Raw genomic sequence first — 97,018 nt, 5'->3', positions numbered from 1 at the left:
GCCAACGAAACAATGAAGAGGTTAACAGAGCATGATTCGGGTTAACAGCCCCTTCGACTCATTTTGTTAGGGTTTCTAAGGCCTCACGCTACGTCAGGGTCAAGCGGTGTGTCTAGTGGGCGCGGGGCCGTCGATAGAAAAAGGGGAATGCGCCGCCATGCAATTGCGGCGCGTTGGCATCGTTCGGCGTCGCGCTCAATTGTCCGGATGACTCGCGACGGCGCTCACGAACGCGCTGTACGTCTGATTGACCACCACGCCGTCGATCATTACGCCATACGTGGTGTTGCCGCTATCGAGCTCGTAGTACATCGTCGACTGGATGTTCTTTGTCTTTCTCGCCTGATAGTAGCTCGCGTAGCGTGTGCTGATGTAATCCGCCCGATAGGCCACCGTCTTTTCGGGTCCGGTATTCCACTCGGTCAGCAAAAACGGCTTGCCGTAACGCGCTTTGCAGTAAGTCGGCAGATCGAAGCCGGGCCCCGAACCGTCCGAACCGATGTCGAAGATGTCGCCGTAGATCTCGTAGTTGTGCCACGTCGTCATGTCCCAGCGCACGGTCGGGTAGCCGCTCGTGCCGTCCGGTTGCGTGCCGTCCCACAATGCGTCGGCGGCGCCGACGTCCGCGACGCAGAAGTTGATCCCGCATTTCGCCGCGGGCTGCGCGGACTTCACGCCATCCATCATGCCGCGCATCAGGCCGCGCATGATCGGCCAGTTCGCGTTGCTGAAGTCGACGGCCTTCGTCCCGGCATTGGTCGAGTCGAGAATGATCGCGGGATCGCGAGTCAATTCGTTGCCGCACTCGTACATGACCACGCCGTATGGCGCGAGCGCGCCGGCGACTGTCACGCCGCACGAATGCCCCCGCGCGTAAGCCGCCGATTCGCTCGCGAGCAGCGCGCCGTTGGCGTCGCGCATGCCGATCTGGATCACCACGAACAGCGTGAGCCCCGCCGCCTGGAAAGCCTGCGCGAGTCTGACGACGGCTGTGAGTTCGGTGGGGTCGTCGGTGACGCCGACGCGATATGTCGAGCAGCCCATGTTCTGCATGATCGACACGACCTGCGCGGGCGTGTAGCGATAGTCGTAGTGTCCGTTGATGCCATGGAACATGCCGCTAGCGGCCGCCACCGGAATACGCGGATCGGCGCACGGCAGCCATTGGTCGATGTCGTTGCACACGTAGAACTGCCCGCCCGCTGCGCGGCACCACAGCTTGCCGCCGTACCACAGCAGCAGCGACACATTCGAGCTCACGCCGACCGCGGCGTTGTTGCGCAGAACGACGCCGTTCGCGACGGTCCAGATTGCGCCTACTCTATCGATGATGCGCGACGCGCCAGGAATCGTCGTGCCGTCGAGCGACGTGCCGCCGAGGCGCGGATCGGCGCACGCGTACCACGCCGAGCCGCTCCAGCCGTAGAACTGCCCGCCCGTGCCCTGGTGATAGATCACGCCGCCGGACCACAGCAGCAAGGACACGCTGAACGTGTTGCCGGCCTTCGCGCCGTTGCGGTAGACCGATCCGCCGACGACGGTCCACACCGCCGCCTGATTGTCGATGACCGATGCCGCGGGCGGAATCGCCGTGCCATCCGCCGACGCGAGCGCGGACCCGGATGCGTCGTTATTCGACGTATTTGACGTATTCGACGCTCCGTTGTTGCCCTTCGATCCGCTCGACGTTGCGTTGCTCTGCGTGGCCCCGGTGCTGCCGGTCGCCGAGGTCGTGCCTGTGGTCCCTGTGGTGCCTGTAGTGCTTGTGGTTCCCGACGCCGCGCTCGTTGAACTGGACGTCGCGCTGGTCGTCACGCCCGCGCTCGTCCCCTTGCCGTCGCCGTCGCCGCCGCCACCGCCGCCGCATGCGCTCAGCACATAACTGCCGCTGACAGCCGTCAGCAGGCCGAGAAACTCACGTCGTTTAACCATGGCAAGACAATCCAACGCCGGGGAGGCCCGGACAAAAATCGGTGAAATCAGAGGTGGTTGCGGATGGGGAAAACAGCGCTGCCTTTATTCGTTCGCCATCCTGATCAATCGGCGTTGGGTGCCGGCGAGGCGATCGTCACGAATAATGGGGCGCGGTCAATTTTCCCGCCGGCTGCTCACTGCAACCCATGCCTGGATGTCGGCAGGAAACGGCCGCTTGCGTAGGGCTCACGCGAAAAAAATTTGAATCTCGCGTGAGCGCCCGCTGCGTGGGAACGATCTGCTTGCCGCAGATGTGAGGGGAAGGAGAGACAAGGAGGCGCTCCGGCCGACACGCAGCCGGAGCGCAACGGTTACGCTCGAACGATACCGCTGAACGGCTTCACCGCAGCCGTGTGGCCGAACAGCGCGCGCGCCGTGTGATGCGGATCGATACCGAGTGCTTCGCTCGCGGCACCGGCGATCAGCGCATCGAGCGATGCGGTCGGCTTGAGGTCGCGAGCCTCATAGAGGTCGCGAGGCGCGAGGCCGGGCCAGTCCGCGACGACACGGCCGCCCGCCACCGCGCCGCCCAGCACCATCGCCACCGAGCCCGTGCCGTGGTCGGTGCCTTCGGTGCCGTTCGCAGCCGCGGTCCTGCCGAACTCGGTCGCCACCAGCACGGTGGTTTTGCTCCACGCAGGACCCATGCCGTCGCGCAATGCCGCGAGCATCGTGTCGAGCGCTTTCAACTGATTGGCAAGACGCGCATTCTGCGCGCTATGCGTGTCCCAGCCGCCGGTCTCGATCATCGCGATGCGCGGACCGTCGTCGCGTGCGAGAAATCCGGCCGCCAGTTTGCCGAGGCTCGCGGGGTCCTGGCGCGCGCCGGCGTCGCCAGCGAGACCGCGTGCCGTCATCGCGGATTCCCACAAGGGGCGCAACTGCGCGTCGTCGTCGTAGAGTTGCGAGACGCGCATCAGCAGATCGTCGGGCGCCGGCGGCAACGCGGACGGCGCGTACGATGTGACGGCCGCCGTGCCACGCAGCGCCATTGGCACGGTGGGCGCAAAGGCGATTGCCGTCTCGCGCGCGGCGGGCAGCAGCGCGGCGAGCCGGTTCAGCCAGCCGTCCTTCACCTGATACGGCGACGCGCTGCCGGTTTCGAGCACGTTCTGTCCGTCGAAATGCGAGCGGTCGCGATACGGCGACGCCACCGCGTGCACGAACAGCGCCTGACGGTCCACGTACATCGCGGCCATCTGCGTGAGCGCGGGATGCAGCGCAAAGCTGCCGTCGAGCCGGTGAGCGCTCGACGGATCGATTGCGAGCGCGCCGCGCAACTTCGCATAGGCAGGTTCGGCGTAGGGCACGACGATGTTCAGGCCATCGGCCGCGCCGCGCTGAATCACGAACACGAAACGGCGCTCGCTGACCACATTCGCAAACGCGATGCGCGGCGACACGAGAATCGCGCCCGCGCCCGCAGCGGCGACTCGCAGAAATTGACGGCGTGAGGACATGACGTTCATCTCCGTTGAAAGTCCGGTGAGACCAGCAAAAGCGCAATTGCAGTGGATGCGCTTTCGGCGCGCGCGATCGCCACCGCGCTCGGCGCGCCCAGCGATCCGGCGAGCAGCGCCTGGCCGAGCGAGCGCGCGTCGAGCCGGTCGCCGACGCGCGCCGCGAAGCGCTGTGCGACCTCGACGCGGCGCACGAGCGCATCGGGCGCGGCCCAGCTTGCGGCGACGTCGTCGTAACCGGCGGGCGAACCCGGACGCCATACCGGTTGACCAAGCTGCGTCAACAGAGGCGCGGCCTGCAGATTGCCGAGGTCTTGCCAACCGAGCCCGCGCATCGACGAAATCGCCCATTCCCACGGCGTCTTGAACTTCACCGCGACGGGCGACCAGGCTTCGTGCATGTCGATCAATGTGCGGTACAGCGTCGGCAGATCGCCGCCGCTCGTCATGAACGCGCTCGCCAGCTTGCCGCTCGCCGCCGCGGGCGGAGTATCGGCGATGAAATGACGGGCCAGCTTGGCGCCGATGTGTTGCGCGGTCGCAGGCGCAGTCGCGAGATCATGCAGAATCGCGAGCGCCTGGTCCTCGCCGCGCTGATCGTAGCGACGTCCCATGACGGTTCGCGCGCCGGGCTCGTGCAGCGCTTCGCGAAACACGAAGGTGCCGGGCGCGGCGGCAGTCGGCATGGACTGCGCGGGCGGTTTGCCCTGCATGCCGGCGTTGGCAGGATCGGTCGCCACACTCCAGCCCGTCAACGCGCGAGCAAATTCAGTAACGTCGTCCTGGCTATAGCCGCTGCGCGCGCCGAGCGTATGCAACTCCATGATTTCGCGCGCAAGGTTTTCATTGAGGCCACGCTTGCGCTCGGGATTGCGCGCCGCCGCACGCAGCGCCGCCGTGCTGTCGGGCCCGACCGAACGCGTCTGGTCGAGGAACACCTGCATCGCAGGATGACGCTCGACCGCCACCAGCATGTCCTCGAAACGGCCGAGCACGTGCGGGCGAATCGCCTCCGCTTCGAACGAACCGGCGAGCGCGGCCACAGCGGGTTTTTCCGTCGATACCGCGAAATGGTTCGCCCAGAAATGAACTAGCCGCTCGATGAAAGGCGTCTGCGTGGTCAATGCGCTGAGCACGCGCGCATTCACCGAAGCGCGATACGTGTCCCGTATTTCGACATGCATCGCTTTCCGTTCGGCTTCCTGATCTTTTTTCACCGGGCTTTCCGACGCCGCTTGCTGGCCGCCTTGCGCGTTGCTTTGTTGCGGCGTGTTCCCATCGCCAGGCTTGCGCTGCCGTTGCTGACGCAACTGCATGCGCTGCTGTTCCAGTTCGCTCGACAAGTCGATCGAATCCGGCTGATCGGCCCAGGCAGCAGGCCTCGGCTCATAGTGCTCGAATTGCGCGAGCAGCCACGCCTTCGGGTCGGCGGGCGCTGGGTCGTCGGGGCGCGCGCCGAGGCCGAAACGGTTCAGCGCGATCGCAGCAGTCGTCAGGTTGGATGAGGCAGTCATACCGCCCTCTCAGGCATTGAATAGTGCTTGAACGTTGCGCACGCATGCAATCCGTCGCCGCTCGCAAACATTTTTATTCGCTCGACGCGGCAGCCGACGATGCAGCGCTCGCCGGACCGGCGCCCTTCGCGCTTGTTTGCGGCTCGCGCCACTGTCCGCGCAAGCGCAGGCTGTCGGCGAACTCCACGCGCTCTTGCGGCGACAACGTCGCGGCGAAATCCGCGACACTGCTTTCCACTTTCGCACGCAGGCCGCTGTCGGCCTCGCGCGTGCGAGCCAACGCAGCGTCGAGCGCCGCACGATCCAGTTGCGGCGCGGCGAGCAGACGCAATACCTCGCGACGCGCTTCGCGCGCCTCGCGCGCAAGCTGCCGGCCGTCGCGGCGTCCATTCCTCAGGCTCTCGGCGAACGCCTTCTGCCGCTCCGCCGACAGCGTCTGTGCGGCAAAACGCAACGCCCGCTGCGGCGCGGCGAGCGGCGCCGCAGCATCGCGCGCCGCATACCATCGATAAGCGCCGCCCGCGATCGCGCCGAGCAAAAACACATTGAGGACGAGCGACACTACGAGCACGACTTTCCATGACCGGCTGTTCATTCGCCGCTCCAGTCGGCGGACGATCCACCGAAACTCGACGTGAGATAAGAGGATTCATGCACAGGCGGCACCGCTTCCGTCAACACGAAAAACGACACCGCCAACGCGCCGGCCACGCCACCGAGCAGGCCGACACCGACCGCAGCGCCCGACCACCACCACGCGCGCCGCTGTGGTGTCGCCCGCCGCGCGGGCCGCGCGGGCGCGCTTGCAACGATGCGCTGCTGCAATGAAGTGTCCGGCGGCGCGAGCCGATCCGTCGCGAGCCACGCATCAAGCCCGGCGGCTTCGTCAAGCCATGCTTGCGCCTGCTGACGATGCAAACCCGCCCACGCCTGCGCCGCGGCTCGCTCCTGCGGCGGCCAACGCTGTGGATCGGCGCCATAGGCTTCGACGATCTGATGAAATCTTTCGGGCGTCATGACTTGTCCTTGCTAAGGCCGCTGCCGGCCAGTTGAGCGCGCAGATTGCGGCGTGCGCGAGCGAGCAGGCTTTCCAGCGCATCGACGGTGATGCCCATCAGCGCGGCCGCGTCGATGTTCGACATCTCCTGGTAATAGCAGAGCACCAGCGCCTCGCGTTGCCGCACCGGCAGTGCGGCGAGTGCTTCGCGCACGCGCTCGTCGCGAGCCCGCGCTTCGAGCCGCACGTCGGGCAGCGCGGCGGGATCGATCTCGTCGGGCAGTTCGTCGCGTACTTCTTCACGCCGGCCGCGCAGCCGGTCATAGCAAAGATTCAGCGCCACGCGATGAATCCACGTGTCGAATTTCGCCTCGCCTTCGCGCCAACGCGTCGCGTGTTTCCAGATTCGCACGAACACTTCCTGCGCGACGTCTTCCGCTTCCATGCGGTCGCCCAGCATGCGCATGGCCAACGCGAGCAGACGCGGCAGCTTGCGTGCGACGAGCGTGCGCACGGCGGCCGCATCGTGGCGGCCGACCTGCTCGAGCAACTCCGCGTCGGGGTCGCGTTCACTCAAGACGCGGCGCTCCCGGCATACATGCGATGCAATTCACGTCGGCTTCAACTCTCATGTTCGTTGCGCGTGCAACGGTGGATCGATACGCACGGCAGCCGGGACCGCCACTCTCAATACACGACGACTGCCGGACGATAGTAGACCGGCCGCGCCGGGTACACCACACAGCCGGCCAGCGACGCGGCCAGCAGCATTATCACAAGCGTTTTCATGGCGATTGCCTCACTGGTTACGCGAAGCCGTTCAGGCCCAATGACCTTCGACCCAGCGCCAGTTCGGCCCGCGCTGCACCCAGTGTCCCGGCACCCAGTGATAGCCGACGCGCACCGCCTGCCAGTGACCGGGCACCCACACGTAGCGGCCGTGATGCCAACGCCAGCGGCCCTGATCCCACACGTAGCCCGCGCGAGGCGCCGGCACGACCTCGACGCGCGGCGGCGGCGGCGCGACCGGCGCGATGATCACGGCCTGCGCGAACGCGGGCGCGGAGCCGACGAAGGCGCCACCGGCCAAAGCGGCGGCAAGCATGAAAGTCCCAAGGCTTTTTCTCGATGTCATGCTGGTTTCTCCCGTTCGATATCGAAACATGCCGAAGCATGTCGAAGCACAATGCGGCTTCGTTTCTTCTTGAACGCACCAGCAGCGAAAAATCCGTCGCTGCGCTCGCACAAAAAAACGCGTCAGCGAAATGACAGATGACGTCATGAAAACGTAGGGATTTAGCGCGCGGCAAACGCCTGCGCTTCCTTCCACACATGCCCAATGATCTGCAAAAAGCGACACCATCACGGCACAAAGTGCTGTGATTATTACAGCGTGTCATCAAAGCGCACTGCTAAGCTGATTCAGCAGACTTCATCCGACGACGCGGATCGTGCAACGGCATCCGCGTTCCGCCGCGCGCGTATCGGACTGACACCGAGGAGGCACACATGTCATTTCGGTTAATACCCCGACCGGTTCAAGGCACTCTTCGGACAGGCATCGCCGCGCGGCATCGTTCAATTGCGCTCGCACTGTCGCTCGCCGGATTGATTCCGGCTTCCGTGGCGATAGCGGCGGGCGTGTTGCCGCAAGGCGGTCAGTATGTCGGCGGCCAGGGTTCGATCAACACCAGCGGCAACAACCTGATCGTCACGCAACCGGGCTCCACGCGCGGCGTGATCGACTGGAACAGCTTCTCGATCGGCAAGGGCAATGCCGTGATGTTTCAGAACGGCTCGGGCGCGACGCTCAATCGCGTGACGGGCGGTTCGCTCTCCGCGATCCTCGGCCAGCTGAGTGCAACGGGCGACGTTTATCTGATCAACCCGCAAGGTATCGTCGTCGGGCCGTCGGGTGTGATCAGCACCGGCGGACGTTTCCTGGCCTCCACACTCGACGTCTGCAATTGCGCGTTCATGAACGGCGGCGCGCTGACATTCGCAGGCGATTCGAATGCGAGCGTCGTGAATCTCGGCAAGATCAGCTCGACGGGCGGCGACGTATTTCTGATCGCGCGCAACGCAGTAGTCAACGCGGGCACCGTCGAAGCGCCCAACGGAACCGCCGAACTCGGCGTCGGTGCCAACGTGTTGTTGCAGGATTCGTCGAGTGGCAAGCAGCTTTTCGTGCAAACCGGCAGCAAGGGTACGGTTGCGAACGCCGGGGCCTTGCGCGCCGCGCAGATTAATTTGCAAGCCGCGGACGGCAACATCTATGCGCTCGCGGGCGGCGGCACGCGCGTACGCGCAACGGGCACGGCGACGCGCGACGGCCACGTGTGGCTCGTCGCCGATACGGGCAGCGTCGCGCAGCGCGGGACGATTGCCGCGTCCAACGCAAACGGCAGCGGCGGCACCGTCGACACGCAGGCGCTTAATCTCTCATTCGGCCGCGACGCACGTGTGCTCGCATCGCAATGGAATCTAACGTCCCCCGTATTCACGATCGACACCGCCGCCGCGGGTGCGCTTCGCCGCAGTCTCGACGCGGGCACCTCCGTCAACGTGACCACGACAGGCGCAAACGGCGTATCCGGCGATCTGAGCGTCGCCTCGGGTCTGAACTGGAACGGCGCAGCCGCGCTGTCGCTTGCGGCTTATCACGATGTCTCGATTGCATCGGGCGTCACGCTGAAAAACTCGGGCTCCGGCAATCTCACGTTGCGCGCGGACGCGTCGGGCATCGACAACGGCGGCAGCATCGCGAACCACGGCACGCTCGACTGGTCCGCGAGCACCGGCATCGTCAGCGCGCTTTACGACATGACGGGCACCTACAGCCCCGGCACGGTGCTCACGAACAGCGCGTGGACCGCTGCGCCGTTTAGCGGACTGCTGACGCAGGCGACGGCCTACAAGCTCGTCAATTCGCTGAACGACTTGCAGCAGGTATCGGCGGATCTCGCCGGCAACTATGCGCTAGGCAAGGACATTGACGCGAGCGCCACGTCGGGCTTTCCGCCGGCGTTCGCCTTCACTTCCATCGGCGACGGCGCCACGCCGTTCTCCGGTCAGTTCGACGGCATGGGTCACGCCATCAGCGGCCTGACCTTGTCGCGCACGGTGCTCGTTACGCCGGGTTCGATCACCGGCGGTCCTGACCAGCGCGCAGCAGGACTCTTCGGCCTGATCGGCACGACGGGTGTCGTGCGCAATGTCAATGTGAACGGAAACATTAGCGATCCGAACGATTATGGATCGTACGGAATACTGGCTGGATTCAACTACGGACTCGTCACCTACGTTCGCACGAGCGGATCGGCATCCGACTTTGGAGGCTACAGCTACGCGTCGAGTACGGGTGGCCTCGTCGGCTATAACTACGGCACGATCACGCGCTCAGGCAGCAGCGCCGCTGTACTGGCCGAAGGTACACCGGGCGGTCTCGTGGGCATCAACGCGGGGACGATCAGGCAATCGTATGCGACCGGCGCGGTGACGGCGGAGGCGCATACCGGCGGTGGAGGCGGACTCGCAGGGAGCAACTCGGGCCTCATCTCGCAGTCGTATGCGACGGGTCAGGTATCGTTTCAGCCGAACTATTGCGGCGGCGGCAACGGCACGGCCTGCACAGACGGCAGCGCCGCCCTGGTTCAACGAAACGACGGCACGATCGAGCAGTCGTTCGCGACCGGCCAGGTGATCCAGAGCATTCAGCCCGCGCTGGGTCCGCCCGCGCTCGGCGTCGCGAGCACCAACAACGGCACGATTGCGGGCGACGTCTACTGGGATACGCAGACCACTCACGCGACGCGCGACGTGTATAGCGGCACTGGCACATCGGCGGCGAAGGGATTGACCACTGCGGAAATGAGCGCGCCGTCGAGCTTCGGTCCCACTTACGACTTCAGCTCAACGGGCGTGTGGGCGATGCCGGCAGGCGCCACGCATCCGGTATTGCGCTGGCAGCTTGCGCAGTGAACAGAGCGCGGCCTTGCATCTCACGCTTGCAGGTAAGGCTCGCCAGTTACCGCAGCGTCATGGTCGATAAGGGGAACGCGTCGTTCCTGCAGCGGCCGCGATAGCGCCCCGTCGTGCCCAATCCGGCGCAGATAGCTTCGGTCGAGTTCCGCGATATCGCGGCAACCGAGCAGTCCGAGCGCACGGTCGATCTCCGTTTTGAGAATGTCGATGGCACGTTCGACGCCCGGCTGACCGCCCGCGCTCAAGCCATAAGTCGTCGCGCGTCCGAGCAGCACCGCGTCGGCACCCAACGCGACCGCTTTCAGAATGTCGGTGCCGCGACGGAATCCGCCGTCGAGCATCACGCAGAGCCTGCCGCCTGCCTGCTCGACGACCTCGGGCAATACATCCATCGCCGAGACCGCTCCGTCGAGTTGCCGGCCGCCGTGATTCGACAGCACGATACCGTCGACACCCGCCTTCACCGCTTCGAGTGCATCGGCCGCGCCGAGCACGCCCTTCACGATCAGCCGATGCGGCCACAAATCGCGCAACCATCGAATGTCGTCCCACGACAGCGACGGGTCCAGTTGCTGACCGAGCGTGATCGTCGCGCCCTTCACGCTGTTTTGCCCAGGCGGCAACAAGTCGCCGAGATTCGCGAAGCGCGGCATGCCGCTCGGCCACAACACGTTCGCCATCCAGCGCGGATGCCGCAGCACATCGAACTTGTTGCGCCAGTCGAGCTTGAGCGGCTCGACGTAATTGCGCAGGTCCCATTCGCGTTTGCCGAACACCGCGCTGTCGGTCGTCACGACGAGCGCTTCGATGCCCGCGGCCTCTGAACGCTGCGCGAGCTTCGCAAGCGATTCGCGCGTGCGGTACATGTAGACCTGCATCCATATGCGGCCGCCCGCACGCCGCACGACGTCTTCGAGCGCGACGGTCGACACGTTGCTCAGCACGAACGGAATGCCGGCCGCCGCGGCAGCGCTCGCCATCTTGACGTCGCCTTCGCGGAACATCAGTCCGCTATAGCCGGTCGGGCCGATCATGAACGGCGCGGCGCTGCGCTCGCCGAACAGCGTCACGCTCTGATTGCGCTTTTCGACGTTCACGAGCGTGCGCGGCAGAAAAGCGAGTTCGCGGAACACATCGCGATTGCGGCGCAGTGTCGCCTCGTCTTCGGAACCGCCCTCCACATACTCGAAACAGAAATTCGGCAAGCGCCGGCGCGCCATCGCGCGCAGATCGTCGATGCCATGCGCACGCTTCACGTCGCGGCCTGCATAAAGGCGGCGTTCCAATTCAGTGTCTCCTATCAGCGATTCATGCGGCTATCGCGTTTCAATCGGGTTTCAGTTTGCGTAACGTGCGGGTTCGTGTCACGTCACCACGCCGACTTGCCACGGCACGAATTCACTTTGCCCGTAGCCATGCAATTCGCTTTTCGTGCGCGTGCCGGACGCGCAATCGAGCATCATCTGGAAGATCGCTTCACCCAGTTCGTCGATGCTCGCGCTGCCGTCGATCACGCCGCCGCAGTTGAGGTCGATGTCGTCCGCCTGACGCTCCCACAGCGTGTTGTTCGTCGCGAACTTCAGCGACGGCGACGGCGCGCAGCCATACGCGGAGCCGCGCCCCGTCGTGAAGCAGATCACGTTCGCACCGGACGCGACCTGGCCCGTCGCGGAGACCGGATCGTAGCCCGGCGAATCCATGAACACGAGACCTTTTGCGGAGACCGGCTGCGCGTATTCGTAGACGTCGACGAGATTCGTCGTGCCGCCCTTCGCGACCGCGCCGAGCGATTTTTCGAGGATCGTCGTGAGGCCGCCCGCCTTGTTGCCGGCCGACGGATTGTTGTCGAGCGCGCCGCCGTTACGCGCGCAGTAGTCCTGCCACCATGCGATTCGCGCGAGCAGTTTCTCGCCCACAGCGGGGCTTACCGCGCGGCGCGTGAGCAGATGCTCGGCGCCATAAATCTCCGGCGTCTCGGAGAGAATCGCGGTGCCGCCATGCCGCACGACGCGATCGACCGCGGCGCCAAGCGCGGGATTCGCGGAGATGCCCGAGTAACCGTCCGAGCCGCCGCACTGCAAGCCGATGCTGAGATGCGAAGCCGGCACGGGCACACGCTGGATGCGGTTCGCGTCGGCGAGCATTTCCTGCACCATCGCGATGCCGCGCTCGATCGTCTTGCGCGTGCCGCCGCTGTCCTGGATCGTAAAGCTGCGCAGCTTGAGGTCGCTGCTGCCGAGACCGCCGGCCTCGAGCACGCCGTCGATCTGGTTCGTTTCGCAGCCGAGCCCGACGAACACCACCGACGCGAAGTTCGGATGCACCGCATAGCCCGCGAGCGTGCGGCGCAGAATGCGGATGCCTTCGCCCTGCGTGTCGATGCCGCAGCCGAGGCCGTGCGTCAGCGCGATCACGCCGTCGACGTTCGGATAATCGGCGAGTGCATCGGGATGCACGTCGCGGCGGAAATGATCGGCGATCGCGCGCGCGACCGTCGCCGAGCAATTCACACTCGTCAGGATGCCGATGTAATTCCGCGTCGCAATGCGCCCGTCGCCGCGACGGATGCCCATGAAGTGCGCGGGTTCCTTCACATAAGCGGTCGGTTGTGCATCGACGCCGAACACATGCTCGCGCGCGAACTCGGACATGCCGAGGTTCTGCACATGAACGTGCTGGCCGCGTGCAATGGCTTCGCGCGCGACGCCGATGATCTGGTTATAGCGCTTGACCGGCTCGCCTTTCGCGATGTCGCGCGTCGCGATCTTGTGGCCGGGCGGTATCAAACCGGTGACCACCAGTTGCTCCGCGTCGATGCGCGTGCCCGGCAGTAGCTGGCGGGTCGCGATGATGACGTCGTCGCCCGGATGCAGACGGATGATCGCGGACGCAACGCTGGCTTGAGTCGACATGAGAAGCCTCGAAAGCAGAATGAATCGGATGGGTCAGACAGTGGAGCTCACGCGCTCGCGCTCGTCGTCGCGAGCCGGCTCGATCGACAACGGCTCGATGCGGCCCACGATGACGAGATAGCTGAACGCACCGAGAAAACAGAAACCGCCTGCCACCACGAGCGGAATCGTGAACGAGCCCTTCGTGAGCGCGACCATCGCGCCGGTGAACGTGGTGATGACGATGCCCGCCAGGTTCGACGCGAAGTTCTGAATGCCGCCGATCGACGCGACATGGCCCGGCGTCGGCGCAACGTCGCCTGGCAGCGACCAGATGCTCGCCGCGGCGAACGCGAGGCTGCCGTACGCGATGCCGAAGAACGCGAGCATCAGATACACGTTCTCCGTGAACGCCGACAGCGTGATCACCGACGACAACAGCATGCCGCCGACCATGCACGTCTTGCGCGCCGCGGTCAGGCTCCAGCCGCGCCGGAACAGCGCGTCGGACACATAGCCGCCGAGCCAGCCGCCGGGAATCGCGATCAACGCCGGAATCATGCCGAGCGTGCCGAGCGATTTCAGCGAAAAGCCGCGCGTCTGCACGAGATAGCTCGGAAACCACGTGATGAAGAAATAGATCACGAAGTTCAGGCAGAAGAAGCCGAGCATCATGCCCCACAGCGTGCGGTGGCGAAACAGCGACGCCCACGTAACCTTTTGCTGGCCGCTCGTTTGCGCCGCGCGCGTCGCGTCGTGCGCGCCGTCCAGATCGTCTTGCGACGGGTTGCGATAAATCACGAACCAGCCGGCGATCCACACCGCGCCGAGCAGGCCGGTTAGCACGAAGGCCGCTTTCCAGCCGAGCGCGCTGATGATGAGCGCGACGACAGGAATCGACAGCGCGGAGCCGACGCGCGAACCGCTGTCGAAGATGCTCGTCGCGATGGCGCGCTCACGCGGATGAAACCATTGGCTGACGAGCTTCGCGCACGACGGATACGCACCCGCCTCGCCCACGCCGAGCAGCAGCCGGCAGCCGAACATGCCCGCGACGCTGGTGGTCACCGCGGTCGCGGCGGTAAACAACGACCACCAGCCGACTGCGAGCGGCAACGCAATGCGCGCGCCGACGCGATCGACGAACCAGCCGAACGGCATCTGCATCAACGCATAGGTCCAGAAAAAGCCGCTCAGAATGAAGCCCATTTCGGCGGGGCCGATGCCCAGCGCCTTTTCGATTTGCGGCGCGGCGACCGCGAGATTCGCACGGTCGATGTAGTTAACGGCGATCGCGAGAAAGCATAGAAAGATCACAACCCAACGCATTTTTTTCATGAAACTGTCTCCTCCTGGGCTGATAGTCAGGTGTTCAGATGATCGGGCGACGTTGCGAGCGCCGCGCGCAGACGCGGCTGCTTCAACTGCAAACGCAGTTCATGCGCCAGATCGATCACCGGTTGAAAGCGGCGTTGCTTCTTCTGCTCGTGATTGCGGGCGATGTCCGCGAGACGATGATCGAGGAACGGATTTTCGAAGCGCTCGCGCACGTCGTCGAGATACGCGCGTGCGTCGTCGCCCTGGCCGAGCGCGTCGAAAACGGGCAGCACCTCGTCACGCCATAGCGATTCGAGGTCCGCACGCAGCGCCGGATCGCGCATCGCATGCAACGTGTTTTCCTGCGGATCGCGCGCGTCGACTTTCCAGCGTTCCGCGAGCCATGTGTGGCCGAGATTGAGCAGCAACAGCTTCAGACGCTCGTAGTGCGGCAGATCGTCGGTGACGATCATCGCTTCGTGCTCGCACGGCAGCACCATGCCGTCCTGGCGCTCGATCGCCCACAGCGCGTACGGCTCGGCATAGGCGCCGACCGGCCGGATCGGCTCCGACACGATGCGGTCCACCAGCGAGTTCACCCACACGCAAGTCTCTTCGATATAGCGGATGAATTCGGGCTCGGCATTCCAGCTACGCGCGATGTCGGCGACGAGCGCACGCAGCGTTTCGCCGTTGCGCGATACGAGTTCGCAAGGCAGCAGCGTGAGCGGCGCGGCGCCTGCGTTGAAGCGCGCGTGCAGCAGCACCACGAGCTTCGCCGCGAAGCCGCGCGGCACGCTGGCGTCGCCGCGCAGCAGCTCGGCGGTATCGTCGGCGAAACACTCGTAGCCGCGGTCGCCGGTGTTCGAGATCACGACGCGCGCATCGCGCGCGAAGCGCTCCACCACCGTCGGCCAATCCGTGTTGGCGTTCAAGGCTTCGCTGATCGCACGGCAACGCGTCGTCGTATCGATCACTGCTTCGCGGCGCACGCCGCGGATACGCACGTCGTACTCGCCCTGCGCGCGCAATGCGTCGATACGCGCGAGGCTTTCCGGATTCGCCGTGGTCTGCACGACGGTCACATGGCCGAGCGCGCGCCCTGCGTCGAGCGCTTCGGACACGAACAGATCCGCATGCGCCTGCAAAAATCGGCTTGTGCCGAATTGAAGAATCGGGTTGGCCATTGTTGGTTACTCCAGGCTCGGCACGCGAGCAGCACGTTGATGCTGCGCACGTCCGGTTTGATTTTTTAGTGAGTGTGGAAATTCTTCGGCAAAGAGCGCGGCGCACCGACGCCCGCTGGTTGCATCGCTTCCGGCCTTACCACTTTGCGAAAAATAACGGTAAACTGGCTCACTGGTCAAGCCAATTTGCCGGCTCCCTGGGAAAACCCCGAGCTTCGTCCCGAGCCGCGATTTGCGCCGCTGGCGCTTCGCTCTACAATCGGCGTTCGCCTTACCGGGCTTGATGAAGCTCCACCGCCAGGAAACGTTTTGTGACCACCAGAGCTGCCGACACTCGCCGTCTCTATCTCCAGATCGCGGAAAAGCTGCGCGACCTGATCGCCCAGCCGGACTTCGCGCCGAATGGCCGCTTGCCGCCCGAACGCGCGCTCGCCGAGACGCTCGGCGTGTCGCGGCCGTCGGTGCGCGAAGCGCTCGTTGCGCTGGAGCTCGAAGGGCTCGTCGAAATCCGCATGGGCTCCGGCGTCTACCTGTGCGCGGCGCCGCCCGCGAAAAAGGGCGCGGCGCTTTCGCAGGCCGAACTCGGCGACAGCCTGCTCGACATCATGGGGGCGCGCTGCGTGATCGAAGGCGCGATCGTCGCGAGCGTCGCGCCGCTGTGCAAGCCGAAGGACCTCAAAGCGCTGCGGGCGATCTACAAGGAGATGGAACACGAAGTGGAGGCCGGCAGAATCCCCGTGACGGCCGACCGCGCCTTCCATCTCGCCATCGCGCAGATGTCCGGCAACGAAGTGCTCGTGCGCACCGTCAGTTCGCTATTCGACGCGCGGCATAGTCCGCTGTCGGAAAAGCTGCGCGGCCACTTCGAAAACGAAACGACGTGGCGCGCGGTGCCCGACGAGCATCGCGCGATTCTCGAAGCGCTTGAAGCGCGCGATGCGATCCAGGCGCAAGCGGCGATGTTGCGGCATTTGAAGCTGTCGTTGGAGCGGGTGATTGCGGGGGGACAGCGCAATAGTTAGCGTGGGAAACGGGGGCGCTGGGTTGAGCGTATCGGTAGTGCTGGCGCATGGCTTGCTCGCGATGAACGCACTAGTGCAACCCATAGGAGCACACGATGACGAACACACCATCGAACGACGACGATGATCGGGGCAACCCTTCGAAATCTACCGGGGCTTCAGGCGGCGGCTCATTCGGCAATCAGCGCGGCGCGCCGGTGACCGGCGGCTCGCCCGACAATGGCGAGCGAGGCGATGGCGATGTTCATCCGTCGCGCAATGATGAGGCGCCGGCCGGGCGCGAAAGCGAGATCCCGACGCAACGCGATACCGGGGACGATACTGAACGCAGGTAATGCGAGCCCTCGGTGAACGAAAGCGCCCTCGGCCTGAATGCAACCATTCGGGCCCACCATGACTGAGCCTCGTCTGACATGCCTTGACCAGAATGAATGGGAAAACTGGTTGACGCAAAACGGCGACACGTCGACCGGAATATGGCTGCGCCTTGCCAAAAAGGGAGCCGGGCAGCCAACCTTGACTTACGAAGAGGCGCTGGAGAGCGCTCTTTGTCATGGCTGGATCGACGGCCAAAAACAGGCTGAAAGTGAAGAATACTGGTTGCAACGCTTCACGCGACGATCGGCAAAAAGTATCTGGTCGAAGCTCAACAAAGAGCGGGCCGAAGCGCTGATCGCCGCAGGCAGAATGCTTCCTTCGGGCATGCGGGAAGTCGAGAAAGCCAAAGAGGATGGCCGCTGGGAAGCTGCGTATACGTCGGCCAGCAACTCAGTCGTACCGGACGACCTGCAGGCCGCACTCGCTGCGAATCCCAAGGCTAGCGCCTTCTTTGCGACGCAGAATGGACGAAACCGCTACGCCATCCTGTTTCGGATACAGAACGCCAAAAAGCCTGCAACACGGGTGCGCAAGATCGAGGAGTTCATCGGCATGCTGAATCGCGGCGAAACCATTCATCCGTAGTCGCGAAGATCGGGACGCGGCGGACACCTGCCAATCGACGATCAACGCAGTTAAACGTTGCTGCGTTCGTCGTCGCCATACCCTTCGAGCATTTGCTGGAACACGTCTGCGTCGCCCATCTGGCCACCCTTGAGCATCAGCTCGACGCCGTCCAGTTCGGCACTGTCGGCATGCACGCGGCACACGGTCACGCCGGCCGGCAGCGGAGCAAGATACGACAGGCCCCATGCGCCTAAGGTCCGCACAGCGATGCTCGAGGTGTCTCCGCCAGCAATGCCGACACGCTGCAATTTCACTGCGCCTAGCACCTGGTGCAGCAATGACGCACACGCGTGCGCAAGTTGTGGCAGCGCGCCGGGCGTTTCGTACGCGTTCGACCGGCGCCGCGCCGTGAAGGCCAACACATTACTTCCATCGCGCAACGCATCGGCGATTGCCGCCACTTGCGCCATTAGATAGCCGTGTGCCGATTCGCCCGTCATGTGCAGCGGGTCCAGTTCAATGTGGCGATAGGAATGCGCGGCGCGGATCTGCACCTCGGTCAACGGCGACAGACTGCCGGCCAGCACGAATACCGGACCGCGTGCACGAGCCAACCGCTCGCGCTGTGGCACTGCTTCACTGGCGGCCGATTGGCCGAGCGCCGACGCATACGCCTGCGCCACGCTGCTCGCGCCTACCGCAAGCAGCGGCGCGGCACTTCTCGCCTGATGCATCAGCAAGCGCCCAATCGCGTGAAGATGCGAATCGTCGAGCACGTCGAACAGCACTGCATCGGGCCGCAAAGCGAGCCGGCGTTGCAGTTCGCTCCGAAGCGCGGTGTCGCCTGCCGCGTAGCAGCGCCAGTCGACGGACTGCACGCTATCCACGCCCTGCCGCCGCAGATGCACGCGCAAATCCGCCTCGGTCATCGGCGTAACGGGATGCCGGCTCATGGTCGGGTGACGATCGATCCGATAGATGGACGACTTGTCATCGTCAGCACCCGCCGCTGCAAACAGCTCACCAAACACGCAATAGCGCCGCAGATTGGGCTGTCCGCCAATCACTGCAACAAGCGGATTCGCGCAATAGTCGCGCAACGTGCGGATCGCCACGCCGATGCTGCCCGTTTGCGGCGCACTATCGAAAGTCGAGCAGACCTTGTAGTGCATCACGCGCACGCCGAGTTCGGCAAACGCCTGACCGACATTTGTGAGTTCGACCCGCTGCTCATCCGGCGACATCGTACGCGCGGCTCCCGCCACGCCAATCGCATCGAGCGGGCCGAGCTTTCGCAGACGCGCTGCGTCCGGTGGCGCTAACAGCAGCATCGTGCGCAAGCCGGCGCGTGCGAGATGCGCGAGCGTATCGGTCGCGCCGGTGAAATCGTCGCCGTAAAACGCGTATTGCGGGCCGCCGCCGGCCTCGCCGCTACGGCTGTGGTCGTCGTGTGAACTCACTTGCGGCCGCCGAAAAACTCGAGCGCGCGCCGCAGTTCCGGCATGCGCTCCGCGTAGACCGGCACGGGCGTGCGCGCCTCTACCGCGGCCCATGCCTGCCGCACACTCATCACACCGGCTGCGGGGCCATCGGGATGCGCGAGAATGCCGCCGCCCGACATGAACAACAGGTCGGTGGATCGCACTGCATCGAACGTCGCTTGCGCAGTGCCTGCCCACTGTCCCGAAGAAAACGCCGGCAATACCGTGTCATCGCAGCCTGCGGCGAGCGGCGTCGCGCAGTCGCGTGCGGACTCGATGACTTCGTCGTCGCTTTGCGCGAATTTGCCCGCGAGGCCGTGTACATGCATATGATCGACGCCGGCCAGACGCCACAGCGTCTGATAAGCCTGAAACGATATGCCGAGCGACGGATCGCGCGACATCATGCCGTAGCCGTTGCGATGCGCGTGCAGCACCAATGGCGTGGCGCGACGCAGCGTCTGAATAGCGGAAAAGCCGCACCAGTTGATGCTCGCCATTACACACGTGCCGCCCTCGCGCTCCACCAGTTCCGCGTGACGACGCATCGCGTCGAGGTCGTCGGTGATATTGAAGGCGACCATGACCGTGCGGCCGCTGCGTTCGCGATAGCGGCGCACTTCCGACATGACGGCGCGCACGCGTTCGGCAAGCGGTGCATGCGCGGGGTTCGCGATTACTTCGTCATCCTTTATAAAATCGACGCCTGCTTCGCACAGATCGCGTACCAGTGCCGCGGTTTCTTCTGCACTCAGACCCACGTTCGGTTTGATGATGGTGCCGATCAGCGGCCCGCCGGTTACTTGCGTCAGCGCACGCGTACCCTGCACGCCATGACGCGGAGTTTCAAAGTGCGCACGATAAGACGCCGGCAAACGCAGCGACAATAAGCGCATGCCGGTGACTTCGCCGAGGTCGTACAAATTGCCCGCGACGGTCGCGGCAAGCGTCGGCAAGTTAGCGCCAATATTGGCAAGCGGAAAAGACAGCGTAACGCGCGCGCGCCGCCAGGGTCCTCGCGCGCCCTGTCGGGCGAGCCATGAGCTATGAAGACTCGGCTGCGCCGCGGGTTCCAGCTCGTCGATGCGCAGCACGCTCGCGCGGCTTCGCGCGCGCAGTGCGTCGGTTTCGTTGGCCACGCGCACGAAAGTGCCGCTCGACTGCTCGCCCGCCATGATCTCGGCGACCCGCGCGGTATCGAGCGGCGTCTCGATCAGATAATCGGCTTCGAGCGAATCGCGATCGCCGCCATGCGGCTGCTGTGCGTCGGTCATAGCGCGTTCAGATCAGGAAAGCGGCGCACCGGCTCGCGGCCGTCCCAATCGCGTGAGGCTGCGTAGATCATGTCGAAGAGCTTGCCCTTTGGACCCGCAATCTCTGAGAGCTCGATCACCGTTCCCGGATGATTCTCCGTGTCGAAGTAAACAAAGCGGCCGTTGCGGCCGACTTCGCCGCTCATCGCAACCTTGAAGCCTTGCTGCTGCAAACGCGCGAGGTCGGCGTCGAACGAAGTGGTCCAGTAAGCGTTGTGCTGAAGCCCTGTATTGCCGGCGATGAGAAAATCGCGGTACATGGAGGGCGCGTCGTTCCTTGTCTGAATCAGTTCGACCTGAAGCGGTCCCGAGTTCGCCAGCGCAACAGAGTTATGGACTTCGTATGATTGCCCGCGATAAGTGTAGTTTTCAATCGGCACACGTTCGTTGTAAAACCACGGTCCCACACCGAGCACGCGGCTCCAGTAATCCATCGCAGCTTCGATATCGCGCACCACGTACCCCGCTTGACGAATCTCGCCAAAGAAACGACTCATGAAAATCTCCCCACGCAGCAAATATTGATAGACGAGCGACTCCCCGGCGCGGCAAAAATGCAGCGCCCGAAGGTCGAACGGATAGACAGCAGTTAGAGAAAGCCGGTTGAAATCCAGGGTATCGCGGCAACGACAATCAGCCCTACGATCAACGCCCCCGTATAGCCGACGATAGGACGGATGCCCGCGTCGGGACTGACCTTGCTGATCGCGCACGCGGAGTAGTAGCCGACGCCGAACGGCGGCGAAAAGAGACCCACACCCATCGAGAGAATCACCACGATCGCGTAGTGAACTTCATGCACGCCCGCAAGCCGCGCGATTGGAAACAGCAACGGTCCGAACAGCACGATCGCCGGAATGCCTTCGAGCACGCTGCCGAGCATCACGAACACGACGATCGACACCGCCAGAAAACCGTATGCTCCGCCCGGCATTGCACCCATCCATTGCGCCAGGTCCTGCGAGAAACCCGATTGCGTGAGGGCCCATGCCATTGCAGTGGCGCAGCCGATAATGAACAGAATCGCGCCCGACAAAGTGGCTGCATCGACAAGCATGCGGGGAAGCCGTCGCCACTCGAAACGGCGATAGATGAGGAGGCCGATCAGCATCGAGTAGGCGATGCCGATGGTCGACACTTCCGTAGCGGTCGCGATGCCCTCGACCACCGCGGCCCGGATCACGAACGGCAACGCCAGCGCGGGCAGCGACACAATAAAGAGCCGGCCTATCTGCCGCTTGCTGAAGCGCTGCGTGCCGCTCAAATCCTCCTTCCGATAGCGCCACCACACGACGACGCACAGAACGAGCGCGAGCACGGCGCCCGGCAACATCCCCGCAGTAAAGAGCGCGGAAATGGAAAGCCCGGTGACGGAGCCAATCGTAATCAGCACGATGCTCGGCGGAATGGTTTCGCTTTGCGCGCCGGTGGTGGCAAGCAGGGCGACGAGGTCGCCCTCGGACGCGCCGCGCTTTTTCATCTCGGGAAACAATACGGGCGCGATGGCGGCCATATCGGCCACTTTGGAACCGGAGATGCCGGACACGAGATACATCGCACCGATCAGCACAAACGACAGCCCGCCGCGCACATGACCGACAAGGCTCGCGAGGAACTGGATCATCGCGCGCGCCATGCCTGTCATCTCGATCAGCAGGCCGAGAAAGACGAACAGCGGCACCGCCAGCAGCACGAGATGCGACATGCCTTCGTCCATGCGCCCCACGACCACTTCCAGCGGAGTGTAGGTCGAAAGGCCAAGATAGCCGAACGTGGCGAGTGCGAACGAAAAGCCGATTGGCACGCCGGAGAAAATGCCGATTGCAACCACGCCCACAAAGAAGATGATCAGATTCGCCTTGCCGAGCGTCTGGAACCACGGTCCTGCCCACATCGCCGCTGCGCCGGAAAGCGCCGCGATCACCAGAGCGATAGCGACGTCGCGCATGCGGCAAGTCTGTGCAAGCCGCATCACGCCGACGACCAGCATCAGCGCGGCGCCAATCGGCAATGCAAACGCACGCCACGCATTGCTGATCTGCAAAGCAGGCGTGACGATGGCCGCTTCCCCGGATGCGTAGTTATAGGCGGGCGCAACGAGCAGCGCCAGCAATGCGACCGACGCGGCAACGGCAAGCGTGTCGACAAATGCGCGACGCTCCGCCGATAACCGGCTGACGAGCGCGGTCATACGCATGTGTTCGCCGCGTCGCAATGCGAGTACGGCGCCTAGCATCGCGAGCCAAAGGAACAGGATGCCGGCCAGTTCATCCGACCACACCAGAGGTTGATGCAACGCGTAGCGCGATACCACGCCCGCGAGCATCACCACGATTTCCACAGCAAGCAGCAGCGCCGCGCACACTTCGACGACCGAAATCAGGCCGCGGTCGAGCGCCTTCAGCCAGCGGCGCGGCGTGCTCACCGTCGGCAACGGCACAGCAGCCTCCGCCGCGTTCAATGCGTGATTCGACATGCTGCCATCTCCTCGCGGCCGTGCGCCGCGCGTCGTCCGATGCTTGCCCGCGCGGTGTTGCATCAGGCCAGTTTGCCGACCGATTGCTCGAGCAGGTCCCACGCCTCATTGCCGAACTTGCCTTTCCATTGCGCGTAGAAACCCGCTTGACGCAGCGCCGCGCGAAACGAATCAGGCGCGGGCCGGTTGATCGCAAGGCCCTTGCTTTGCAGATCGGCGACCGCCGCGTCGTTGAGCTTGCGCACATCGTCGCGCTGCTTCAGCGCGCACTGATTGAACGCGTCGCTCGCAATGCCTTGAAGGTCTTTCGGCAGACGCTGCCATGCGCGCGGATTCAGTACGAACCAGTAGCCGTCCCACATGTGATTCGTCAGTGAGCAGTACTTCTGCACTTCGTAGAGCTTTGCGACCTGCACGATAGGCAGGGGATTTTCCTGCGCATCGACAATATGTGTTTGCAGCGACGAATACACTTCGCTGAATTGCAAACTGGTCGGTGCGGCGCCGAGCCCCTTGAACATGTCGATGCTGAGCGGGCTCACCGGCACACGAATCTTCAGGCCGCGCATGTTCTGCGCGCTCGTGATCGGTCCGTTGCTGGTGGTCGTCTGACGAAAGCCGTTGTCCCACATCTTTTCAAACGACTCCAGTCCGGCCTTCTGCATCGCCGCGCGCACATAAGCGCCGAGCTTGCCGTCCATCGCGGCCCACACCTGGTTGTAGTCGTTGAACGCAAAGCCGACGGCGTTGATCGCAACCGACGGCGCGAGCGTCGATACGACGAGTGCGGAGGGCGTGAACATTTCAATGCCGCCGCTGCGCACCTGCGCGAGCATGTCCGTATCGCCGCCGAGCTGGTTGTTCGGGAATATACGGATCTCCATGCGCCCCTTCGACGCCTCGCGGATCTGATTGGCCGCCTCCTGGGCCCGAACGTTCAATGGATGAGTCAGCGGCAGGTTATTGCCGTACTTGAACACGAACTCCGGGCCGGATGCAGCACGCACGATCGCCGGAAAGCCGAGCGCGCCGGCCATCGGCGCGGCGGCTGCGGCACGCAGCAATGCGCGTCTCGCGAGGTTGGTCATTTGAGTGTCTCCTTGCTTATAATTGATGTGACTGACGAATCCATCAAAAAACATCATCACCTGCTGGCAACGCTCCGACTTCCGATCGACTGCGTTGATCTGTCGTGTGATAGCTGCAAGACTAGGCGTGCGCGGCAATCGCTGTCAAACCGCGAACCTGATGGTTTTTGATGGACTTCCAATCTGCGAAGGACGGTTATGGCCGATCCGGTTAACCTCATCACCGCCGCACGTGCCCGCATTACGGACATCGCGCGCGCTGCGGGCGTCTCCACTGCCACGGTGGACCGTGTGCTCAACCGGCGCGAAGGCGTGCGCGCCGTCACCGCACGGCGTGTGCTGGAGGCGGCCGCGCAACTCGGCTATCTGCTCACACAGGAAGCGCCTGCTGCGGCCGCTTCCAAACCCATGCGCATCGCGTTTCTGCTGCCCGCCGGCACGAATCGCTATCTGCATATGCTGGGCGACTATATCGACTTCGCGCACGATCAATGGAATGCGCTCGACATGAAGTGCCGCGTGCATTACGTCGAAAGTTTCAACCCTAAAGAACTGGCCGACCGTCTGCTGCATTACGGACAACGCGCGGATGGCGTTGTATTCATGGCGCTCGAGCATCCTGTGGTGCGCGATGCAGTCAATGCGCTGGCCGACCAGGGCGTGCCCGCGATCACGCTCATTTCGGATCTGTCGAATGCGCGGCGTCTCGCTTACGTGGGCATCGACAATCGTTCGGCGGGACGCACCGCGGCACTGTTGCTCGGTCGTTTCATGGGTCCTCGGCCGAGCGGAAAGATCGCAATGCTAGCGGGCAGCCTCAACTATCGCGGACATGAAGAACGCGAGATCGGCTTTCTTCATCTGATCGAATCCACCTTTCCGCAAGTGCGCGTCATCGGACTGCGCGAAGGACAGGACGATAGCGAGCGCAACTATATGCAGACGCGCAGGCTGCTCGAGCAGCATCCGGACCTCGCCGGCATTTACAACAGTGGCGGCGGATCGGACGGCGTGGCGCGCGCAATCGTCGAAGCGCGCTCGGAACAGAAGATTCTTTTCGTCGGGCATGGGCTGACGCCGGACACGCGAGCCTTGCTAATCGACGGGACCATGGACGCATTGATCACGCAGACTCCGCAGGCCATGGTAGGAAACTGTTTGCGTATTTTCCGCAACGTGCGCGACAAGCGCGATGCAATGAGCGACGTGAAGCCGGTGCAGTTCAGCATCGTGCTGCGCGAGAATCTGCCCTGATGTGCGGGCGTCATTGATTCCCCCACCCCCAGTAGTGCCTCAACACATATCGTCAAAATCCGATATATACTTCGTCCAGTAGCGATGCAGACGTAAGGCAACGCGACGCATCAACGCGCCGCGCCCCTGCTCATTGAAACCGCATGACGGTAGTTGACGAATGAAACGAACCCCCATCGCGCCGGACATCGACGCGATACACAAGGCGCTCGCCAATCCGGTGCGTCGCGAGATTCTTGGCTGGCTGCGCGAGCCGCATGCGCACTTCGCCGACCAGGAACTCCCGCTCGATCACGGCGTATGCGCAGGCAAGATCGACGCGCGCTGCGGGCTCTCGCAGTCCACCGTGTCGGCCCATCTCGCGGCGTTACAGCGCGCGGGACTGGTCACGTCGAAACGTGTGGGGCAATGGGTGTTCTTCAAACGCAACGAGGCCGTTATTCAGGCGTTTCTCGAGCATATGAACTCAAAGCTCTGAGTCGTCCGGCATCGCCGCTTTCCGTCACTTTCTTGTTGTCACGCAACTCTTTTCGGCAAGGCGTCCGCGCCTCCGCCAAAGGTGAATATTTATGCCGACTCTTTTCGATCCGCTGCAAATTGGCGACCTCACGCTGTCGAACCGCATCATCATGGCGCCGCTCACGCGTCAGCGCGCGGAGGAAATCCGCGTGCCGAACGCGCTGATGGCGAAGTACTACGCCGAGCGCGCAACGGCAGGGCTCATTATCAGCGAAGCCACTTCCGTCACGCCGCAGGGCGTGGGTTATGCCGACACGCCGGGCGTCTGGTCGCAGGAACAGGTAGAAGGCTGGAAGCTCGTCACGCAGGCCGTGCACGCTGCCGGCGGCAAGATCTTCCTGCAACTGTGGCACGTGGGCCGCATTTCCGATCCGCTGTTCCTGAACGGCGAGTTGCCGGTTGCGCCGAGCGCGATTGCCGCGAAAGGCCACGTGAGCCTCGTGCGCCCCGAGCGTCCGTATGTGACGCCGCGTGCACTCGAACTCGATGAAATCGCGGGCATCGTTCAGGCCTTCCGCAAAGGCGCGGAAAACGCGAAAGCCGCGGGCTTCGACGGCGTTGAAGTGCACGGCGCGAACGGCTATCTGCTCGATCAGTTCCTGCAGGACAGCACCAATCAGCGTACCGACGCCTACGGCGGCCCGATCGAAAATCGCGCGCGTCTGCTGCTCGAAGTCACCGACGCCTGCATCGACGTGTGGGGCGCACAGCGCGTGGGCGTGCATCTCGCGCCGCGCCGCGACTCGCACGACATGGGCGATTCGAATGCCGCGGCAACCTTCGGCTATGTGGCCCGCGAACTCGGCAAGCGCAAGATCGCGTTCATCGCCGCGCGCGAAGCGTTGGGCGAAGATCGCCTTGGCCCGCAGTTGAAGAAGGAATTCGGCGGCCCGTACATCGCGAACGAAAAGTTCACGAAGGAAACCGCGCAGCAAGTACTCGACGCAGGCGAAGCCGACGCGGTGGCCTGGGGCCAGTTGTTCATCGCGAATCCCGACCTCGTGCGCCGCTTTGCGACGAACGCGCCGTTGAACAAGCCGGACCCGGCTACGTATTACGCTCGTGGCGAGACGGGTTATGTGGATTATCCGGCGCTGGAGACTGTGGAATAAGCGGTGGAATAAGCAGTAAAGCAAGAAGATTCGCTGCTGCAAACATGTAGTGAAAAGCGGCGGGTGTCATCGGAGCATGTGCAAAACTCCGGCGACGCCCGCCGTTTTTTTCTATGAGTCGCGCAAAGCATGCACGTCAAAAACCGCGTCAACCGAGATCGCGTCGCATGAAAACGCGCTTCGATTCATCAAGCCCTCGCGCAATATGCGCATCGCGCCGCGCAATCAGCGCGTCATCAAGCTCGGCTTCTTCGATATCGCGGAAGCCGAGTCGCCGGTAATACGGCGCATTCCACGGCACGTCGCGATACGTCGACAAAACAAGCTGCATGAGCCCGCGCGAACGCGCCAGTTGCACGATTTCTTCGATCAACGCCGCGCCGATGCGCCGCCCGGCATGCGAGGTCAATACATCCAGTTCCTGAATGTAGATGCGCGCCGGTTGCGGCTCGAACATCAGGAATCCGGCGCGCGTTCCATCGCTATCCACCGCGACGATAATCTCCTGCGCCGCAATCTTGCGCTCGACAACAGAGAGGCTCATCGGCGGCGCATCCGCGATGCCGGTCATGCCGACGCTCGCGAAGCGCGCGCCCGCTTCGAATTCGATCGCGCGAATGGTTTCTGCATCGTCCGCTTTTGCAAAACGGAAACTGACGCCGGCGGGTTGTTGCATGTGAATCGGAACAGAACCGGCGCGGTTAATCTCAGGCTCGTTACGCATATCCCGCTATATCCAGCCTTCGATGTTCAAGCCGCTCACGCGCTCCGCTTCTTCGCGCGAAACGGCGCGCACGGTCTGCCCGAAACTCCAGATATGCCCTTCCGGATCGCGCGCCGCATAAACACGGTCGCCATAAAACTGATCCGCCGGCTCGCGCGTGATGACAGCGCCCTCGGCCCGCGCGCGGGCGCAATGTTCGTCGATGCCTTCGCTTAGTTGCACGTGCACCGATTGGGTATTCTTCCCGCCGACCGATACAGGACTCACGGAGTCTTCCGACCATTCGCGGCTGATCATCACGTAGCTATCGCCGAAACGCATTTCCGAATGAGCGAGTTGCCCGGCGTCGTCGGTAATCACCATTTGCCGCTTGAAGCCGAAAGCCCGCTCGAGCCATTCGAGCGCGGCGAACGGGTCCTGGTAATAGACGGCCGCGCCCAATGACGGCCGATGCGTCGATTCACTCATGACAAGTCCCTTGCAAACCGGAGCCCGAGCGCGGCGCTCCTGCAATTTAACTGACACGACGACGCGTTATTGACTCCCGGAGGCCGCGGACGCCGCGCTGCCCGATTGGCCCGAAGCACCGGCCGCCGCCGTATCGCTCGCGCGTTTCGCGGCGTCGCTCTCACCGCTCGTTCCATTCGCGCCCGCCGAATTGCTCATCACACCGCTGCTGGCGGAACTCGTGGTGTCCCTGTTCGCGTCGTCGACCTTCTTGCAGCCGGACGCGCCCATTGCCAACGCGGCAATCGATACGGCCAGCAACGCGCCTTTCAGATTCGAATGCATGGTAGCACCGTTCGGTTCGCCGTCGCGCAAGGCACGGCTTGGGTTAGTCGATGTCAGCCACGCGCAGCATCGCTCATGCCCGCACGTATGCGCGACAGGTCGCACGCGACCGCGGCAAGCGGCTTGCTGGGAAGCTAGTCTCGCCCGCAAATCTGGCGATGCCACTAAAAGGAGCACCGATCATGCTGCTCAGCGATGAAGAACTTGCGCGCCTCGAAGGCGTTGCGCCTTTTCTCGAGAGCGAGGCAAAGACGTCGCTCAACTTTGCGCCTGACTACGAAGTGACGGCTGAATTCGCGGCGCATCTGCAGCCGGGCCTGCGCATTCGCGCGGCTAATCAGGACTCAGGCGATGCCGACGCGCCGCCTTATCCGCTGAACCTGTTCGTCGGCTTGCCGCTCGACGAATTGCGCGAACTCATCGAAGCCAAAGACAGCGCACGCGATGCAATGATCGCGCGCTTCGGCGCGTCGTTCACGCCGCGTCTGTTGCGTGCAATCGAAACGGAGACGCCCGGCGCGATCAACCTCGATGCGGGCGTGCAGAACGAGGCGGGCACGCTGTCGGTGCTGCTTGCGGAGCTTTCGCAAACATGACGCAACGCGAACCGCTGCTGCTTGTAGTTCGTTCCGTCGCTTGCAGATTTGACAGCGGCCGCGGCCTTGCACGCCGCGGCCGCGCGAGGTCACTCGTTGCCCACGCCCTTCGAGACTTCCGCCGGACTGCCGTACTCCTGTTCCGGCAAACGTTCGAGCGCGTCGAGCACTTCGTCGTCGGCGCCGTTGCCTTTTGCGGTGTCCAGCAGACTCGCCTTGTCGGCGGGATACGAGGCGCCTTTCAGCGCCTTCTGGACATCGATGAATTTGCGAATCGGACCGCCGTTGGAACTGGTCGAATTGCTATTGGACGCCATATGCATCTCCTTGAGGTTCGTCATCGGGTGGCAGACGATGCAGCATCGCGCGTTCCTCGCGCGCGTTCACACGTCGCGTGGCAGCGTCGCATGCAAACGCACTCTTTCGCCGTGTCAGGAATGAATCTGGCTGCAGCCATCTATAGGGCCGCCGCGGTACGGGCGGCCCGGTTTCTTCTTCTCAAGCAAGCAAGCAAGCAAGCAAAGGATCTTGCCGTGAGCACTGCGGACCGCGAAGCCATTCTTGTCAACCAGCAAGCGATTCTGGCGCGATTCGGCGAGCTTGCGTTGCGTTCCGACGATCTCGACGAGATCCTCACCGAGGCCTGCCGGCTCGTGGCCGAAGCGCTGCAAACCGACATGGCGAAGGTGATGGAACTACAGAAGGACCGCGTCACGCTCGTCGTGCGCGCGGGCGTCGGCTGGCCGCCGGGCGTCGTCGGGGAGGCCAGGGCGCGCGCCGAGCGCGGCTCGTCCGAAGGCTATGCGCTGCAAACCGGCAAGCCCGCGATCTCGCCCGACATCGCCAATGAAAAGCGCTTCCGCTACTCGCAGTTCATCGTCGATGCGGGCGTGAAGGCGCTGATCAATGTCGTGATTCTTGGCGGAAAAGACCGGCCCGCGTATGGCGTGCTGCAGGTGGACAGCCGCAAGCCGCGTGACTTTAGCGACGTGGACACCGAGTTCCTGCGCTCCTACGCGAACCTGCTCGCCGCTGCGGTCGAACGGCTTCGCATCGCCGCGGAAACGCGCAAGCACGCGACCTCTCTGCGCGAAAGCGAAGAGCGTTACCGCATGCTGGCGACGCAGATTCCGCAACTGGTGTTCACCTGCACGAGCACGGGCGAGCGCACCTGGGACAGTCCGCAATGGACCGAATACAGCGGACTGCCGGAGAAGAACAGCCGCGGCCTTGGGTGGCTCGATGCGATTCATCCCGAGGACCGCGACGCCACCATGGCGGCATGGACTTCGAGCGAGGCGCAGGGCGAATATGCGGTCGCGCATCGCATCCGTCGCGCGGACGGCGCATATCGCTGGTTTCAGACGCACGCGAGGCCGGTGCGCCCCGAAGGACGCACGGTGACGTGGCTCGGCACATCGACGGATATCGAGGACCAGGCTCGCATACGCGAAGCGCTGGAACGCAGCGGCGAGGAACTCGAAAGACGCGTGTACGAGCGCACGGCCGAATTGCAGCAGGCACTCGACACGCTGCATGTGGAAGCGCGCGAACGTTCGCGTGCGGAAGAACGTCTGCGTCACAGCGAAAAGCTGAAGGCGATCGGCCAGCTCACAGGCGGCATCGCGCACGACTTCAACAACATGCTGCAAGCGATCATGAGTTGTCTCGGCCTGATTCGCGTGCGCATGCAACAAGGCCGCCCAAGCGACGTCGTCACGCTTGTCGAGCGCGCGGAAAAAGGCGCGGTGCGCGCCGCGACTCTCACGCACCGTCTGCTCGCGTTCGCTCGCCAGCAAACGCTCGAGCCGCGGCTCGTCAGCCTCGACGCGATCGCGCACGACATGGAGGACATGATCCGCCGCGTGGTCGGCGCGAGCATCAACGTCGAACTGAAACTCGGCGACGGCGTGTGGCTCGTGCAATGCGACCCGAACCAGATGGAAAGCGCGCTCGTGAACCTGTGCGTGAATGCGCGCGACGCGATGCCGGACGGCGGCTGGCTCACCATCAGCACAAGCGAAGTGATCCTGAACGAAGCCGAGGTGGCCGACTTCGAGGACGCACTGCCCGGACGCTACTGCTGCATCGCGGTATCCGACACGGGCACCGGCATGTCGCAAAAGATCATGGAACACGCATTCGAGCCGTTCTTCACGACGAAGCCTTCGGGCCAGGGCGTCGGTCTCGGCCTGAGCCAGATATACGGCTTCGTCAGACAGTCCGGCGGAATCGTGCAGATGCAAACTGCCGTCGGCAAAGGGACGACGGTGCGCCTCTACATGCCGGCCTCGGTGCAACGCGAGGATGTCGAAGAGCACAGCACTGGCCCCGGCAAAACCATCATGCTCGTCGAGGACGAAGAGATCGTCCGCGAAGTTACCGCCGAGCAATTGAGGGAACAGGGCTATCGCGTACTCGAGGCCGACAGCGGAGCCGCGGCGCTGCGGCTGCTGCATGCGGGCGCGCGTTTCGATCTGCTGATCAGCGACGTCGCCCTGCCCGGCGCGCTGAACGGCCGCCAGGTCGCCGAGTCGGTGAGACAGCGTTATTCGCGGATGCCCGTGATACTCGTCACAGGCTATGCGCCGGGCGATACACCGTCCGATATGGAAGTGATCAGAAAGCCCTTCTCTCCCGAAGTACTCGCCGCGCGCGTGCGCGCTAAACTGGAGCAATCGCAAGCCGGCGTCGACTAAACGACGCAGTCGCCCCGCGCGGCGATCGGCACTTAAATTTTTCGTCTCGCAGATCGACACCCATGCCAGTTTACGACTACCAGTGCGCCGAATGCGGCAACTTCGAAACGGCGCGCCGCATTGCCGAGCGCGATGAACCGGCGCCCTGCCCGCAGTGCGGAAACGCTGCCGCGCGCGTGGTGATCGGCGCACCGTCGCTCGGCGGCGGCTCAGCCGCTTCGAGCGACGACGCGGGCAGTTACGGCATGCGCCATCGCGGCGGCTGCTCGTGCTGCTGAAGCATTTTTTCGTATTACCGGAAGCCGCTTGCGCGAACCCGGCACGAACTGTGCTGCGCGTTCGATAGAATCATTACGGGAGAAATAACATGAGACCAGCAGAAGCGCGCTCCAGCTCGGACAGCATCAACACTATTCCGCCGACCTCGAGCCCCGCGTACGCATCGCGCAATCCGGTCACGCGCGCGTTCGACGTGTTCGCCAGTTCAGTCACGCGGATCGCGGGTTCGCCCATCGCATTCGGCCTCGCGCTCATCACGATAGTCGTTTGGGCCGTCACGGGACCGGTCTTTCATTTTTCCGACGCGTGGCAACTGGTCATTAACACGGGCACCACGATCATCACGTTCCTGATGGTCTTTCTGATCCAGCAAAGCCAGAACAAGGACAGCGTCGCGATGCATCTCAAACTTAACGAGTTGCTCGCGTCGCATCGGGCGGCGAACAATCAGTTGATCGGTATCGAAGACGCTTCCGAAGACGATCTGCGGCGGCTCGCGGCCGCGTACCTGCGGCTGGCAAGCCGCGTCGGCGCGCATGGCAGGGAGAGCGTCGACGTCGATGCGTGCGTGGAGAAAACGGCGGCGGAGAAGGCTCGGAACGAGGGGAACAACGAAGCGAAAAGCGAAGCAAAAACCGAAGCAAAGGAAAGCGAACGCGCCTGATCCCGCGCCTCACGCCTGCAATCTCATGCGCGGCCTCGCACGCCGCGCGCCGCGCTTCGCTTCGCGCATTCACGGCTCCGGGTTCAGCAAATCCGCCGCGACCAGTTCCGCGCCCTTGCGCGCGGCAGCCTCGCGCGCTTCCAGCGCGGTCTCGAATGGACCGATCATCGGCGCGCCGTCGTAAGGGAAAATCACGCGGTCATCCGTCGTCCTCACGACCTTCAGGTCGCCGGTGAACGTGCCGGTCGCCGTGCGTCGATACGTCGGGTAGATCCTGTAATCGCTCGCGGTGGTGGGCGCACCGTCGGGCGATGCGAAGTCCCGCAGCGAGCTATTGCGAAAGTGCAGCTTCCTTCTCACCATCTCAATCCCTGCAATTGCTATCGTCGACTGGTTAGGGGCCTTGTGAAAAATCACATGGCGATGGCGCATACGCGGACACGGCGCGCATCCAATGCGCGCCGCGCTCTGTCGTCACACGGGCTGCCGGCGTGTCAAAAGCGAACGCCGGCAAGCCTGCTACAGCGAATCAGGGCTGACGTTGTCCGCCCTGGTGCTGCGGCGTCTTCTGCTGGTTCTGCTGTTGCTGGCCGCTCTGCTTGCCCGCATTCTTCGGATTACCAGGTTGTGTATTGGATTGCTTCGGATCGCTCATCTCTGCTCCTTGGTTTGCGAAAGTAGTGGCCGGAGGCACCGGCGTTCTGCACTGCATGCTTTACGCGACTATTCAGCGACTATTCAGGGCTTTCCTCCTCATACTCGGTACGCACGCCCTTAGGCAGCCACGGTTCCTTGCGGCGGCACCACAGTTCGTAAGTAGGTTCGTAAAGCCCGACGTTATCGAACGCGCCGAGCGGCACGTCCAGTTCATCGCTTCCCAGATATTCCATGAAGGCCACCGACCCGCACGTCGGGCAAAAGTATCGGCGTCCTTCCGCCGAACTTTGCCAGGTCTGCACGGGACCGGTGAACTCGACAGCGTCGCGGGCGAACATCGCATAGGCGCCGAATGCGCTGCCGTGAACGCGGCGGCACGTCATGCAGTGACACAGCGATACGCGCCGCGGTTGAGCCGTGACGCGAAATCGCACCGCTCCGCATGCGCATCCGCCTGTCTGTTCAGCTTGTCCGCTTTGTGTGGGTTCACTGTCTTGCGTGCCCATGCTGTCGCCTCCGGTCCGAGGTTGCGGTGTCGTCGTGTCGAGCGCCATTCGCGCGCCATTCGGCGCGTTACTTGTCGCTCTTCTTCGGAATCTTTGCGCCCGATTTGCGGGCCTGGTTCAACGCAATGGCGACCGCCTGCTTACGCGGCTTGCCATGTTTCGTTTCGGTCTTGATGTTGTGCGAGACGGTTTCTTTGGATGTTCCTCTTTTCAGCGGCATGATCTTCTCCCGTCAATTGACGCGTTGATCGGAACGCAGCGAGCCGGCTGGCCGGCCTCGGCTGCCATTACAGCTACGACTCAAACTACCATTCAAACGCAGCACGCCACGTGCCACATGGCGTGCTGCGCGAGGCCGGCGTCGACGGAGCGCGGGCTTGCCGCTTCGCGCGGCTCCATCGGCGGGAAGCAGGCGTTACTGCTCCGAGACGCCCTTCTTCGACGCCAGTTGCTGGGCGCGCTGGTAGTGCTCCTTGATGGTCGGCAGCGCCTTTTGCGCGGCCTGCTTGAGCTTCGCGTTCTGCCCGTCGGCAATTTCCTTTTCGAAAGCCGCAATCGTCTTCTTGTGGCCTTCAAGACCGAGCTTCTGGATATAAGCCTGATCGAATTCCTTGCCCTTGAGCGGCTTGAGCGCGTCGAGCACGCTCGTGTCGGAATTGTCCTTCGGCACTTCGACGCCGTGCGGTGCAGCCATCTTCAGTTGGACCGTCAACTTCGTGTGGTCGAGCATCATGTGATGCGCGAACGACTTCACGTCCTTGTCGCTGGAGTTGCTGGTCGCGAGTTTTGAAGCGTCGATTTCCGTCGACGAAGACATCGAGGCGGCCTGAACGAAGTCTTTGTCCACCTGCGAGAGCGGATTCGCGGCGGTGGTGGAAGCGGCTTCTGTCTGCGCGTTAGCAGCGACCGGAACCAGGCTGAAACAACCGCACGCTAGTGCAATTACTGTCATCTTCTTCATGCGTTTCCTCACTTGTTCGAACGGGGTAGCCAGGGTGGCGCAATGTTCGTTGCGACACCGGTAGGCCAGCAACCCGCATGCCGCGGCGCGTCAAGCAGACGAATTTTTCGCCGCCTGCCACGCGAACGCCGGACCAACGCATCGCACCGCTCGGGACCGTGCCTTGCTGATTGCACTTGCCTTCCAACCAACCGAGGGAGAACGCAATGGCAACCAAACCGAACGACCCGAAAGAGTCCAACGAGTCCACGCAAAACGATTCCGGCGAAGGAACATTTGAAACCGATGTGTCGGAAACCGGCGAAGACGGCACCACTGTCCGGCAAGCGGAAGTGAAGGAAAGTGACTTGTCGGAAGTGAAAAAAGACCAGTCGTAAAGCGTGTCGCGATGGCCGCGTGCGCGCTTATCGCGGACGCGGCCGCAACCCAACCTGATGACAAGATTGCCTGTGAGAATCGCTCAAGTCGCACCTCTCTACGAAAGCGTTCCGCCTTTCGCCTACGGCGCCACCGAGCGCGTGGTGTCCTACCTGACTGAAGAACTCGTTCGACGAGGCCACGAACTCACGCTATTCGCCACGGCGGATTCGCGCACCGCCGCGCGGCTCGTGCCGATCTGCGAGCGGGGACTATGGCGCGATAGCGCCGTCTGGGACACGCTCACGCATCATGTGCGGCAGCTCGCGCGCGTCGCGGATCTCGCGCATGAATTCGACGTCGTGCATTTTCACGGCGATCCGCTGCACTTTCCGCTCGCGCGGTCGCTGCCATGCAAGTCGCTCACCACATTGCACGGGCAATTGCTGCCGGTGGATCACGGACCGCTGTTTCGCGAATTTGCGTCGGCGCCGCTGGTGTCGATCTCCGACGACCAGCGCAAGCCCGTGCCCTTCGCGAACTGGCAAGCGACCATCCATCACGGCCTGCCGCGCGACGAATTCGAATTCGAGCCGCGTGCGGGCTCGTATCTGCTCTTTCTTGGCCGCATCATGCCCGGCAAGCGGCCCGATCTCGCCGTCGAAATTGCAAGGCGCGCGGGGCTGCCGTTGAAGATGGCCGGCAAGGTTCACCCCGGCGAGCGCGAGTACTTCACGGAGCAAATCGAGCCGCTGCTCGAACGTTCGCGCGACTTCACCGACTATCTCGGCGAAGTGGGCGGAACATTGCGCAAGGAACTGATCGCGAATGCACGCGCGCTGATCTTTCCGGTCGAATGGGCCGAGCCGTTCGGCATGGTGATGATCGAGGCGATGGCATGCGGCACGCCGGTCATTGCATTCGGACGCGGCGCGGTGCCCGAGGTGCTGGAGCACGGCGTCAGCGGCTTTATCGTCGATAACGTGGAAGAGGCCGTGCAGGCGGTGGCGCGCATCGGCGAACTGGATCGCGTGCAATGCCGCCGCGCTTTCGACGCGCGCTTCACGGCCGCGCGCATGGCCGACGACTATCTGCGTGTGTACGAGCGCATCGTCGCGGGCACGCGCGCGGCCGTGCCGGCGTCGGACAGCGATGCCGACGCACAGCAGGTATGCGGTTAGCCGCGTCGCGGACACAAACCGCGGCCCTAAAGCACGGGCCGCGGCATTGCCATTAGCCGACGTTCACCTCAATCCGCCGTGGCCGCGCTTCTTCGCGCCGCGGAATGACGAGCTTCAGCACGCCATCCTGCAGGTTCGCTTCGATCTTCGACGTGTCGAATTCCGGACTCAGCGTGAACGAGCGCGAGAAATGCGGCGCGCGGATTTCCGCGTGTTGCAGACGCAAGCCGGCGCGCGTCGGCACGCTCGCTTCCGCTTCGATATGCAGATTGCCGTCGTGCACGCGCACTTCCAGCTTCTCTTTCGACACACCCGGCAGATCCGCCCACAGCGTCACGCCATGCGCGTTCTCGATCACGTCGACGGGCGGCGTGAGCGTCGTGCGCGGCTCGGCCGGTTCGCGCTCGCCGCGCGCGACGGGCTGCTGCTCCTTCTGAACTACATCGGTCGTATCGTTCATGATTCCCTCCATCATCGGTATCGGTGAGATCACTGAATGGCGATTGCGCGAGGCTTGGACGATTCGCGCTTGCCGACGCTAATCGACAGGCAGCCGTTCGTATAGCGGGCTTCCACCTTGTCGGGATCGGCCTGCTGCGGCAATTCGATCACGCGGCGAAATGACCCGGTGAAACGCTCCTGCGCGTATTGACGGGTCGACTCGTCCGCCTCCGGCGCGATGGATTTGCGCTCGCCGGCAATCGTCAGCAAGCCCTTGTCGATCGACACGTCGAGTTGCGACGGATCGATGCCCGGCGCGAACGCGACGATCTCAATGGAATCGTCGGTGGTGCCGATATTGATTTGCGGAAAAGCCGCGAGGCGGCTCGAGCGGATGCTCGAAGGAAAACCGCCGAACAGCGCCGACATCTGCTGCTGCAGACGGTCGAACTGGCTGAACAGGTCGGTCGCGAAGTAAAGGTCGCTCATGATCGTTTCCTCCTCGGTAGTACCGGGGCGAGGAGAGGACGGCACTGCACACTGCACTCCGCCTGCCCGCAGCCCCTGACAGACAAATCGAACACGCAGCGCATTGCAGAAACGGCGCGTCTGCATGATCGCAACTCACTGAACGACTTCTAAAATAAATGCACGCGCAACGATTTCAAGACCCCTCGCGCAAATTTCCGGGCTTGAAAAATAGCGGCGCAGCCGCATAGTTGTGCGAGATCAAAAAGTGTCGGAGAAAAGGCATGGAATTCGATTCAGACTGGCTCACTCTTGGTCGTCACCGCGTGTCCCTGCGCTCGCCAAGAGGATTTCCCACCGAGGGAATGCGAACCGCCGTCGACGTGATACGGATTGCGATAGAGAACAACATGAGCGCCCGCGCGCGCCTCGTCGATGTTGCGGTGCGAGAAGAGAAAACCTACGACGTCTCAGTTGGAACCACGTTCGCGGAGGACCGGCTGTGCGCTCCGCAACTGGAAGCCGCGATTGCCACCGTGCTCGGTTTGCTGCCCTCGCAAGTGCGCATCTTCGTGACCGTCGTGACGCAAGAAGAAGTGGACCTGCACTTCGGCGTGTACGAGCGGATGCTGGCCGAAAAAATCAGCGGATTGCCACCGATCCGGCGCGGCACAGAAGACGCTCTACGCGATATGCGCAGCCAGTCGCGCGTCGACGCGTCGCCGGTAGACAGAAGCTAGGTCCGGTGGCCGCTAGAGACCAGCCTTAAGATTTCCTTCAGCATCGCGCGATAAATTCAAACGATAGATTCAAAGCAACGTCTGTCACCACACGATACCGGCGAGCCTGGCTCGCCGTACATCAATAAAAATAGTGAGAGAACCCATGCCGAAGGCAAAAACAGCCGGCGCCGCCGCGGCGAATGCACGTCTTGCGTACGTGCTCGAACTCGCGCGCGGGTCTTCGCATATCAGCAGCACATTGAGTCGCGAAAGCGAACGGCGCGCGATTGCGGAAACGCTGACCGAGTTCTGCCAACTGTACGGCGAAAAGGAAGCGGCCGTCTTCCAGAAGCTCCTCGCAGACGAACTGCGGCAACGCGGCAAACGCGACGCCGCCGCCGCGGTCGCTCAGTTCCGATTCGCGTGCAATACCTTTGGACGCTGACAGGTCGCGTGCGGTCCTGCTAGTCGTCGAAACCGCGCAGCATCGCGCTCAATTCGTCGATGCTATACGGCTTGCGAAGCGCTCCCCAGCGAAACGGCAACGTGTCGACCGCGGGCATCTCGTGGCCGGACGCGAAGATAACCCGTAGCGTGGGCCGCAATTGCGTGGCGCGTTGCGCCAACTCGAGCCCCGGCATGACAGGCATCGACAGATCGGTGATGAGCACGTCGAATGGTTGCGCTTCAAGCAGGCGCAACGCCTCTTGCGGCGAACCGGTGACAACCGGATCGTGGCCGACGAGCTTCAGCAATTCGCCGATGGCCTCGGACGTGTCGATGTCGTCGTCGACCAGCAAGAGACGCAGACTCGTCTCGCCGCCGGCCGGCTGCTGCGTTTCGTGGCCGCGGCTGCTGCTATTGCTGTTGCTAGTGCTGTTCATGTGCGCATTGCTAACGCTGTTGGTATTGGTGTTGGTAGTGCGCACGAGCGGCGCAACGCCGAGTATCTGCCGGATCTTGTACGCCAGTTGTTCGCGGCTATACGGCTTGCTCAGCAACTCGACGCCGGGGTCGAGCCGCCCGCCGTGCACAATCGCGTTTTGCGTATAGCCCGATGTAAAAAGCACCTTCAGACGCGGCAACATCTGCACTGCCTGCGCGACCATCGCCGGACTGCGCAGCGGGCCGGGCATCACCACGTCGGTAAACAGCAGGTCGATATGCACGCCGCTGCGCACCACGGCGAGAGCCTGCTCGGCGTCGTTCGCCTTCAGCACGCTGTAGCCCAGACCGGAGAGCGTATCGACCACGGTGGATTGCACGTCCTTGTCGTCTTCCACGACGAGGATCGTCTCCGTTCCGCCGAGCAGCGTGACCGGCTGCGAAACCGGCGCCTCGACCGCTTCTTCCATCGAGCGCGGCAGATAGATCTTGACCGTCGTGCCGTGTCCGACCTCGCTGTAAATCCGGATGTGACCGCCGCTCTGCTTCACGAAGCCGTAGGCCATGCTGAGACCCAGGCCCGTGCCCTCGCCTTCCGGCTTGGTCGTGAAGAACGGATCGAACGCGCGCTGCACGACTTCGGGCGGCATGCCCGTGCCGCTATCGGTCACGGCGAGCATCACGTACTGGCCCGCGGGCACGTCGGGAAAACCCGCGACGTAATGGTCGTCGAGCATCGCGTTCGACACTTCCATGGTCAGCTTGCCGCCCTCCTTCATCGCGTCGCGCGCATTGATCGCGAGATTGAGGATCACGTTCTCCATTTGATGCACGTCGACGAGCGTATTCCACAGGCCGCCCGCCACCACGGTTTCGATCTCGACGGTTTCGCCGAGCGCGCGGCGCAGCAGGTCGTCCATGCCGCGAATGGCGGAGGCGAGATTGATGACGATCGGCCGCAACGGCTGCTGACGCCCGAACGCGAGCAGTTGCGACGCGAGCTTCGCGCCGCGCTCCACGGCGTCGATCGCCTTGTCGAGACGCTCACGAGTCCAGCCGTCGCGCTTATGGCGGCTTTCCAGCAGTTCGAGGTTGCCGCGCAAAATCTGCATGACGTTGTTGAAGTCGTGCGCGACGCCGCCCGTCAGCTTGCCGATCGCTTCCATCTTCTGTGACTGCACGAGTGCGACGCGGGTCTCTTCGAGCAAGCGCGTCGCTTCCATTCGCTCGGTGATGTCGCGCGTAATCTTCGCGAAGCCGACCAGCGTGCCGTTGTGGCGGATCGCGTCGATCACCACATGCGCCCAGAAACGCGAGCCGTTCTTGCGCACGCGCCAGCCTTCCGATTCGAAGCGGCCGTCGCGGGCGGCGGCTTCCAGGCCGCGCTGCGGCAGTCCGCGCGCGGCATCTTCCGGTGTATAGAAGCGCGAAAAATGCGAGCCGATGATCTCATTCGCCGCATAGCCCTTGATGCGATGCGCGCCCGAATTCCAGTTCGTCACGCGGCCTTCCGGCGACAGCATGAAGATCGCGTAGTCCGTCACGCCGTCGACGAGCAGCCGGAAACGCCGCTCGCTTTCGAGCACCGCGTCATGCACCGCTTTCTTGTCGGTCATATCGCGCACGATCTCGCCGAAGCCGAGCAGCGCGCCGTCGGACGAACGCAGCGCCGTGAGCACGACGCTCGCCCAGAACGCCTTGCCGTCCTTGCGTAGCCGCCAGCTTTCACCCTCGAAGCGGCCTTCGCGGCGCGCCGTGGCGAGCGCCGTTTGCGGCAGACCTTTGGCGCGCTGCTCGGCGCTATAGAAGATGTCGAGCGGCTGACCGATCACTTCTTCTTCGCTATAGCCGTGAATGGCTTCTCCGCCCGGATTCCACGAGCGAATGCGGCCGTCTTCCGACAGGCCGATCACCGCATAGTCGCGCAAAGACTGAAGCCATATATTCGCCCAGTTCTGAACGATGTCATCCGGCTCGTATGCATGCGCCATCAAGCTGCTCCTGGACAATAGGCCGAGGACCTGGTCTGCGATTCAATGCGCCGGAGACGGCGCACCCCGTGTTCTTGTACTGGTTTTCTGTTCTTTCGCACATAAAGCAGCGGCAAGCCGGGGCTCTGCGGCCTCATGCGCATCGCAACATTTTATTAGCGAACGCCGGCGATATGAAGCGCTCTCGCCGCTCATTAAGTAAGACGGGCGCGACTTCTGTAAGCGTTTGAAAGCGCCGTCGGCGCGGCCTCGCGCGAGGTACAGCGATTGCTAGCCAGTCGCAAACGTCCCCACCATCACGCCACCTCGCGCAAGCATGCACACAGGCCAAGCATCTCGACGCCGGCTGGACAACCCTGCTGGAAAGCGGCGGCATGCCTCGTGGCTGCTGCGGATCGCCGCGCTTTGCTGCTGCAGCGCAACGCTGAATGCACGGGCCGCACCCGCCCATGATGCGCTCAGCCCGGCAGGCGTGCAGGCGTCGCACATCTTCACGCTCTGGACGCTGACGCTCACGGTCTGCTCGCTCGTTTTCGCGGCCGTGCTGATCGCGCTGCTCGTCGCAATGGCGCGCGCGCCGCGCGTGAGCCACGATGCCAACCCCGACCTGGGCCCGCTCGAGCGTCCGGAGAAACGCGTGCGCCGCGTGGTCGGCGCGGCGTCGATTGCGTCGGTTGTGCTGTTGTTCGGCCTGCTCGTCGCCGACATCGCGACCGACCGCGCGCTGTCGCGATTGCCCGTCGCGGACGCCGTTCATCTGGAGATGACCGGGCACCAGTGGTGGTGGGAAGCGCGTTACGCGGACGACACACGCGGCGGCGGATTCGCCGTTGCCAACGAATTGCACATTCCGGTGGGACGGCCGGTGGTGATCTCGCTGAAGGCCGACGACGTGATCCATACGTTCTGGGTGCCGAGCCTGCACGGCAAGAAGGACATGATACCTGGACGCGAATCGACGATCGAATTCCGGGCGGACCGCGCCGGCACCTACCGCGGACAATGCGCCGAATTCTGCGGCCTCGAACATGCGTTGATGGCGTTCACCGTGGTCGCCGAGCCGCCCGCCCAGTACGACGCGTGGCTCGCGCGTCAGCGGGCGCCCGCGCCGCAGCCGGCCAACGCATTGCAGGCACAGGGCGAGCGCCTCTTCACGACCGGCAACTGCGCGGGCTGCCACACCGTGCGCGGCACCTCCGCGCACGGCGTGCTCGGGCCCGACCTCACGCACGTCATGAGCCGCCCGATGCTCGGCGCCGGCACGTTCGAAAACACGCCGGCCAACCTGGCGTCGTGGATCAGGGCGCCCGGCAGCATGAAGCCCGGCACGACGATGCCGGCGAGCCAGTTATCCGCGCAGGACCTCGATGCGCTTGTAGCATGGATGAGAACCCTTCAATGAGCGAACGTCATTCCACTTCCGCGCGCCCGATCGAGCATCTGGTGGACGGCCCCGCTGCCGGACCGCAGATCGCCGAGGCACTCGCGCGCACCTGGAGCGATCCGCCCGGCTGGCTCGGCCGGCTATCGGCGATCAATCACAAGACCGTGGCGCGGCGCTTCGTCATCACCACGTTCGTGTTCTTCGTGCTTGCCGGCCTGCTCGCGCTTGCGATGCGCCTGCAACTCGCGCGGCCCGGCAATCGCCTCGTCGGCCCGGAACTGTACAACCAGCTCTTCACGATTCACGGCACGACGATGATGTTTCTGTTCGCCGTGCCGGTCATGCAGGCCGTCGCCGGCTGGCTCGTACCGTTGATGATCGGCGCGCGCAGCGTCGCCTTTCCGCGGATGAACGCCTACGCGTACTGGGTCTTCCTGTTCGGCGGCGCGACGCTGTATGTAGCGTTTCTGCTCGGCGCCGGCCCCGACGCCGGCTGGTTCAGTTACGTGCCGCTCGCCGGACCCGACTATTCGACCGGCAAAGGCGTCGACATCTGGGCGCAGATGATCACTTTCACCGAACTTTCCGGCCTGCTCGAAGCGGTGGTGCTCATCACCACCATCTTCAAGATGCGCGCGCCGGGCATGTCGCTCAACCGCATGCCGCTTTTCGTGTGGGCCACGCTGATCACGCAATTCATGGTGCTGTTCGCGATGCCGGCGGTGATGCTGAGCAGTACCGCGCTGATTCTGGACCGTCTCGTCGGCACGCATTTCTACAACGCGGCGCGCGGCGGCGACGTATTGTTGTGGCAGCACCTGTTCTGGTTCTTCGGCCATCCCGAGGTGTACCTGATCTTTATTCCGCCGCTCGGCTTTCTATCGTCGATCATTCCGACGTTCGCGCGCCGCCCCATTTTCGGCTATCCGGCGATGGTGCTGGCGCTCATCACCACCGCGTTTCTCGCGTTCGGGCTGTGGGTGCATCACATGTTCGCGACGAGCATTCCCGCGCTCGGCAAGAGCTTTTTTACCGCGGCGAGCCTGATGATCGCCATTCCCTCCGGCGTGCAGATCTTCTGCTGGATCGCGACGCTCTGGACAGGACGCGTCAATCTGAAGACGCCCCTGTGGTTCGCGCTCGGCTTCTTCTTCATTCTCGTACTCGGCGGAATGACGGGCGTGATGCTTGGTTCGGTCTCGCTCGATCTGCAGGTGCACGACACGTACTTCGTCGTCGCGCATCTGCATTACGTGCTGCTTGGCGGCGCGGTGTTTCCGCTATTCGGCGCGTTCTATTACTGGTTTCCGAAAGCGACCGGCCGAATGCTGAACGAGACGCTCGGACGCCTGCAATTCTGGCTCTTCTTCATCGGCTTTAACGTCACGTTCTTTCCGATGCACATCCTCGGTCTGCACGGCATGCCGCGGCGCGTGTGGACGTATCCGCATGCAATGGGCTGGGACGGCCTGAACATGACGGCAACGATCGGCGCGATAACGATCGCAGTGAGCGTACTGATTTTTATCGTCAATGTGCTCCGTAGCTATCGGCATGGTGCAATTGCGGGCGCCGATCCGTGGGGCGCGGGCACGCTCGAGTGGAGCACCGCGAGCCCGCCGCCGCCGCATAATTTCGACGCGTTGCCGGTGGTTCACGGACGCGATCCGCTGTGGGAACCAGGCGCGCAGCCGACGCATGTCAGCGGGCTCGCGGCCGAGTCGCGCGAAGTGCTGTCCACCACTGCACTCGATGCATTGCCCGACCTGCGCTTGCTGTTTCCGTCGCCGTCGATCTGGCCGTTTATCAGCGCGGTGGCGACCACGGTGCTCTTCATCGGCTCGATCTTTTCGCCGTGGGCCGTGGTGTGGGGCTCGGTGCCCGTGATCGTCGCGATGATCGGCTGGTTCTGGCCGAATCGTGGGCAAAACCGGCGCGCGCTTCAGTTGGAGCAACGGCCATGACGGAGTTGCGCAAAGTGCCCGGCAATGCGGCGTTGGACCAACAGGGCGCCGCGCCTGCGTTGATGCTGGACGTGCGTCATTTGCCGAGCTTCGGCTTCGGACATCGCAGCCTGATGTGGTGGGGCACCGTATGCCTGATGCTGATAGAAGGCACGGTGTTCGCCATCGCGGCAATGGCGTACTTCTACCTGCGCAGCCTCACCGCGCACTGGCCGCTCGACGCGGCGCCGCCCGCGCTGCTGTGGGGCAGCGTGAACACGGCGGTACTGTTGCTGAGCATGTGGCCGAATCAACTCGCGAAGCGCGCCGCCGACTGCGAGCAGCGCGGCCGCGCGCGGCTGCGGCTCGCGGTGTGTCTGCTGTTCGCCGTCGTGTTCCTCGTGATTCGCGGCTTCGAATTCGCGGCGCTCAACGTGAGCTGGTATGCGAACGCGTATGGCTCCGTCGTGTGGCTGCTGCTCGGTCTGCACACCACGCACCTGATTACCGACGCGGTCGACACCGCGGTCCTCGCCGTGCTGCTGTTCACCGGACCATTCGAAGGAAAGCGTTTCGTCGATGTCAGCGAGAACGCGCTGTACTGGTACTTCGTCGTACTGAGCTGGTTGCCGATCTATGCGGTGATCTATCTTGCTCCCCGCTTGTGATGGAGGTTGCCATGCGAACCTGGCTCGCGCTCCTTGGTGCGCCCTCCGCGGTACTCGCCGCGCTGAGCGTCGACTACGCGCTCGTCACGCCATCCTGCGCGTGGCGCACGCTCTTGCCTTTGGGCAGCGTGACCGGCACCGCGCTGCTGTTCTCGATCGTCGCCACGCTGCTTGCGTGGCATCGCTGGCGCGAGGCCGGCATGGTTGCGCCGGCGAGCGCGCCGGCCCTGCCCGCGCGGCCCGCGATGATGGCTTGCGCGGCCACATGGGTCGGCATGCTTTCGACGCTCGCGCTCGTCGCAATGTGGATACCGCAATGGCTTATTTCTCCGTGCGTGCAATGAACAATCCGCTCCGTTGTCTGCTTGCCTGCGCCGCGCTCTGCGCTTCTGCCGAGGTAAAAGCGCATGTGCTGAGCGCTGCCGAACGCAGTGCGCCGCCTGTGCTGCGCTGGACGTTCGAGCCGTGGGTCGTCGCATTGCTGATCGCGAGTCTTGCTTTGTATGTGGCCGGCTATCGGCGTCTGCGCGCGCGCAGCAAACGCGGCCGCGAGGTTCGCGCGCGTCAGCTAGGCGCATTCTTGCTCGGATGGCTCATGCTCGTCGCCGCGCTCGATTCGCCACTCGATGCGTTGAGCGCCGCGCTCTTCTCCGCGCACATGGTTCAGCACGAATTGATGATGATCGTCGCCGCGCCGCTGCTCGTGCTCAGCAGGCCGCTCGCGGTATGGCTATGGGCCTTTCCTCCCGCCGCGCGTCACCGGATAGCGGCAGCCGTTCGCACACCGGCGTTGCGCGCACTCTGGCGAACGCTGTGCGCGCCGGCCGTCGCGTGGATGCTGCATGCCGCCGCGTTGTGGGCCTGGCATATGCCGCGTCTGTTCGAAGCGGCGCTTGCGTCGTCCGCTATTCACACGCTTCAACATGCGAGTTTTCTGCTGAGCGCACTATTGTTCTGGTGGGTCGTTTTCGGCGAAGGCACGCGACGCGATCAGAGCGGCTATGCGATGTTGTCGCTCTTCACGACGATGGTTCACACCGGCGCGCTCGGCGCATTGCTCACGCTCGCGCCGGGACTTTGGTATCCCGCGTATATCGAGCCCACGTCGGCGCTCGGTTTCGATCCGTTGCAGGATCAACAACTCGGCGGGCTCGTGATGTGGGTGCCCGGCGGCCTCGCCTATCTGATCGCGGCGCTTGCGACCGGCGCGCGCTGGCTGAAGCATCGCGCGCCCGCGACGCTGATGCCGAACGCGCTGTCCGCACACAGAGACAGCAATTCATGACGCGGCGCTTCACCTACAGGGCGCTGGGCGCTACCGCGATGCTGTGCGTGCTTGGCGTGCTGCATGTCTCGCCGCAACAGCGCGCATGCGCGCAGCAATCGCAAGCCGCGGATGCCGCGCTCGTCGCGCGCGGCGACTATCTCGCGAAAGCATCCGACTGCGCGGGATGCCATACCGCGGTCGGCGGACCAGCGTACGGCGGCGGCCTCGGATTGACCTCGCCCTTCGGCACGATCGTCAGCAGCAATATCTCGCCGGACAAGCGCTATGGGATCGGCGCATTCAGCTATGAAGACTTCGCGCGCTCCGTGCGAGAAGGCGTGTCGCCAGGCAATAAGCGCCTCTATCCCGCGATGCCGTATGCGTCGTTCGCCAAAATGTCCGACGACGACATGCGCGCGCTTTACGCGTATTTCATGCATGGCGTGAAGCCAGTCCCCGAACCCGCGCCGCCGACGAAAGTCCCGTTCCCCTTCAATCAGCGCTGGGTGCTGTACTTCTGGCAACAGCTTTTCGCTCCGAAAGAACCGTATCGGCCGAAGCCGGGACGCGACGCGCAATGGAATCGTGGCGCGTTTCTCGTGCAAGGCCCCGGCCATTGCGGCGCATGCCACACGCCTCGCGGCCTGGGCTTCCAGGAACGCGGCTACGACGAAACGTCGTCTACTTATCTGAGTGGTGGAGTCAACGACAACTGGTTTGCGCCGAATCTCACTGGCGATCCCGGCTCCGGGCTCGGACGCATCGGCGAAAAAGATCTCGCCGCGTTTCTGAAGACGGGCCACGGTGCGGGCCTCGCGGCATTCGGCTCGATGGTCGAGCAGGTCGAAGACAGCACGCAGTATCTGACGGACGACGACGCGCTCGCGATGGCGCACTATCTGAAATCGCTGCCCGCGCAAAAACCTTCCGGACGCTACGATCCGCATGCTCAGCCCGACTTGCCGACGCGCAACGGCAATCGCGTCGATGCGCCGCAATCGGTGGGCGCACGCGTCTATGTTTCGTTCTGCGCACAATGTCACGGCGCAGAAGGCGCCGGTGTGCCGAATGTGTTTCCGCGCCTCGCGGGCAATCCGTCGGTGATCACCGAAGACACGACCTCGCTGATCCGCTTGATGGTGGAAGGCGGCAACAGTCCCGCGACGATCGGCGGGCCGCCGCGCCAGGCCATGCCCGGCTTCGCTCAAACGCTCACGAACGCACAAATGGCAAGCGTGCTTTCATGGATTCGCAGTTCATGGGGCAACGACGCGCGGCCCGTCACCGCGAACGACATTCAATCGCTACGCAAAAAATTGCATAAGTAGCGCGGCGTGTGTCGTGCCGCGCGATGCCGTCGAGTTTCTGACGCGTCACGCGTCGCGCATCGTTTCCTTGCGCTGATTGTCGGGCGCCTGCCCGCCGAGGCGCTTTTCGTAGCAGCATGCGTCGGCCTTGCCCACATACGGTCCATACGGCGCAATGCGCTGGAAACCATGCTTTTCGTAGAAGTCGATCGCGCGGCGATTGTTCAGGTGCGTGCCGAGCCACAGCGCCTGATAACCGAGTTGCGCCGCTTCTTTCTCGAGTCGCGCGAGGATTGCACTGCCCACGCCATCGGCGCCCGGACGCGCATACAGGCGCTTGATTTCGGCGATATGCTCGCCCAGCGGACGAAATGCGCCGCAGCCGAGCGGAGTCGCCGAATCACTTCGCGCCACCAGAAAGCGCGAGCAATCGAGCGTGACGTCGCGAATGGAAAAGCGGTTCTGTCCGCTGTCGCCGGTGAACACGGCGAGCGTCGCACTCAGTTCGTCGAGCAGCGTCTGTGCGTCCATCGAGGCGGGGTCCTCGCGATTGATAACGATTGTGGGAAACATCATGGGCGTCGCCTCCTTTACCGTCGCGTGTGGTTGCGCCCAACAGAAACAGCAATCGCTGTACCGATCTGCGAAGCGACGCGCCGATGCTTCGGCGGCCTCGGCAAAAAAATGGCCCGCCAACCGGCGGGCCGAACCGAACAAACAACCATGGCGTCCCGGTGAAGGGACCCTCGTGTGGAGCAATCCGCGTGCCGCTTCGAGTACCTGCACGCGCAACGGGTATCGCACTTGCTTGCACAGAAGTGATCGGTCCATGCCCTGAATGAGAGAGGAAAAAATGAATATTCCCCGCAGCGTGGTTGGATTTCTGTCGTCGCGCGGTCTCGTGATCGCGACCGCCGAATCGTGTACCGGCGGTCTGATTGCATCGCTGATCGCAGACGTGCCGGGCAGCGGCGCGTGCCTCGACATGGGATTCGTCGTCTATTCGCCATCGGGCAAATGCGGTGTGCTCAACGTGCAGGCGCAGACGATCGAAGAGCACGGCCTGACGAGTGAGGAAGTCGCGCGCGAGATGGCTACCGGCGTGCTTGCGCTCGAAGCATGCTCGGCGCATATTGCCGTTGCCAATACGGGAATTGCAGGTCCGCCGCCGAAAGGCACCGATCTCGCGCCGGGCACGCAATGCTTCGCGTGGCGCTACAAGCGCCGCGACGGCGAATACATGTTCAGCGAGACTCGCGTGTTCGACGGCGACCGTACGACCATCAGGCAGAACGCCGCGCTTTATGCACTGTCGCGGATCGAGCATTATTTCAATCAGTTGCCGAACGCGAGGCGCCGCGGACCATGACGCGATCATTTTTCAATCTCTACAGTCACGATTTCGCGCGTGTCGCGGTCGCGGTTCCTGTGTGCCGCGTCGCCGACCCGCAATTCAACGCCCAGGAAACGCTGCGGCTCGCGCGGGAAGCCGCGCAAAAGGGTGCGTTGCTCGTGGTGTTTCCCGAGTTGGGCATCTCCGCTTATACGTGCGACGACCTCTTCCATCAGCGCGCGTTGCTCGACGCATGCGAAGCGGCAATTGGCGACATCGTTGCGGCGTCCACCAACATTCCCGCGGTACTCGTGATCGGCGCACCGCTGAAGATCGAGCATAAGCTCTTTAATTGCGCACTGGTCATTTCAAACGGGAAGCTATGCGGCGTCGTGCCGAAGAGCTATTTGCCGAACTATGGCGAGTTTTACGAGGCAAGGCAGTTCAGCGCGGCGGAGAATGCATCGTCCACCGAAGTAATGTTGTGCGGACAGCAGGCGCCGTTTAGCGCATCGCTGCTATTCGACGTTCCCGGCGCGCCGCTCTTTCGCTTTCACATTGAAATATGCGAGGACGTATGGGTTCCCGTGCCGCCTTCGTCGTTCGCCGCGCTGGCGGGCGCGACCGTGCTCGTGAACCTGTCTGCGTCGAACATCGTGATCGGCAAGTCGGGCTATCGTCATCAACTGGTTGGGCAGCAATCCGCGCGATGCCTGTCCGCGTATCTGTATTCGTCGGCGGGGCGCGGCGAATCCACCACCGACCTTGCATGGGACGGCCAGGCGCTGATCTACGAAAACGGCGAACTGCTGGCGGAGTCCGAGCGTTTTCTCGATACGTCGCACATCATTTTCGGCGACGTCGATCTCGAACGACTATCGCGCGAACGGATGCGGCAGACGACTTTCGGTCAATCGACGCGCCGCCATGCAGACGAAGTCCGCAAATTCCAGGTGGTCAGCGTGCCGGCTTCGCTGCCGGACGCGGAGCATCTTCCGCTCATGCGCGCGATCAACCGCTTCCCTTATGTGCCGTCCAATCCCGCGACGCGCGACGAACGCTGCGCCGAGGTCTACAACATTCAGGTGCAAGGGCTGCTTCAACGGCTCGGCGCGGCCAACATTTCGAAAGTCGTGATCGGCGTTTCGGGCGGGCTCGATTCTACTCAGGCACTGCTCGTCTGCGCAAAAGCAATGGACAGGTTGAAACTGCCGCGCTCGCATATCCTCGGCTATACGATGCCGGGCTTTGCGACCAGCAGCCGCACGCTCCAGCAGGCGAAAGATTTGATGCAGGCCGTGGGCTGCTCGATGCAGGAAATCGACATACGCCCTAGCTGCATGCAAATGCTGAAGGACCTGAATCATCCATTCGCGACCGGCGAAGAACAGTACGACGTCACATTCGAAAACGTTCAGGCCGGCGAGCGCACCAGCCATCTTTTCAGGCTCGCCAATTTTCATCACGCCATTGTGATCGGCACCGGCGATCTCAGCGAACTGGCGCTCGGATGGTGTACTTATGGCGTCGGCGATCACATGTCGCACTACAGCGTGAATGCGAGCGTGCCGAAGACGCTCATCACACATCTTGTCCGTTGGGTCGCGGAATCGGGTCAGGTAGGCGACGCGGGTTCGCGCGTGCTCGAACAGATTCTCGCGACAGAGATCAGCCCGGAACTGGTGCCCGGAAAAGTCGAGAAGGTTATCGATCAGAAAACCGAAAGCATCATCGGTCCATATGAATTGCAGGACTTCAATCTGTACTACCTGTTGCGTTTCGGCTTTGCTCCGTCGAAAGTGGCGTTTCTCTCGCATAGCGCATGGGCCGACCGTGAGCATGGCGTCTGGCCCGCGGGCCGCAATGTCGCGCGTAACCAGTACACGCTGGCCGACATTAAACGCAATCTGGCGATTTTCGCCGAGCGCTTTTTTCACACGAGTCAGTTCAAGCGCTCGTGCATTCCCAATGCACCCAAAGTCGGCTCCGGCGGTTCACTGTCGCCGCGCGGCGATTGGCGCGCGCCGAGCGATAGCGAGGCAACCGTCTGGCTGCGGGACATAGAAAAAATTCCGGACTAACCTCGCTAACACGGCGTTGCAGGTACGGAGAATGCGGTATGTCGCGCATCCGCGAGCGCCCGCATGCCGACGTTGCGCATGCCGACAATCCCCAATACCGACGCCTGGCGCCGCGTCATTCTGGAGAACTGCCATGCCCGATAGCAATTCGTCGATGTCGCCCACCATCACCTCAATGATCCGCCTGGATCATATGCATGTACTCACCGCGTTCCATCGCTATCATCCGGACACCGCGTGGTGGCGCAAGCGCGCGATTGTCAATTCAGTGTGTGCCGCGCTCGAAATTCACGCGCAGTTGGAAGAAGAGATCTTTTACCCGGCGCTGGGCGGTGTACTCAGCGAAGATCAGACGCTCGAAAAGAGCCGCCCGGAACACGACGAAATGCGCGCGACGATTGCGAAGCTGCGCGCGACCGGTCCCGAGGACGCTGCCTACGACGGCCTCTTTCAGCAACTGATGCGCGAAGTCATGCACCATGTGGCCGATGAGGAAACGGTACTGCTGCCCACCGCCGAACGCGCATTGAAGGACGAGTTGCGTTCGCTTGGCGCGAAGATGACGCGCCGCAGACTCCAGCTTCTCGGCGAACGTCCGCGCGAAATCGCGGTGAATACGGCGGGCACTTTTCCGGTCGCCACGTTTCTGCTCGGCTCTCTGCTTGTGATCGGCGCGACGCATTGCCTGCCGAAATCGCGCAGAACTCGGTACGCCGATTAAGCGCCAATTAAGCGCTGATTACGCACTTACGATCAGCCGGGCTGTAGGAAGCCCGGCTGATTTGTCACGCCGAAACCTGCACGCCCGGCTTATCCACAATCCTCACCGGAATCGACTTCGCCCCTGGCACCTTGCTCTCTTCCGCGTAATGCCACAGCGGCAATAGCGGATTGCACTCGGGGTAATAGCCGGCGATACAGCCGCGCGGAATGTCATACGCCTTCACGGTAAAGCCGCTGACGCGCCGGTCAAAGCCGTCGTCGGCGATGGTCTGCAAGCCGATCTTGTCGCCTTCGGAAAGACCGCTCGCCGCCATATCGTCCGGATTCATCAGCACAACCATGCGGCTGCCTTGCACGCCGCGAAAGCGGTCGTCGAGACCGTAGATCGTCGTATTGAACTGGCTGTCGGAGCGCAGCGTCATGAGCCGCAGCGCGTCCGGTTCACGCTCGGGCATGTCGGGATCTTCGCCTAGCGCCTTGGGCACGAGGAACTCCGCCTTGCCGCTCTTTGTTTTCCATTGCCGCTGGCTGGCTGGCAAAGGCTTGTGAAATCCGCCGGGCGTCCACATGCGCTGATTGAAATCGTGGAAAATCTCCGGGTACGTCTTCGCTATTTCGTCGCGCACCACCGAGTAATCGTCTCGCCACGCATCCCAATCGACGTTAAAGCGCGTGCCCAGCGTCGCTTTTGCAATGCCGGCGACAATGTACGGCTCCGAGCGAATGTTCTCACTCGCGGGTTCGGCCACGCCATGCGAGCCATGCATGCAGGCGGTGCTGTCTTCCATCGAAACAGCTTGCTCGCCGCTCGCCTGCCGGTCGATCTCAATGCGGCTCAGGCACGGCAGAATGTACGAAATCTCGCCGTGCACGAGATGGCTGCGGTTGAGCTTCGTCGCAACGTTCACGTTCAGCCGCAAACCGCGCCATGCGGGTTCAATGCGCAAACGGTCGGGTACTGAACGCACGAGATTGCCGCCGAGATTGAACACGCCTTTAACCTCGCCTTTAAGCATTGCCTCGAATGCCTCGACGGTATTCAGGCCTTTTTTGCGCGGCGGTTCGAACGAGAACTGACTGGCCAGTTTGTCGAGCGGCGCGAGTTCCGGTTTCTCCGTGATGCCGACGGTGCGCTGCCCCTGCACGTTCGAATGCCCACGCACCGGAGAAGGCCCGGCTCCCGGCTTGCCGATATTGCCGCGCAGAAAGAGCAGGTTGCATACCATGCGCACGTTCTGCACGCCGAGTCGGTGTTGCGTGAGTCCCATGCCGTAGTGAATCATCACGGCATTGGCTTTCATGTACTCGTTTGCCGCAGCTTCTATCGCCTCGCGCGGCAAGCCGCTCACTTTCTCGATGTCCGCCCACGACGCCTCGCGCGCATAGTTCGCGAACGCTTCATAGCCGGTTGTGTGCTCGCGAATGAAATCGACGTCGATGACGCGCGGCCGCGCCTGTTCGATGGCGAGATCGTCGGCCGCAATCACCGCCTTGCAGATGCCGAGAATCGCCGCGGTATCGCCGCCCGTCTTGAGCTGATGATATTGCGTGCTGATCTGCGTATTGTCGGGCGTCAGCATCTGCACCGGCGATTGCGGATTGGCAAAGCGCACGAGGCCCGGCTCTCGAAGCGGATTGAACGTGATGATAGGTACGCCGCGTTTGCGCGCGTCCTGCAACTGGTGAAGCATGCGCGGACTATTGGTGCCGACATTCTGGCCGAAGAAGAACATCAGATCGGTCTTCTCGAAGTCCTCGAGCGTAATCGTGCCGACGCCTACGCCGATCGCTTCCTTCAGGCCGACGCTGGTGCTCTCGTGACACATGTTCGAGCTGTCCGGCAGATTGTTAGTGCCATACATGCGCGCGAAAAGCTGGTACATGTATGAGGTTTCGAGCGATGCACGGCCCGACGCGTAAAAGACCACGCTGTCCGGATCGAGCTGATTCAACTCGCGGCCAATTTCGTCGAATGCCTGTTGCCATTCGACCTGCACGTACTTGTCGGTGGCGGGATCGTAGCGCAACGGCGCGGTGAGCCGCCCGGCTTCCTCCAGATCATGGTCGTGCCATGACAACAGTTCAGTTACGGTGTGAAGCTGAAAGAACTCGGGCGTCATTCGCTTCGATGTGAGGTCCCACGCCGTCGCCTTCGCACCGCTTTCGCAAAACTCGAACACGTGCGGGTCGGCCGGTTTCGCCCACGAACAGCTTACGCACATGAAGCCGTCCGGTTTGTTCTGCTTGCGCAGCGCTGCGCTGTCTTTGACGCTCACATGCTCCTGCGCCAGGATCGTCGTGACCGCTTTCAACGACCCCCAGCCGCCGGATGCATACGGGTAGTCTCGTGTGGTATCGCTCTCTTTCATCATCGTCTCCGCGCGATCGTCAATGTACAGGCGGTGAGCAAAGCCTGTACCCGTGCCGCGCAATGAGCACTGCTGCTGACAATAGGGTTACAAGGCGGGGTACAAGGCGGGTTACACGGCGGGTTACAAAGCACTACCGCGTGCCCGTTCGCACTGCCGCATCCATTCAAGCAATCGGGTCACGTATTTGCTACCCTGCATGAGCGCTTGCCGGGCGATTGCCCGTTCGTCGATGTCCGCTCACGTCCCTTACTCGAGGTTCCGCGATGCCACCCTCGGTTGACGCTCTCTTTCTCGCCCGCGCGCAATTCGGCTTCACCATCGCCTTTCACATCATTTTTCCGGCGATGTCGATTGGGCTCGCCAGCTATCTCGCGGTTCTCGAAGGTGCGTGGCTCATCACCGGCAAGCCGGTCTATCTGGCGGTATTTCGCTACTGGCTGACGATTTTCGCCGTGGTATTCGGCGTGGGCGTGGTGTCGGGCCTCGTCATGTCGTATGAGTTCGGCACCAACTGGGCGGGCTTTGCGTATCGTGCCGGTCCTGTAGTAGGCCCGCTGATGGGCTACGAAGTACTCACCGCATTCTTTCTCGAATCGGGCTTTCTCGGCGTGATGCTGTTCGGCATGAAGCGCGTCGGACCCAGACTGCATTTTCTCGCCACGGCGCTCGTGGCGATCGGCACGTTGATGAGCGCGTTCTGGATTCTGGCCGTCAATTCATGGATGCAAACGCCGCAGGGCTTCACGATGGTGGACGGCCGCTTTTTTCCCGCGGATTGGCTCAGCATCATCTTTAATCCGTCGTTCCCCTATCGGCTCGTGCATATGGTGCTTGCCGCGTATTTAAGCGTGGCATTCATCGTGGGCGCCGTGGGTGCATGGCACCTGCTGCGCGATTCGAGCAACGAGCCGGCGCGCCTGATGGCTTCGATGGCGTTATGGATGGCGTGCATCGTCGCGCCGATCCAGATCGTCGCCGGCGACCAGCACGGCGTCAATACGCTCAAGCATCAGCCCGCGAAGATCGCCGCACTCGAAGGCGACTGGGAGTCGAAACCGGGCCAGCCGCTCATATTGTTCGGCATGCCAAACATGAAGACGGAAACGACCGATTACGCCGTCGAGATTCCGCACCTCGGCGCACTGATTCTTACGCATACATGGAACGGCTCGATTAAGGGGCTGAAGGAATTCCCGCCGGCCGATCGTCCGTTTTCACCTCTTATTTTCTGGACCTTTCGCATCATGGTCGGACTCGGCGTGCTGATGGCGCTGACCGGCTTTGCGAGTCTCGCATTGCGGGCGCGGCATTCGCTTTATCGCGCGCGCTGGCTGCACCGGCTCATGGTCGCGATGGGACCTTCCGGGCTGATCGCGCTGTTGTGCGGCTGGACTGTGACCGAAGTCGGCCGTCAGCCTTACACCGTGTATGGCCACTTGCGTACCGTCGACAGCGTATCGCCCATCGCCGCGCCCGGCGTTGCAACATCGCTCGCGGCTTTCGGCGTGGTCTATCTGATCGTATTCGGCGCGGCAATGGTGTTCCTGTTGCGGCTCATGGCGAGGCCGCCGTCGCTCGCCACCGAAGGGCCCGCGAAGGACAAGCCGCATCGCAGCGCGGGCATCACGCCGGGCCCCGCGCAACGGCAACCAGCATCGGCCTCTAGCGATAACGCTCTTTCACAGGACCCACGCCATGACAGCCGCCACGATTGATCTGCCGCTCATATGGGCCGCGATTCTCGCGTTTGCCGTGCTTGCGTACGTGCTGCTCGACGGCTTCGATCTGGGCGTGGGCATTCTGTTTGCCGTCGAGCGCAATCGGGAAGACCGCGACCTGATGGTCAATTCCATTGCGCCGGTATGGGACGGCAACGAGACATGGCTCGTACTCGGCGGCGGCGGACTCTTTGCCGTTTTTCCGCTCGCCTATTCGATCATTCTGCCCGCGCTCTATCCGCCGATCATCGCAATGCTGCTCGCACTCGTCTTTCGCGGCGTGGCTTTCGAATTCCGTTTTCGCGCAACAGGCTCGGGGCGCATGTGGTGGGACGTCGCCTTCTTCTCCGGCTCCGTCATGGCTGCTTTATGCCAGGGCCTCGTGCTCGGCGGACTGCTTCAGGGCATCCACGTCGAAGGCGTTTCGTATTCCGGCGGCTGGTGGGACTGGCTCACGGGCTTCACCGTGTTGTGCGGACTCGCGGTGATCGTCGGCTATACGTTGCTGGGTTCATGCTGGCTCATTTGGCGCACCGAAGGTCCACTGCATGAACGCTGCCGACGCTACGCGCGCAGCATGGCCGTGGCAGTACTCGCGCTAATCGTGGTGGTCACGCTATGGACTCCGATGCTGCAAGGCTCGCTCGCCGAACGCTGGTTCCGCTGGCCGGCGATTGCATTCACGGCGCCAGTGCCGATCTTGCTGGTTCTTCTCGCGGCCGGCTTCTGGCGCAGCCTGTCGGCGCGCAGGCATGTACTGCCCTTGCTGTTTGCCTATGGCATTTTCATTCTTTGTTATGCGGGACTTCTCATCAGCCTCTATCCGAACCTGGTGCCGCCCGCCATTTCTTTCCGCGATGCCGCTGCGCCGCACTCGAGCCTGCTATTTCTTCTGGTAGGCGCTGCGATTACCGTACCGATGATTCTCGGCTATACCGTCTACGCGTATTCCGTCTTCAAAGGCAAAATGCGCCCCGGCGAGGGATACCACTGACATGTGGCGACGATTCGCATGGTTCGTCGGTTTATGGATGCTGGGCGTGGCCACGGTAGGTCTAATAGCAGGCGTATTGAAAGTTATATTACGCGCGGCTACGCATTAACTCTTTTGTGGAACGGGTTCTTCAATTGTGCCCGGTGAAATGTTTGCTCGCCGACGCGTAACGTTTTCAAATTTTTGTCGATAGTCGCGCGCTGCGAATGCGTATTGCGTACTGCGTATTGCGCCAGCGAATACGAGGGAGTTCTTCCTCGTACTCGCCGGCGCTCTGGTCTTCAATGCAAACCCTTGATTACGGCAGCGTGTACGCAATCACATAGTCGCCCTGCTTCGTGCCGAGCGAGCCGTGGCCGCCCGCGGTGACGAGCACATACTGCTTGCCATTGCTGTCCGCGTAGGTCATCGGCGTAGCCTGGCCGCCTGCGGGCAAGCGCGCCTCCCACAAGCGCTCGCCGTTACGCACGTCATAGGCGCGCAAATAGTAGTCGAGCGTACCGGAGAGGAATGCGACGCCGCCAGCGGTCGTCACCATGCCGCCGAGACTCGGCACGCCGAGCGGCATCGGAATCGGCAAAGGCGCGCTATCGCGGATCGTGCCGTTCTTGTGCTCCCACACAATGTTGTTCGTGCGCAGATCGACGCCCGCGACATAACCCCACGGCGGCGCCTGGCACGGAATGCCGAGCGGCGAAAGAAATGCGTTGATCTCGAATCCATACGGCGTGCCGCGAGCGAGCTTGATGCCGCTCGTTTCGCTGCCCTTCTTCTCGCCGTTATCCGACGGAATCTGCGAACGCGGTATCAGCTTCGAAGTAAAGGCCATGTAACTCGGATTCGCGATGAGTATTTGCCGCACCGGGTCGACCGCGACGCCGCCCCAATCGAATACACCGAAATTGCCCGGAAATACGAGTGATCCCTGTTCCGAAGGCGGCGTGAACATGCCGTCGTAACGCAGCGATTTGAATTTCACGCGGCACCACAACTGATCGAAAGGATTAGTGCCCCACATGTCGCGTTCGCGCACTTTCGGCGGCTTGAAGTTAAGTGCGGAGAACGGCTGCGTCGGCGATGTGTGGTCGCCCGACGCGGCGCCTTGAGGCACGGGTTCTTCTGTAATAGGCACGATAGGCTTGCCGGTCTCGCGGTTCAGCACATAAATGCTGCCCTGTTTCGTCGATGCAATTAGCGCAGGCTGCACGCCGCCTGCCGTCTGCAAATCGATTAGCGAAGGTTGGCCGCCGACGTCCATATCCCACAGATCGTGGTGCGTGAATTGATAGTTCCAGCGCATCTTGCCGGTTGCGAGGTCGAGTGCAACCACGCCTGCTGCCACTTTCTCGGAAGCCGGCGTGCGCAATCCGCCCCACTGGTCCGGCGTCTGATTGCCGAGCGGCAGATAGACCATGCCGAGCTTCTCGTCGACGCTGAACACCGACCACATATTCGGCGAATTGCGAACATATGTCTGGTTGGGGCCAACGGGCTGCGTCGCGTCCGGATTGCCCGCGTCCCAGTTCCACACGAGATGGCCGTCATGCACGTCGAATGCACGCGTGACGCCGGAGGGTTCGTTGGTCGATTCGTTATCGGTGACGTGACCGCTGATAATCACGAGATCGCGCGTGACCGCCGGCGGCGATGTCGAGTAATAACCGCCCGGTGTGAACGGGCCGATGTTCGTGCGCAGGTCGATCTGACCGTTATTGCCGAAGTGCGTGCACGGTTGTCCCGTGTCCGCATTGAGCGCGATGAGGCGCGCGTCGGCGGTCGGCAGGAAGATGCGGCGCGGGCATTCGGCGCTGGCTGCAGCGTTGGTGTTGGCGTTGGCTGTCTGCTGCGTGGCGGCGGCAGTATCGCTCGCAGTAGTCGCAGCCGCTGCGGATTGCGTAGTGTCGGCCGCCGCGGAAGCCGCGTTCGCCGATTCGGTGCTTGCCGATGCGGCGTCGGCCGCAGGCGTCGATGCAGCCGCGCCGGAAGATGCATCCGCAGTCACGCTTGCAGTCGCGCCCGAAGCCGCAGCCGCATTCGAGGCCGCATTTGAAGCCACATTCTCACCAGTGCTCGTGCCCGGCGCCGAAGCCCCCGCTGCATTTTCCGCGGCCCCGGTCGTCGCATTCGCCGAATACATCGCGTCGTCGTGATAAGACACGCCGCGGCATGTCATATGTTCCCAGTGCTTGAAACCGACGGGGCTCTGGATATGCGGATCGTAGCGCCACAGTTCTTTGCCCGACGCGGGATCGAGTGCAATCACGATACTGTGCGGCGTGCAGAGGAACAATTTGTTGCCCACCTTGATGGGTGTATTTTCATCGGTCGTTTCAGTCGGGTCGCCCGGACCCGGCTTGTCGCCGGTCTGGAATTGCCAGGCGACCTTCAATTGCCGCGCATTTTCAGGGGTGATCTGCGTAAGCGGCGAATAGCGCTGACCGAACGGCGAGCCGCCATAGTCGGTCCAGTCGCCGGCCTGGCGGTTCGCATCGCCGGCAAGCGTCGCGCTCGGCGCCGCGGCGGTGGAGGCCAGCGTGCCGGGGCGATCGTACGGATGATTGAATGCGGTGCCGATGCCAAGCAGCACCGTCACGATCACGGCCGCAGCCAACGGCACCACGCCCTCGCGATGCGCGGCCGGCGGCCCGAACACCAGTTTGCCCGCGACGGGCGGCAACAGCAGCCACAACGCGAGCACCAGCCACACCCACAAACGCGGCAGCAATTGCCAGAAATCGAAGCGTGCTTCCGTGACCGCCCAAATGGTCGAACCGAATAGAACGAGCGCGAACAACCAGAGCGCCGACCGCCGGCGAATGAACAGCAGCACACCGGTCAGCGCGATCGCAATGCCCGTTATGACGTAATACCAGGAGCCGCCAAGCGTGACCAGCGGGACTCCGCCCGCGGCTAACGCCAAACCGATAATGATAAATACGATACCAGGGACCGCGAGCGCGGGGGGAAACCGATGCGGCTTCGACATGTTCGCCACCTCTACAGACAATGATTCAAATTGAATTGCAACAATAGCCCACCCATGCAGGCTCGGAAGACGCTGCCCTGCGAGTAGCATTTGTGGTTCCCGGACGCTTGCCGGGAAGGCATAGTGCATGCTTTGTAAGGTCGCCCTTTCTTGCCCGATATCCGATGAAGCAGCGAGCCACCATACTCTGTCTACGCGCCAATAGCATCCTCCTCGTCGCGAGATCGAATGGAAGATGGGCGCTGCCCGGCGGCCGATGCAAGCCTGGCGAATCGGTCGCGGCAGCGGCCATTCGCGAACTTCTGGAAGAAACGCAACTGACCGATCTCGTGCTTCACTACATCTTCGAATTCTGGGGCGCGCGCACTCGCCACTATGTATTCGCCGCGCGTATTCCCGATGACATCGAGCCTGTTCCGGGCCGAGAGATCAGCCGGTGCCGCTGGGTTCGCGCGAAAGACATCCATTCCGCATGGGTGAGCGTATCGACGCGCGGAATCGTTCAGGTACTGCTTGGCGAAGGCAGTCCTGTGGGCCCCGCGCGAAGGTCGAGCCCGTTGCGTGTTTTCTGAGCGCCGCATTTGACGCGCGTGGCACAAGCGTTGCATCGCAAAGCTTGTCGCCTATTCACTCACGGAGTTTCAAATGGCAGGAGATAACTCGTTCAAGCCCGGCGAAATCGTCAAGACGTCCGGCATCTATGCAGTCGTTCATGACGACGGCAAGGGAACATTCGAAGTGACCTGCGTAGAGGGAGAACATTTTCCGCCGACGCGCAGCGGCAAAGGCGCCCACTTCGAACTCAAATACGCGGCCACTCATGCGCATCGCCATGGCGAGCTGAAAGGCAGCGAAGCGCGACAGGCTGTTTAAAGAACCCAAACCACTGAACTCGCGCGCGCTATCGGCCAGGAGGCGAGACCGGTGCCCAAAGCTTCCGCCACACCATTCGCTCTCGCCGAGCGCGCGATCATCAGTCTGTATGACGGCGGCGTACTGTCGCCCGCCGTCCTCGAACGGCTTATCGCGTCGTTCGCCACGGCGAATCCCGACTGGGACACTGAGCCGACGGAGCGCTCCGTCGACGGACGCTCGCTTCACGAAGTCGTCGCTCTGACCATGCTGCCGGGCGAATCGCTGCGGGCGGCGCGCAAGTCGTTCACGTCCATCATCGAACATATTGCGGGCGCGCCTAAAACGAAAAAGACAAGCCGTGCAGCGAGCAAAGTCAAAGAAGAAGTCGAGGAAGAAGAGCCGGCAGAAGAAGACGACGAAGACAGCGCCGAACTCGCGAGGCAATTATCCGGCGGTACACGCGGCACGCGCGGTACGCGCGGTACACGCGGCACGTCGTCTAACGGGCGACGCGGCTCCGCGAAGAGCGAAGACGCCGACACGTCCGCACGCAAGCCTGCTGGAAGGGCCGCATTCAATCCGCTCGTGAATGCCGCGGCGCCGCGCAAGAGCAAAAGCTGACTGTTGGCAGAGAGCCGCCCGCCAACGGGCACAATGCTTGCGATGCTTCGCTCAGACATGCCGCCACGCGGCGGCGTCCAACATGGAGAGCGACATGCCGGAACAACAACCAACCCCCAACACCGACGACGCACTGGAATTACTGATCGCGGACCATCGCGCGGTCGAAAAGCTTTTCACCGCATTCAAGCAGGCCAAAGAGGACGATCTCGAAGCGAAAGCCACCCTCGCCCAACGCGCGTGTGAAGAACTGACTATTCACACCATCATCGAGGAAGAACTTCTTTATCCGGCCGCGGGCAAAGCGCTTCCGTCGAGCGATGTGGTCGACGTCGAGGAAGCCTACGTCGAGCACTTTCTCGTGAAGACGCTAATCAGCAAATTCGAAACGCTGAAGGCGGGCGATAAGGGCTTCGATGCAACCTTCAAGGTGATGAGCGAAATGGTGCAACATCACGTCGAGGAAGAAGAGAACGAGCTATTCCCTGAATTGCGCAAGGCCAATCTCGACGTCAAGGGGCTCGGCCAGAAGATCGCGAAGCGCAAGACGGAGTTGCAAGGCAAACTCGACCAGGTAGGAAGCCGCGCTGTGGGCGATAAAACCTGATACAGGTTCCGCGCCGCGCGGTGCGTCGCCGCGTATTGCCATAAAAAATCCCGCCCTGAAACGGGCGGGATTTCGCTCGTCATTCGACGGGAACCGCGCTGCTTACCGCTGCTTACTTCTGCTGCTTTGCCTTCTCGTTGCCGGCGCGCTCCGCGAATTCGGTGAGCTTCAGATCCGTAGCCTTTTCTTCTTCCAACGTTTCCTTCAGCAGATTAACCGCCTCGGTAAAGCCCAACTGCTTGCCGATCGCGCAGAGACTGCCGTACGACGCGATTTCGTAGTGCTCCACCTTCTGCGCGGCCGCGACGAGACCCGCGTCGAGCACCGGTCCTCTTTCGATTTCGTCGATGAGTTCCTGGCCTTCTTCAATCAGGCCTTCCATCGCGACGCACTTCATTCTTTTCAACTTCACGCCACAACTTTCTACAACCTTGTCGATTCTTTCCACCTGTCCCTGCGTTTCTTCCAAGTGAACCTTGAATGCCTCGCTCAATTGCGGATCGGACGCAGCGCGCGAGAGCTTCGCCAGTGCTTTGGTCAATTGCTTCTCGGCGCTGTAGATATCCGACAGCATGTGAACGAACAGATCATCGACAGTCTTTCGCTGTGTCATATGCAACTCCCAAGGTAGTGGTTAGGAGCCCTGCATCGCGCAACGGGTGTGCCTGGCGAAGCGGACGGGCATGTGATTGACCGTAGCGCGTCGCATTCGCACCAGGTACGGCGCATGCGCAGGCAAGCGTGCAGTCCAACGTTTCCCAACCATACTCAACGGAGAAGCCAATGTTCGTTCACAACAAGCGACTTCAATACACCGTGCGTGTCGCCGCCCCTAATCCGGGCCTCGCCAACCTGATGCTCGAGCAATTCGGCGGGCCCCAGGGCGAGTTGGCAGCCGCGTGCCGGTACTTCACCCAGGCCGTCGCTGAAGACGATCCGGGCCGCAAGGATTTGCTGTTCGACATCGCCACGGAAGAGTTGAGCCACCTCGAAGTGATCGGCTCGATCGTCGCCATGTTGAACAAGGGCGCGAAAGGCCAGCTTGCCGAAGGCGTCGAGCAGGAAGCGGAGTTGTATCGTTCGCTGACGGGCGGCGGCAACGACTCGCACACGACCGCGCTGCTGTACGGCGGCGGGCCTCCGCTGACGAACTCCGCGGGCGTGCCGTGGACGGCCGCGTATATCGACACGATCGGCGAGCCGACCGCCGACCTGCGCTCGAACATCGCCGCGGAAGCGCGCGCGAAGATCGTCTATGAGCGGCTGCTGAATATCACGGACGATCCGGGCATCAAGGACGCACTCGGCTTTCTGATGACGCGCGAAATCGCTCACCAGAAGTCGTTCGAAAAAGCGCTGCATTCTATCCAGCCAAACTTCCCGCAGGGCAAGCTGCCGGGCGTTCCAGAATTTACAAACGTGTACTACAACATGTCCTCGGGCGAAGGCGACGCACGCGGTCCATGGAACGAAGGGCCGGAATGGGAGTTCGTGGAAGCGCCGCAACCGGCGGTGGACGGTGGCGACGGTTTGCCGTCGGTGAACGTGACGCAAGCGGACGTCGAAGTACTCGGCGCGCTGGCTTCGCGAACCGCTTCGGACACTGCGATCGATCCGGTGACGGGAGCGGATCTTGGATCGGGTAAGCAGCCGGGTTGAGTTCCGATCCGCTATTTGAGAAGTCGCTTGTAAAAGAAAAATGCCGCGGAGCGAGTCGCGCTTCGCGGCATTTGAACGTCACTAACGAACCAACGCTTCGTTTCGCTAGCGCGCCGTCGCAACGTGCGTTTTCACCTTGATTGACGATGCATTGTCGAATGGCGGCTGCGGAACGAAACTGCTGATCACGTCCCGCTCGAATACGAGGCAGCACGTCGAACCGCCGTACTGGAAAAAGCCTATTTCGTCGCCCTTTGAAACCCGCTGACCCGGCAGTGCTTCGATGATGCACGACGACACATCGGCCATACCGACGAATACGCAGCCCACCTGGCCAATGGCCGGATCGTCGCTTTCGATCACGATGATTGCCCGTGCCGCGAGTGCGGTAATGTAGCCCTGCGAGTCGTTAAGACCGCCGGGATCGCGGCCTTCCGCATCGGCGTCCGAGTAATAGGTGCCGTCCAGTGCATAAGCTTTTTTAATGACGCCCGCGATCGGCGCATGCCAGCGGTGGTAATCGAATGCACTGAGAAAGCACTGGTAAATGGAACCGCCGACAAAGCGCTGCGCCAGCTCGCGCTGGCCGGCCGAAAAGATGTCCAGCAGTGAATAAGGCTGCGCCTTGATCCAGAAATTGTCGGTCAGTTTCACGTCTCTCTGGATGTTATACGGAGCCGCCTCGCAGGGACTGACAATGATCTTGTCGTTATCCGGCTGATCCACTGGCCGCTCGCCCTCGCGAAAGCGGCGCGTGAAGAAGTCGTTCCATGAAGAGAAGCCCCAATACGGCTTGTCCGGATCACACACGAACTGCGAAAGGTTGATCTTCTCGTCGGCCTCGGGCGAGAACCATCCGTTCGGCGGCGACGTATTCAGATGCTCGCGCGAATGCGGTCCGCTCAGGAATCCGCACCAGCAATCAAGCACATGCTTGATCTGCTGATTGAACGCGGGGTCGCGAAAGAGCGCGTAACCGGAGGGCATGCACATCGGCCAATCGAGTACCGCATTCAACGGGCAGTGAATCAGGCTCTTTTCGCTGAACGGCGGCGCATAAGTCATCAGATAGTCGATGATGACCATCAACTCTTCTATCGACGAATAGCCGAGTACATAGCCCTTATCGCGCGCCTGATTGATAGCCCGCGTCATATCCATGCGAAGAACCGGATCGCCGTCGAGGAGCGCGGCGAGCTGTTCGACCGCTGCCGTGCGCGGCGCATGCGCCGCACGGGCGCGAGCTTTTTCCGCCAGGTCGGTGCGGTATTGCGCGAGTTGCTCTTCGTTGCTCGGCAGCCACCCACCGAGCCGGCGGCGTTCGTCCGCTTCCTTGTCTGTCATGCTTACCTTTCCCTATTGCGTTAAACGTTGATGAAACACTGCGACGACGGGGGCCTATTTCGCGCGCGGCGTTTGCAACGCGTCGTCGGGCTGCTTATATCCGTTGCGAATCTGCTCGACGCGTTCGGCGACCGCCTGCGCCACATTCACGACTTCCTGCTGCATAGCCTCGTCATGATCGAGGGCCGCGTGGCTCGTCGCATAGGGCTCGTAATAGCCGATAAAGCGGTCGAGCCGCGACTTCGGACCGGCTTCTATCAGTCCCATCCAGTCGAGCCAATCGCTCAGCGCACGGCGCGATCCTTCGATACCGGCAACATCTCCATGTACTACGAGGCCATAGGCCCTGCCCGCCAGATGCTTGGGATAGTCCCAGCCGGCAAGCTCGATTTTCTTGGCCTCCTCGGGCGTCTTGCCGTGCGTCGAGGTCGGATCGGGATTGCCGCCGTCCGCGCAAACGAGGCGATCCATTAGCAGCTTGAGCGGGCTCGCGACCTGATACCAATAGACAGGCGTGACGAAAATCACACCATGCGCGGCCGCAAAGCGCTCGTAAATCTCGTTCATCCAGTCGTTCACGAGACCGAGCGAATGATTCGGATAGCAACTGCATGGCCAGTGGCAAAGCGGCATCGCCGTCGAGACACAGCCTTTGCAGGGATGAATATGGAGATCGCGATCGGAATTCAGGCGCGACAGATCGAGGAAGTCGACGTCGAACGCTCGCCGCTCGAGCGCGCCTTGCGCGATTTTCCCGAGGCGGAAGCTCTTCGACATTTCGCTGGGGCACGTATAGTCGTTTCGCGACGAGGCATTCACGATGAGCACGCGCGAACGGCCAGCCGGGTCGCGCTGCCGGACTTGCGCGGCCTTGATGCGCTCGCTCGCCGCGCGCCATTCGACGGACAGTTCGTAGTCGGGATCGGCATAGCCCGCGCCGGCCTTCGCCGTTATCGGCGATTTACGCGCGTGCGAATAGGCGTCCCACGCTATCGCTTCGAGCCGCGCGAGCGCCTCGTCTTCCGCGCGGAATGCGGGGTCGTAGAAGCGCGCCATGAAACGTTCGCGAAAGACTTCGCGCGGCAGCTTCTCCGTGATCTGCCCGCGGCGGACTTCGACGGGCACCGCCGCTATCGACGGGTTCTTTGCTTCGCTCACGTGGTCTCATGCAAAAAACGGTACGACGACCAAGCGAGCAACTAGCATTCCCGGATGCGATCGCGGCCACAACGTCGGAAGCCAGGTCCGCGATTTGCTTCTAAAAGCGCTCCCCCGGCCCCATACAACTTACATCAAAGAATGATGCAATCACGCGCCCGCCTACTCGTCGTTTCTCCGCATCTGGACGATGCCGTATTGAGCTGTGGACTGCTGCTGACAGCGAGCCCGTCCGCCATTGTCTGCACCGTTTTCACTGCGCCGCCAGGCGAGAACATGTCGACCGACTGGGATCGGCAATCGGGATTCAAAGACGCGTTCGAAGCAATGCAAGCGCGCAAACAGGAGGACGCCCATGCTCTGGAAATGCTGGGCGCCCGGCCCGTCCATCTTCCGTTTTGCGACGCGCAATACCTTCACACTCCGTCGCGCGATGAATTGGCCGAAGCACTGCGCCACACGCTCCATGCGTATCAACCCGAAAACGTCATGGTCCCGCTCGGCCTCTTTCACTCGGATCACATACTCGTATCGGATGCCTGTCTTTCGTTAATCGCCGGGATGGGCGACGCGGTATTCCACGCCTACGAAGAGATTCCGTATCGACGAATGGAACACGCGGTTCCCGATCGCATTGAAGAACTGACGAAGCGCGGTTACCTGCTGAGTCCCGCCGACGACCTCGCCGCGGCCGCGCGCCAATCAGTTTCGCATGAACAGATGAAGCGCGAAGCGATTGCCGCGTATGCGAGCCAACTACGCGCATTCGGCCCTGATGCCGAAACCACGCTCTATTGCGAGGAAAAGTACTGGCGACTACAACGAGCGTAAAAAAAACCGGAGGCCAAACCTGAAGCCAGTTGAAAGCGAACGGCACATCGTTTGCTTGAAGCGGGAATCGCCCCGTCAAGAACAAAGAACAGCATGGATAAAAAACCGCTTTCCCGGCGCATTTCGGTAGTCGTTCTGACACACAACCGCGCCTCCGAGCTTGTGGCCACCCTCGAGCGCTTACTCGCCCTTCCAGAAAATCCGCCCATCTTTGTGGCGGATAACGGCTCGAATGACAATACCGTCGCGCTGGTGAGGACGCTCTTTCCGACCGTATGCATCATCGAATGCGGAGGAAATCTCGGCGCAGCCGGGCGTAATCGCGCCGCCGAGTGCGTCGGCACAGACTACGTAGCGTTCTGCGACGACGACACCTGGTGGGAGCCGGGCTCGCTCGAACGCGCGGTGCAACTGCTCGACGCGTGGCCCAACGTGGGTGTATTGAGCGGGCGCGTCGTGGTGGGCGAAGACAGGATCACGGACCCCATGTGCTCGGTGATGCGCGCGAGTCCGCTCGGCAGCGAGGGACTGCCGGGGCCCGCGTTGATCGGCTACATGGCGGGCGCATGCGTATTTCGCACGTCGCTTTTCCGCGAGTTGGGCGGCTACGAGCCGCGTCTTTTCATCGGCGGAGAAGAAGAACTTGTCGCGCTCGATGTGCTCGCGTCCGGGCACGCGATTGTCTATTGCGATCAACTGACGGTGCATCATCATCCGTCGCCGGCGCGCGATAGTACTTTGCGGCGGCGCACACTCGCGCGTAATGCTGCATGGGTCGCGTGGCTGCGGCTGCCGTGGCCGGAAGGGTGCCGCGCAACAGCGCAGGCGCTCGCCACGTTCTCGCGCGAAGGCACGCTTGCGCGCGATGGCCTCGCACTGCTGCGCGGTCTCGCGTGGGCATTGAAAAACCGCAGGCCCGTACCGCCTCAAGTACTCAACCTGCGCGAACGCGTGCACATCGGCGAACGCCAGATGGCCGCGCCTGCGCCAAGCACTCGCGCGAAGGCTACGGTTGGCAAAGCCGACGCAAGCACGTGATCTCAATCGCTTGATCCAAGCGAGCGCACCGAAAAGTTGCTACGCGCCAGTGCGCGCGGTCGCCATCGCAAGGTTGCGAATCTCGCCGATCAGCTTCTGCGGTGCCACGGGTTTCGTCAAATGTGCCTGAAAACCAGCCATTTTCGCGCGCATGCGGTCTTCGGCCTGCGCGTAGCCGGTCAGTGCGATGGCCGGCACGCGGTCCTGCAACGGCAACTGACGGTCGGCTTCCAGCCGCCGCAAACGGCGCAGCACGTCATAGCCGTCTTCATCGGCGAGCACGATGTCGCATAGCAACGCATGCGGCCATTGCGTGGTCGCGGTCTGCGCGAACCAGTCCAATGCCTCCTTGCCCGACGACGCCGTGCGCACGCGTGCGCCGCTCGCCGTGAGCACCGCTTCGAGCGCGTCGAGCGCATCTTCCTGATCGTCGATCGCCATCACGAAGAGGCCTTCGAGCGGCGCGGCGCCGTCGGCATCGGCAATGGGCGCCGCCGCCTGAGTACTCGATTCGGCATCGGCCACGGGACGCAGCGGCAGCATCGCCACATACGCGAGCCGCCCGTTGAGCGGCATCAGCGTGAAGCTGCCGCCGGCGGCGGACAGCGCTTCTTCCATATGACGCGCCGCTGCCTGCGACAATTCGGCGGGCTTCTCGCTCATGCCGAGCACCGTCACCCAGACCTGATTGTTATGCCGCTCGACGCGCAATTCGATGCGCTGCCCGGGCCTCGCGTGCTCGATCTCGTTGCGGCACAAATCGGCGATCAGCGGTTGCAGCACGCTCGGGTCGCCCGTCACGCGCAGATCGTTGTCACTGATCTGCGGGTACAAGGTCACGCGCCGCGCCGCGATTTCGTCGTGCAGCGCATCGATCACGCCGGCCATCAGCGCGGCGAGACTGACCGATTGCGCGGTGAGCTTGCGCTGCGCGTGCTCGAGTTCGCCCTGCTGCCATTGCAGCGACCACATCTTCGCGTAGACGCCGTCGCGCGCGAGCAGTTCGCGATGCGTGCCCTGCTCGACCACGCGGCCATGCTCCATCACGAGAATCCAGTCGGCGTCGACCACGGTCGAGAGCCGGTGCGCGATCACAATCGATGTGCGGCCTTGCGCGAGGCGCGTCAACTCGGTTTGTATCGCGCGCTCCGAACGCGTGTCGAGCGCTGACGTCGCTTCATCGAACACGATGATGCGCGGGTCCTTCAGAATCGCGCGCGCAATCGCAATGCGCTGCCGCTCGCCGCCGGAGAGCCGCACGCCGCGCTCGCCCACGCGCGTGTCGTAATGATCCGGCAATCGTTCGATGAATTCGTCGAGCTGCGCCGCGCGCGCCGCCCGCACCACGTCCGCACGGGTGGCGGAAGGCCGCCCATACGCGATGTTGTATGCGATCGTCTCGTTGAACAGCACCGTGTCCTGGGGCACGATGCCGATCGCCTCGCGCAGACTCTTCTGCGTGACCTGGCCGATGTCCTGTCCGTCGATGCGTATCGTGCCGCTCGTCGGCTGATAAAGGCGAAACAGCAGCTTCACGAGCGTCGATTTTCCGGAGCCGCTTCCACCCACTATCGCGAGCGTCTTGCCAGGATACGCATGAAAGTCGACGTCGCGCAGAATCTGCCGCGCCGGGTCGTAGCCGAAGTCCACATGCTCGAACGAGATCTGCCCCGCGCTCACGATCAGCGGTTTCGCGGCCGGCTCGTCAATATCCTCGCCGACACGCCCGCGCGCGGCGAGTATCTCGAACATGCGCTCGACATTCACCATCGCGTCGTTGGTCTCGCGAAACACGAAGCCGAGCGTGTTGAGCGGCATGCAGATCTGGATGATGTACGCATTCACCAGAATCAGATCGCCGACGCTCATGCTCCCCGCCACCACATGCTGCGCCGCGAGCAGCATGATCGCGCCGATACCGAACGCGATCACCGCGCTCTGACCGACATGCAACGCGGTCAGCGCACGCTGATTCGCGGTTCTCGCGTGCACCCACTTGTCGAGCACGGCGGAAAGGCGCTGCGTTTCGGTGTCTTCGGTGGCGAAATATTTGACGGTGTCGTAATTGAGCAGACTGTCCACAAGCCGGCCATCGGACTGCGCCTCGAGCGCATTCACCGCGCGCTGGAACGCGACGCGCCGCCGCGTGAAGATGAATGTATAGACCGCATAGCAGACGAAGGTCGCGGCAATCGCGATCATGAACTCGCGCGCGTAATTGTGAACCATGATCGCGACAATCGTGACGATTTCGAACGCGGTCGGCACGATCGTAAAGAGCGCTACGCCAAGCAGAAAGCCGATGCCGTCAGCGCCCTTCTGCACATCGCGCACAATCGCGCCTGTCTCGCGCTTCGTATGAAAGCGCGCACTCATGCGGTGCAGATGCGCGAAGGTCCGCTCGGTGAATGCGGCGACCGTGCGCTGCGCCACGATGCTGAACACCACGTCGCGCGCTTCGTTCAACGCGTCGCCGAGAAAACGCAGCAACGCATACGTCAATACGAGAAACACCGGAAAGAACGCCTGCGCGACCGGGTGCCCCAATTCGTCGACGACATGCTTGAGCACGAGCGGTATCAGCACGGTCGCGAGCTTTGCCGAGATCATCAGCAGCAACGCGGCGAGCGTCTGGTTGCGGTAGCGCCAGACCGCGCGCGTCAGGTCGGCGGCAATACGGCGGGTCAACTGGGAACGGGGCAGCGTGGCGGGGTTCGGCATGAGGTCCCTGAGAGAGCCGCCGCAGCAACAATGCTGCAACGGGCATTAGATTCCACTATGCGGATTCACAAAGCGGCGCGACGAAAAACGCGGCATGTCGAGTCGCGCGCCGAGGCCAGTGACCAGCAAACGATGCGCCCGCCGTCGGACAAAACTTAGCACACGCGAGACCGCGACGACAGGCGCGATTCTTCTCGCATCGCAGAGAAAAAAATTCGCGCTTCTCCAGGAAGTACTACTCGAAATTACATGACGGGTTGTAGAAAAAGGGAACGCCACACCGCTTCCCTCCCGCGAAAAAGGGAACGCTACAGCGCTTCTCCGCACCCACTGTCGGATCAACGTTTCTTGCGCGCCTTGCCGCGCATAGGCACACCACATGCTGTGGCCGGGTAACAGCGTCGTATCGGCGGAAATTGCATAAGAGTGCTCAGCAAACCGCGCGATGCCCGCCCTGCTAATGCCTATCTCGCGAAGGAATGTCAATGAAGATCGCCCTCATCAGTGAACACGCCTCGCCCCTCGCCGTCGCCGGAGGCGTCGACAGCGGAGGACAAAACATTTACGTCGCGAACGTCGCGCGTGAACTCACGGAGATGGGCCATCAAGTGGACGTGTTCACGCGGCGCGACCGCGCGCTGCTGCCGCTCATCTCCGACATGGACGGCGTGCGCGTGATTCATGTGCCGGCAGGGCCGCCGATGCAGTTGCCGAAAGAACGGCTGCTGCCGTTCATGGACGAGTTCGCCGCGTTCCTGATCGAGTTCTTCCGCGGCGAGAAGACGCCGTATGACGTGATGCACGCGAACTTCTTCATGTCGGGCCTCGCGGCATTGAAAGTGAAAGCGGCGCTCGGCGTGCCGCTCGTCACGACGTTCCATGCACTCGGCCGCGTGCGCCGGATACATCAGGGCGCGAACGACGGCTTTCCCGATGAGCGCTTCGCAATCGAAGACGACCTCGTCGCGCAATCCGACGTGGTGATCGCCGAATGCCCGCAGGACGAAGCCGACCTGATCGAGCATTACCGGGCCGACCCCGCGCGCATTCAGACTGTGCCGTGCGGCTTCGACGCCGACGAGTTTCATCCGATGGACCGCGCCACTGCCCGCGAAGCACTCGGCTGGCAGCAGGATCAGTTCACCGTGCTGCAACTCGGACGCCTCGTGGAGCGCAAGGGCATCGACAACGTCGTGCGTGGCGTCGGCGTGCTGAAGCAAGCCTTCAGCGCGTCGGCCGAGCTGTACATCGTGGGCGGCAATTCGGATGCGCCGAATGAAAAGGCCACGCCGGAAATCGCGCGCTTGCGCGGCATCGCGCGCGACTGCGGCGTCGCCGGCCAGACTCACTTCGTCGGGCGGCGCGGGCGCGCGCAATTGCGCTACTTCTATAGCGCCGCCGACGTGTTCGTGACGACGCCGTGGTACGAGCCGTTCGGTATCACGCCGGTTGAAGCAATGGCGTGCGGCACGCCGGTGATCGGCGCGGACGTCGGCGGAATCCGCTATTCGGTGGCGGACGGCATCACCGGCTTTCTGGTGCCGCCGCGCGATCCGGCTGCGCTGGCCGCACGTCTCGACCAGTTGCGGCGCGACCCCGCGCTCGCTCGCCGGATGGGCGAAGCGGGCCTTGAACGCGCACGCAAGGAGTTCACGTGGCGCGGCGTGGGCGAAGCGCTCGCGCAAATCTATATGCGCACCGCGCGGCTCGTGCCGGCAAAGACCGCGGAAGAAGAACGCGTGGAGGTTCGCGTGCGCGCGGCGGCCGGCGCGTCGTTCCGCTAGAACACCGCGCGTCGTCGCAGCGCTATCAGCGCAGCCAGTTTCGTCGAGCCGGGGCGGACGCACTGTCCGCTTCCGGCGAATCGCTCACGTTTTCGGCACCGCCATCATCATGCTGCAACCCGCTGTGTTTCTCGACAAGGACGGCACGCTGCTCGACGACGTGCCGTACAACATCGACCCTTCGCTGATGCGCCTCGCACCCGGCGCTCGCGAAGCGTTGACGCTGCTCGCGAGCCAGCCGTTCGCGCTGTTCGTGATCAGCAATCAGTCGGGCGTCGCGCTCGGTAAGTTTCAGCGCGCCGCGTTAAAAGAGGTGGAAGCCGAACTCGCGCGCATGTTCAGCGAATGCGGCGCGACGCTCGCCGGCGCTTACTGGTGCCCGCATCATCCGGACGGCACGGTCGCGCCCTACGCGACCGCCTGCGATTGCCGCAAGCCTGCGCCCGGACTGCTGCTGCGCGCGGCGCGCGAGCATCGGCTGGATCTCGCGCGAAGCTGGTTCATCGGCGACATTCTCGACGACGTGGAAGCGGGCAATCGCGCCGGATGCCGCACAATTCTGCTCGACAACGGCCACGAGACCGAGTGGATTGAAGGCCCGCAGCGCGTGCCCGGCGCGCGCGCCGCTGATTTATACGAAGCTGCGCAGATTGTCGTGCGCAGTGTCGAAGCGGTATCGCGGCCCGCGCCCGCCGGCGAGGAAACCGCTCGATGAACGCGCCCCTCCTCATCGCCCAGCCGACACTCGCGCACGCTCGCGTGCCCGACAGTCCGCAGCTCGCGCATTGGGGCGAGGACATCAAGCGGATTCTGTGCGTGCGGCTCGACAACCTCGGCGATGTGCTGATGACCACGCCCGCGCTGCACGCGTTGCGCGAGTCGGGCCCCGGCCGTCATATCACGCTGCTCGGCTCGCGCAGCGGCGCCGCGCTCGCGCCGTATCTGGACGATGTCGACGACGTGATCGAATACGAAGCGCCGTGGGTCGCGAATCCAGCCGCGAGTTCGCGCTCGCTCGCCGACGATCAGCGCATGCAGGAGCGCTTGCGGCACGGCGGCTTCGACGCGGCCGTGATCTTCACCGTCTACAGTCAGAGCCCGTTGCCCGCTGCGATGCTGTGTTATCTCGCGGGCATTCCGCGGCGGCTCGCGCATTGCCGCGAGAATCCCTATGCGTTGCTCAGCGACTGGCTGCGCGAACCGGAGCCGCAGCAGCGCACGCGTCATGAGGTGGAGCGGCAACTCGATCTCGTGCGCCAGGTCGGCGCACAAGCGCCCGATACGCGGATGCGCTTCGCTGTGCGGGATTCGGATAGGCGCGCGCTTGCGAAGCAGCTTGCGGCACGCGGCGTGCATAGTGACGCGAAAAGCCGCGCAAATGGCAGCACCCAACACCGCGCCCCGTGGATCGTATTGCACCCAGGTGCAACGGCCGCATCGCGCCGCTATCCGCCGGAGCGCTTCGGCCAGGTGGCCACGCGCCTCGCCACGGAAACCGGCGCACCTATCCTGATCACCGGCAGCGCGAGCGAGCGTCCGTTGGTCGATGCAGTGATCGCGGCGGCCGCGCCTCGCGTTCGCGCGCAACTGCACGATATGAGCGGGGCGCTGTCGCTCGGCGAACTCGCGGCGCTGATCGAGCGCGCCAGCGTGCTGGTGTCGAATAACAGCGGACCGGTCCATCTTGCGTCCGCGCTTGCCACGCCCGTCGTCGATCTTTACGCGCTGACGAATCCGCAGCACACGCCGTGGCAGACGCCGCATCGCGTGCTGTTTCGCGATGTCGAATGCCGCTGGTGTTATCGCAGCGAGTGTCCGCAACATCATCACGCGTGTCTGCTCGGCGTGACGCCCGGCGAAGTCGTGACAGCCGCGCTGGAGTTGCGCGCCGAAGCGCAGTCACACGCGCCGTCTGCGCGCCGTGCTTCCGACAACCCACCCAATGCCCACCACGAAAGCGACGCGGCACAGCCGCTCGCCAAACAACCGGTGGCGCCCTGACAACCCACTTCTACTGCGAACGCCCATGTATACACTCGGAATCAATGCCGTCTATCACGACAGCGCCGCAGCCATCCTGCGTGACGGCGTGGTGCTCGCCGCCGCCGAAGACGAACGCTTCACGCACGTCAAACATGCGAAGCGTCCGGTGCCGTTCTCGACCTGGCAACTGCCCTTCGATGCCATCGACTACTGCCTGAAAGCCGCCGGCATCACGCTTGCCGACGTCGATCACGTTGCGTATTCGTACGACCCGAGCCTGTTCGGCGGCATGCCGAAGCAGCCGGGCGCGACCATCGAACTGCCGTTCGATCCGGCCAACACGCGCCTCACGGACCCGTCCGCATCGCCGTGGGACCCGCTCTTTCTCAGCTATATCGCGAACGCCAAGGGTCAGTTGCTCGACGGTGCGCCGCATCATCTGCGCAAGCGTTTTCAGGGCGTGGACCGCAACAACGGCTTCAAGTGGCATTTTGTCGAGCATCACCTCGCACACGAAGCGAGCGCGTTTCTCGCGGCGCCTTACGACGACACCGCCGTGCTCACGATGGACGGCCGCGGCGAAGGCGTGACGACCAGCATGGGCCAATTTGTCGACGGCGAATATACGCGGTTGAAACAGGTCGAGTTGCCGCACTCGCTCGGCCTGCTCTATGAAGCCGTGACCGACTGGCTCGGCTTTCTGCATTCGTCGGACGAGTACAAGGTGATGGCGCTCGCGTCGTACGGCAAGCCCGAATATGTCGATGTGTTCCGCGACATCGTGCGCTATCGCGGCGACGGCAGCTATACGGTCGACGCGCCGCGCCTCGTCAAGCGCTTTGGACCGGCGCGCGAACGCGGCGGCCCGCTCGAACAGCGCCACTTCGACATCGCGCATTCGTTGCAGCGCGTGCTCGAGGAAACGGTGCTGCAACTCGCCGGCTGGCTGCATGAGAAGACCGGCTTGCGCAAGCTCAGCATGGCGGGCGGCGTGGCGTTGAACTGCGTGATGAATTCCAAGCTGCGCGACGCGGGCCCGTTCGACGACGTATGGGTCCAACCCGCCGCGGGCGATGCGGGCACCGCCCTCGGCGCGGCGCTGTGGATCGACTATCGCGAACGCAGCGAGCGCGGCGACCGCAAGCGTCACTGGACGATGGACCATGCGTACCTCGGCCCCGAGTATCCCGAAGAGGAAATCGAGCAGTTCCTGAAATGGTCGAAGGTTCCCTATCGGCGGCTTGACGACATTGCCGGCGAAACCGCCGACCTGCTCGCGAGCGGCAAGGTGATCGGCTGGTATCAGGGCCGCACGGAATTCGGTCCGCGCGCGCTCGGCGCACGGTCGATTCTCGCGTCGCCCGTCGATCCGCACATGCAGGCGAAGCTCAACGAGATCAAGGACCGCGAGGACTTCCGGCCGGTCGCGCCGGTCGTCATGGAAGAGCATGCGAGCGAATGGTTCGTGAACGGCAAGGTCGCGCCGTTCATGCTGTTCGTGTTCGACGTGCACGCCGACAAGGCCGCGCGCATTCCGGCCGTGCGCCATGTCGACGGCACCGCGCGCGTGCAGACCGTGAACCGTTCGCAGCATCCGCTCTATTACGATCTGCTCGCCGCATTCAACCAACGCACCGGCGTGCCGATTCTCGTCAACACGTCGTTCAATACGCGCGGTGAGCCGATGGTGAATTCGCCGCGCGACGCGGTCGAATCGTTCTGGACCTCGCCGCTCGACGCGCTCGTGATCGGCCCGTTTCTCGTCGAGAAAGCGAGGGATAGCGCATGAGTCCATCCGCTACGGGACCGATGGACGTAACAGGCGGCTTCAGTCGTTCGCATGACGAGACGGAGCCGATCGCCGCGGGCTATCCGGGTGCGCTGCTCGCGCACCTCGATGTGTCCGTGGTGGTGCCGACTTACCGGCGGCCCGACATGCTGGCGGCGTGCCTTCGCGCGCTGACCGAGCAGGACTTCCCTGTCGACCGCTATGAAATCGTGGTCTGCGACGACGGCCCCGACGAAGCGACGCGCGCCTGCGTCGCTCACATTGCGGCCGAGCAGGCGAAGCGCGGGCTCACGGTGCGCTATGTGCCCGTCACCCGCACGCAAGGTCCGGCCGGCGCGCGCAATGCGGGCTGGCAGCAGGCGCGCTCGCCGGTGATCGCCTTCACCGACGACGACACGCTGCCCGATCCGCACTGGCTGCAAGAAGGGCTCACGGCGATTCGCCAGGGCGCGGCGGCCGCCGCGGGCAGAATCGTCGTGCCGCTGCCCGCCGTGCCGACCGACTACGAAGCTGATGCAAGCGGACTCGAACGCGCCGAATTCGCAACCGCCAATGTATTCGTCGCCCGGAGCTTTCTGACGATGACGGGCGGCTTCGACGAACGGTTTACATCAGCGTGGCGCGAGGACTCCGACCTGCAGTTCGCGCTGCTGCAAGCGGGCGGCAAGATCGTGCGCGCGAACGAGGCGGTCGTCGTGCATCCCGTGCGGCCGGCGCGTTGGGGAGTCAGCATTTCGCAGCAAAAGAAAAGCCAGTTCGACGCGCTGCTGTACAAGAAGCACCCCGAACTGTTCAAGGCGCGGATTCGCTCGTCGCCTCCTTTTCTCTATTACCTGATTCTGTGCGCCGCATTGGCCGCGCTGATCGGCGTCGTGCTCGGAGACACGACCACCATGACGCTCGGCTTTGTCGCATGGCTCGCGCTGACGGCCTACTTCTGCGCGATACGCCTGCGCGGACGGGACCGCGGTTTGCGGCACATCGCCGAAATGGCGTGGACGTCGATTCCGATTCCGTTCCTTTCGATCTACTGGCGGCTTTACGGCGCCGTACGTTACAAGGTGCTCTTTCTATGAATGCAGGCCCGTTCATCGCGTCACTCGCACCGCGGCGCATCGCCGTTTTTCGTGCGCTGCAACTCGGCGACATGCTCTGCGCGGTGCCGGCTTTGCGGGCGCTGCGCGCGGCTGCGCCGCACGCGCATATCGCGCTGATCGGTCTGCCGTGGGCGCAATCGTTTGTCGAACGTTACGCGGATCTGGTCGATGAGCTGATCGTTTTTCCGGGCGCCGAAGGCTTTCCCGAGCAGCGCGAATCGAACGACGGCCTGCCCGCGTTTTATGAACGGATGCGCGCGCAACGTTTCGATCTCGCGATCCAGTTGCACGGCAGCGGCGGCATTGCGAACGATCTGCTGCTTCAGTTCGGCGCGCGCGCTTATGCAGGCTTCGTGCAGCCGGACGAGCCGCCGCGCGATGGCGTGTTCATCGGCTGGCCCGACGATTTGCCGGAGCCCGAGCGCTATCTTGCGTTGATGAGCGCGCTAGGCGCCGACACCACCGAGCGGCACTTGTCGTTTCCGCTGAGCGATCGCGATGGCGATGAATACGCGTCGCTCGTCGCCGCGCACGGTATCGAAGCACAGCGTCTGGTGCTGGTTCATCCCGGTGCGCAATTGCCCTCGCGCCGCTGGCCCGCCGCGCGTTTCGCCGAAGTCGCGGACCGTCTCGCCGCCGACGGCTGGCAAATCGCGATCACGGGAACCGCGGCTGAAGCGTCGCTTACCGGCGAGGTGCTCGGCGCCATGACCGCGCCCGCGTTGCACCTGGCCGGCGCGACGTCGCTCGGCGGATTGGCGGCGCTCGTCGCGCATGCGCGGCTCGTGGTCTGCAACGACACGGGCATTTCGCATATCGCCGCGGCCGTGGCGACCGCGTCGGTGGTGATTGCATCGGGCAGCGACACACGGCGCTGGGCGCCGCTCGACCACGCGCGGCATCGCGTGCTCGCCGACTATCCGCCGTGCCGTCCGTGCATGTTCCGCGAGTGCCCGTACGGCCATCCTTGCGCGCTGAATATCGGCGTCGAGCGCGTGGTCGAGACGGCCCGCGCGCAACTGGCCGAGGTTCACGGCGCCCGTCCCGCCGGTCCGTACGCGTTGCATACACAGACCGGAAGCGGGCCCTTCGAGGAGTTGCATAATGCTGCGTAACTGCCGCCGTCTGCGTGTGCTGACATGGCACGTCCACGGCAACTATCTGTATTACCTCACTCAGGCGCCGCACGACTTCTATCTGGTCACGAAGCCGGGCCATCCGCCCGGCTATGCGGGCAAGGTCGGCGTGCTGCCCTGGGGCGACAACGTCCACGAAATCAATGCGGACGACGTGCCCGATCAGGAATTCGACGTGATCCTGTATCAGCACAAAACGCACTGGGAATACGACCGCGAGCACGTGTTGAGCGAGGCGCAACGGCGCCTGCCGCGCGTCTATATCGAGCACGATCCGCCGCAGGAAAACCCGTTCCAGCAATGGCATTGGGTGGACGACCCGGACACGCTGCTGGTCCATGTCACCCACTTCAACCGGCTGATGTGGGATTGCGGCGTGACCCCGACGCGCGTGATCGAACACGGCGTGGTGGTGCCGGAAGGCGTGCGCTACAGCGGCGAACTGGAACGCGGCATTGTCGTCGTCAATCATCTGGCGCAGCGCGGAAGGCGGCTTGGCGCCGACGTGTTCGCCGACCTGCGCACGCGTGTTCCGCTCGATCTCGTCGGCATGGATGCGGAGCGGCTGGACGGTATCGGCGAAGTCGGCAATCTGGATCTCGCCGCGTTCAGCGCGCGCTATCGCTTCTTCTTCAATCCGATTCGCTGGACGAGCCTCGGTCTCGCGATTGTCGAGGCGATGACGATCGGCATGCCGATCATCGGCCTCGCGACCACCGAACTCGCGACGGTGATTCGCAACGGCGAAAACGGCTTCGTGCATACGGATGTGAATGCGCTCGAAGACGCGATGCACGAGTTGCTGCGCGACCCGGCGGAAGCACGGCGTCTGGGCGAAGGCGCGCGGCGCACCGCGCTCGAGCGCTTCCACATAGACCGTTTCGCGCAGGACTGGCACGAAGCGTTGCTGCACGTTACCGCATGAGCGGCGCGTCTTGACGACCTTCGCCGCATCATCATAAGGACGACGCAACATGAAAGAACTTACCCGCAAGCGGATTCTCGTCACAGGCGGCGCCGGCTTTCTCGGCTCGCACCTGTGCGAGCGGCTCGTGACGCAGGGCCATGACGTGCTGTGCGTGGATAATTTCTACACCGGCACGAAGGACAACATTGCGCATCTGCTGGACTGCCCGAATTTCGAGCTGATGCGTCACGACGTGACATTTCCGCTTTATGTCGAAGTCGACCAGATCTACAACCTCGCGTGTCCCGCATCGCCGATTCATTATCAGCACGATCCAGTGCAAACCACCAAGACGAGCGTGCACGGCGCGATCAACATGCTGGGCCTCGCAAAGCGCGTGAAGGCGAGGATTTTTCAGGCGTCGACGAGCGAAGTGTATGGCGATGCCCTCGTGCATCCGCAGAAAGAAGACTACTGGGGCCATGTAAATCCGATCGGCCCGCGCTCGTGCTACGACGAGGGCAAGCGCTGCGCGGAAACGCTTTTCATGGACTACCGGCGCCAGCATGGCCTGTCGATCCGCATCGCGCGAATCTTCAATACGTATGGGCCGCGCATGCATCCCGCCGATGGCCGCGTGGTGTCGAACTTCATGATGCAGGCGCTGCGCGGCGAGCCGATCACGCTCTATGGCGACGGCTCGCAAACGCGTTCGTTCTGTTATGTGGACGACATGATCGACGCGTTTATCCGCCTGATGAATTCCGCCGACGACCCAGGCGGTCCGGTCAATCTCGGCAATCCGCACGAAGTCAGCATGCGCGAGATCGCGCAACGGATCGTCGCGATCACGGGATCGAATTCGCCGCTCGAATTGCATCCGTTGCCGACCGACGATCCGTGGCATCGGCAGCCGGATATTTCGCGCGCGCGCGAGTTGCTCGGCTGGCAACCGCAAACCTCGCTCGACGACGGTCTGCAGCACACCGCGCGTTACTTCCGCGCGCGAATCCAGGCGAGTTCGGAGGCGAGTTCGGAGGCAGGTTCAGAAGCGGGCGCGCCAAGCGCGCCCGCGGCTCAGCGTCCGGCCCTCACATAGCTCGCGAGAAAGGTGCGCGTGCTGCCGTCGGGGAATTGCACGGCCACCTGTTCGCCGCTCGCGAGCGCGACCTCGCCTGCGCCGTAACGCGGCACGCGTACTGCATCGCCCGGCGCCCAGACGCGCGGTTTGACTGGGTCGCTTCTCTTACGCGGCGCTTCCTTGTCCGCTGACGTTGCGCCAGCAACGATCGCGTCGGGCGCGACGTCGATTTGCGGCGGACGCACGCAGTTATCACACACGCCGCAGCGCTCAACGGCGGGCGTGTCGCCGTAATAGTCGAGGATCGCGCGCCAGCGGCACTGGCCGGTTTGCGCATAGTCGATCATTGCCTGCAGCGTTTCCCTGTCATGCGCGCTCATCTGCTCGAATTGCGCCGCGGCTTTCGCGATGGTGTCACGCGTGGATTCACGGGCCGATTCGCGCGCATCCTCATGCGTTCGCAGACGATAACGGCGCTGCCGGTCGCGGCCGGCTACGCGTGCGTCGACCAGCATGTTCAGCGCGACTTCGAGCTTGCCTGCGCCGACATCGGGCAACGCATCCTTCAGCGCCTTGAGCGTCACACCCTTCGGTTCTTCGCCCACACGCGCCGCCAGCGTGTCATACACGCGTTGCGCCAGTTCGACGCTCGGGTAGCGTCCCGCAAGAAAGAACTGCTGGATGCGCTTGTCGTTCAGATCGAATAGCAGCACGCAATCGGCGGGCTCGCCATCGCGGCCCGCGCGGCCTGTCTCCTGATAGTAGGCATCGAGGCTGCCAGGTATCTGGTAATGAATCACGAAGCGTATGTCCGCTTTGTCGATGCCCATGCCGAACGCGTTCGTCGCGATCATCAAGCGGGTCGCGCCCGACATAAACTGCTCCTGCGCCTCTTCGCGCGCGGCCGCCGACATTCGGCCGTGATAGCGCGACACCGATTCGCCGGCTTCCGTCAGCCAGCCGTAAATGCGGTCGACGTCGCGCACGGTGGCCGCATACACGATGCCGGCGCCGCCGAGCGATCCGATCAGCTTCGACAGTTGCTCGCGCTTCGCGGCCATCGCGCGCGCGGCGCCGTCCTTGCCGCCTGCCGCGCTCACCTGCACGACGCGATAACGCAGATTCTCGCGATACGTGCCCGTGCGAACCACAAGCGGGTCGCGCAGCGCGAGCGAATGCACGATGTCGTCGATCACGCGCTGCGTCGCCGTTGCGGTCAACGCGAGCACGGGCGGTTGCCCGAGCGCCTTCACCGCCGCGGCGATCTCCAGAAACGCGGGACGGAAATCGTGTCCCCAATGCGACACGCAATGCGCCTCGTCGACGACCACGAGGCCGACGCGATTTTCCGGGCGCGCGCGCAACGTCTCGATGAACGCCGGCTGCGCGAGACGCTCGGGCGTCACGAACACAATGCCGCTGTCGCCCGCTGCAATGCGTTGCAGCGCCTCGCGCTCGGCGCGGCTTTTCAACGTGCTGTTCACCAGCGTGCAGTCGATGCCCGCCGCGAGCAGCTTGTCCGCCTGGTCCTTCATCAACGCGATCAGCGGCGACACGACGAGCGTCGTGCCTTCAAGATGCAGCGCGGGTAACTGGTAGCACAGCGATTTGCCCGCGCCGGTGGGCATCGTCGCAAGCGTGTCGCGATGTTGCAATACGCTGCGGATGATGTCCTCCTGCCCCGTGCGCAAACGCGCGATGCCGAACATGTCGCGCATGGTCTTGCGCATGCTGCGAAGCCGTTGGTCGACTGTCATGGTTATGAAGAAGCGTCCTTGCAGGCGTTGCCGCCCGCGGTGAGGTGAAGGATGAATTGCCGCTCGTTTTCGGCGACCTGCGGTGCACGGTTGCAGTGCCTTTTAGCCGCCGAGCAATTAGCGTGCAGCACCCTTTCTCCTATGCGTTGCGGCGAGCGCGCCGCAGGTATCGCGTTTGCTCGATTCCCGATGTGCATCGACGAATGCGTGAACCCAACCGAAAGGAGAAAGCGATGAATCAGGAACCGTCCGATCCCGTCGAACGCGCGGACCAGCGGCGTGAAGAACTCGGCGATGGCGATGTGAAAGTGAATCCCGACGGCAAAGTCGAACAGCGTCCGCATGGAAGCATGGACGCCACGCTACTTGCGAAGGACAAGGATCATCCGTCGGAAGGGCCATACACGCCCGAGCACGATCACGTCGATCCGGATCTCGAACCCGGCGGCGCGAAAGGGCATCCGACCAGTAAGGATGATTTGTCCGCGTGAATTAGCGCGGCAGTAAGCAATAAATAGAGTCAGGCGGCCAGCATCACGCCGCCGGACAGCCGGCCGGGCGAAGCGTACCGCCGCACTGCCGGTACGCTTCCCGCACTCACTTACTTATGCGCCGTTCGTCGCGCTACCCGTGCGTCCAGCATTCGCCTGCGTCGCTGACTGACCGCTGCGCGTGTACGGCGCGAGCGCATCGGGCGCGCGCATGTCGCGTGGCGTTTCGAAGTCCGCGAGCGCGGCGCCGCGCATTTCCTCCGCCGACCTGGCAAAACCCGTGCGATCGCTATAGTCGACCGACGGCAGACGCGGCGCGGCGGCCGCGCTTTTCGCCGCATACACATCGAGCGCGGTGACGCATGCGACGTTGACGGCCGCGACGGTCGCGCGTTGCCGGTCGCGCGCGCTCCATTTATTCGACGACAGCGCCAGCGTGCCGAGATCGAGTGCATCGCCGCCGACACGCGCCCACAAGAACGGCCGCGGATTGCGCGACGCAAGAATGCCGACGCCGCAAGCAATCTCGCGCAATCCATAGAAACGCACTGCCCCCGGTCCCGCATTCACACCGGCGGCGCGCGCCATCATGCGCGGCGCAACCAGTTCCGCGACGCCCAGCGCAATGCTGAACCACGCCAGACCGCGCGCGACGGAATCCGGCTGCGGCAGCTTTTCCTTCAGCGCGCGAACGCCCTCCTGCTTCGACTCGTTACGTGAATCCATTTGCATCACCTTCGTGTGTTGGGCCGCGATCCATCGACGCGGCTCAGGTAGTCAAAAAGTGCAGCACGCTTTGCATGGTCAATGGAAAACAACGGCATGAACATCAAGGCTTCAGCACGACCTTGATGCAGCCGTCTTCCTTGTCGCGAAACGTCTTGTACATGCGCGGGCCTTCATCGAGCGAGACCGTATGCGTGATTACGAACGACGGATCGATCTGCCCTTGCTGGATTCGCCGCAACAGGTCGTCGGTCCAGCGGTTGACGTGCGTTTGCCCCATGCGCCATGTGAGGCCCTTGTTCATCGACGCACCGAACGGAATCTTGTCGAGCAGCCCGCCGTACACGCCGGGCACCGACAACGTGCCGGCAGGACGGCAAACGTAGATCATTTCGCGCAGCACATGCGGGCGATCTGTTTCGAGCATCACGGCCTGCTTCGCGCGGTCGTACATGGAGTCGAGCGAGCGCGTGGCGTGCGATTCCATGCCGACGGCGTCGATACATTTTTCGGGGCCTTTGCCGCCCGTCAGTTCCTTCAATCGCTCGAGCACGCTCTCGGCCTTGAAGTCGATGGTGACCGCGCCACCCGCGCGCGCCATCGAAAGACGCTCGGGCACGCAGTCGATTGCGATCACCTGTTTGGCGCCAAGCAGCACGGCGCTGCGGATCGCCATTTGCCCGACCGGACCCGCGCCCCAGATCGCAACGGTGTCCGTCGGTTCAATATCGCATTGCACTGCCGCTTGCCAGCCGGTCGGAAAGATGTCGCCGAGAAAAAGCACCTGCTCGTCGGTGAGGCCGTCCGGAATCTTGACGTGCGTTTTGTCCGCGAAGGGCACGCGCACGAACTCCGCCTGGCCGCCGGGATAACCGCCCGTCAGATGCGTATAGCCGAAGAGGCCCGCTGTGGTGTGGCCGAACATCTTGTCGGCGATGTCCTTGTTGCGGTTCGTGCGCTCGCACACCGAGAAGTTGCCGCGCCGGCACTGATCGCATTCGCCGCAAATGATCGTGAACGGTACGACGATGCGGTCGCCGACCTTCAGCGCCGTGTTTTCCTTGCCGACTTCGACGACCTCGCCCATGAATTCGTGGCCCATGATGTCGCCGGATTCCATGCCGGGCATGAAGCCGTCGTACAGATGCAGATCGGAGCCGCATATCGCGCAACTCGACACCTTGATGATCGCGTCGCGCGGATGTTCGATCTTCGGATCTGGCACGGTGTCGCACCGGATGTCTTTCTTGCCATGCCAGCTAAGCGCCTTCATAAAGTCCTCCACACTGTAGGGTTCATCGGCTCGCGGCTGCATTGCCCACATGGGCGCCTTGCGAACATTGCGACATTGCGCATGAAACGCGCCGCGCGCTGCGTCACGCGATAGTTGCTACATCGCGCGCGTAAATTCGCGGCGCGGACATCGCAGCGCCGCACCGTGCGCTAGTGTTGAAACACGCTTCGCGCAGACCTGGTGAGCCATGCCATCACGCTCGTTCGCGCGAGCGTTCCGATCGCCTTGCGCGGTCCGAGCAGCGCCGCGGCGACACCGGCCGCGAGCAGGAGCGCCACGTACGGCGTGTCGGCGAGCGAACTCATGACGTTGACGGCCGGCAAGCCGCCCTTGATTGGATGACGCGACGGTGTGCGCAGCGCGAGATTCGCGGACAGCAACTGCGCGCGCGACATGGCCATGCGCTCGAGAATGATCACGCGATGTTGCTGATGCCGAAGCGGATCGTGTTTCATTTCAGGGCATCCTTCAGGGCTTCGAGGTCGCTCGACATTTCGTCGCGCAGAACGTGCAACGGCTCGGCGGGCTTTTGCGTCTTCATCATCGCGAAGGTCGCAATGGAGATGAGGAGCCACGCCGCCGCGACGCCCCATGCGACTGCGACCACGTACGGCGTATTCCACGCCGAGACGATGATGGCCACGCATAGAAACGAGAGGGTGAACATGGCGGCGACTGCCAGCACGACCATCGCGATGACCTCGCGTACGAGCCGCGCTTTGGCCTCGTCGAGCTCCAGCGCCAGAAGCTCGGCGTAGTCGACTGCCCGACTGGAACAGAAGCGCGCCACGTTGCGCCACTGGCTGACTCTGCTATGTATCGACATCGTGTATCTCCCGCCGCAATGCCGTCACGCGCGCTCGCCGCCGGATGTGCCGGGCGGCGAGCGCTTCATCGCAACGATGCAATCGACTCTGTGCCAACCGTGTCTTACGACCGTTTCTAACGGTAATCCCTGTCGTCGCGGTAATCGCGTGCGGTCGACGAACGCAGCGCGCCGAGTATGAAGCCCGCCGCCACCGCAATCGCGAGTGCGGTGAACGGCCGCTCGGTGGTCGTCTCGCGCACGACGTCGGTGAGATCGGCCCATACCTGTTGAGCCTTGCCGCTCAACTCGCGCGCGGTGCCGGCCATTTGCGTGCCGGTGTCGCCGAGCATGTCGCCCGCCGTCTGCTCGAGCTTGCCGCCGATTTCCTTTACCGTGCCTTCCACTTTTCCTGTTTCCATGTCTGCTCTCCGTGGTTTGTGCGCACAAGCGCGCACTGCGCTGCCGCGCTGCCGGAGCTCCGGCATGCGTTGCCGTCACGCCGCAAGAAGCAGGCCGCGTGAACGGATCTTCGACACTCGACGGATAGCGGCGCGCTCGCGCGGCGAATCGCATCGGCGCGCGACGGAGAACAATGGAGAAGAGAGCGAGGAATGAAGAAGTAAAAGCGGAGAAGCAAAAGCGGCGCAGTCAGCGCAAGCATGACGGACGCATTGAAACGCGCGCCGTCACGCGAACGCGTCGGCGCATCGTGGAGAAATCGTGGACAAAAGCCTCGCGAACTCGCGGCTACATTGACGTATGCACTCGCGCAACCAGGGCAGTTCACGAGGCGCGACTATGCATGCGAGCCGCGCGGGTTGAAACCGCGCGTGAATAAACCGCTAACGACAGGGTTAACCCGGCGGCAACGCGCCGTTGAGTATGCGCTGCAAGGTGTCGATCTTGCGAAGATGCACGCCCCATAGCTGGCCGGCGTCCTTGATACGGCGCAGCCGATCGTGCCAGTAGCTGAGTGGAAATGCCGAGTTCTCGCGCGCACTCGCATGCGAGCGCAGCAGAACGTGTTCGATATGGGCGAGATCGCGTTCGATCATCGCCTGTCGCATGGAGCCGAGCGCTCCGTTGGAGAAGGTCTGTCGCATGGAAGTAGCAGGCGGCGGTAAAAGCACCCAACTAGCAAAGCCCGTGCCGCGGGACCGCGATTAGCCGGTCCAATCCCGCCGAAATCCATGCGGGGCGCGCTATTCCTCTTTAGCAAGCAGGCGCCGCGACATCGCTTTCTCGCGTCAACGAGTCGTAGAAAAACGCCTTCGTCCATGCCCTTTTTACAATCGACGCCTGCGCGAAAGAACACCGCGCGCGCCGCAATGCGCCCCGTCGCAAGCCGCCTTCTGATTCAAGCTTCCCCGCCGCGAGCCGATAACAAAAAGGTGACGATCCATTTTTGAGGAGCGTTCTCCAGATCAATTCGGCTGTCATGGCTCCCATTACGCGCGCTTCCTATTCCGCTTGCTATTCCCTCACGCACCGCCTGGTCGTTTATTCGGTCGCCGGGCTGGCGACGCTCTGTTCGCCGGCCGCTTTCGCCGACAACGAGCCGGCCGCGAGCGGAACGTCGGTCTCGGACACGGCCGAGCTGGCCGCGATGCCACTGGAGGCGCTGATGCAGGTCACGGTGAACACCGCGTCGCGTTTCGATCAGTCCGTCACCGACGCGCCGGCTGCGGTCGTCGCGCTCACCGCCGAGGACATCCGTGAGTTCGGCTGGCGCACGCTCGCCGATGCGCTCGCGTCGCTGCCAGGTCTCTATGTGACGAACGATCGCTCGTACCAATACCTCGGTGCGCGCGGCTTCCAGCGCCCCGGCGATTACAACAGCCGGTTCCTGCTGCTGATCGACGGCATTCGCACGAACGACGGCGTGTACGGTCAGGCGCCGATCGGCTCGGACTTTCCGCTCGACATGGATCTCGTCAAGCGCATCGAGTACGTACCGGGTCCAGGTTCGTCGATGTACGGCGCGAACGCGCTGTTCGGCGTCATCAACGTCATCACGAAGAGCGGCAGCGATCTGGCCGGCGCGGAAGCCGCGGTCGCGGCGGGCAGCTTCGGCGAAAAGAAGGCGCGTGCGTCATACGGCTGGCATGGCGCGCATGGGGCCGACATTCTGCTGTCGGCAACCGCATATGGACGAAACGGAGAGGACTTGTATTACCCGGAATTCGACACGCCGGATCAGAACCACGGCGTTGCGCACCGGCTCGACTACGACCGCGCACAGGACTTTCTCGCGCGCGCCGCTTATGGCGATTTCCGGTTCAGCTTCATCTACGGAAATCGCACCAAGGGTATTCCCGATGCGCCATACGACGCCGTGTTCAACGCGCCGTTCAGCGTGTCGGATACGCATAGCTATGCGGATCTCACGTATCAGCATGCGTTGTCCGATGGCGTGATGCTGGCATCGCAGCTTTACTGGGGCCGCTACGATTACCGGATGCCGGCGATCGACGGTCCCGCGCCGTACGTGGTGAACATCGATGGAAGCCATGCGCTGTGGTACGGCGCCGACGTGCACGCGACCATCTCGTCGCTTGCGAAACATCGCATCGTGGTCGGCGCCGACTTCGCGAGAGACGCGCGCCTTAACCAGTACAACTACAACGTCGACCCGTACTCGCAAATGCTCGACGACCATCACAGCGGCAATCGCGCCGGCGTCTATGTCGAAGACGAAATCACGCTGCCCTGGAACTTCACGCTGAACGCGGGCTTGCGTTACGACCAGCAGACGTCCGCGGGCGGCAACCTGAGCCCGCGTATCGGACTCATCTACAAGCTGACTCCACGCGATACGTTCAAGCTGCTCTACGGTCAGGCCTATCGCGCGCCGAACGCGTATGAAATGTACTACGCGATAAGCGGCCCGGATGGCCAGTTGGGAAACCGGTCATTGAAGGCAGAGCACATCGCGACCACCGAACTCGTCTATGAAAGAGCGCTGTTCACGACGGCGCGCGCAACGCTTTCGCTATTCCAGTACGACGCGCGCGATCTGATCAGCCAGACGCTCGATGAATCGTCCGGGCTCTTCATTTTTCGCAACGTAAGCCGCGCGAGCGCGCGCGGCGCCGAACTCGCCTATGAACAGCGCGTCGCGGGCGCGCGCGTGCGCGCGAGCTATTCCTACCAGATAGCTCACGACTCGAACACCGGCGCTTCGCTGCAAAACTCGCCGCGCCATCTCGGCAAGCTCAATCTCGCCGTGCCGTTCTTCGCCAATGCGTTGATGACCGGACTCGAGGTGCAATGCACGTCGTCCCGTCTCGCCGCGGCCGGCGACGCCGGCGGCTTCTGCCTTGCGAACCTGACGCTCAGTTCGCGCCGCCTGGTTCGCGGGGCCGATCTGTCGTTCTCCATTTATAACCTGACCGATAAACGATACGCCGACCCAGTGGGCCCCGGCTTTACACAGGAGACAGTTGCGCAGCAAGGCCGGACTTTCCTCTTCAAGGCCGTCTACGGGTTCTGACATGGATCGCGTTCGCATCCAGATCATTGCGGCGTCCCTGATATTCGCGTCGCCGGTCATCGTGCAGACCTCCGTCGACGCGCAAGTGGACTTGCCGGCGCTCGAGGCCGCCTACATCTTCAACTTCGCGCAGTTTACGGACTGGCCCGCGGGCCGTCCTGTCGACAACGTACTGTCGATCTGCGTGGACCCGGAGAGCCCGCTCGGCCAGGCGCTCGCGCGACTCGACGGCAAGCACGGCGGCAAACAGGCGTGGCGGGTTCGTCCGTTGCCGCGCGGGGAGAAGGTTGGCGATTGCCAGCTCGCGGTACTGACGGCGAGCACGGCATTGAGCGCGGCAGTCAAGGCGCTGCTCGCTTCGGACGCACCCGTGGTGATCGTCAGCGAAGCGGACACGGCCGACCAGGGATGGGTGATCCGCCTCGTGCGCGAAGGCGATCACCTGAAGTTCGACATCAACGTTACCGAGGCTTCACGCCGGCGCATCACGCTCAGTTCGAAACTCATGCGGCTTGCAAGGACAGTGCTATGAAAAGTTTCCCGGTCTTGCGCCGGTTTGCATGGCCTCGCGAACACGTCAACCTCGTCGGCGTGATGATTGCGCTGCTGATTTCCAGCGTCGTGCTGCTGGTCTATCAGGCGCTTTCGCTGCGCACGTCGTTGACCAACGACGTCAGCATGCAGGCGTCCGTGCTCGCGGAAAATCTGACTGCATCCGCGATGTTCGGCGACCGCGACGCCACCGCCGAAGTGCTCGGCTCGCTGCGCAAGGTGCCGCATGTCGAAAGCGCGACCGTCTATACGCCCGACGGCGAACTGTTCGTGCGCTATACGCGCCCCGGCCTGAGCCGCAGCGAATCGGAAGAAGGCACGCTCGCCAATGTCGGCAGTTCGCCGCGTCTTTCGCTCGAAGATATTTTCGTCGCGGCGCCGATCATTCATAACGGTCAACTGCTCGGCAGCATCGTGATCGTCGCGACCACCGAAGCGATAAAAATGCAGCTTGCGCAATACGGCTGCTTTCTCGTCGGCGCTTCGCTGTGTTCGGTGTGGATCGCCTCGCTCGTGATGCGGCGCATGCGCGAGCGCGTGTCGCGCGCGGAAAAGGACCTGGAATATCTTGCGTCGACGGACCCGCTCACGGACCTGCCCAACCGCCGCGCGTTCTACGACGAACTGAAAGCGCGCCTGCATAAAGCGCACGCGGCCGACAAACGCGTCGCGCTGATGATGGTCGATCTCGACAACTTCAAGATCGTCAACGACACGCTGGGTCATGGCGCCGGCGACGAACTGCTCAAGCAGGTCGCCGACGCGTTGCGCAATGTCGTGCGGCCCAACGATCTCGTCAGCCGCATTGGCGGCGACGAATTCGCCGTGGTCATCGGACCGGACGCGAGCCGCGTTCGCGCACGGGCGACCGCGGGCCGCATCGCGCGCAACCTGTCGCGTCCGTTCATTCTGCACGGCAGCGACTCGGTGGTGACGGCAAGCGTGGGCTTCAGCGTCTATCCCGAGGACACCGGCGAAATGGCGGAACTGGTGAGCAATGCCGACATCGCGCTTTACTCCGCGAAAAGCAGGGGCAAGAGCATTGCCGTCGAGTTTCAGAGCGAGATGACAGCGGAGGCGCAGCGGCGCGCGCGCATCGAGGCGGAACTGCGCAAGGCCGTCGATCAGGACGGCTTGCAGATCGTCTATCAGCCGCAGTTCGACTGCCTGTCGGGACGGCTGCTCGGTGCGGAAGCGCTGGTGCGTTGGACCCATCCTTCGGAAGGCCCTATTTCTCCGGCTGAATTCGTGCCGATCGCGGAGAACAGCGATCTGATCGTGTCGCTGGGCCGCTGGGTGTTGTGGCGCGCATGCCGCGACGCGGCGAACTGGAATGCCGGCCGCAATGCGGGCGTGCATGTGGCCGTGAACATTTCGGCGCGGCAATTGCGGGCGGAGGGCTTCACGAACGAAGTGTGCAACGCGCTCGAAAAAAGCGGCCTGCCCGCTTCGCTGCTCGAACTCGAACTCACCGAAAGCCAATTGATGTCCAATATGTCGGTGGGCATTCAGGCGATGCAGGAACTGCGCGCGGCCGGTGTGCGCCTCTCGCTCGACGATTTCGGCACCGGTTACTCGTCGCTGTCGTATCTGCAATCTTTTCCGGTGCACAGCATCAAGATCGACCGCAGCTTCATCTGCCCATTGCCGAATGGCGGTCAGCCTATCGTCACTGCAATCATTTCGATGGCGCATAGTTTCGGGCTGCTGGTCGTCGCGGAAGGCGTCGAATATCCGGCGCAACTCGAATGGCTGTGCGATGCGCATTGCGATGTCGTTCAAGGCTTTTTGACCGGCCACCCGATGTCGCTCGAACAACTGCTCGCCATCATTCGCATGGAAGAAGACAGAGGGGAACATAAGCGCGTCGGCCGCCGCGCGCCGCTGCGGTCGCGAGCGCAACGGGCGCCTACCGCCTGAAGGTTCGCTTAAAAGCCTGCTTGACCCTCGCGATATATGAAGGTAACCTGCACAGGTAACCTTCATATATGGTTCCGGCACGCATGGCCAAAAACGATCCGCCGCTCGACACCGACTCGCTTCACGTATTGGCCGAAGACCTGCGCGTGCTGACCGGCAAGCTGCGCCGCCGTCTGCGCGAAGAAGCACACCTCGGCGACTTCACGCCTTCGCAAATACAGGTACTCGGCTTGCTCGAACGCGAGGGCCCGGCAACGGTTACCGAACTCGCGCGCGCGCACGGCATGCGTCCGCAATCCATGGGCGAGACGCTTTCGGTTCTGAAAGCCGCGGGCCTCGTGAGCGGCGCGCCCGATCCGAACGACGGCCGGCAAACCGTGCTCACTCTCACGCCGGCCTTTCGCAAGAAGATCAAGGCGAGCCGCGCCGCGCGTGAAGACTGGCTCTTTCGCACGATCCAGACGCGCTTTTCAGCGGCCGAGCAAAAGCAGCTTGCCACCGGCGTCGAATTGCTCAAACGCCTGATCGACTCGTAATCCGTCAACTTCACCGCAAGAGGAATACGTATGGCACTGACTACACTCGATGCAAAAACCGCGCTCGTCGTGATCGATTTGCAGCAAGGCATCGTGGCGATGCCCACGGCTCATCCCGCCGCGCAAGTCGTCACGCACGCGGCCGCTTTGGCCGAAGCATTTCGCCGTCACGGCCTGCCCGTCGTGCTCGTCAACGTGGCGGGCGGCGCACCTGGGCGCGCGGAGCAGGCACGCCCCACCGGCAACTTTCCGCCGGGATTCACCGAGCTCATGCCCGAACTGAACCGGCAAGCGTCGGATCATCTGGTCACGAAACAGACGTGGGGGGCGTTTACGAATACAGACCTCGAAGCGTATCTGCGCGAGCAAGGTGTGACGCAGATCGTGCTGGCGGGCATCTCCACCAGCATCGGCATCGAATCCACCGCGCGGTTCGCACACGAGCTCGGCTTCAATATCGCCTTTGCCGTCGACGCGATGACCGACCTGCATCTCGACGCACACACGAATAGCCTGACGCGAATCTTTCCGCGGCTCGGCGAAACCGGCACGACGCAGCAGGTACTCGCCATGCTGGAACAAACGCGCGCATGAGCATGAGCTTGAGCATGCGCCGCAAGCCCAACCTCAGCCACGCGCTTACGCGCAAGGAGCCGTAGTGAGCAGCACATTCCGTTCGCTGCGCAACTTCAATTACCGGATGTGGGCGAGCGGCGCGATCGTCTCGAACGTCGGCACATGGATGCAGCGCACGGCGCAGGACTGGCTCGTGCTCACGGAACTCACGCAGCACAATGCGACGTCCGTGGGTATCGTGATGTCGCTGCAGTTCGGGCCGCAAATGCTGCTGTTGCCGCTCACCGGCTACGCGGCGGATCACTTCGACCGCCGCAAGCTGCTGTTCTTCACGCAGGCAGCGATGGGCAGTCTCGCGCTCGGCCTCGGCCTGCTGACCATCACGGGCCTCGTGCAACTGTGGCAGGTCTACGTTTTCGCGGGACTGCTCGGCTGCGTGACCGCGTTCGATTCGCCCGCGCGTCAAACCTTCGTGTCGGATCTTGTCGGCGAAAGCGATCTGTCGAATGCGGTCGCGCTCAATTCGACCTCGTTCAATGCGGCGCGAATGATCGGGCCGGCAGTGGCCGGCTTGCTGATCGCATCGGTCGGAACGGGTTGGGTGTTTCTGATCAACTCGCTCTCTTTCATTGCCGTGCTCGGCGCATTGCGCATGCTGCGCGTACGCGAGCTGCATGCGAAGCCGCTCGCGGTTCGCTCGCGCGGCAGCTTCGTGGAAGGCTTTAAATATGTGTGGAAGCGCCCCGATCTGAAGGCCGCGCTTTTAATGCAGTTCCTGATCGGCACGTTCGGACTCAACTTCCCGATCTTCATTTCGACGATGTCGGTCAGCGCATTTCATGCGGGCGCCGGCGAATACGGCGTGCTCAGTTCGACGATGGCGGTGGGTTCCGTCACCGGCGCGCTGCTGGCCGCGCGCCGCGCGCAACCGCGCATGGCGTTGCTGCTGGGCGCGGCGGCGATCTTCGGCGTGGGCTGCACGGTCGCTTCGTTGATGCCGAACTATGTGCTGTTCGGCATTGCGCTCGCGTTCATCGGCGTGTCGACGCAAACCTTCAATACGTCCACCAACAGCCTCGTGCAACTCTCCACGGAACCTGCGATGCGCGGCCGCGTGATCGCGATTCTGCTCGCTATCGCGCTGGGCGGCACGCCGCTTGGCGCGCCCGTCGTTGGCTGGGTCGCGGATCGTTTCGGTCCGCGCTGGGCGCTCGGCGTGGGCGCGGCGTCGGGCTTCGCGGCCGCGCTGGTGGGCCTCATGTATCTCTTCCGATACCGCAGTCTGCGCGTGTTTTTCGACGCGGGGCGCCTTCGCTACAGCATCGACGAGCCGCGCCAGGCGCCGCCTTATGTGAGTCCCGCCATCGCCGTGCAAAATGCGGTGCTCGATGAGGCGGAAGAAGAGTCGTCGTCGGGTGTGTGAAGTGTGAAGTGTGAAATGTGAAAAGGCCATGAAAAAAGCCGCGGCTCGAGTTTGAGCCGCGGCTTTGTTATTAGGCTTGTTGCGCTTGTTTCGCTTGTTGCGCTTGTCGCTTCTACCGCAAATTACTTCGCAACAGGCATCGTGAATTCCGCGCCCTTCGCGATGCTGTCGGGCCAGCGCTGCATGATGCTCTTGTAGCGCGTATAGAAGCGCACGCCCTCTTCGCCGTACGCATGGTGATCGCCGAACAGCGACCGCTTCCAGCCGCCAAACGAATGCCATGCCATCGGCACCGGAATGGGCACATTGATGCCGACCATGCCGACCTGAATCTGCCGGCCGAACGCGCGCGCGACGCCGCCGTCGGACGTGAAGAGCGATACGCCGTTGCCGAATTCGTGTGCGTTGATCAGTTCGACCGCACTCGCGAAATCGGGCACACGCACCACCGCCAGCACCGGGCCGAAGATCTCTTCCTTGTAGATCTTCATTTGCGTGCCGACGTTGTCGAACAACGTTCCGCCGATGAAGAAGCCCTCTTCTTTCGCGACCGCATGCGTGCGGCCATCGACGATCAGCGTAGCGCCCTCTTCCACGCCGGATGCGATATAGCCCGCCACTTTCGCCTTGTGCTCGGCGGTCACGAGCGGGCCCATTTCGGCGTCGAGGTTCTCACCGTTCTTGATGACGAGCGACTTCACGCGCGGCACGAGCTTTTCGATCAGCCTGTCGGCGACATTGCCCACGGCCACCGCCACTGAAATCGCCATGCAGCGCTCGCCGGCCGAGCCATAGGCCGCGCCGATGAGCGCATCCACGGCCTGATCGAGATCGGCGTCGGGCATCACGACGAGGTGATTCTTCGCGCCGCCGAGAGCCTGCACGCGCTTGCCGCGCTTCGATGCTTCGCCGTGGATGTATTCCGCAATCGGCGTCGAGCCCACAAAAGACAGCGCCGCCACGTCGGGGTGCTCGATCAATGCGTCGACGGCGACCTTGTCGCCGTTGACCACATTGAATACGCCATCGGGCAAGCCGGCTTCCTTCAACAACTCGGCAATGCGCAACGACGCCGACGGATCGCGCTCGGACGGCTTCAGCACGAATGTGTTGCCGCAAGCGAGCGCGACCGGGAACATCCACATCGGCACCATCACAGGAAAATTGAACGGCGTGATGCCGGCCACGACGCCGAGCGGCTGACGCAAATTCCAGTTGTCGATGCCGCCGCCGATCTGATCGGTGAAATCGGTCTTCAACAGGTTCGGAATGCCGCACGCGAATTCGACGACTTCGATGCCGCGCACCACTTCGCCTTGCGCGTCCGTGAACACCTTGCCGTGCTCGCGCGTGATGAGCATCGCGAGTTCGTCGTGATGCCTGTTGAGCAGTTCCTTGAACCTGAACAGAATGCGTGCGCGCTTGAGCGGCGCGGTTTCGCTCCATGCCGGAAAGGCCGCCTTGGCCGATTTGACCGCGGCATCCACTTCCTCGACCGATGCGAGCGCGACCGAGCCCGTCACCTTGCCGGTCGCGGGATTGAATACGTCCTTGAAACGGCCGCTGCCGGGCGCAGCCAGCGCGCCGCCGATGTAGTGACCGATCTGCTGCACTGACAGCCGGTCTTGCTCGTTTACTGCGTTCATGTCGTACCTCACGTTCGGGAATGGGCCGCGGTGTGTACCGGGCAGGCAGGCGGATTCGAGACCCGCCAACTGTATCGACGTGAAGCGGGTAATTCCCTATACAGCAAAACAGAACCGCGCCTCACTGTATTGTTTTTTGCGCAGCAACTGTATTGGATAGACGGGACTATGCCGGGGATGTGCGGACGTGTGACGCGTTGCAGCATCCCGCTACAAACGCGCTTCATCGCCGTGTAAGTCCTGGCTTGCATAGTTCGTGAGCCGGACGCCAAATCACAAAACCGCACGACAGGTCACGCATTTCGGTGAGGAGGCGCGACATGGCAACGAACGCATCGGCGAGTGGCCGCAAGCATCGCGGACAGGCTGGCAAGGCAACGGCCAGTGGCTGGATCGGCTCGGCACTCGAGTACTACGATTTCTTCATCTACGCGCAGGCAGCGGCGCTCATCTTCCCGCAGTTGTTCTTTCCATCCGGTAATCCAAAGATCGCGATCGTCGCGTCGCTCGCGACGTATGGCGTCGGTTACGTCGCGCGGCCAATCGGCGCATTCGTACTCGGCCATTGGGGCGACACGCACGGCCGCAAGAACGTGCTGCTGCTCTGCATGTTCCTGATGGGCTTTTCGACGATGGCAGTCGGCCTGCTGCCTACTTATCATCATGTCGGGCTGCTCGCGCCGACGCTGCTCGTCGTGCTGCGTTTGATTCAAGGCTTCGCGGTGGCCGGAGAAATCTCGGGCGCGAGTTCGATGATTCTCGAACATGCGCCATTCGGACGACGCGGCTATTACGCGAGCTTCACGCTGCAAGGCGTGCAAGCCGGACAGATTCTTGCGGCCGCCGTGTTCCTGCCGCTCGCCTATTACATGGAAGAAAGCTCGTTCAATTCGTGGGGCTGGCGCATTCCGTTTCTGCTTAGCGCGCTCGTGCTGGTGGCCGGCTACATCATCCGTCGCGAGGTCGAAGAAACACCCGCTTTCGCGAAAGAAGACGCGAGCGGCGGCGTGCCGAAGTCGCCGATTGCGGAAGCGTTCCGCTATAACTGGCAGGACATGCTACGCGTGGTCGGCTGCTCGCTGATGAATGTGATTCCCGTCGTCGCGACGATCTTCGGCGCGGCGTATGCGGTGCAGGCCGCGTACGGCATCGGCTTTTCGAAGAGCGTGTACCTGTGGATACCCGTGATCGGCAACATTGTCGCCGTGCTCGTGATTCCATTTGTGGGCAATCTGTCGGACCGGATCGGCCGGCGTCTGCCGATCATCGTCGGCGCGCTCGGCGCGGGGCTGCTCTCGTTCGGCTACCTGTACGCGATCAGCATTCATAACGTCGCGCTCGCGATGGTGATGTCGATCCTCATGTGGGGCGTGGTCTACCAGGGCTATAACGCGACCTTTCCGAGCTTCTATCCCGAGCTTTTTCCGACGCGCTCGCGCGTCTCCGCGATGGCGATCGGACAGAACATCGGCACCACGATTACCGCATTGCTGCCCGCGTTGTTCGCTTATGTCGCGCCGCCGGGATCGCACAACGTTCCGGTCACGATCGGCGCGATCACCTTCGGCATAACGATCATCGCGGCAGTGACCGCGTGGAGCGCGCGCGAGAACTACCGCGTCAGATTGAGCGATCTCGGCCAACCCGGCGCAGTGCCGCTCGACAAGACGAGCTATGACCAGTTGAGAGCCGAAACGTTGGCTGCGTCGAAAAAGGCGGTTGCTTCATAGCACTCGGCAGCATCGCGTATTGCGGCTCAGCGCCACTGCGCAGTGAGTTCGTTCGCGAGGACCATCTTCTCGCGAACGCGTTCGATAAACGCTGCGTCGATGCCGCTTTGCGCCTTCAGGAACTTGAGCGCCGCCGAATGAACCACGCGCATCGCGCCGCCGTCTATTCCGCCGATACGCGCGGCGCTGCGGCGCGTTTCTTCGAGGAGATCGCGCGCGCTG

At 63.0% G+C, this 97,018-nt stretch carries 93 protein-coding genes (1 of these 93 only partly in view); 49 read left to right on the top strand and 44 right to left on the bottom strand.

Features of this window, described 5'->3' with window-relative positions:
- Window positions 1–195: 195 nt before the first annotated feature.
- From AB6809_RS15480 to AB6809_RS15450, 7 genes are all read right to left on the bottom strand, one after another.
- Window positions 196–1,932 (bottom strand): hypothetical protein, encoded by a 1,737-nt coding sequence (locus AB6809_RS15480; RefSeq protein WP_029966180.1) that lies wholly within the window; start codon window positions 1,930–1,932, stop codon window positions 196–198.
- A gap of 353 nt (window positions 1,933–2,285) precedes the next feature.
- Entirely contained in the window at window positions 2,286–3,434 is a 1,149-nt protein-coding gene (locus tag AB6809_RS15475; protein ID WP_029966181.1) for a DUF1501 domain-containing protein, read from the bottom strand.
- A 5-nt stretch (window positions 3,435–3,439) separates the two neighbouring features.
- The gene (locus AB6809_RS15470) at window positions 3,440–4,948 is read right to left on the bottom strand and encodes a DUF1800 family protein (protein WP_029966182.1); all 1,509 of its coding nucleotides are present in this window, start codon (window positions 4,946–4,948) and stop codon (window positions 3,440–3,442) included.
- 73 nt (window positions 4,949–5,021) lie between these two features.
- Window positions 5,022–5,543 (bottom strand): periplasmic heavy metal sensor, encoded by a 522-nt coding sequence (locus AB6809_RS15465; RefSeq protein WP_029966184.1) that lies wholly within the window; start codon window positions 5,541–5,543, stop codon window positions 5,022–5,024.
- Window positions 5,540–5,965 carry a hypothetical protein gene (locus tag AB6809_RS15460; protein ID WP_029966186.1) on the bottom strand — a complete coding sequence of 142 codons (426 nt, stop codon included), beginning with the start codon at window positions 5,963–5,965 and terminating at the stop codon, window positions 5,540–5,542. Before AB6809_RS15460 ends, AB6809_RS15465 begins: the two co-directional genes overlap by 4 nt.
- A complete protein-coding gene (locus AB6809_RS15455; protein WP_006049411.1) occupies window positions 5,962–6,522 on the bottom strand; it encodes an RNA polymerase sigma factor in 561 nt (186 codons plus the stop codon). Before AB6809_RS15455 ends, AB6809_RS15460 begins: the two co-directional genes overlap by 4 nt.
- Before the next feature lie 243 nt (window positions 6,523–6,765).
- On the bottom strand, window positions 6,766–7,080 hold the full coding sequence (locus AB6809_RS15450) for a YXWGXW repeat-containing protein (protein ID WP_006049409.1): 315 nt from the start codon (window positions 7,078–7,080) through the stop codon (window positions 6,766–6,768).
- Between the two features lie 374 nt (window positions 7,081–7,454).
- Between AB6809_RS15450 and AB6809_RS15445 the strand changes: the two genes are divergently transcribed.
- Window positions 7,455–9,926: a filamentous hemagglutinin N-terminal domain-containing protein gene (locus AB6809_RS15445; protein ID WP_371026859.1), complete on the top strand. Its 2,472-nt coding sequence runs from the start codon at window positions 7,455–7,457 to the stop codon at window positions 9,924–9,926.
- A gap of 20 nt (window positions 9,927–9,946) precedes the next feature.
- On the opposite strand, the gene AB6809_RS15440 is transcribed toward AB6809_RS15445, so the two are convergent.
- The 4 genes from AB6809_RS15440 to AB6809_RS15425 all read right to left on the bottom strand — a co-directional run bounded on the left by AB6809_RS15440 (window position 9,947) and on the right by AB6809_RS15425 (window position 15,324).
- Window positions 9,947–11,215, bottom strand: a complete 1,269-nt coding sequence (locus tag AB6809_RS15440) for an alpha-hydroxy acid oxidase (RefSeq protein ID WP_258196148.1) — start codon at window positions 11,213–11,215, stop codon at window positions 9,947–9,949.
- A gap of 78 nt (window positions 11,216–11,293) precedes the next feature.
- Window positions 11,294–12,841 (bottom strand): UxaA family hydrolase, encoded by a 1,548-nt coding sequence (locus AB6809_RS15435; RefSeq protein WP_029966194.1) that lies wholly within the window; start codon window positions 12,839–12,841, stop codon window positions 11,294–11,296.
- A 33-nt stretch (window positions 12,842–12,874) separates the two neighbouring features.
- Entirely contained in the window at window positions 12,875–14,158 is a 1,284-nt protein-coding gene (locus AB6809_RS15430) for an MFS transporter (protein ID WP_006049403.1), read from the bottom strand.
- A 26-nt stretch (window positions 14,159–14,184) separates the two neighbouring features.
- Complete coding sequence (locus AB6809_RS15425) at window positions 14,185–15,324, bottom strand: D-mannonate oxidoreductase (RefSeq protein WP_029966197.1); 1,140 nt, start codon at window positions 15,322–15,324, stop codon at window positions 14,185–14,187.
- A gap of 311 nt (window positions 15,325–15,635) precedes the next feature.
- On the opposite strand from AB6809_RS15425, the gene AB6809_RS15420 reads away from it, so the two are divergent.
- From AB6809_RS15420 to AB6809_RS15410, 3 genes are all read left to right on the top strand, one after another.
- Window positions 15,636–16,346 (top strand): FadR/GntR family transcriptional regulator, encoded by a 711-nt coding sequence (locus tag AB6809_RS15420; protein ID WP_006049401.1) that lies wholly within the window; start codon window positions 15,636–15,638, stop codon window positions 16,344–16,346.
- 95 nt (window positions 16,347–16,441) lie between these two features.
- Complete coding sequence (locus tag AB6809_RS15415) at window positions 16,442–16,681, top strand: hypothetical protein (RefSeq protein WP_035569452.1); 240 nt, start codon at window positions 16,442–16,444, stop codon at window positions 16,679–16,681.
- Between the two features lie 58 nt (window positions 16,682–16,739).
- Complete coding sequence (locus AB6809_RS15410; RefSeq protein WP_371026858.1) at window positions 16,740–17,309, top strand: YdeI family protein; 570 nt, start codon at window positions 16,740–16,742, stop codon at window positions 17,307–17,309.
- A 50-nt stretch (window positions 17,310–17,359) separates the two neighbouring features.
- On the opposite strand, the gene AB6809_RS15405 is transcribed toward AB6809_RS15410, so the two are convergent.
- The 5 genes from AB6809_RS15405 to AB6809_RS15385 form a co-directional block, all read right to left on the bottom strand.
- Window positions 17,360–18,751, bottom strand: coding sequence for a four-carbon acid sugar kinase family protein (locus AB6809_RS15405; protein WP_029966202.1), 1,392 nt, complete (start codon window positions 18,749–18,751; stop codon window positions 17,360–17,362).
- Window positions 18,748–20,046 (bottom strand): ribulose-bisphosphate carboxylase large subunit family protein, encoded by a 1,299-nt coding sequence (locus tag AB6809_RS15400; protein WP_371026857.1) that lies wholly within the window; start codon window positions 20,044–20,046, stop codon window positions 18,748–18,750. The genes AB6809_RS15405 and AB6809_RS15400 overlap by 4 nt, the downstream gene beginning before the upstream one ends.
- Window positions 20,043–20,582, bottom strand: coding sequence for a VOC family protein (locus tag AB6809_RS15395; protein WP_029966205.1), 540 nt, complete (start codon window positions 20,580–20,582; stop codon window positions 20,043–20,045). The genes AB6809_RS15400 and AB6809_RS15395 overlap by 4 nt, the downstream gene beginning before the upstream one ends.
- A gap of 92 nt (window positions 20,583–20,674) precedes the next feature.
- Complete coding sequence (locus AB6809_RS15390; RefSeq protein ID WP_029966206.1) at window positions 20,675–22,561, bottom strand: TRAP transporter large permease subunit; 1,887 nt, start codon at window positions 22,559–22,561, stop codon at window positions 20,675–20,677.
- A 62-nt stretch (window positions 22,562–22,623) separates the two neighbouring features.
- Window positions 22,624–23,649 carry a TRAP transporter substrate-binding protein gene (locus tag AB6809_RS15385; RefSeq protein WP_029966207.1) on the bottom strand — a complete coding sequence of 342 codons (1,026 nt, stop codon included), beginning with the start codon at window positions 23,647–23,649 and terminating at the stop codon, window positions 22,624–22,626.
- A gap of 198 nt (window positions 23,650–23,847) precedes the next feature.
- On the opposite strand from AB6809_RS15385, the gene AB6809_RS15380 reads away from it, so the two are divergent.
- From AB6809_RS15380 to AB6809_RS15370, 3 genes are all read left to right on the top strand, one after another.
- The gene (locus AB6809_RS15380; protein WP_029966208.1) at window positions 23,848–24,903 is read left to right on the top strand and encodes a LacI family DNA-binding transcriptional regulator; all 1,056 of its coding nucleotides are present in this window, start codon (window positions 23,848–23,850) and stop codon (window positions 24,901–24,903) included.
- 160 nt (window positions 24,904–25,063) lie between these two features.
- Window positions 25,064–25,381, top strand: a complete 318-nt coding sequence (locus AB6809_RS15375) for a helix-turn-helix transcriptional regulator (protein WP_006049391.1) — start codon at window positions 25,064–25,066, stop codon at window positions 25,379–25,381.
- Window positions 25,382–25,472: 91 nt separating this feature from the next.
- Window positions 25,473–26,534 carry an alkene reductase gene (locus AB6809_RS15370; RefSeq protein ID WP_029966209.1) on the top strand — a complete coding sequence of 354 codons (1,062 nt, stop codon included), beginning with the start codon at window positions 25,473–25,475 and terminating at the stop codon, window positions 26,532–26,534.
- A gap of 148 nt (window positions 26,535–26,682) precedes the next feature.
- On the opposite strand, the gene AB6809_RS15365 is transcribed toward AB6809_RS15370, so the two are convergent.
- The 3 genes from AB6809_RS15365 to AB6809_RS15355 form a co-directional block, all read right to left on the bottom strand.
- The gene (locus AB6809_RS15365) at window positions 26,683–27,210 is read right to left on the bottom strand and encodes a GNAT family N-acetyltransferase (protein WP_029966210.1); all 528 of its coding nucleotides are present in this window, start codon (window positions 27,208–27,210) and stop codon (window positions 26,683–26,685) included.
- Window positions 27,211–27,264: 54 nt separating this feature from the next.
- Entirely contained in the window at window positions 27,265–27,726 is a 462-nt protein-coding gene (locus AB6809_RS15360; protein WP_029966211.1) for a VOC family protein, read from the bottom strand.
- 66 nt (window positions 27,727–27,792) lie between these two features.
- Complete coding sequence (locus AB6809_RS15355; protein ID WP_371026856.1) at window positions 27,793–28,050, bottom strand: hypothetical protein; 258 nt, start codon at window positions 28,048–28,050, stop codon at window positions 27,793–27,795.
- A 182-nt stretch (window positions 28,051–28,232) separates the two neighbouring features.
- On the opposite strand from AB6809_RS15355, the gene AB6809_RS15350 reads away from it, so the two are divergent.
- Window positions 28,233–28,646: a hypothetical protein gene (locus AB6809_RS15350; protein WP_029966215.1), complete on the top strand. Its 414-nt coding sequence runs from the start codon at window positions 28,233–28,235 to the stop codon at window positions 28,644–28,646.
- An 89-nt stretch (window positions 28,647–28,735) separates the two neighbouring features.
- Here the strand turns inward: AB6809_RS15350 and AB6809_RS15345 are convergent, their stop codons facing one another.
- Window positions 28,736–28,963, bottom strand: coding sequence for a DUF2795 domain-containing protein (locus AB6809_RS15345; RefSeq protein ID WP_006049385.1), 228 nt, complete (start codon window positions 28,961–28,963; stop codon window positions 28,736–28,738).
- A gap of 216 nt (window positions 28,964–29,179) precedes the next feature.
- On the opposite strand from AB6809_RS15345, the gene AB6809_RS15340 reads away from it, so the two are divergent.
- From AB6809_RS15340 to AB6809_RS15330, 3 genes are all read left to right on the top strand, one after another.
- Window positions 29,180–31,345: a response regulator gene (locus tag AB6809_RS15340; RefSeq protein ID WP_029966218.1), complete on the top strand. Its 2,166-nt coding sequence runs from the start codon at window positions 29,180–29,182 to the stop codon at window positions 31,343–31,345.
- Window positions 31,346–31,407: 62 nt separating this feature from the next.
- Window positions 31,408–31,623, top strand: a complete 216-nt coding sequence (locus AB6809_RS15335) for a zinc ribbon domain-containing protein (protein WP_029966220.1) — start codon at window positions 31,408–31,410, stop codon at window positions 31,621–31,623.
- Window positions 31,624–31,712: 89 nt separating this feature from the next.
- The gene (locus AB6809_RS15330) at window positions 31,713–32,288 is read left to right on the top strand and encodes a low affinity iron permease family protein (RefSeq protein WP_006049382.1); all 576 of its coding nucleotides are present in this window, start codon (window positions 31,713–31,715) and stop codon (window positions 32,286–32,288) included.
- Window positions 32,289–32,357: 69 nt separating this feature from the next.
- On the opposite strand, the gene AB6809_RS15325 is transcribed toward AB6809_RS15330, so the two are convergent.
- From AB6809_RS15325 to AB6809_RS15305, 5 genes are all read right to left on the bottom strand, one after another.
- Entirely contained in the window at window positions 32,358–32,651 is a 294-nt protein-coding gene (locus AB6809_RS15325) for a DUF6723 family protein (RefSeq protein ID WP_029966222.1), read from the bottom strand.
- A gap of 166 nt (window positions 32,652–32,817) precedes the next feature.
- Window positions 32,818–32,943 (bottom strand): hypothetical protein, encoded by a 126-nt coding sequence (locus AB6809_RS15320; RefSeq protein WP_006049380.1) that lies wholly within the window; start codon window positions 32,941–32,943, stop codon window positions 32,818–32,820.
- A gap of 79 nt (window positions 32,944–33,022) precedes the next feature.
- Window positions 33,023–33,451 carry a GFA family protein gene (locus tag AB6809_RS15315; RefSeq protein WP_029966224.1) on the bottom strand — a complete coding sequence of 143 codons (429 nt, stop codon included), beginning with the start codon at window positions 33,449–33,451 and terminating at the stop codon, window positions 33,023–33,025.
- Between the two features lie 67 nt (window positions 33,452–33,518).
- Complete coding sequence (locus tag AB6809_RS15310) at window positions 33,519–33,671, bottom strand: DUF6496 domain-containing protein (RefSeq protein ID WP_006049378.1); 153 nt, start codon at window positions 33,669–33,671, stop codon at window positions 33,519–33,521.
- Window positions 33,672–33,866: 195 nt separating this feature from the next.
- Window positions 33,867–34,412, bottom strand: a complete 546-nt coding sequence (locus AB6809_RS15305) for a DUF4142 domain-containing protein (protein ID WP_029966227.1) — start codon at window positions 34,410–34,412, stop codon at window positions 33,867–33,869.
- Window positions 34,413–34,618: 206 nt separating this feature from the next.
- On the opposite strand from AB6809_RS15305, the gene AB6809_RS15300 reads away from it, so the two are divergent.
- Together AB6809_RS15300 and AB6809_RS15295 are read left to right on the top strand one after the other, a co-directional pair.
- Window positions 34,619–34,789 carry a hypothetical protein gene (locus tag AB6809_RS15300; RefSeq protein ID WP_307258901.1) on the top strand — a complete coding sequence of 57 codons (171 nt, stop codon included), beginning with the start codon at window positions 34,619–34,621 and terminating at the stop codon, window positions 34,787–34,789.
- A gap of 72 nt (window positions 34,790–34,861) precedes the next feature.
- Window positions 34,862–35,950: a glycosyltransferase family 4 protein gene (locus AB6809_RS15295; protein WP_029966229.1), complete on the top strand. Its 1,089-nt coding sequence runs from the start codon at window positions 34,862–34,864 to the stop codon at window positions 35,948–35,950.
- A gap of 52 nt (window positions 35,951–36,002) precedes the next feature.
- On the opposite strand, the gene AB6809_RS15290 is transcribed toward AB6809_RS15295, so the two are convergent.
- Window positions 36,003–36,410: an Hsp20/alpha crystallin family protein gene (locus AB6809_RS15290; RefSeq protein ID WP_006049374.1), complete on the bottom strand. Its 408-nt coding sequence runs from the start codon at window positions 36,408–36,410 to the stop codon at window positions 36,003–36,005.
- A gap of 29 nt (window positions 36,411–36,439) precedes the next feature.
- Window positions 36,440–36,880: an Hsp20/alpha crystallin family protein gene (locus AB6809_RS15285; RefSeq protein ID WP_006049373.1), complete on the bottom strand. Its 441-nt coding sequence runs from the start codon at window positions 36,878–36,880 to the stop codon at window positions 36,440–36,442.
- 263 nt (window positions 36,881–37,143) lie between these two features.
- Here AB6809_RS15285 and AB6809_RS15280 point away from each other — a divergent pair, with 263 nt between their 5' ends.
- Both AB6809_RS15280 and AB6809_RS15275 read left to right on the top strand, forming a co-directional pair.
- On the top strand, window positions 37,144–37,599 hold the full coding sequence (locus AB6809_RS15280) for a hypothetical protein (protein ID WP_051153846.1): 456 nt from the start codon (window positions 37,144–37,146) through the stop codon (window positions 37,597–37,599).
- Window positions 37,600–37,744: 145 nt separating this feature from the next.
- Window positions 37,745–38,026, top strand: a complete 282-nt coding sequence (locus AB6809_RS15275; RefSeq protein ID WP_006049371.1) for a hypothetical protein — start codon at window positions 37,745–37,747, stop codon at window positions 38,024–38,026.
- 19 nt (window positions 38,027–38,045) lie between these two features.
- Here the strand turns inward: AB6809_RS15275 and AB6809_RS15270 are convergent, their stop codons facing one another.
- Complete coding sequence (locus AB6809_RS15270; protein ID WP_029966233.1) at window positions 38,046–40,457, bottom strand: PAS domain S-box protein; 2,412 nt, start codon at window positions 40,455–40,457, stop codon at window positions 38,046–38,048.
- A gap of 316 nt (window positions 40,458–40,773) precedes the next feature.
- On the opposite strand from AB6809_RS15270, the gene coxB reads away from it, so the two are divergent.
- Genes coxB through AB6809_RS15240 form a run of 6 tightly spaced genes read left to right on the top strand, consistent with a single transcriptional unit; the run spans window position 40,774 to window position 47,047 of the window.
- Window positions 40,774–41,859 (top strand): cytochrome c oxidase subunit II, encoded by a 1,086-nt coding sequence (coxB, locus tag AB6809_RS15265; protein ID WP_029966235.1) that lies wholly within the window; start codon window positions 40,774–40,776, stop codon window positions 41,857–41,859.
- Window positions 41,856–43,805 carry a cytochrome c oxidase subunit I gene (gene ctaD, locus AB6809_RS15260; protein WP_029966237.1) on the top strand — a complete coding sequence of 650 codons (1,950 nt, stop codon included), beginning with the start codon at window positions 41,856–41,858 and terminating at the stop codon, window positions 43,803–43,805. Before coxB ends, ctaD begins: the two co-directional genes overlap by 4 nt.
- Window positions 43,802–44,452, top strand: a complete 651-nt coding sequence (locus AB6809_RS15255) for a cytochrome c oxidase subunit 3 (RefSeq protein ID WP_029966239.1) — start codon at window positions 43,802–43,804, stop codon at window positions 44,450–44,452. The genes ctaD and AB6809_RS15255 overlap by 4 nt, the downstream gene beginning before the upstream one ends.
- Window positions 44,453–44,463: 11 nt before the next feature.
- Complete coding sequence (locus tag AB6809_RS15250) at window positions 44,464–44,796, top strand: hypothetical protein (protein ID WP_029966241.1); 333 nt, start codon at window positions 44,464–44,466, stop codon at window positions 44,794–44,796.
- Window positions 44,769–45,737, top strand: coding sequence for a cytochrome c oxidase assembly protein (locus AB6809_RS15245; RefSeq protein WP_029966243.1), 969 nt, complete (start codon window positions 44,769–44,771; stop codon window positions 45,735–45,737). Before AB6809_RS15250 ends, AB6809_RS15245 begins: the two co-directional genes overlap by 28 nt.
- Window positions 45,734–47,047 carry a cytochrome c gene (locus AB6809_RS15240; RefSeq protein ID WP_029966245.1) on the top strand — a complete coding sequence of 438 codons (1,314 nt, stop codon included), beginning with the start codon at window positions 45,734–45,736 and terminating at the stop codon, window positions 47,045–47,047. Before AB6809_RS15245 ends, AB6809_RS15240 begins: the two co-directional genes overlap by 4 nt.
- A gap of 45 nt (window positions 47,048–47,092) precedes the next feature.
- Here AB6809_RS15240 and AB6809_RS15235 read toward each other — a convergent pair whose 3' ends face one another.
- Window positions 47,093–47,602, bottom strand: coding sequence for a GNAT family N-acetyltransferase (locus tag AB6809_RS15235; RefSeq protein ID WP_006049363.1), 510 nt, complete (start codon window positions 47,600–47,602; stop codon window positions 47,093–47,095).
- A gap of 277 nt (window positions 47,603–47,879) precedes the next feature.
- On the opposite strand from AB6809_RS15235, the gene AB6809_RS15230 reads away from it, so the two are divergent.
- From AB6809_RS15230 to AB6809_RS15220, 3 genes are all read left to right on the top strand, one after another.
- Window positions 47,880–48,395: a CinA family protein gene (locus tag AB6809_RS15230; RefSeq protein ID WP_006049362.1), complete on the top strand. Its 516-nt coding sequence runs from the start codon at window positions 47,880–47,882 to the stop codon at window positions 48,393–48,395.
- Window positions 48,392–50,440: an NAD(+) synthase gene (locus AB6809_RS15225; RefSeq protein WP_029966247.1), complete on the top strand. Its 2,049-nt coding sequence runs from the start codon at window positions 48,392–48,394 to the stop codon at window positions 50,438–50,440. Before AB6809_RS15230 ends, AB6809_RS15225 begins: the two co-directional genes overlap by 4 nt.
- Before the next feature lie 133 nt (window positions 50,441–50,573).
- Window positions 50,574–51,161 (top strand): hemerythrin domain-containing protein, encoded by a 588-nt coding sequence (locus AB6809_RS15220; RefSeq protein ID WP_006049360.1) that lies wholly within the window; start codon window positions 50,574–50,576, stop codon window positions 51,159–51,161.
- A 64-nt stretch (window positions 51,162–51,225) separates the two neighbouring features.
- Here the strand turns inward: AB6809_RS15220 and AB6809_RS15215 are convergent, their stop codons facing one another.
- On the bottom strand, window positions 51,226–53,532 hold the full coding sequence (locus tag AB6809_RS15215) for an FdhF/YdeP family oxidoreductase (RefSeq protein ID WP_029966249.1): 2,307 nt from the start codon (window positions 53,530–53,532) through the stop codon (window positions 51,226–51,228).
- Between the two features lie 266 nt (window positions 53,533–53,798).
- Here AB6809_RS15215 and AB6809_RS15210 point away from each other — a divergent pair, with 266 nt between their 5' ends.
- Both AB6809_RS15210 and cydB read left to right on the top strand, forming a co-directional pair.
- Window positions 53,799–55,250: a cytochrome ubiquinol oxidase subunit I gene (locus AB6809_RS15210; RefSeq protein WP_029966251.1), complete on the top strand. Its 1,452-nt coding sequence runs from the start codon at window positions 53,799–53,801 to the stop codon at window positions 55,248–55,250.
- Window positions 55,231–56,247: a cytochrome d ubiquinol oxidase subunit II gene (gene cydB / locus AB6809_RS15205; protein WP_029966253.1), complete on the top strand. Its 1,017-nt coding sequence runs from the start codon at window positions 55,231–55,233 to the stop codon at window positions 56,245–56,247. Before AB6809_RS15210 ends, cydB begins: the two co-directional genes overlap by 20 nt.
- A gap of 298 nt (window positions 56,248–56,545) precedes the next feature.
- On the opposite strand, the gene AB6809_RS15200 is transcribed toward cydB, so the two are convergent.
- Window positions 56,546–59,233, bottom strand: a complete 2,688-nt coding sequence (locus tag AB6809_RS15200) for a glucose/quinate/shikimate family membrane-bound PQQ-dependent dehydrogenase (RefSeq protein WP_029966255.1) — start codon at window positions 59,231–59,233, stop codon at window positions 56,546–56,548.
- Window positions 59,234–59,397: 164 nt separating this feature from the next.
- On the opposite strand from AB6809_RS15200, the gene AB6809_RS15195 reads away from it, so the two are divergent.
- The 4 genes from AB6809_RS15195 to AB6809_RS15180 all read left to right on the top strand — a co-directional run bounded on the left by AB6809_RS15195 (window position 59,398) and on the right by AB6809_RS15180 (window position 61,316).
- Entirely contained in the window at window positions 59,398–59,805 is a 408-nt protein-coding gene (locus AB6809_RS15195; protein ID WP_029966256.1) for an NUDIX hydrolase, read from the top strand.
- Window positions 59,806–59,878: 73 nt separating this feature from the next.
- Window positions 59,879–60,106 carry a hypothetical protein gene (locus AB6809_RS15190; RefSeq protein WP_006049355.1) on the top strand — a complete coding sequence of 76 codons (228 nt, stop codon included), beginning with the start codon at window positions 59,879–59,881 and terminating at the stop codon, window positions 60,104–60,106.
- A 51-nt stretch (window positions 60,107–60,157) separates the two neighbouring features.
- Window positions 60,158–60,709 (top strand): hypothetical protein, encoded by a 552-nt coding sequence (locus AB6809_RS15185; protein ID WP_029966257.1) that lies wholly within the window; start codon window positions 60,158–60,160, stop codon window positions 60,707–60,709.
- Between the two features lie 94 nt (window positions 60,710–60,803).
- Entirely contained in the window at window positions 60,804–61,316 is a 513-nt protein-coding gene (locus AB6809_RS15180; RefSeq protein ID WP_029966258.1) for a hemerythrin domain-containing protein, read from the top strand.
- 112 nt (window positions 61,317–61,428) lie between these two features.
- Here AB6809_RS15180 and AB6809_RS15175 read toward each other — a convergent pair whose 3' ends face one another.
- A complete protein-coding gene (locus AB6809_RS15175; protein ID WP_006049352.1) occupies window positions 61,429–61,929 on the bottom strand; it encodes a ferritin-like domain-containing protein in 501 nt (166 codons plus the stop codon).
- Between the two features lie 170 nt (window positions 61,930–62,099).
- On the opposite strand from AB6809_RS15175, the gene AB6809_RS15170 reads away from it, so the two are divergent.
- Entirely contained in the window at window positions 62,100–62,975 is an 876-nt protein-coding gene (locus tag AB6809_RS15170; protein ID WP_029966262.1) for a manganese catalase family protein, read from the top strand.
- A 105-nt stretch (window positions 62,976–63,080) separates the two neighbouring features.
- Here the strand turns inward: AB6809_RS15170 and AB6809_RS15165 are convergent, their stop codons facing one another.
- The gene (locus AB6809_RS15165) at window positions 63,081–64,319 is read right to left on the bottom strand and encodes a phosphatidylserine decarboxylase family protein (protein WP_029966264.1); all 1,239 of its coding nucleotides are present in this window, start codon (window positions 64,317–64,319) and stop codon (window positions 63,081–63,083) included.
- A gap of 54 nt (window positions 64,320–64,373) precedes the next feature.
- Window positions 64,374–65,405 carry a flavodoxin family protein gene (locus AB6809_RS15160; RefSeq protein ID WP_029966266.1) on the bottom strand — a complete coding sequence of 344 codons (1,032 nt, stop codon included), beginning with the start codon at window positions 65,403–65,405 and terminating at the stop codon, window positions 64,374–64,376.
- A 213-nt stretch (window positions 65,406–65,618) separates the two neighbouring features.
- Between AB6809_RS15160 and AB6809_RS15155 the strand changes: the two genes are divergently transcribed.
- Together AB6809_RS15155 and AB6809_RS15150 are read left to right on the top strand one after the other, a co-directional pair.
- Window positions 65,619–66,308, top strand: a complete 690-nt coding sequence (locus AB6809_RS15155) for a PIG-L family deacetylase (RefSeq protein ID WP_029966268.1) — start codon at window positions 65,619–65,621, stop codon at window positions 66,306–66,308.
- Window positions 66,309–66,401: 93 nt separating this feature from the next.
- Complete coding sequence (locus AB6809_RS15150) at window positions 66,402–67,346, top strand: glycosyltransferase family 2 protein (RefSeq protein WP_029966270.1); 945 nt, start codon at window positions 66,402–66,404, stop codon at window positions 67,344–67,346.
- Between the two features lie 39 nt (window positions 67,347–67,385).
- On the opposite strand, the gene AB6809_RS15145 is transcribed toward AB6809_RS15150, so the two are convergent.
- The gene (locus tag AB6809_RS15145) at window positions 67,386–70,067 is read right to left on the bottom strand and encodes an ATP-binding cassette domain-containing protein (RefSeq protein ID WP_029966272.1); all 2,682 of its coding nucleotides are present in this window, start codon (window positions 70,065–70,067) and stop codon (window positions 67,386–67,388) included.
- A gap of 485 nt (window positions 70,068–70,552) precedes the next feature.
- On the opposite strand from AB6809_RS15145, the gene AB6809_RS15140 reads away from it, so the two are divergent.
- The 8 genes from AB6809_RS15140 (at window position 70,553) to AB6809_RS15105 (ending at window position 79,862) form a co-directional block, all read left to right on the top strand.
- Window positions 70,553–71,851, top strand: a complete 1,299-nt coding sequence (locus AB6809_RS15140) for a glycosyltransferase family 1 protein (protein ID WP_029966273.1) — start codon at window positions 70,553–70,555, stop codon at window positions 71,849–71,851.
- Window positions 71,852–71,960: 109 nt separating this feature from the next.
- Entirely contained in the window at window positions 71,961–72,566 is a 606-nt protein-coding gene (locus AB6809_RS15135; RefSeq protein ID WP_006049344.1) for an HAD-IIIA family hydrolase, read from the top strand.
- On the top strand, window positions 72,563–73,852 hold the full coding sequence (gene waaF / locus AB6809_RS15130) for a lipopolysaccharide heptosyltransferase II (protein WP_029966274.1): 1,290 nt from the start codon (window positions 72,563–72,565) through the stop codon (window positions 73,850–73,852). Before AB6809_RS15135 ends, waaF begins: the two co-directional genes overlap by 4 nt.
- A gap of 25 nt (window positions 73,853–73,877) precedes the next feature.
- Window positions 73,878–75,623: a carbamoyltransferase C-terminal domain-containing protein gene (locus AB6809_RS15125; RefSeq protein ID WP_029966275.1), complete on the top strand. Its 1,746-nt coding sequence runs from the start codon at window positions 73,878–73,880 to the stop codon at window positions 75,621–75,623.
- Entirely contained in the window at window positions 75,620–76,699 is a 1,080-nt protein-coding gene (locus tag AB6809_RS15120) for a glycosyltransferase family 2 protein (RefSeq protein ID WP_035569460.1), read from the top strand. Before AB6809_RS15125 ends, AB6809_RS15120 begins: the two co-directional genes overlap by 4 nt.
- Complete coding sequence (locus AB6809_RS15115) at window positions 76,696–77,835, top strand: glycosyltransferase family 9 protein (RefSeq protein ID WP_029966278.1); 1,140 nt, start codon at window positions 76,696–76,698, stop codon at window positions 77,833–77,835. Before AB6809_RS15120 ends, AB6809_RS15115 begins: the two co-directional genes overlap by 4 nt.
- Window positions 77,825–78,781, top strand: a complete 957-nt coding sequence (locus AB6809_RS15110; protein WP_029966280.1) for a glycosyltransferase family 4 protein — start codon at window positions 77,825–77,827, stop codon at window positions 78,779–78,781. The genes AB6809_RS15115 and AB6809_RS15110 overlap by 11 nt, the downstream gene beginning before the upstream one ends.
- 49 nt (window positions 78,782–78,830) lie before the next feature.
- Window positions 78,831–79,862: a UDP-glucuronic acid decarboxylase family protein gene (locus tag AB6809_RS15105; RefSeq protein ID WP_029966282.1), complete on the top strand. Its 1,032-nt coding sequence runs from the start codon at window positions 78,831–78,833 to the stop codon at window positions 79,860–79,862.
- On the opposite strand, the gene AB6809_RS15100 is transcribed toward AB6809_RS15105, so the two are convergent.
- The gene (locus AB6809_RS15100) at window positions 79,841–81,601 is read right to left on the bottom strand and encodes an ATP-dependent DNA helicase RecQ (protein WP_029966283.1); all 1,761 of its coding nucleotides are present in this window, start codon (window positions 81,599–81,601) and stop codon (window positions 79,841–79,843) included. The two genes, AB6809_RS15105 and AB6809_RS15100, sit on opposite strands and share 22 nt — an antisense overlap.
- 233 nt (window positions 81,602–81,834) lie before the next feature.
- Here AB6809_RS15100 and AB6809_RS15095 point away from each other — a divergent pair, with 233 nt between their 5' ends.
- Complete coding sequence (locus AB6809_RS15095; protein WP_029966284.1) at window positions 81,835–82,092, top strand: hypothetical protein; 258 nt, start codon at window positions 81,835–81,837, stop codon at window positions 82,090–82,092.
- A 114-nt stretch (window positions 82,093–82,206) separates the two neighbouring features.
- Here AB6809_RS15095 and AB6809_RS15090 read toward each other — a convergent pair whose 3' ends face one another.
- The 6 genes from AB6809_RS15090 to AB6809_RS15065 form a co-directional block, all read right to left on the bottom strand.
- Window positions 82,207–82,818 (bottom strand): hypothetical protein, encoded by a 612-nt coding sequence (locus tag AB6809_RS15090; RefSeq protein ID WP_029966285.1) that lies wholly within the window; start codon window positions 82,816–82,818, stop codon window positions 82,207–82,209.
- 103 nt (window positions 82,819–82,921) lie between these two features.
- The gene (locus tag AB6809_RS15085) at window positions 82,922–84,091 is read right to left on the bottom strand and encodes a zinc-dependent alcohol dehydrogenase (protein WP_006049334.1); all 1,170 of its coding nucleotides are present in this window, start codon (window positions 84,089–84,091) and stop codon (window positions 82,922–82,924) included.
- A gap of 170 nt (window positions 84,092–84,261) precedes the next feature.
- A complete protein-coding gene (locus AB6809_RS15080; protein ID WP_006049333.1) occupies window positions 84,262–84,567 on the bottom strand; it encodes a hypothetical protein in 306 nt (101 codons plus the stop codon).
- Entirely contained in the window at window positions 84,564–84,938 is a 375-nt protein-coding gene (locus tag AB6809_RS15075; RefSeq protein WP_006049332.1) for a phage holin family protein, read from the bottom strand. The genes AB6809_RS15080 and AB6809_RS15075 overlap by 4 nt, the downstream gene beginning before the upstream one ends.
- Window positions 84,939–85,054: 116 nt before the next feature.
- A complete protein-coding gene (locus AB6809_RS15070) occupies window positions 85,055–85,339 on the bottom strand; it encodes a CsbD family protein (protein ID WP_006049331.1) in 285 nt (94 codons plus the stop codon).
- A 435-nt stretch (window positions 85,340–85,774) separates the two neighbouring features.
- A complete protein-coding gene (locus AB6809_RS15065) occupies window positions 85,775–85,987 on the bottom strand; it encodes a hypothetical protein (protein ID WP_006049330.1) in 213 nt (70 codons plus the stop codon).
- Between the two features lie 371 nt (window positions 85,988–86,358).
- On the opposite strand from AB6809_RS15065, the gene AB6809_RS15060 reads away from it, so the two are divergent.
- The 6 genes from AB6809_RS15060 to AB6809_RS15035 all read left to right on the top strand — a co-directional run bounded on the left by AB6809_RS15060 (window position 86,359) and on the right by AB6809_RS15035 (window position 93,420).
- Window positions 86,359–88,413 carry a TonB-dependent siderophore receptor gene (locus AB6809_RS15060; RefSeq protein ID WP_029966286.1) on the top strand — a complete coding sequence of 685 codons (2,055 nt, stop codon included), beginning with the start codon at window positions 86,359–86,361 and terminating at the stop codon, window positions 88,411–88,413.
- A gap of 1 nt (window position 88,414) precedes the next feature.
- On the top strand, window positions 88,415–88,945 hold the full coding sequence (locus AB6809_RS15055) for a YfiR family protein (protein WP_006049328.1): 531 nt from the start codon (window positions 88,415–88,417) through the stop codon (window positions 88,943–88,945).
- Window positions 88,942–90,885 (top strand): EAL domain-containing protein, encoded by a 1,944-nt coding sequence (locus AB6809_RS15050; RefSeq protein ID WP_029966287.1) that lies wholly within the window; start codon window positions 88,942–88,944, stop codon window positions 90,883–90,885. The genes AB6809_RS15055 and AB6809_RS15050 overlap by 4 nt, the downstream gene beginning before the upstream one ends.
- An 83-nt stretch (window positions 90,886–90,968) precedes the next feature.
- A complete protein-coding gene (locus tag AB6809_RS15045) occupies window positions 90,969–91,421 on the top strand; it encodes a MarR family winged helix-turn-helix transcriptional regulator (protein WP_006049326.1) in 453 nt (150 codons plus the stop codon).
- A 30-nt stretch (window positions 91,422–91,451) separates the two neighbouring features.
- The gene (locus AB6809_RS15040) at window positions 91,452–92,015 is read left to right on the top strand and encodes an isochorismatase family protein (RefSeq protein WP_029966289.1); all 564 of its coding nucleotides are present in this window, start codon (window positions 91,452–91,454) and stop codon (window positions 92,013–92,015) included.
- A 64-nt stretch (window positions 92,016–92,079) separates the two neighbouring features.
- On the top strand, window positions 92,080–93,420 hold the full coding sequence (locus AB6809_RS15035) for an MFS transporter (protein ID WP_029966291.1): 1,341 nt from the start codon (window positions 92,080–92,082) through the stop codon (window positions 93,418–93,420).
- 122 nt (window positions 93,421–93,542) lie between these two features.
- Here the strand turns inward: AB6809_RS15035 and AB6809_RS15030 are convergent, their stop codons facing one another.
- Window positions 93,543–95,066 (bottom strand): CoA-acylating methylmalonate-semialdehyde dehydrogenase, encoded by a 1,524-nt coding sequence (locus tag AB6809_RS15030; protein ID WP_029966293.1) that lies wholly within the window; start codon window positions 95,064–95,066, stop codon window positions 93,543–93,545.
- Window positions 95,067–95,386: 320 nt separating this feature from the next.
- On the opposite strand from AB6809_RS15030, the gene AB6809_RS15025 reads away from it, so the two are divergent.
- A complete protein-coding gene (locus tag AB6809_RS15025) occupies window positions 95,387–96,796 on the top strand; it encodes an MFS transporter (RefSeq protein WP_029966295.1) in 1,410 nt (469 codons plus the stop codon).
- Between the two features lie 26 nt (window positions 96,797–96,822).
- Here AB6809_RS15025 and AB6809_RS15020 read toward each other — a convergent pair whose 3' ends face one another.
- A protein-coding gene (locus AB6809_RS15020) for a hypothetical protein (RefSeq protein ID WP_029966297.1) crosses the window boundary here: on the bottom strand, window positions 96,823–97,018 show its 3' end. 830 nt of this gene lie beyond the right edge of the window; 196 of the gene's 1,026 nt are visible here — the last part of the coding sequence; the start codon falls outside the window, past its right edge; the stop codon is at window positions 96,823–96,825.

Origin of the sequence: Paraburkholderia sp. RCC_158, from assembly GCF_041355255.1 — a bacterium.
In the GTDB taxonomy this organism is placed as follows: domain Bacteria; phylum Pseudomonadota; class Gammaproteobacteria; order Burkholderiales; family Burkholderiaceae; genus Paraburkholderia; species Paraburkholderia graminis.
This window is presented reverse-complemented; position numbering and strand designations above follow the sequence as displayed.

What these genes read in the sequence shown, in the direction of transcription:
- AB6809_RS15480 (WP_029966180.1), bottom strand. Translation starts at nt 1,932, where the DNA reads ATGGTTAAACGACGTGAGTTTCTCGGCCTGCTGACGGCTGTCAGCGGC.
- AB6809_RS15475 (WP_029966181.1), bottom strand. Translation starts at nt 3,434, where the DNA reads ATGTCCTCACGCCGTCAATTTCTGCGAGTCGCCGCTGCGGGCGCGGGC.
- AB6809_RS15470 (WP_029966182.1), bottom strand. Translation starts at nt 4,948, where the DNA reads ATGACTGCCTCATCCAACCTGACGACTGCTGCGATCGCGCTGAACCGT.
- AB6809_RS15465 (WP_029966184.1), bottom strand. Translation starts at nt 5,543, where the DNA reads ATGAACAGCCGGTCATGGAAAGTCGTGCTCGTAGTGTCGCTCGTCCTC.
- AB6809_RS15460 (WP_029966186.1), bottom strand. Translation starts at nt 5,965, where the DNA reads ATGACGCCCGAAAGATTTCATCAGATCGTCGAAGCCTATGGCGCCGAT.
- AB6809_RS15450 (WP_006049409.1), bottom strand. Translation starts at nt 7,080, where the DNA reads ATGACATCGAGAAAAAGCCTTGGGACTTTCATGCTTGCCGCCGCTTTG.
- AB6809_RS15445 (WP_371026859.1), top strand. Translation starts at nt 7,455, where the DNA reads ATGTCATTTCGGTTAATACCCCGACCGGTTCAAGGCACTCTTCGGACA.
- AB6809_RS15435 (WP_029966194.1), bottom strand. Translation starts at nt 12,841, where the DNA reads ATGTCGACTCAAGCCAGCGTTGCGTCCGCGATCATCCGTCTGCATCCG.
- AB6809_RS15430 (WP_006049403.1), bottom strand. Translation starts at nt 14,158, where the DNA reads ATGAAAAAAATGCGTTGGGTTGTGATCTTTCTATGCTTTCTCGCGATC.
- AB6809_RS15425 (WP_029966197.1), bottom strand. Translation starts at nt 15,324, where the DNA reads ATGGCCAACCCGATTCTTCAATTCGGCACAAGCCGATTTTTGCAGGCG.
- AB6809_RS15415 (WP_035569452.1), top strand. Translation starts at nt 16,442, where the DNA reads ATGACGAACACACCATCGAACGACGACGATGATCGGGGCAACCCTTCG.
- AB6809_RS15410 (WP_371026858.1), top strand. Translation starts at nt 16,740, where the DNA reads ATGACTGAGCCTCGTCTGACATGCCTTGACCAGAATGAATGGGAAAAC.
- AB6809_RS15400 (WP_371026857.1), bottom strand. Translation starts at nt 20,046, where the DNA reads ATGACCGACGCACAGCAGCCGCATGGCGGCGATCGCGATTCGCTCGAA.
- AB6809_RS15395 (WP_029966205.1), bottom strand. Translation starts at nt 20,582, where the DNA reads ATGAGTCGTTTCTTTGGCGAGATTCGTCAAGCGGGGTACGTGGTGCGC.
- AB6809_RS15390 (WP_029966206.1), bottom strand. Translation starts at nt 22,561, where the DNA reads ATGTCGAATCACGCATTGAACGCGGCGGAGGCTGCTGTGCCGTTGCCG.
- AB6809_RS15385 (WP_029966207.1), bottom strand. Translation starts at nt 23,649, where the DNA reads ATGACCAACCTCGCGAGACGCGCATTGCTGCGTGCCGCAGCCGCCGCG.
- AB6809_RS15380 (WP_029966208.1), top strand. Translation starts at nt 23,848, where the DNA reads ATGGCCGATCCGGTTAACCTCATCACCGCCGCACGTGCCCGCATTACG.
- AB6809_RS15375 (WP_006049391.1), top strand. Translation starts at nt 25,064, where the DNA reads ATGAAACGAACCCCCATCGCGCCGGACATCGACGCGATACACAAGGCG.
- AB6809_RS15370 (WP_029966209.1), top strand. Translation starts at nt 25,473, where the DNA reads ATGCCGACTCTTTTCGATCCGCTGCAAATTGGCGACCTCACGCTGTCG.
- AB6809_RS15365 (WP_029966210.1), bottom strand. Translation starts at nt 27,210, where the DNA reads ATGCAACAACCCGCCGGCGTCAGTTTCCGTTTTGCAAAAGCGGACGAT.
- AB6809_RS15360 (WP_029966211.1), bottom strand. Translation starts at nt 27,726, where the DNA reads ATGAGTGAATCGACGCATCGGCCGTCATTGGGCGCGGCCGTCTATTAC.
- AB6809_RS15355 (WP_371026856.1), bottom strand. Translation starts at nt 28,050, where the DNA reads ATGCATTCGAATCTGAAAGGCGCGTTGCTGGCCGTATCGATTGCCGCG.
- AB6809_RS15350 (WP_029966215.1), top strand. Translation starts at nt 28,233, where the DNA reads ATGCTGCTCAGCGATGAAGAACTTGCGCGCCTCGAAGGCGTTGCGCCT.
- AB6809_RS15345 (WP_006049385.1), bottom strand. Translation starts at nt 28,963, where the DNA reads ATGGCGTCCAATAGCAATTCGACCAGTTCCAACGGCGGTCCGATTCGC.
- AB6809_RS15335 (WP_029966220.1), top strand. Translation starts at nt 31,408, where the DNA reads ATGCCAGTTTACGACTACCAGTGCGCCGAATGCGGCAACTTCGAAACG.
- AB6809_RS15330 (WP_006049382.1), top strand. Translation starts at nt 31,713, where the DNA reads ATGAGACCAGCAGAAGCGCGCTCCAGCTCGGACAGCATCAACACTATT.
- AB6809_RS15325 (WP_029966222.1), bottom strand. Translation starts at nt 32,651, where the DNA reads ATGGTGAGAAGGAAGCTGCACTTTCGCAATAGCTCGCTGCGGGACTTC.
- AB6809_RS15320 (WP_006049380.1), bottom strand. Translation starts at nt 32,943, where the DNA reads ATGAGCGATCCGAAGCAATCCAATACACAACCTGGTAATCCGAAGAAT.
- AB6809_RS15315 (WP_029966224.1), bottom strand. Translation starts at nt 33,451, where the DNA reads ATGGGCACGCAAGACAGTGAACCCACACAAAGCGGACAAGCTGAACAG.
- AB6809_RS15310 (WP_006049378.1), bottom strand. Translation starts at nt 33,671, where the DNA reads ATGCCGCTGAAAAGAGGAACATCCAAAGAAACCGTCTCGCACAACATC.
- AB6809_RS15305 (WP_029966227.1), bottom strand. Translation starts at nt 34,412, where the DNA reads ATGAAGAAGATGACAGTAATTGCACTAGCGTGCGGTTGTTTCAGCCTG.
- AB6809_RS15300 (WP_307258901.1), top strand. Translation starts at nt 34,619, where the DNA reads ATGGCAACCAAACCGAACGACCCGAAAGAGTCCAACGAGTCCACGCAA.
- AB6809_RS15290 (WP_006049374.1), bottom strand. Translation starts at nt 36,410, where the DNA reads ATGAACGATACGACCGATGTAGTTCAGAAGGAGCAGCAGCCCGTCGCG.
- AB6809_RS15285 (WP_006049373.1), bottom strand. Translation starts at nt 36,880, where the DNA reads ATGAGCGACCTTTACTTCGCGACCGACCTGTTCAGCCAGTTCGACCGT.
- AB6809_RS15280 (WP_051153846.1), top strand. Translation starts at nt 37,144, where the DNA reads ATGGAATTCGATTCAGACTGGCTCACTCTTGGTCGTCACCGCGTGTCC.
- AB6809_RS15275 (WP_006049371.1), top strand. Translation starts at nt 37,745, where the DNA reads ATGCCGAAGGCAAAAACAGCCGGCGCCGCCGCGGCGAATGCACGTCTT.
- AB6809_RS15270 (WP_029966233.1), bottom strand. Translation starts at nt 40,457, where the DNA reads ATGGCGCATGCATACGAGCCGGATGACATCGTTCAGAACTGGGCGAAT.
- coxB (WP_029966235.1), top strand. Translation starts at nt 40,774, where the DNA reads ATGCACACAGGCCAAGCATCTCGACGCCGGCTGGACAACCCTGCTGGA.
- ctaD (WP_029966237.1), top strand. Translation starts at nt 41,856, where the DNA reads ATGAGCGAACGTCATTCCACTTCCGCGCGCCCGATCGAGCATCTGGTG.
- AB6809_RS15255 (WP_029966239.1), top strand. Translation starts at nt 43,802, where the DNA reads ATGACGGAGTTGCGCAAAGTGCCCGGCAATGCGGCGTTGGACCAACAG.
- AB6809_RS15250 (WP_029966241.1), top strand. Translation starts at nt 44,464, where the DNA reads ATGCGAACCTGGCTCGCGCTCCTTGGTGCGCCCTCCGCGGTACTCGCC.
- AB6809_RS15245 (WP_029966243.1), top strand. Translation starts at nt 44,769, where the DNA reads ATGGCTTATTTCTCCGTGCGTGCAATGAACAATCCGCTCCGTTGTCTG.
- AB6809_RS15240 (WP_029966245.1), top strand. Translation starts at nt 45,734, where the DNA reads ATGACGCGGCGCTTCACCTACAGGGCGCTGGGCGCTACCGCGATGCTG.
- AB6809_RS15235 (WP_006049363.1), bottom strand. Translation starts at nt 47,602, where the DNA reads ATGATGTTTCCCACAATCGTTATCAATCGCGAGGACCCCGCCTCGATG.
- AB6809_RS15230 (WP_006049362.1), top strand. Translation starts at nt 47,880, where the DNA reads ATGAATATTCCCCGCAGCGTGGTTGGATTTCTGTCGTCGCGCGGTCTC.
- AB6809_RS15225 (WP_029966247.1), top strand. Translation starts at nt 48,392, where the DNA reads ATGACGCGATCATTTTTCAATCTCTACAGTCACGATTTCGCGCGTGTC.
- AB6809_RS15220 (WP_006049360.1), top strand. Translation starts at nt 50,574, where the DNA reads ATGCCCGATAGCAATTCGTCGATGTCGCCCACCATCACCTCAATGATC.
- AB6809_RS15215 (WP_029966249.1), bottom strand. Translation starts at nt 53,532, where the DNA reads ATGAAAGAGAGCGATACCACACGAGACTACCCGTATGCATCCGGCGGC.
- AB6809_RS15210 (WP_029966251.1), top strand. Translation starts at nt 53,799, where the DNA reads ATGCCACCCTCGGTTGACGCTCTCTTTCTCGCCCGCGCGCAATTCGGC.
- cydB (WP_029966253.1), top strand. Translation starts at nt 55,231, where the DNA reads ATGACAGCCGCCACGATTGATCTGCCGCTCATATGGGCCGCGATTCTC.
- AB6809_RS15200 (WP_029966255.1), bottom strand. Translation starts at nt 59,233, where the DNA reads ATGTCGAAGCCGCATCGGTTTCCCCCCGCGCTCGCGGTCCCTGGTATC.
- AB6809_RS15195 (WP_029966256.1), top strand. Translation starts at nt 59,398, where the DNA reads ATGAAGCAGCGAGCCACCATACTCTGTCTACGCGCCAATAGCATCCTC.
- AB6809_RS15190 (WP_006049355.1), top strand. Translation starts at nt 59,879, where the DNA reads ATGGCAGGAGATAACTCGTTCAAGCCCGGCGAAATCGTCAAGACGTCC.
- AB6809_RS15180 (WP_029966258.1), top strand. Translation starts at nt 60,804, where the DNA reads ATGCCGGAACAACAACCAACCCCCAACACCGACGACGCACTGGAATTA.
- AB6809_RS15175 (WP_006049352.1), bottom strand. Translation starts at nt 61,929, where the DNA reads ATGACACAGCGAAAGACTGTCGATGATCTGTTCGTTCACATGCTGTCG.
- AB6809_RS15170 (WP_029966262.1), top strand. Translation starts at nt 62,100, where the DNA reads ATGTTCGTTCACAACAAGCGACTTCAATACACCGTGCGTGTCGCCGCC.
- AB6809_RS15165 (WP_029966264.1), bottom strand. Translation starts at nt 64,319, where the DNA reads ATGACAGACAAGGAAGCGGACGAACGCCGCCGGCTCGGTGGGTGGCTG.
- AB6809_RS15155 (WP_029966268.1), top strand. Translation starts at nt 65,619, where the DNA reads ATGATGCAATCACGCGCCCGCCTACTCGTCGTTTCTCCGCATCTGGAC.
- AB6809_RS15150 (WP_029966270.1), top strand. Translation starts at nt 66,402, where the DNA reads ATGGATAAAAAACCGCTTTCCCGGCGCATTTCGGTAGTCGTTCTGACA.
- AB6809_RS15145 (WP_029966272.1), bottom strand. Translation starts at nt 70,067, where the DNA reads ATGCCGAACCCCGCCACGCTGCCCCGTTCCCAGTTGACCCGCCGTATT.
- AB6809_RS15140 (WP_029966273.1), top strand. Translation starts at nt 70,553, where the DNA reads ATGAAGATCGCCCTCATCAGTGAACACGCCTCGCCCCTCGCCGTCGCC.
- AB6809_RS15135 (WP_006049344.1), top strand. Translation starts at nt 71,961, where the DNA reads ATGCTGCAACCCGCTGTGTTTCTCGACAAGGACGGCACGCTGCTCGAC.
- waaF (WP_029966274.1), top strand. Translation starts at nt 72,563, where the DNA reads ATGAACGCGCCCCTCCTCATCGCCCAGCCGACACTCGCGCACGCTCGC.
- AB6809_RS15125 (WP_029966275.1), top strand. Translation starts at nt 73,878, where the DNA reads ATGTATACACTCGGAATCAATGCCGTCTATCACGACAGCGCCGCAGCC.
- AB6809_RS15120 (WP_035569460.1), top strand. Translation starts at nt 75,620, where the DNA reads ATGAGTCCATCCGCTACGGGACCGATGGACGTAACAGGCGGCTTCAGT.
- AB6809_RS15115 (WP_029966278.1), top strand. Translation starts at nt 76,696, where the DNA reads ATGAATGCAGGCCCGTTCATCGCGTCACTCGCACCGCGGCGCATCGCC.
- AB6809_RS15110 (WP_029966280.1), top strand. Translation starts at nt 77,825, where the DNA reads ATGCTGCGTAACTGCCGCCGTCTGCGTGTGCTGACATGGCACGTCCAC.
- AB6809_RS15105 (WP_029966282.1), top strand. Translation starts at nt 78,831, where the DNA reads ATGAAAGAACTTACCCGCAAGCGGATTCTCGTCACAGGCGGCGCCGGC.
- AB6809_RS15100 (WP_029966283.1), bottom strand. Translation starts at nt 81,601, where the DNA reads ATGACAGTCGACCAACGGCTTCGCAGCATGCGCAAGACCATGCGCGAC.
- AB6809_RS15095 (WP_029966284.1), top strand. Translation starts at nt 81,835, where the DNA reads ATGAATCAGGAACCGTCCGATCCCGTCGAACGCGCGGACCAGCGGCGT.
- AB6809_RS15090 (WP_029966285.1), bottom strand. Translation starts at nt 82,818, where the DNA reads ATGGATTCACGTAACGAGTCGAAGCAGGAGGGCGTTCGCGCGCTGAAG.
- AB6809_RS15085 (WP_006049334.1), bottom strand. Translation starts at nt 84,091, where the DNA reads ATGAAGGCGCTTAGCTGGCATGGCAAGAAAGACATCCGGTGCGACACC.
- AB6809_RS15080 (WP_006049333.1), bottom strand. Translation starts at nt 84,567, where the DNA reads ATGAAACACGATCCGCTTCGGCATCAGCAACATCGCGTGATCATTCTC.
- AB6809_RS15075 (WP_006049332.1), bottom strand. Translation starts at nt 84,938, where the DNA reads ATGTCGATACATAGCAGAGTCAGCCAGTGGCGCAACGTGGCGCGCTTC.
- AB6809_RS15070 (WP_006049331.1), bottom strand. Translation starts at nt 85,339, where the DNA reads ATGGAAACAGGAAAAGTGGAAGGCACGGTAAAGGAAATCGGCGGCAAG.
- AB6809_RS15065 (WP_006049330.1), bottom strand. Translation starts at nt 85,987, where the DNA reads ATGCGACAGGCGATGATCGAACGCGATCTCGCCCATATCGAACACGTT.
- AB6809_RS15060 (WP_029966286.1), top strand. Translation starts at nt 86,359, where the DNA reads ATGGCTCCCATTACGCGCGCTTCCTATTCCGCTTGCTATTCCCTCACG.
- AB6809_RS15055 (WP_006049328.1), top strand. Translation starts at nt 88,415, where the DNA reads ATGGATCGCGTTCGCATCCAGATCATTGCGGCGTCCCTGATATTCGCG.
- AB6809_RS15050 (WP_029966287.1), top strand. Translation starts at nt 88,942, where the DNA reads ATGAAAAGTTTCCCGGTCTTGCGCCGGTTTGCATGGCCTCGCGAACAC.
- AB6809_RS15045 (WP_006049326.1), top strand. Translation starts at nt 90,969, where the DNA reads ATGGCCAAAAACGATCCGCCGCTCGACACCGACTCGCTTCACGTATTG.
- AB6809_RS15040 (WP_029966289.1), top strand. Translation starts at nt 91,452, where the DNA reads ATGGCACTGACTACACTCGATGCAAAAACCGCGCTCGTCGTGATCGAT.
- AB6809_RS15030 (WP_029966293.1), bottom strand. Translation starts at nt 95,066, where the DNA reads ATGAACGCAGTAAACGAGCAAGACCGGCTGTCAGTGCAGCAGATCGGT.
- AB6809_RS15025 (WP_029966295.1), top strand. Translation starts at nt 95,387, where the DNA reads ATGGCAACGAACGCATCGGCGAGTGGCCGCAAGCATCGCGGACAGGCT.